We start from the raw sequence: 115,343 nt of genomic DNA, 5'->3' as shown, positions 1-115,343 counted from the left end.
TGAGCTCAAGAAATAGCTACCTGAATCAAGAACAGAGAAAAATTGCACCTGCCCTTTACAAACTTATTTGTGAAATGGCCGACGAAATTAGGGGCGGCAGGCGCGATTTCTCTATTCTGATGCAAGAGCACAAAGAGAAGTTAGCAAGCTTAGGTTTCAAGCCCGACTACATCGATATTCGCTCAGCTAACTCCTTGCTCCAGCCCAGCCACGAAGATAAGGCTTTAGTAATACTAGGTGCTGGCTTTTTAGGAAAAACTCGCATCATTGACAACGTTCAACTTGTTATCGAGTAGCTAAGTAGTGAAAAAATACAGTCTTCTAATCACCTTTATCTTCGCTCTGTTAGTCTATACAGCTATAGACCTTCACGCTCAACAAACTTCTTTAGACCAAACCCCACCCATAGAAAAACTAGCTTTAAAGCTTAGTAAGCACCAACTATCTAATATTGGATTAAAGATATATAGAAACGAAACTGGTGCGAAAAAAGAAAACTTGATCGCTTGGAATCAAGGTGAGGATTTCGCCAGCTTAGGAATAGGGCATTTCATCTGGTTTCCCAAAGACCTTAACAGCCGCTTTACAGAAACGTTTCCAGACTTACTCGATTTTTTTATCAAAAACGACGTGGAGATGCCACTTTGGTTGCGCACTACACGAGATTTGCCATGGGGCACAAAAGAAGCTTTTAAGGCAGCTCGACGCGGTGACAAAATGCAAAGTTTAGAAAAATTGCTGTTAAGTACTTTTAATCACCAGATCGAATTTATTTACGAGCGCATGCAGGCAGCCTTGCCTAAAATGCTGGCTCCTGCGTTGTTGGAGGAGCTCGGTATTCAGGGTATGGAAGAAGGTATTGAGGCGAGATTTAATAGTTTACTTCAATCTGAACAAGGCTTGTATGCCTTAATCGACTACGTTAACTTCAAAGGTGAAGGTATCGCCGCAAGCGAGCGTTATGAAGGGATGGGCTGGGGTTTGTTGCAAGTGTTAGTCAATATGGAAGTAGAGGGCGAAAAAGAAGGGCTTGACGAGGCGCAGCATAACATAGCCAATGAACTAAAAGCCTTCAGTGACGCATGTAAAAAAGTACTATCACGAAGGGTTGCTAATTCCACCCAACCCGAAGTGGAGCAGCGCTGGTTACCCGGTTGGAAAAAGCGTTGCGACACTTACAAAGTTAACGCCAAGCAATAGGCTAGAAAACACAGCGCGCTATATTAACATCAGCCAGTAAGTCAATGCTGGAACAAGCCTATTCTTGAAACGCAATGGCTGTATGACTACATCAATATATCATTATGGCTTTCGTAACAATTTAGCAGCTTCTTTCGCAAAATAGGTGAGGATACCGTCTGCACCTGCGCGCTTGAAGGCCAGTAGCGACTCTATGATGACTTGCTCCTTGTTCAACCATCCATTAGCGAAAGCAGCCTGATGCATTGCATATTCACCACTGACTTGATAAGCAAAGGTGGGTACGGCAAACTCTTCTTTGCAGCGATAAACAACGTCTAAATATGGCATACCGGGCTTCACCATTACCATATCGGCACCCTCATTCAAATCTAGCTCGATTTCACGAAGCGCCTCGTCTGTATTCGCAGGGTCCATTTGATAATTCTTTTTATTTCCGCCTTTTATGTTGCCAGCGCTGCCGACAGCATCTCTAAACGGACCATAATAGCTTGAAGCGTATTTAGCTGAATAAGCCATTATGCTTGTGTTTTTAAAGCCGTGTAACTCCAAGGCTTCGCGTATTGCCCATATTCTGCCATCCATCATGTCGGAAGGTGCGACAACATCTGCACCCGCTTCAGCATGCGATAGAGCCTGCTTGACTAGCACATCGGTTGTTTCATCATTCATCACATAAGCATTTTCGTCGAGCAAGCCATCTTGGCCATGAATTGTGAAGGGGTCTAAAGCCACATCGGTAATCACGGTAATGTCGTTAAACGTCGCTTTTAATGCTCGTACCGCGCGCTGGGCAAGGCCATCTGGATTGAAGGCTTCGCTGGCACATTCAGTCTTCTTATCTTGCGGCGTTACCGGAAACAAGGCGAAGACATGCAGGCCAAGGGCAACAAGCTCTGTTACTTCCTCAATTAATTTGTCGATGCTAAAGCGATAAACATCGGGCATGGACTCAACGCTTTCGGTCACGCCTTGGCCCTCGAGCACAAACATTGGATAGATCAGATCATTAACACTAAGGACGTGTTCGCTTACCAACTTTCTAATTGATGAGGTATAACGCAAACGCCGAGGACGAGTTAGGGGGTACTGAGACATATAAATCCTTGATATCTTAAAATGGAAGTGCTTAAAAAGCTCTCGCTACTACTTTGTTGCGACCACTGTGCTTGGCCTCATATAAAAGTTTGTCGGCAAAAGCGTGCAGCAGCGAATGCTCTTCATCGCTAGCAATTACTCTGCAAGAAAGTCCGGCACTTACCGTTAAGTTTATTGTATGCCCTTCGCATTGCAAAGGACTACACTCTACTTTTTGACGTATGCTTTCGACCAAAATTGACGCTCCATCTAAGTCAGTATTTGGCAGTATGAGCACAAACTCTTCACCACCATAGCGACAAACAGTATCGCTTGGGCGCTTTAAACAGGAACTTACCACCTTGGCAAAGTGTTTCAACGCTTCGTCGCCACATTGGTGCCCATAAGTGTCGTTTACATTTTTAAAATGGTCGATGTCCAGCATGGCTATCGCTAGTGATGTTTTCTCGCGTCGGCTTCGTCGAGCTTCAGCTACAACGCGCTTGTCATAAAAACGTCTGTTTGCGACGCCGGTGAGCGCATCGATAGAATTTTTACGCTCAAGTTCATGATTCGCCTCATTGAGTTCACGTATTGCTATTTCTAACTCATAAGTACGCTCATCAATTGCGTACTCTAATTCTTCTTGAGTATTTTTTTTCAGAGTGAGAAGCGCTTTCTTTGCTTCCATCGATTTTCGCTTTTGTAGGCTGGCTTCGTTGTATGCTGCCTTAGCTTGTTCGTTTTGTTGGTTAAAAAGCATCGCTAAGCCCAAGGCCATAAATAAAGTCTGAATAGCAGAGCTTGTCATCACTAAATAGCTTGGGTCCAAATTTATATTTATCCAATTGAGACTATCTGCAAGACCTAACACCCCGCTAACGACAAGTGATGCCCAAGCACCACCAACATAAAAAGCAACAACATTCCCCAAAATGGCAAGATAAGCAGTGGAGATAAATACCAATAACATTGCGCCAATAATAATGGGGGCTAGACTTTCCACCAACAACGCATAAGGTAAAAGTAGTGTTGCAAAACAGTAGACCACTAATACGGCCCTAGCGATATTAAAAAATGTATTTAGCCACTTTGAGTGCTCTTTGATCCTCAGTACGTGAGCCGTAAAAGATGAAGAAAAGTAGACCATGGCCGACGCGAAGAACAGTATAGCTTGCTGCTGCCATTCAGGACTCTCTGGCCAAAGATAGCGAAAGGTAAGCCCTTGGCTCGTGGCGATAGTCAAGGACAAACAAATAATATAAGCCGTGTAATAAAGTGTTATGTTGTTTTTAGACGTGATAAATAAAAATATATTCAACAACGCAATGGCAGTCATAAAGCCATAAAAAATACCAATAAAAACCCTATGAGAACTTGAATATCGTATATATTCATCGGCATCCCATAGTTTAATTGGTATTTTCAACGAACCAAGGGTTTTTACTTCCAAGTAAAGAGTCAGTGCTTGTTGAGTTTCTGGCACCGGAAAAATAAACTGTTCATGAAGTACACTGCGCTGCTCGAAATTAAGCGCATCGCCTGCACTATACTCCTCGAATATACAAATCGGCTCACAATTTGAATCGACAAACCAAGCATTTATTTCATCTAAGTTTGCAAAGGAAACTTCTATTAAACGCTCGGGGTTTTCTGTATCTGCGCTATCTGAACCTATCCCGTTATTTTGTTTAGGAATAGCAACACGAAACCAATGTGGTTTCACTGAGAGATCAACGTTTGAGTTCTTTAAAGGCATCCACTCATCGCTGCCAAGTGCTACTATATCAGCTAGGGTGTCGCTGGCCGAAGCCACGTAAAATTCGCTACGGTCATTGAGTAAAGGGCCCTCAGTCTCACTTGAGGTTTGAATGACCACCCAAAACACAGTTGCACCCAAGAGTACGATAAGCAAAGCTACCCACACGCCACCAAAGCCAAGATTGGCATTATTTTTTTGTCGGAGTGCGTCACTAACTGGCATAACTAAAAGCTTCCCGACTTAATACAATTTCGGCCAGCATTCTTTGCTGCATACAAGAGCTTATCAGCGTTAGAAAGTAACTCGTCACGATCGCCGTCACAGCCAATTACTTTGGAAGACAGCCCGATACTCACCGTAAAACTGATGTTGTATTCCCCCGAACTAACGCGTAATTTCTCAATAGCCACTCTACATGCTTCCAATAAGCCACTTGCTCCATCAATACTCGTATTAGGCAAAAGTATGACGAACTCCTCACCCCCTAAGCGAGCTAGAGTATCCCCTGGACGCTTAATCAACTCAGATAGTGCCGTACAAAAAGCAACTAGACAATCGTCTCCACATTGATGCCCGTAGCTATCATTGACCTTTTTAAAATGGTCAATGTCCAACATCGCGACGGCAAGTGGTTGACGATGGCGTCGACTTCTAGCGCACTCCTGAGCATAAACCTTATCGAAATATTGTCGATTCATCACACCTGTTAGCGCATCAAGTTCATTCATGTTTTGTAGGTCTGTATTGATACTAGAGAGTTTTGCTAATGCCTCTTCAAACTCCACAGTTCTAGCCTGAACTTCTTGTTCTAAGTTTATCTGTGCTTGCTCCTGTAGCTGGATTAATTCGTCTTGCATCAATATAGCTTTTTGCTCATTTTCCTGAGCCTCTGCATGAGCGTGTTTGGCTAATTGCCGCCTATCGTTAAAATTAGTCGCCATCGCTAATGCTAATAGTAGTGTTTCCGTGGTTGCTCCTATCATCAGTAAATAGCTAGAATCCAGTGGAAGTTCAACCCAATGAAAATTGTCAGCAGAAGCAGCAAGGCCTGAAAACAGAAGAATTCCCCACGCAACACTAAAATATTTAGCGATTGAACTCCCGCTACTTGCCAAACTAATCGTGACAATCAGTACAACAGGTATTGAAAAAAGAAACAAAATAAGTAGCAACTTTACCATCATTGCATAGGGCAAAATAAATGAAGCGATTGTGCAGCCTACATAGACAACAATCAGTACTTTAAACGCCACATAAAACCTTTGGTGGTACTTTTTTAACTCCAAAATTTTGCTGGAAAAAAGTAGCACAAAGCTCATCATCATGAAGGCAAAAATAACGACTGAATGCTCCTGCATCCAAATATTTTTTGGCCAAATAAAACGAAAACCAATGCCGTGTAATGACGCAATGAGTAGAGCGAAAGCAAACACATATCCGGCATATGTTGCATATATCAGTGTGCGCGTGGTTACGAAAATAAACAGGTTTATCAAACCCATCGCGATCATATAGCCAAAAAACAAACCCATAAACAAGCGATGGGTTGATATGTAGGATATAAAATCAGGTTTAGACCAAATTTTTAGCGGTGCTTTAACTGGACCATTTGACTGCACTCTCAAGAAAAGCACGGTTGCGTTTTCTCTTTTAGGCAGTGTAAAAAGAAATTTATCATGCAAGATAGGACGTTGTTTGAACGGTAGTTTATCGCCGGTTGCATAGTATTGAAGCGGGTTGAGACTCGTGTCAAAAAGCCATATATCGACTTTGTCGAGCATGGCATAGTCAATTTCGACCAAACGGTCGAAATCCTCGCCATCAAATTCAATCCTAAGCCATTGGGGCTTTTTCGTCAGCCCGAAGTTTTGATGCTCGTTTATCGTCCAGCTAGTGCTAGGAAGCGCTTTAATGTCGTTTATAGTATAACTGGAACTTTCGTCTTGGAAATGCAAAATATCGCGCTCGATGCTGTTATCGTCGATGCTCTTGCCTAAACTAAACACCATGAATAGCATTAGAGACGCAAAAACACACACAAGCAGCGCTAACCATACAGTAGTGCTGTAGTTTGTTGTTTTTTCGTCTACGGCTGTTACGTCATGCATTTTTACATACTCATTTACGACGTATCTAGGCCGAAAAACGCTTTAGCATTTCGGTAACTTGCTTGGGCAATATCATTTATCTCATATTGTGTTAACTCAGCATATCTTTGTGCGATATGTGGTAGGTAACAGGGTTCGTTGTTTTTCGCTCTTGGTCTTACATTTTTTGGAAATAAGTAAGGCGCATCTGTTTCGAGTAACAGCCGGTCTAAAGGCAGACTTAATATCGCCTCTTGTAATTCACTCGCTCGTTTATCATCGCACAACCAGCCCGTTATACCAATATAGCAGCCAAGCTCTAAATAGGTTTTCAACTGTGATTGCGAGCCGGTAAAACAATGCACCACAGCTCTTGGAATATGAGCCAAGTAGCGCTCTAACAACTCAACTTGCTCATCGAATGCCTCACGCTCATGCAAATAAATGGGTTTTGCATACTCAGCAGCAATTTCTAGTTGTGATTCAAATACCCGCAGTTGATTCTGTTTAGTGGAAAAGTTGCGATTAAAATCGAGCCCACATTCACCAACTGCTACCATGGTTTTATCGGCACAAAGCGTTTTTATTTTAGTAAAATCAGCAGCGCTTGCTGCATCTGCGCAATGAGGATGAATACCAGCAGTGTAGGAAAGGTGAATCTTGCTAGTTGAAGAGGAAACAAAGCTTTGCGCGTTTTGGCTTTCAGCAAGGTTGCTGCTAATAATGCAGAGGTGATCAACACCTGCCTGTAAACTTCTCTGAAGCACGTCGTTATTGTTGATCCGCCTATCGAGAAGGTTCACACCAATATCAAACCAGCGCATTACTCCCTCCTTTTCACTCGAATTCGACCTCGCACATCTTTCTTGGATAGATAAAAAGCGCTTAATGCACCTTTAGTTATTATCGCGCTATCGCCCTCTTTAATGCGTAATTTTTTATTGGTTTTGCTCTCCCAAATCTGGCCGTTCGCGAAAGTAAACACTTGCCTCTTTTTTGCTGTAAGCGACACCTTAGACAGCGTTAACGCAATAGTTTGGAGTTCATCGGCAGCGGATTTCTGTGGGCTTGGCGAACCAAAACTGTCGACAAGCGCTTTTTTTGATAGCTGCACTTTTTCACGTTTATCAAGCTCAGGGCTAGTTATTGTCAATTCAGGCTTAGTATTACTCAGGGAACTAAATACTTGGTCAAAACAATAAAGACGCTTTTCGTCGTTCTTGATTGCGACACAATCACTTGCTGTTCTTGCCTCTTGCGCAAGAGCTATACTGGCACTGAGGTACAATAAACAACTAACCTGTAATATGAAGGCAACACTAGAGCGAGCTTTATATTGGTTTGTCTGTAGATTCATGCTCTTCCTCATCTTCGCTAGTATCTTCTTGCTTTTTGCGGGTATACCAACCACCCACTACCACACCAAGCTCAAATAACATCCACATTGGAATGGCTAGTAAAACTTGTGAGATTACATCAGGAGGGGTAAGTAACATGCCAACAACAAAAGCGGCAACGATCACATGGGCGCGCTTTTGACGAAGTTGCTCAGGCGTTGTTATGCCTGTCCAACACATCAAAATAATGGCAACGGGTATTTCAAAAGCGACACCAAAAGCAAAGAATATTTTCAGCACAAAACTTAAGTACTCAGAAATATCTGGAGTGATAAGAACGTCATCGGGAGCAACGGCACCGAAAAACGCAAAGGCCAGTGGAAACACAACAAAATAGGCAAAGGCCATACCGCTGTAAAACAGAAGCGTACTGGAAAATAGTAGAGGGGCAACCAGCTTCTTCTCGTTTCGATAGAGTCCCGGAGCGACAAAGCCCCAGATTTGGTAGAGCACGTAGGGAATAGCGATAAAAAAGGAAAGTACCATGGTAAGTTTGAATGGAGCAAAGAAGGGTGAGGCAACGCCTGTCGCAATCATCGATGCGCCATCGGGTATGGTGGCCACCAGCGGTGCTGCTAATAATGTGTAGAGATCTTGCGCCCAGTAAGCTAAGCCCATAAAAATGACTAGCACCGATACCAGCGCTTTAAGTACGCGACTACGCAACTCAACAAGGTGAGTTATCAGGCTGCTTTGTGGCGCTTTAATCGTGTTGTTTGTCATCTTTGTTTTTCTTGTAGGGTTCTTGTACAGAAAGTGCCGCCTGCTTTAGCTCTTCTACGCTTTTCGCAACTTCAGGGCTAACATTATCCAAGCCCAATTCCTCTGCTTTCTTCAAGTTTTCATGTAATTCATGCACGCGCAGTTGTTCTTCAACTTCAGACTTAAAGCCTGAAGCCATATTCTTCACACTGCGAATAGTGCTTACGGTAGATTTAATGGCGCCAGGTAAGCGCTCTGGACCAAGAATTACCAAAGCAACAATACCAATCAAGAACAATTCCCAAAAGCTTATATCGAACATGACTTATTCTTTTGTGGTAGTTTTCGTTTCACTGGGTTCTACATGCTGAGATTTCGAGCTTTTATCTTCAACTGATTCAAAATCTGCGTCTTTGTTGTCAGTGTTTTTTGGATCATCGCCTTTTTGGTCGTCATCGTTTAAGGCTTTTTTAAAGCCCTTCAACGCTGAGCCTAAATCTCCGCCAACATTTCGTAGCTTCTTTGTTCCAAACAAAAGGATAACAATTAAAAGAACAATTAGTACGTTCCAAATGTTAAAGCCCATTAGTGAATCTCCATTGTTAAATTTGTTTATTTTTTGATACCGTTAACCATGTAAAGCAAAGAACGGATTCAAACTTTGTTTAAGCATTATACGTTGCTTTTAGCAAAGATCACTGGCTTTCATACACTAGTTTTTATACATGAGCCTTGTTCGATATAATAAATAATGGAAATATGCTTTTTACAGTGAATAACTTATTACGAGTACTCGCGATTAACTATTGCTCAAACCCATGCATAGCACGCTTTAGAGAGCCTTTATCAAAAGCCAAGAGCGCTTTTTTTGGGCTATCGACCAGCTTGTTATTTTGTCTCAACACTCAAGCCTGGGCTAACGATAGCCTGACGATTTCAGGTAATGGTGAGCCTGTACAGCAGGCAGCAAGTAGCTTGGACACGCAAAACACCGCCAACAAACAAGAAAAAGTGGCTCAACATAGTCCTATCAACTATTGCTTTGAGCAAGCATGGTTGGACGATTGGTATTGTCATTTTAATTATGGTCTTGAAGCAAGTGTGCACGAAATCAACACCTGGTTTATTCAAGATAACGAGGCCTCAAACTCAGCGGCTCGAGCATCAGGCAGACTCCGTTTTGGTTGGGAACCAAGAAGTGGCGATCTCAATCAATTCGACTTTCGCTTTAAAGTGAAAGTAAAACTCCCAGCTCTACAAAATCGCCTAGAGCTACTCTTATCAGACGATGAAGAAGACGTTAATCAACAGGCTGTTAAAGCGGCACGTAGTGCTCAGTTGGGCAATGATGACAGCCCCACCGTAGCGCTACAATTCAAAGACAAGAGTGATTCGAAAATCGCTTACCGCTTAGGTCTAGGGAGAGGCTCACAAGTATATGCTCGAGCAAGATATAAAGATGCCATTGACCTTAGTGAGAAGTCAAAATTTAGCTACTTCGCTGAAGTAAATTATTATTCTGATGACCAAATTGGGGTTGAAGTTGAGGGTGCTTACAGTGTCAATATCGATAAAAACCAAGCCTATGAATTCGAAAACACCTTCCGTTATCGGGATAAGACTGAAGACATGTTTTGGCGACATCAGTTTCAATATCTCTATCTACAAGACGCAAAGAGAAGTTATTTGTTTACGGCAATGATTGACGGTTTAAACAAGCCAACTTACCGCGCAGAACAGGTGCTTTTCAGTATGCGCTATAAACAGAACGTATTACGACCATGGCTTTTTATTGAATTGGAACCCTATGTTATCTGGCTCAGAGAGGAAGACTTCCGCACCTCTTACGGCGTTGCGTTAAGAACGGAAATACATTTCCCAAATAACTAGAAGGCAATGCTATCGAGGGTCTGTCGCTATCGCCTGGTCAGATTGAGAATAGGTCTGATGGAAAGTCACTAGGTGCGCTAACCTGGAGAAGTCATAACGAGACCTGAACTCTACCCAATCTAGCAAACAATACAAACTGATTGATGCATAATTCCAATCACTGAAAGCTCCCTCTGACACCGCTTTATCAAGTTCGGCGAACACCATGTCGAAGCGTTCTCTCTGAAGTCGGAAGTAGAGCTTGTCTGCGCTAGTATCAATATCTGAGCGGGAAAGAAGGAATATTTGCACCAAAGAATCATTCGCAGAGTCAATCAGTGTCATTAAATTCTCTTGCTCCCAAGATAAAGGAGCTTTGTTGAACTTGTTTGTTAAATAACGAAAGATCACGCCGGAATCGAGGACGATCGTAGCATTATCATCTAACATTGGCACTTTGAGAGTGGGATTTCTTGCAACCAAGCGGGAGCGGTCGGCACTGTTAAAAATGTCGACTTCTTCAAATTCGTGCTCAATATCACTCATCCACATCCGTAAACGTCTAACATAAGGAGAAGTTGTAGAACCTATCAGAATCATTACTTTGCCTCAGTGGGGTCGTGAGTAGTGTGCATGAGAAAAATCTAAATACTGAAACTCGCGCCGCAGCCACAAGTTGTAGACGCATTTGGGTTATTCACGAAAAAGCGTGAGCCCTCTAAGCCCTCAGTATAGTCTACAATGCCGCCTACTAAATACTGCAGACTCATTGGGTCGATAACCAAAGTTACACTTTCCTTTTCGATCGTCATATCGCCTTCATTAACCTTCTCATCGAAAGTAAAACCGTATTGAAAGCCACTACAACCACCACCAGTTACATAGACCCGCAGTTTCAAATCTGGGTTCTCTTCCTCAATAATTAAGGTCTTTACTTTTTTTGCAGCCGCTTCAGAAAATTCGATCGGCAACGCCATTTCATCTGACATAAGGTTCCTCATCATGGCCACGCTGTATTCGCAAAAGCCATATTAAATTCGGCATAGATTATCTAATACCTGAGTAGTTTAATCAAGTATTCACTCATTTTCGATGGTGAGCGCATCACTCCATTCCACAGTTCTTTCATACGAGCCTCGGCGCTTTTTGTATTTATATACATCTGTTTTGAAATTCAACCTCTCGGGAATGAAGTTCTCTGGCAGGGTTACTCGCATTTCTAAAACTTGAAAATAACGGAACGAATAGGCTAACTTTTGTTCGCTATTATCAAGCAGCTCAGTCAAATCATAGCTTTTAGGAAGCCCGTTTAAACTGCCCAAGAGCTTTATTTTAAAGCTACCTTTTATCACGGATTTTACACTTTCACGTTGTAGCATCATGACATTAATAGAAAAGTTATTAATACTTTGAGTAGGCAAAATCTCGACGCTGTCGATCATGAAGCCATCCTGGGTTAATTCAGGTGCCATTACTTTTTGATAAAAGCTCACTTTTTCTTTTAAAACATCTTCTCTTACCAACGCTTCTTTTTGCGCAACAAGTGCTTGCTCGTTGGAAATACTCGCTACTTCCAGCTCAACTTTTTTAACATTCAGTTCTGAGTTTAGCGCTTGGTTTTCCAACGTCAGATTATTAACACTGCTTTCAAGCACCGCGATTTCAGCAGTAAGTGCTCGGTTTTGCTTATCAGCATATTGATAGCCTGCATAGAATGACAGCCCAATTAGCACTATCAAAGCACCATAAAACTTGATAAAGCCAGATTGCTCGCGTAGCTCTTTTACATTCAAAATAAACTCCATCGCCGCACCACAATATTACATATTTGAGCTTGGTGTGCATAAAGAAAATCCAGCGCAAGCGATAGCATGCGCGCGCATTAGCGGCTATCATAGACCTAAAACACACGAGTATAAACCCTAAGCCCTATGTTTCTGCAAGCACTACGACGTGAAGTCTCACATCCGAGAACCTCAGTACAGCTGTGTTTGCTGGGGATAGTCGCGGGTTTGTGCGCCGCGAGCATCATCATTGTATTTCGCTTAAGTTTTGAATACATTCAAATCATCGTTTTAGGTGGCGTTGCGCAATATTCTTCCGTTGAGCCTTTACAGCGCTTTCTCCTCCCTGTAGGCGCCATCGTGCTGGTATTACTAGTGGCTAAACTAACAGGCTTTAAGCATTATCGCCTTGGTATTCCTTTTGTGATTCACCGTGTAAAAACACGTTACGGCCACATCCCCTTAAGAACCACAATCAACCAATTCTTTGGCGGTATTTTTTCATTGGCGGGCGGTTTTGTGGTTGGTAAAGAAGGGCCAACAGTGCATCTTGCAGCAGCTGGAAGTCATTTTTTAGGGCAATGGTGTCGCCTACCTTTTAACAGTTTACGTATTCTTACAGGCTGTGGAATCGCCGCTGGTATCGCCGCAGCTTTCAATACGCCGTTCGCTGCGGTGATATTTGTAATGGAAGTGGTGCTGCGCCAGTACCGTGTTCACATTTTTGTTCCCGTCATGCTTGCTGCAGCCTGTGGCTCAGTGTTAACCCGCCTAGTATTTGGCAACGAAAACGAGCTCACCTTTTTAACATTTAGCGACTTTGATTCTTTCCTACTGCTCTACTTAGTATTTTTTGGCTTTTGCTTGGGCTTGTTAGCCGCCCTATTCAACCGACAACTCATGTTAGTACTTAGGCTCACTCGCAAAATGAACATGATTTACCGTTTGTTACTTGCAGGCGCGATTACCGGTGCAGTTGGCTTTATGTTCCCCCAAGCATTAGGGGCTGAATTTGCCGCAATGGAAACAGTATTGTCAAGCAATCCAAGTTTGCAATTTTTGCTCATGCTATTTGTTTTGAAATTTGTGCTCGCGATTATGGCTATCGGTTTAGGTGTTCCCGGCGGTATTATTGGTGCGGTGATGATAATCGGTATGCTTGCTGGTGTGATCCTCTTACAGCCCCTCTACTTTTTAAACATAAATAGTGATATGAGCGCATCATTCGCCCTACTAGGCTTAGCAGGCATGTTAGCAGCGGTTCTTCATGCTCCCATGGCTGCCTTGTCTTCAGTGATGGAGTTGTCGGCTAATTCACAAGTGATTATGCCTGCAATTATTGTGATCGTGGCCGCTTACGTGACCAGTAAACAGTTGTGCAATAACTGCTCCATATTTGTACAGCAACTCGATTTTCAAAACTTGCCCTACACCACCTCATCTATTCGAGATGTACTTCAAGAAACTGGGGTCATGGCACTCATGAAAGATGAATTTAAGCACTTTGTCGATGCCCCAAAAGAAGCGCTCTATCAGTATCTACAAAACCACCCTCAAGACTTGGTGCTTCAAGAGAAAGTGTTTGAAATTGACAGGCAATATCACTTTGTTAGCCTTGATGTGAGTTTACAAGATGGGATTTTCCCGCTATCAATTGAGCTAATGGAAGGCCTGAGCGACCAATCAACCATGGCTGAAGTATATGAAACGCTTCATAAACAAAGACACGGCGCCGTTTATATCTATGAAGAACTCGATTACGATGCACATGTGTTCCAACACGGTAAGCCCAAAGTAGTTGGGATGATTACTTGGAACATGCTGCATGGGTATTTATTACGACAACAGCACTAACAGGAACGCAGAAATCTTATGGCAATATTATGGCTCAAAGCCTTTCACGTATTTTTTATGATTGCATGGATGGCTGGCATTTTTTATCTGCCACGTCTTTTCGTCTACCATGCTGAAACATCTGACCAAGCAGTTCGAGACCAATTCAAAATAATGGAACGTCGCTTGTGGTTTTTTGTAACGCCCTTTGCTTTGCTTACTTTAGTGCTAGGCGCAATCATCATGTATTTGTATGGTAGCGCATGGTTGAAAGCGTCTGCTTGGTTACACGCTAAATTAGCTATTGTGGCTCTGTTTTACGTTTATCACTTTTACCTGTATTACCTAATGAAAGTATTTGCTGCTGACAAAAATAAGCACGGTACGCGCTTTTATCGCTTCTTAAATGAAGCGCCTGTGCTCGCATTGCTGGCTATTGTACTGCTCGCTATTCTTAAACCATTTTAAAAGTCGTTAGTTTGGCTTTTGAACAAATGTTTCAAATTGATTAGGCAAAAAAGCAGCCAACTCTCCAGATACATCAACATAGCTTTGTAGTGCACTTGGTAAAGACCGAGCCACCAATGGAAGCTTGTCGAGGAAGTCAGTTTGTTTTCTTGCTTTTGCTTGTTCAACAGCTAAAGGAAGGTCGGCGAAGGTACTAAACATAGATAAGCAGTGTTTTAACTCTTTCGCCAGTTGGACAGATTTCTCGTTAGACGTCTTGGCTTGCATTAGCTTCCACGCATTTTGCCACACCTCCTCGCAATGGCTGTGGGCGAGTAGTAAGCCATTCAACCATAGTTTTGGTTTACTGCCTTCTCCAAACAAACTAAAAAAGTCACGATCATCTTCGAAAACGCCTTTATTAGCATTTAAATCACCCTTATCTGTTACGATATCATGAATGTAAGTAGGTAAGCTGACTTGGTTATTTGTCATCATTGCTAGACAATGCTTAAAGTACGCAAAAAGAGCGTCGGTTATCTCATCGGCTTGTTGCGTACTTTGCATTTGACCGTGGTTTGCGATAGTCCATGTTAGCCAAGCATCAGGCATTGGGATCTCGGGTGCGACGCCGGCACCAAAAAGTAGCCCCTCGACAAACTCTTTGGGCTGTAATACGAGTTGGTTTTCAGGCTGTTGATAAATATATTGAAGATCCATTCTGCTATTACATATCACTTATTTCTACGATGGATGCTAATATAACAAAGACTACCGAGTAATACTTTGGCAAATTTGAGATACATAGGACCAAAGGTGTTGTTCTGAGCACTTGTGCAACAAGGAAAGTAATATGAAATCAGGCATAACAGGCTTAATCATTGCGGCAGCCTTTATTGGGCCAGGAACAGTCACAACGGCATCGATTGCCGGTGCATCTATGGGTTACGCTTTAGTTTGGGCTTTGGTCTTCTCGATAATTGCTACCTGTGTTCTTCAGGAGATGGCCTCGCGACTGGGTTTGGTAAGTGGAAAAGGGCTTTCTGAAGCAATCACCCAAACCCTAACGCAAGCAATACCGAAATGGATCGGCATAATACTCGTCGTGAGTGCCATCGGCATTGGTAATGCCGCTTATGAAGGAGGGAATCTCACCGGCGCGGCAATGGGTTTGGCAAATGTACTTCCGGGTACAATCAGACATTGGTCCTTGGGCTTAGGAGCAATTGCCTTCGTCATTTTACTACGCTCAAACTATGCCATCGTTGAAAAAATTCTCGTTTCATTAGTGGCTGTGATGAGCTTAGTTTTCATCGCTATTATGTTTATTGCCGGTATCGACGTAAACGCCTTTGCCGATGGTATTCAACAACTCGGTTTTTCAAACACGACTTTATTGCTGGCGATTATCGGCACCACCATTGTGCCCTACAATTTATTCTTACATGCAGGTTTGAGTGCCTCGCAAAGTAAAGCATCTCCCCTAGGCGATTTCGATGCTGAATTACCCAAACATCGTAGGCAGCTTTTTACTTCAATCGGTATTGGCGGCATTGTTACCTTTGCGATCATGTCTAGCGCAGCAAGTGCTTTTTACCTCAGCGACACGGTGTTATCAACAAATAATATCGCTTCGCAACTTGAACCGGTGCTGGGCGAATACGCGAATATATTCTTTGCTATCGGACTATTCTCTGCTGGTATCACTAGTGCAATAACCGCCCCATTAGCCGCTGGATATGCCATTTGTGGCTTATTTGGTTGGCATTGTGACTTAACGCATCGCGCATTTAAGACGGTGAGTATAACGATTTTAGTGGTGGGGGTGCTGGTCGCTTCACTCGGCTTACAGCCCCTAGTGATAATAGTCATTGCGCAAGCTTCAAACGCGGTATTACTGCCAATATCGGCAGCGTTTTTGCTATTTGTAATGAACCAAAAAAGTATCATGGGTGAGCAAACCAACAAAAGCACGAGTAACGCACTCACCGTTATAATATTGTTGGTAGTGTTGGCACTTGCTGCAAGTAAAATTCATGCATTACTCAGCTGAGCAATACCCTAGGCAATTAGCGCTTGATTCATTGCTAGCTGATCAACAAACGCTTTGGTAGGGCAGGCATCGCTGTTGGTTGTTTTAGCTTAACCATGAACTCGGATTGAGCGCCTTACCCTTTAGCCTAATCTCGAAGTAGAGGCCGGGGGAGGACTGCCCACCACTGCTACCAACTAAACCAATAGTTTCACCTTCTATTACAACGTCACCAGCTTGTTTAAGTAGCGCTTGGTTGCGCCCATAAACGGTCATATAGCCATTCCCATGGTCGACGATAGTGACCAAGCCAAAGCCTTTGAGCCAGTCAGCATATAGCACTTTGCCATCTTGCACTGCCTGCACCGCCGAACCTTCGGCGCTGTTGATCACAACCCCTTTCCAACGCACCTGACCTTGGCGGCGCTTTCCAAATAGCTTATTAACCTTACCTGCTGCAGGCTTTCTGAGCTTGCCCTTAAACTTCGCCAAACCATTTAGTTCAACGCTTTTTGCTTGTTCGCGCACCTCATCGCGCGCGCGCGCATCAATTTCAGCTTGTTCAATCGTGTTCATAAGTGAACGCTCTTCTTGCTGAAGCTGATTAACCCGAGCAGTATCTGTTTCTATTTGCTTTTCAAGCGCTTGCAATTTTACGTGGCGAGAGCGCTGTTGTTCTCTCAGTTGTCCACTTTGCTGTTTTTGGGTAAGAAGCAAACCTTGTAATTCAAGCTCTTGCTTACCTAATTTGGTATTAATCGACTCTAGCTCTGCAACTAGCGCTTTGAATTTACCAATCTCATTTTGGCGGGCTTTGTTCAAATACTGATAGTAAGTGATTACTCGCTCAAAACGTCCAGCATCATCTTGATTGAAAAACATTTTTGCAAAGTCGTAATCACCTGCCATAAAAGCGGCGCGAAGCTGACCACCTAACTGTTCTTGTTGTAGCGATAGTATTTTTTCTACTCGCTTCTTTTCAGCTTGAGTGTTCACCTTTTCTTCTTGGGTTTTTGCGAGTGAACGGTCAGTTTGATTAAGTAAGGTGGCAGTTTTGGCAATTTCTAACTCGGCAAGTTTTAGCTCTTGCTGAAGACGCTCGGAACTGGCCAGCTTTTTATTCAATTGGCTTTGAGTTTGTCTTATTTGCTTTTGTATCGCTTCGAGATCGGACTGACGTGCAAGAGCATTAGAACATGACAGAGAAGCAGCCCCCAAAAAGGCTGCTACCAACATAAAAAACTTCAAAGATCGCATATATCTGCCGTTATTTCTCACTAATACCCTTTTCTTTTATCATGCACTTAGGGTCATGATAGTTTTACCCGTCATTTCTTCCGGCTGCTCCATTCCCATCAAATGTAGCATAGTTGGTGCAACATCACTAAGTGTTCCGCCGCTTCGAGGCTCGGCATCTCTGCCAAAATAGATGAACGGTACTGGTTCACTGGTATGTGCAGTGTGAGATACGCCAGTGTCAGGATTAACCATTTGCTCTGCATTTCCGTGATCCGCGGTAATTAAACACTCTCCGCCAACTTCTTCAAGCGCTGCAATCACTCTTCCAATACAATGATCAACCGCTTCACAAGCTTTTATGGCAGCATCTAGTTTGCCAGTATGACCAACCATATCACCATTAGGGTAGTTACAGATTATCGCATCAAAATCACCAGACTTTATTGCAGCAACTAGTTCGTCGGTGAGCTGTTCAGAATTCATTTCCGGTTGCAGGTCGTAGGTAGCAACATCGGGTGACGGAATGAGAATTCGCTTCTCACCCTCATATTCATCCTCTTTGCCGCCACTGTAGAAGAAAGTTACATGAGCAAATTTCTCAGTTTCGGAAATGCGAAGCTGCGTTTTACCGTTTTTAGCAAGCCACTCTCCCATCACGTTCTCGAGTTTCTCGGGGGGATATGCGCAAGGCACCTGAAGATTTGATTCATATTCAGTTAGCATCACAAATTGTGTCGAGGGGGCCTTCTTTCGAGCAAAGCCATTAAAATCAGCATCGACCATTGCGTGAGACATAGCGCGAGCACGGTCTGCCCTGAAATTCATGAACAACATCGCATCGCCGTCGTTTACACCGGCGTAGTTTCCTATCAGAGAAGCTTTTACAAATTCGTCATTTTCATCACGTTCATAGGCGGCCTCTAGTGCCTCAACGGCAGAAGAGTATTGTAATGGAGCATCGCCCGACACGATTAAATCGTACGCTTGCTGTACTCGATCCCAACGACTGTCTCTGTCCATTGCGAAATAGCGCCCAATAATACTAGCAACTTGGCCAACTCCCAATGCAGTGAAAAGCGCCTGAGCAGCTTCGATACTCGGTTTAGCACTTCGGGGGGCGGTATCACGGCCATCAGTAAAACCGTGTAAATAAATTTGTTTAGCCCCTTTATCCGCGGCTAGTTTGATTGCTGCAAACAAGTGTTCTTCGTGAGAGTGAACACCGCCAGGCGACAAAAGCCCCATAATGTGTACCGCTTTATCATTTTTTACAGCGTTTTCAATTGCAGTCACTATGGCGGGATTGGATGAGAAAGTACCATCACTGATCGCTTTAGTTATTTTTGTAAAGTCTTGGTAGACAACACGCCCCGCACCTAAATTTACATGCCCAACTTCAGAGTTACCCATTTGTCCGTCGGGTAAACCAACATCTAAGCCAGAACCCGAAATTAAGGTACTCGGCCTATTTTTGAAAAGCTCGTCTAGTACTGGCGTGTTGGCTAGGGCGATAGCATTGTTTGAAGTCTCTTCTCGGTATCCCCAACCGTCCAAAATAATAAGCGCTAACGGTGATTTTTTTAATTGCATGTGTACCCTTTATCAAACTAGGTTGGTTTTTTGTTGTGCACATATTTAGCGCACAAATAATCTATTAATATCTAAAATTTACCAGTAAATGCCTCATGTATAAATAGATGCCCTCGATTAATAGCCCAAAAACACACACTCTTTTCACATATCATAGAAGTATGTCGGCTAAAAAATCCTATTGGAGGAAGTTCTATCGAGGGCTTGTTACAGGAATTATCATGAACTCCTTCAGAAATACTGGTTTATACGCAGATTTTCTATATACTTTGCGGGTTTGAATAGTATTAGGACAACAGAGAGTTTTATGGATCAGATAATTGAGTTTGCAGGCAGTTCAACCTTAATCACCGTCTTGTGTGTCGCGTGGGTGGCTTTAGTTGTGTTGATCATATATTCGTATGTAGGCGGAATGCTTTCTCCTATTAAAGAACTCACGACTCACGAAGCTACCTTATTGATGAACAAAGAAGATGCGGTGATATTAGACATTCGTGCGGCAAATGAATTTAAAGCTGGGCATATTTTGTCGGCAAGGCAACTTAAGACCGAAGATATTAAAGAAGCAAACTTTACTAAGCTTGAAAAATTAAAAGACAAACCCATTATTGTAGTATGCGCGATGGGCGTGTCGGCGAAAAAAACGGCATCTCAAATGCTCAAAGCTGGTTTTGACAATGTCAGCGTGTTGAAAGGTGGTATGGGCGCGTGGCAAGCAGCAAGTTTGCCAGTGACCAAATGAGCCACATCATTTTCGCTAAAATAACAGAGAACAAACATGCAAAAAGTAGAATTGTATACCAAAGGTTATTGCCCATATTGCAAGCGCGCGAAAGCATTGCTTGAACAAAAAGGCGTTACTTTTACCGATTTTGAAATCGACAAGAACCCAGAACTCCGACCTACAATGATAGAACGCGCCAATGGTGCATCTACCGTGCCTCAGATTTTTATCGGTAGCACCCACGTTGGTGGTTGTGATGATTTATTTGCGCTGGAATCGGCCGGTAAATTAGACGCTCTATTGCAGTCTTAGTTTTTTAACAGCGACCACGGGAGCTGTTCAATCATCTCAAGGGTTTTGAATAACAAGGCCCACATAATTTTTTTTAACAAAACGATAAGTAGTATCGATAGGAAGCATTCATGGCTGAAGAAAACAACAAGCAAGCAGCGGCAGCAGACACGCAACAACAACCACAATTTAACATACAGCGTATTTACACAAGAGACATCTCGTTTGAAACGCCCAACAGCCCGACGATTTTTCAAAAAGAGTGGAAGCCTGAAGTTAAACTCGACATCGATACGCGCACCAATGAGCTTGAGCCAAACTTATACGAAGTTATTTTATCAATAACAGCGACTGCCACCTTAGGCGAAGAAACGGCCTTTTTATGTGAAGTGCAGCAGGCGGGTATTTTCGCCATTGGTGAAATGCCAGACCAAACTAAAGCGCACACACTTGGTTCTTTCTGCCCAAACATGCTTTTTCCTTATGCTCGTGAAACTATCTCTAACTTAGTGAACCGTGGTACTTTTCCACCACTAAACCTCGCCCCTGTTAATTTTGACGCAATTTTTGCGGCATATATGCAAAAGCGTGCAGAACAAGGTGCTCAAGCTAATCAGCAGCTTGATTCCTAGTATCGGTTGATGCGCGCTCTACGAGAAGCCTCAGTTGCAGTGCTTGGTGCCGGTTCATACGGTACCGCGCTTGCTTTTGTTCTTGCGCGCAACAAAGTTCCGACACTTTTATGGGGTAGAAATGACCAGCATATTGCTGATATGCAACACGCAAGAAGCAATGAAAAATATCTGCCCGGCGCTGCATTCCCTGAGGCCTTAAGCCTAAGTTCAGAGCTTTCTGAAACAGTCAGCAGCGCTTACGACATTCTCATTGTTGTACCGAGTCATGCATTCAAGCAAACCTTAGAAGCCATAAAGCCCTTCATAAACCAGCATCATCGTATTATTTGGGCAACCAAAGGCTTAGAGCCGGGAAGCGGTAAAATCCTACAAGATGTCGTTCATGACGTTTTGGGTAACGCCATACCTCTGGCCGTAGTCTCCGGCCCTACTTTCGCTAAGGAAATGGTAGCAGGTTTACCCACCGCCATTACCTTATCCAGCCCTAATGCCGACCTAGCTGAATCCTTCTCTCAAAAGCTACATTGCTCGAAAGGTTTTCGTGTTTATAACAACGACGACTTGATAGGTGTGCAGCTCGGAGGCGCGGTGAAAAATGTAATTGCGATTGGAGCTGGCTTGGCCGACGGTTTGGGTTTTGGCGCAAACGCTAGAACGGCACTTATTACTCGCGGTTTAGCGGAAATGAGTCGTTTAGGGCTAGCTATTGGTGCCAAACAAGAAACCTTCATGGGCATGGCAGGTTTAGGTGACTTGGTACTTACCTGTACCGACAATCAATCTCGCAATCGTCGTTTCGGCCTGGCATTAGGACAGGGAATGACTGTAGAGAGCGCAATAGAAAGCATCGGCCAAGTGGTTGAAGGTTACCGTAATACCGATGAAGTACGTTTACTGTCGACTAGGCATAAAATTGAAATGCCTATTTGCGAACAAATATATCAAGTGCTCTATAAGGGTAAATCAGCCAAAGAGGCTGCGGTTGCATTATTAAGCCGAGAACAGACTCAAGAATAGGAAAGGTATGTTCCATATCGCATTACACGAACCGCAAATCGCTCCAAACACTGGCAACGCCATTCGTTTGTGTTCAAATAACGGTTGTCATTTGCATCTGATCGAACCTTTGGGTTTTAGTATGGAAGAAAAGCAGCTGCGACGAGCTTCTCTTGATTATCGTGATTTAGCCAATGTAAGCATCCACAAAGACTATGCTTCTTTTTTAGAAGCGATGGGTGACCGTAATATCTATGCTTTGACCACCAAGGGCTCTCGACCGCACCATGAGCCGAATTACCAGCCGGGTGATGTGTTGTTGTTTGGCTCAGAAACCAGCGGGCTGCCAGACGACGTTCGCAATAGCTTTGATGCGGACCACCGAATTCGTATTCCCATGCTTCCCGATGCACGTAGCTTAAATTTATCTAATTCTATTGCGATCGTCAGCTACGAAGCTTGGCGACAAACTGGCTTCCTCCTCCCCTAGCATAGCTACCTCCAACAAAAACATCATTTAAGCTCGACTTGTTCAATAAGCCAAAAGACCTCAGGCTCTAACAAGTCTATTATTCTGCCTCGCTACCCTATTGTTGAACTCATAGGCAAATAGCCCTTTTGTAGCAAACGTCGAAAAAAAGTCGTTTACGCTGTCTTGGGCTTCCGAATCAAGCGCTTTGTAAACATCTAACACACGTTGCAACTTCCATTGTGTAAAGCTAGCTGCTGCTTTACGACCTTTGGTGTTGCCCATGGTAAAGTCACTTTCACCCACGGAACGCGGAAGTTCAAGCTGCTCAGGATTTACCGACATCCACTCTTGCGTTATATCTGCCACTTCGCAGGCCACTGGCCAGAACTCGTCTAATTGCCTTTGCAAGAGTTCAAAAAGCGTTGATGGTATTTCATCGTTTGCCAACCAATCGCCCATTTGTTGATTATTGCTGTTCATTCTTTCCACCCATTTAGCAACATTAGGGGCTTTTTCACGCATTAATCTACCCGGCGCAGGGTCGCGATATAGGTGCGCATAAAGGGGGCCCATTAAGCCATAGTCGCCAACACATGGCCGCCCTCCTAACAAATAGTTATGTTCTGCGAAGTGCTTGTCGAGAAGCGGCAATACATGATTTTCATACCAATCTTCGATCGCCGCTTGGGTGTGGGGTTTTATCCCCAATAAAGGTACGAAGCTTCGAAACTTAGCGCCGACTTTCTTACCAATGTAACGTCGAATAAAAGCAGGCATACCAGGCGTAACGAACGAGCCAAATTCTTCGTATATAAAGGGGAAGTTTTCTTTATTCCAACGGTAATGCATCGCTGGAAGTAATAACCATTCATCACCCCACATCTCAAACATAGCTGATATTAGCGCTTGTTTAGAGGTACTTGGTATTATTTTGCGCTTCGGAAAATCAAGCTCTAGTTGATCTATCATTACAGCCGTGTCTTGCAGATATTTGCCCTCAGGAGTTTGCAGTACAGGTATGAAACGTACTCCGGTATTCGGCACAATGATCTTTTCATAGACTTTTTTGGTCGACATGACTTCTTCGAAAGGAATTTCCTTATAACGTAAATAGGCTCTAATTTTGCCTGTGTATAATGATAGTTCTGCACCGTACAAGGTATAGTGTTGAGCGGTATTCATGGCTTCTCCCAAGCTAATATATGAAAGCTGAATATTGATGCTATGTGATGATTACTCATTTTTGAGAGCATGTGCTGACATACCTACTCTCTAATAAAGTCAGCACTCACCATACTTCATCCGCTCACTTTGTGAAAGCAATGCTAAGCGCTAGTGTGTTCATTCAGTTAACATTCAGTATGAGCAGGCTAAAGTCAGTGCAATTCAAAAATATTAACTGAGCTAAACATGAAAGCCCTACTAATCGCCCTCTCTCTTTTTGTATCTACTGCGACCTTTGCCGGTGACCGCATGACCTTTTTTGTGAAACAAGAAAGCAATGCTAGTGATAGCCTGTCAGGTGTCGGATTCTCTGGCATTATCAGCACACCTCGAAGCCATGTAAAGGGTGAAGTGATTACCTCTTTGAACGCGGTTACTGTATTAGATAACGATGGTTATCAACAAGAATTCTTAGGTTTAGATCTTGGTTTGCGCGTGGGTTACTTTAATGATGTTTTTGTCTATATTGAGGGTGGTTTCGACGCATTTGAGAGTTCGTTTAAGGATTATGACCGCGTCAATGATTACTACAGCGAAGATACTGTAGACGGTTACGCCTCAGTTGGAGGTGGTTTTCAGGCTGGTCCCCTGCGGATTGAGGGTTATGTGAAAGCCCGACAAATTAACGCAGATACTTGGCAATCCGACAAAGCACTTTTTTATGGTATTCAAACCTCTATTGCTTTCTAAACTCATGCATCGGTCAATATGGCTGCTAGCGCTCGAGATACTCAATAATTTGATTTAAAGCCGGCAGCCTGTACTTATCTTTTTCGAAAAAAAGCTCGTGCATCGCTTCGTGAATACAGCTTGACTCACAATTTGGCATATCGCGTATTACCTGTTCAATGTCGTCGTTGGCAACCACGGTATCTGCTCCAGAATATAACACTTTGTTTGGTAGGGTGATTTCATGAGCGTGGTCGCGAATCTCTTTCATTCCCTTCAACGACGCAAATAACCACTCGTAAGTGACTCCACCAAGTTGCAACTCCGGGTGTTGCGCATATTCCTCCCTAAAGATGCGATAGCGCACTTCACTTGTCATTAGCCTATTTTTGTAGAAAGCCGTTGCTTGATAATCAGTCTGCCCCAAAAAATAGCGAGGCTTCTTTCCAATAAAACGGTTCCACTTCACTCCAGTATTGACCAAAAAAGTCGCCAACCACGGTGGTAAAGGGGGAGTGATACCAAACATAGGGGAACAAAACACCGCCTTTTTAAAAATCGCTGGCCTGCGCTTAACTAATAAAGCGCCGATTGCACTGCCCATTGAATGACATAATAAAAACAACTCTGTTGGCTGCGCTGCTTTCTTCGGCAACAATATAGGTAAATAAACCTTGTCCACGACCTGCTCAAAATCGTCGACATAATGATTAAAGTCGTCGACAAATCCATGGTGAAGATTCGAGCTTAGCCGCGCTGACTGCCCCTGCCCTCGATGGTCGTGAATGAAAATAGAATAGCCAGCGTGGAAAAGATCGTAAATCAACTCAGCATATTTACGCGTACTTTCGACTCGCCCTGAAGAAATGACAATTGCACGACTGGCCGACGCATTCAAAAAGTAGTGATAAAAAAGCTCAACGCCATCAGGGCATTGCCAAAAACCGCTAGTACCTGCGCTGTTGAACCAAGGTTGAATGGTGTTGTGGTACTTTTCAGGCAACTCAGATTCGAGCGTAAATGGCATAGCAAATTATTACTTAGGTCGAGATTGGGAGCCTTATTATTACCGATAAGCCACCTAATTGCGATGCCTGTGCTGATATATTACCGCCATGTACTTCAACGGCCGCTTTTGCAATAGCCAAGCCCAGCCCCGCCCCTTTGTGCGATTGACTACTCTGTTCTGAGCCACGAAAAAATGGGTCAAATATTTGGTTCACTTGAGTCAATGGCATTCCAGGGCCATCGTCTTCAATGGTGATAGTCAGTGTAGTTGAGTGTTCACCACTGTTAAGCTCTAACTCACAACGCACAAGCGATTTTGCAAAGCGTAAACCATTTCTTAAAATATTCTCAATCGCGCTGGCTAGAAGTTCTCCGTTGGCCTTCATGGATGAATCAGGAATAAGTGAAACTTCTAAGGATTTAGAAAGCGCTTGCGCTTCAAAGCTCGCATCATCAAGTACGCTGGACAGCAAATCATCTAGCGACGTAGTCACCATTGCCGAATTCATTACGTTCTCACTATCGCTGTTTAACTTTGCGATGGTCAAAGCATGCCCGATCATCTTGTCCATTTTTTGAATTTCATTCTGTATACGGTCGACTTGCTTCTTATTCGGATTGTCCGGATGACTATTAGCGTCTTCGAGAAGCGCAGCCGAGAGTTGAAGACGGGTCAGAGGCGTACGCAACTCATGAGATACGTTTGCCATCAATTGCTTTTGATTTTCTACCACCTGCTGTAGCCGCTCGGCCATGGAATTAAAATCATCAGCCAATAGGCCTATTTCGTCTTTTCTATTTTTAAAGCCCTCTATGCGCGTTGATAAGGCACCTTGAGAGAGTGCATTTGATGCTTTTCGAAGGGCTCCAATGGGCCGAGAAATCCCCAATACCAATAAGAAACAAAATGCGGTGCTCAGCACAATAGCCAATGATAGCCCCGCAATTGCGCCTGTCGATCGAGACGGGCCAGGTCTTTCGCCACGTAGAAGAAGGCGACCGACAAACAATGAATAGCTTTCACCCCGATAATCAATTTTGTGAGGCCCAACAAATTGCATATTATTTAGAGAGATCAATACCGGCCCAGAGGCTGCGCTTAGCTCCCTTAACTTTTCTACATTTCCAACCAAGGGAGGTGGAAAATTTGACCGAAGATCGCCGCTAACATCGTTTATGGTAACAAGCTGTAGCTTTCCCCTTTCACTGGCTCTGCGTAATGCGGAACTGATGCGCCGCTCGTTGTTTAATTGACGCTCAATACGTTCCTTTACCATTGCCGAAACCGCTATTTGTTCTGGTGTGGCAGCATTTATCTCAAAGGTTGTGGAGAGCTGGCGAGCCAAAAAGAAGGCGCTGAAAACAATGACCAACAGAGCAACCCAAAACCAAACGAAGACCCGCCCAAATAAGTAATTAAATGGATTGAGTTGTTGAAGCCTCATTCTGCGTCCAATTTAAACAAGTAACCCGAACCACGCACTGTTTTGATGATGTTTTCTATCCCTAGTTGAGACAGTTTCTTGCGAACATTACTAACATGCATATCTAGGCTACGATCATAAGCACTTAATCGTCTACCCAGCACATCTACACTGAGTTTATCTTTAGTGAGAATATGCCCAGCATGCCGCATCAACACGCTAAGCAATTGAAATTCGGTGCCCGTTAAATCAATTTCAACATCATTTACCACTGCTCGCTGGCTCGCATCTTCAATTTTGATACCGTGCAAATCGAGTTGCTGAACTTGATTGAAACTACTGAGGTCGTCGACGCGTCGAGTGAGTGCTTTTATGCGGGCGATCAATTCACGGTGATTAAAGGGTTTTGGAAGATAATCATCAGCACCGAGCTCAAGGCCAAGAATGCGATCGTAGTCCTCTCCCTTTGCCGTTAGCATAATAACTGGAATAGTTGAAAAACTTCTGATCTGTTTGAGCACTTCAAAACCGTCTAATTCAGGCATCATGACATCTAACAATAGTAAATCGAAATTGCCTTGTTTGACTAACTCAATACCGTGCAGGGCTTTGTTTTCGACTACAACAGCGAAAGTGTTTTGTTGGAGGTATTCGGCTAAAAGCTGGGTTAATTCAAGATCATCGTCAATTATCAAGATGTTATACATGTCGTAAACCTTATTAAGCATCAGAGTAGTGTTATGCAAGTCATTAAAATCGCTATGTTAATACCGCCATAATAAAGGACTTTGTATTCGCTCGGAGCTACCTTTACACAAGCTTTACACTTCACTGGCGTTTCTTTGCATTGACGCAGCTATCATTACCCTCGTAGTCTAAATAGTCAATTGAGGAAAACACAATGAAAAAATTATTTGTTAAAGCAACAATTGTAGGGATCTTAAGTACCAGTGCACTTGCTGCATCAATTGCAGTTGCCCAGCCTCTTCATGAGCGTGACAACAAACAATATGAAATGAGAAAGTCTGTGATGTCGGAACTCGCCCTAACCAGCCAACAAAAGGCTGACATAAAGCAAATTCGCAGTGAAGCGAAACAAGACGCCAGTATTTACCGCACAGAACAACAGGAATTTAGAAAAGCCATAAAAGTTATCTTAAATAGTGGACAGTGGGATGAAGCGCAAGTTCGTTCATTGATAGAAGAAAATGCAGAATCAGCAAAACAGCTAAAATTACTTAAGGCAAAGACTAAAAGCAGAGTCTTCAATGTACTCAATGCCGAGCAAAAAGCATTGATGGCAAGCAAACAAGCCGAGAAGCAAAGTAAAGGTAAAAAACGCAGGGCCAAAGGGCGTTTACCCAACATTGAAAGGCTTAGCAAGCGATTAGCCCTTAATGAAGCTCAACAAGCTCAGTTAGCCAGTTTACTCGACACAGCTAAGGCTGAACGAGAAGCGAATAAAGCCAGAAAAGAAGAAGATAGAGCAACGCTTAAAGGCATTATACAAGCTGTCGAGTTTGATGAAGAGGCGTGGTTAGCTTTTTATAGCGAGAATCACCAAGATCACACAGAGCGAGCGTTAGCAAAAACTAAAATGCGCTTCGACATGCTGAGCGTATTGAATGAAGAACAAAAAGAAAAGTTCAAAAAGATGATGCGCAAGGGCAAAAAAGCCAAAAATAAGCAAGGTCGAAACAAAGCCAAAACTCAAAAGCTTGACCAAAGCGTTTAAAAAATTGCTGACTATCTGGCCAAATTTACTATCGCCACTGGTGTTATACACATATTTGTCATACATTCAAATGTAAACTAATGTCGTCAACGCACTAACGGGGTGAAAGCTGTGAAATCAAGCATGATTAAAAGTAGCGATGTAAATTTGGCTATAGTGTCGAAGTCTTTGATATTAACCTGTCTTTTTTCTGTCATTTTAAGTGCTTTCAGCGCTTTTAAAATAGTCGAGCAAGGATTTTCACTCTTGCATGCGATTCCATTTTTATTCACGCTAACTGCGGTCATTCTTCTGCTTCGCGCGAAAGCCTTTCATGGCATCCCAAGCAGTGCCTTTATTGTGACGTTTTTAACGTCGCATATGATTTGGGGGGTGATTGAATTCGGTTTCATCAGCGGTGTTATTGCTTTGATTTTATATTGCTGTCTATTCTTGGAATTAGTCTCATCAAAGAGATTAGCGGTAGGCTATATTATTACTTTAACTCTGCTGATTAGTTGGTTTGGTATCTTTGCAAAAGAGGAGCTTAGCGGTCTTAATCAATTTCAAATGTATGTTATGCAATACAACGCTTGGCTTTACTCTATTAGTAGCGTGGTATTTACCTTTTTGTTGCTTGCTATCGCTATTATTGAATACCATGCTGCTTATCAAAAAAGTTTGTCGAGTGTTGATTGATGCTTTATTGCTGCTGCATTTGACGATCAAAAGGCTCTCTTATGAAATGTCCAACTTAATGGGCCACTTCAAAAGAGAGCTATTTATGCTATTTTACCACCCTAATCAATACATTATGCTCACCAGTAGACGTTTCTGAAATTCCAAGAGGCATTTCTAAAAATCCACCAAAGCTAGTTGTTCGACTGGTATTTTCAACGGCTATTGTCGTTGAGGCAGCCGGCACGTTTAAGTTAAATGTAATCGCGCCACGCCAGTTTTCTGAAACGTTTTCACAACTGTAAAACGGTGTAGCTTTGCCATTAGGAATGCTGATATCGCATGAGAATTGATTTGGTGCCTCGACAATACTCAGTGCAGTTAAATCAACAAAGGTGCTCTTCTTTTGATTTTGAGTTTCACATGGTTGGTACAGTCCGCCGTTGAGGGATATCAAGCATTCAATATCGCCGATGATCGCAAAGAATCTATCAACGGAAGATCGGGTGTCAACAGTGAGCTCTATATCAGCGTCTTGTCTATTCTGAGCCGCTTCATTAGCGCTAACAGGATAGGTACCAGTAATACCTGCGTTTCCTGCGTTACTGCTTACGCTTAAGTCTACCGAACCATCCTTTTTTGCCTGAACTCTACCACGGCTGTATGTGCCGTAATAGTTGTTGGCGGGATCAACAATAGAACGAATTTCCTCTTGTGTTACGTCGGCAACCGTCGGATCAGTGGTGGCCCAACTTGCCAATAAGGTAAGATTTACATCATAAAACGGGACGATAGCTTTCCAACTGTCATCATTATTTTGTATCCGTTCAAGTACTTCGGCTTTATGAGAACTTTTCATTCTGTCTAAGTATATTCCTCGAGCGATGTACTGGTATCCACCTGCCGCCAGTGTGCGGTTTCTATCACTAGGGCGAATAGGCGGTGCTGAATTTCGAATGGAAGCTTCAATCAAATCCTCTGAATAGTCTATATAACCGTTAAGTTTGTCATCGTCATACAAATATTGATCATCAAATTGCATGATGTCTAATAACTGCCAATCAGGATACATTTCAAATAGGCCATCGACACGTTTGAAACGGCAAACCTCGTCGTACTCGTCGCCAACATTTATTGCCGGTGAAAAGTTCCCATTACTTTGTCTCTTGTAATGCATGTGAGGGCTATTGCCATCTTTCTTATAAAACTCTTCATTTGATATCATCTCACTGGTATCGTGATGGTCGCGGCAGCAAGCGGTGCAAAGCGGGGCTTGTTGGTTGTCACGAGGAACTCCAGTCTGCTTTTCTACGAAGCTTCCTAACTCAGTTTCTAATTGATCACCATTAAGCACCGTCATAGCAGGTGTTTTTCCCTGCCCGGAACCGGCCAGCTGACAACTACAATTTATTGTTAAAAAGTCTTCCTGTTCGAGTTTTGTGGTATCGCTATCAAGCTGAGAAAAACGCACGGTTTCAAAACTCACGCTAATGTTCCCGCTATTATTCACAATATCAGGTACAGGCTTGCTAGTTTCTACTTTTTCTCCATTACCCAAATCATAAGCTATAACATCTGGTGCTTCTCCAGGTGTATAAGAAACAGTTGGGGAGTCTTTGGCACTCTCGGTCTCGTTTAGCGCTTGAGTACTTCTGCCAACAGGAATGGGCGCAAAGTTACCATTAACTTCAATACTCTTGGCGTCACCGCTGACGTTTTCCCATCCAACGGTAATTGTCACTTGTTTTTGCATTGGCACTGCAGGCAGCGGGATAGGTGCGTCAGGAGAACTGGCGTCAACCCAACTATCAGGTTCTCCATCGCCCGATGTGTCAACAAAATAAAGATCGGTGACAGCCCAGCCTCGATTGAAAGTGTGAGTCTCTAAATTTTCTGCACTGATTGCAACGCTAACGTCGCCAGCCGGTTGCACCCCGCCAGTGTTATCGCCAATATCAGCGTAGTCAAATTGACCTATTGTATCCTCAATATCAACAAATCCGCTCAAGTCTTCTAATTTTGATATACCGAGTTCAACCGCAATTTGATGAAGATCTGCATTTTGCTCTGCCTTGATAACAGCTGACTGCAGTGTTACGAAGCCAACAGAACCTGAAGTGATAATGAGCATACTCACCATTACTTCGACCATGCTAAATCCAGATTTTTTGTTATTTTTCAACATACTACCTCCTAATAACGCTAAATATGTTTCAGTTTGCGTTAGAAATCTCGCCAACTACCAGGGATACGAGCTATGCGCTGAAAAGCGTCGTTAACCTGCAGGTTATTAACCACGTCTGCGTTAAATACAGAATTAAAAGAACCATTGGCATGCCCAACAGGATGATTGGATGCAACGATTCCGTTTACTAATGCGCCACCATTCATGTCGATCTCAAAATCTGATAAGGTACCGGGCTTGCGAAATGAGAACACCATCCCATTTATCTCTGCGCCACCATTTAGATTAATATCACTGTCGGCAACGACTAGTACAACAGGATTTGAAATACTACCAACGACGGTACCTGCATTAAGGTTACACGAGCCTTCTACCCATATTAAACCGGTCGATGCGGCTCCGAGACTTGCGCAACTATTTGTAATTACATTTGCATCAGCTCTAACTGTGGCCCAGTCATCTGACGGAGTGTTAAAGAGATACTCCATCATATCTGCCGGAAAACTTGGGTCGTTGTCTAAGATGTCTGTGTTCTTAAAACCCTTTTCAGAGTATGGACGTGAACTGCATTGGCCACTTTGAAATTCGTATTGCCCGCAGGTTGTTCCTGAACCGTTGTTCATATCAACGGTACTGTCTGTCCAAATTGAAAGGGGGACGCCGGTACCGCCACCGTTAGGATTTGCGGCAACTTCAAAATTTCCAGAAACGTTTATCCCACCAGCGACAATCAGTGGTACGTCTGGCGGATTTGCTACAACAGAATACTGGAAAGCCTGCTCTCGGATTGTTTCGTTACCTAAGCCGTCAGGTGACACACCAATCGAAGTAATATCGATTACACGCACAGTGGAAGAGGCCCGCCTAACATTCTGTCTTACGCCACTGACGCTAAAGGTACTTCCGTCGGGGAGTGTTTCAGTGAGAACACTGCCATCCCAGTTTGGTGTTTTTGCAAGGAGAGCATAGGCATACATTGCTCCTGACTCGGCCGCTACAGTTGCAAGTTGTTTATTTTGCCCGTTCAAGGCAATTCTATTATTTGAACTGACTACTTTTGTGGTGTAAATCGTGATGGATGACACTAGGGTGAACATCAATATGACAGTAACAAGTATCGCGGCTCCTTTTTGAGAATTCGGGCCTGTGGCTGATCTACCGTGGAATGTGTTTTTTTTAATCATAATTGCGTACCAAAAAATTACGTGACACTGAGTTGGACATCTGATTCGTAGCCCTTGAGCGAGTGACAATATCAATGGTAATTTGGGTGCGCGTGATTCCATCGATTGTCACTTGAGCTGCCGTAAAAAAGAGAGACTGAACAACAATTTCAAGAGGGTTGCTGATATTTTCCCATGAGTCATCTTGGTCGCATAGAGCGGCATCTTGCCTGATTTGAATTTGATTGTTCTTATGTCGAAAACCAAAATTTTCATTGATTCCAAGGTTATCCAACAAGCCATTATTGTTGTAATCGTAAGAAAACAAAATACAGCTGTTGGCAGCCTCGCTGGGATGTTCGCCAATGACAATACTATTTCTAAATACTGAGGCGTTCGCAATCGGATCTTCAATCATGGCAATTGTTGCTGCCGTAAAACCAGAGCGCTTGATCTCACTAGACATTACATCAAGAATTAATTCGGTCTCTTCTGCTAGTTTGCTTTTGCTAATCGTCTTACCGTTTACGCCAATACCAAAACCGACAAAGGATAGTAAGGCTGATATTGCAATCATGCCTAGCGTCATTCCAATTAATAACTCAATCAAAGTGAATCCTTTTTGATCGTGCTTAATCAACATGACTGGTAGCTACCTATTTGCCCATTTTCAGAGCATAACTGTGTTCGCCCTAAGGAGTTTAAACTGACTCTCATCGCGAGGGTTGGTGAGCTGAATTTCATGGACCCGGAATCGTTTAGAGCGAGTCCGCGTTCGCCGTCAAATTGTGCTTTGAAGTCGCCGCCTAAATCTACATCTGTAAGAACAATACTCGGATAGTCAGTGTAACTGATTGTTTTCTCGAGGTCGTTAACCTTGCAACTGTTGGCAGTGTTACAGTCACAATTCCCTTGGTCGCTTAAACCAAGACACCAATAAATACCGACTTTTACATCCATATCAATGTTGGTAGATGATGCAATTGCTTGGGATCGCGCTTCCCGAACAAAGAAATAGACTTCTTCACTCACTCCTTTAATTCTTGCTTGTTCCATACTTCCGACAAGCGCAGGGCCTCCTATGGCGCCTAGAATCAATGATATGCTCGACGCAATGAGCACACTTACAAGAGACAAACCTTGCTGGCTTTTGTACTTATTGATAATCATAGATACGGTTCCTATGGCTAAAATCTATACAATCACATTACAGCAATTTTTACTCCCATGAGTATGAAGAAACGTCAGAAGGTATAGGTATTATGACCCAAAGTACAAGACCCCAAGGATTTACATTGATCGAGCTGATGATAGTTATTGCTATCATTGCTGTTATTGCCGTTATTGCGCTACCGAGCTTCAGTAGTAACGTAAGCAAAGCAGATCGGAAGGCTGCAATAAGTATGTTGCTAACGACGAAACTTCAGCAGGAAAGTTATCGACAAGAAAATATCAGCTATGCTACCGCAGCGCAGCTAGGAAACCCAAGTGTAGATTATTATACATTTAGCGTTGAGAACGTGTCGTCAACTACCTTCACGCTAAAATTGGTTGCAAACAGCAGTGAGAAACAAGCTAACGATACGGGCTGCACTACCCTCACTATTGACCAATCAATGAATAGAAGTCCGGCAAGCTGTTGGTGATAGTGATAACTCGTTATTTCACTTTACAATAGCAACCTCTCGCTTCGCTCTGTATTTGAGAGCGACGCTTTGGAAAGTTATATGAATCTTGTGCCGTATTCGTAGTGCTGCTTTCTAGCCTGGCTTGCGTATCGAAAACTGGTTGGATCTTTGCATCAACTAAGCCCACGTTTTCAAAACAACCGTATCCCTCAGAGTAAGGCCCTAGATACACTAACTCTTTACTTGCCGTAACCACTATCACCGCAGGCGTTGAGGGTATGAGTGTTTTTAACTCATCGAATTCATTGATGTTAAGCGATTGCTGAGTCAGACCATTAGCGTCTGCCCATGTATTCAAGGCCGATTTATGTCCTTCACTTAGCGTCTCGCAGAAACAAGCCCCCTGCACGATATGATAGACATGTCCTTTACTGTTACTTGGTAGCTGCGGGAGATATTGAACGATATCCGTTTCGAAAGATAAGGACATTATTGCCGAAGATAATTTTAAGTTCGGATCGAAATCGACAAACTTAGAGCTTCCAACCCACTTTACTGCAATCAGCGCAAAAGCGCCCCAAAGGAGCGCGATCAGTACAAGTAAGTACTTTGGCATGATCGATGTACCTAGGCTTCAAATGACTTAAGTTGTTCCTCAAGCTGAAACGCTAAGGTATTAAGTTGCTCAACTTCTAGTTTAAGACCTTGTACTTGATTTTTCTCATCACTAAAGAGTTGATATAACTCTTGTGCCGACTCACTGATTGATTCAGATGTACTTGCCTGTTCGGTTGCCGAGCCAGCAACAGTTGTCACATTATGATTAACTTCATCGATACCGTCTAAAACCGAAGCCATGTTATTTGACGCTTGTGAAGATGACTCTACAGCGTGTCCGACCATCTCCACACAATTATCCATATTTTGTACCGAATGATTGGCACTGTCAGTTAATTGGCTAGTAATCAGCTCAATTTCTTCGGCACTTTCTTTCGACTTTATAGCTAGATTTCTTACCTCATCGGCAACGACTGCAAAACCTCGTCCATGCTCGCCCGCTCGCGCTGATTCGATAGCAGCATTGAGAGCTAGCAAGTTAGTCTGCTCGGCTACTGACTTGATCGACTGCATTACCTCAGAAATATTCGTGCACTTGGCGCTTAAATCACCAATTGCCTGAGAAGTTGTTTGTAAGGTTGATTTCAACTGCGAAATATTTTGGCTAGAACCATCAATCGAAACTCTTGTGTCGTCTGTGTTTCTCTTTGCTTGTTCAGCCCGTTGATTGGCATTTTGTGAGAGATTCGCAACTTCGTTGATTGAGGAAGTCATGTTCTGCATTGCAGTGCTAATGGCACTCACCTGGTTATTCTGTTGATCCACCGAGCTGTCTAAGAGATCTGACGACACCTTCACTTTTTCCACAACACCGAGCAAACTACCACTCACAGCATTCACTTTGTCGATGAGCAACTTTACACCAGCGATCATACGATTAAACTCAACTAAATTGGGATGATCGATTGCCTTTGCATTGCTTAAATTAATTTTTCCATCTGAGCTCATTATCTGTTTTACCGAGTTCTGCAATAATTCTGCCGCGAAAGCCTCATTGTGACTGCGATGAGACATAACGGCCAATACTGCACCTTCGGCTACGGCAAATAGAGCATGGATAACGAGAATATAAAAGAATACGCGGTTGGCTTCAAAAATATACACGCCGCCCCCCTGACTTTGAATCACAAAAAACAAAATATGATGCACTGCCACGGCTACGGTACTTGATACCACAACCTTCCAATCCCGAAAAAATATCAGAAAAGCTAAGACTACAAATACTTCAAAATGCATTTCGGTCATTCCGAAGGCCTGCTGAATATGCAGTGCTGTCATCAATTGGGTTGCTATACCCACCACATGTCTACTGATAGGAGCATGTGGTTGACTAATACTTAGGAAAATCGGCACAGCAATTATTGGAATACCCACCAGGAATGCTGTAACTAGGTCATCGGTGATAAAACCAATAATTATTGCAATGGCCAGTTGGGCTAATAAGATCCATCTAAAAATTTTATGAGCTTGAAGAGTCCATGCATACTTTGGTGATTCAATCATTTACTTGGTCCTAAGGTGCAATCGTTAGCGTGCTTTAAGTATAGCTTCACAATGAATTTTTGCGTCAGCAATGGTTACATTAGCTATCGGCAAAAATAAGCAATACTAAACAACAGCTCGCGTTTGAAACCTAGTAAACGGGTAGCTCTGGTTTGAAGTTTTCGTCGTGGAACAAGGGGGAGCTAATTAGCATGTCGGCAGTTGCGAGGTTACACGCCACTGGTACATTCCAAACTGAACATAAACGCAATAAAGCTTTCACATCAGGATCATGCGGTGCAGGGTTCATAGGATCCCAGAAAAAAATCAACACATCAAGTGCTTGCTCTGCAATCAGCGCCCCGATTTGTTGGTCTCCACCTAAGGGACCACTTTTAAAGCGCTTAATCTTCAGACCTACATTTTCGGCTAGCAAGCCGCCCGTTGTGCCTGTTGCGACAAGATTAACTTTGGCGAGGTAGTGTTTATTTTTTTGTGCCCACGCTATTAAGTCTGGTTTTTTGTGATCGTGAGCAACAAGGGCAATTGTTTTCTTTTGCATATATATTTTCGTGATTATTAACTTGGCTTTTCAATATATTGACTTTGTTCACTGAGTACAAGTAAATATAGAGCAAAACAAAAACCATTTATTTATTTATTTTTATTGCATATTTATTCATAAAAACTTACTATCTCACTTTATTAGAGCTGTGTCGCAATATCAAGCGACAAGATAGCATTGAATGTATATCAACGAGCGGAATGAAAATCAGTGAGCCAGAAAGTCTTTAACATTAAATACTTATGCATTTTGCAAAAAATTAGCAACTTCTCCCTAGCACTGCGACGATGCGCGGTGCATGTTTAACGATCTGCTAGGTAACTGTTCCTAGTCAAGTCGTTATTTTTTCTTGCTTTAGTAGGGTATTTCGAGCCTGCTAAAGCAAGATCTATTTTTCACTCCTAATAAGAATTTATTTATGTATTCAACTTGTATCATTGGCGCTAGCGGTTATACCGGCGCGGAACTTATAGCTCTAGTAAACGCTCACCCACTGTTTACCCTATCAGCCTGTTTTGTGTCTGAAAATAGCAGTGACGCAAACAAAGCAATTAGTGAAGTACATCCTCATTTAACGCAAGTCACGAGCAGCGATGCAAATGAACTTCACTTGCAAGCACTAAACGCTGAAGCGCTTTCTAGAACTGCAAACGATTTCGATTTGATATTTTTAGCAACCCCTCATGAGGCTAGCCATGATTGGGCCGACTCTTTGATCCGAGGTAAAGCCAAAGTATTCGATTTGTCTGGCGCTTTTCGTATTTCAGACACGGCTATTTTTGCCGAGTATTATGGTTTTGAACATAAGCAAAAGGAACTTCTATCAGAAGCTGTTTATGGTCTAGCCGAATGGCATGAAGAACAAATAGCAAGGGCGAGCTTCGTCGCTGTTCCAGGTTGTTATCCCACGGCTTCGTTGCTGGCGTTGAAACCATTAGCCGACGCTGGCGTAGTAGACTCGAAACAGCGCCCGGTGATTAATGCAACTTCTGGTGTAAGTGGAGCCGGTAAAAAGCCCAGTGCCACAACTAATTTCTTTGAGGTAAGTCTTCAAGCCTACGGCGTATTGGGGCATCGTCACACTCCTGAAATTGAGGAGTATGCAAATACTAAAGTCATATTTACTCCACACCTTGGGCAATTCAAACGCGGTATATTAGCTACAGTCACTGTAGCTATTAAAGACGGCGTTAGCGCGGATGATATCGATGCCCTTTATATTAACAAATATGCGTCCTCTGATATTGTTCGCCTGCGTAAACAGTGGCCAAAAATCGATGATGTTGCGCACACGCCGTTCTGTGATCTTCATTGGAAGTTCGACGAAAATAGCCGCTATTTAGTGGTCACTTCAGTTATCGACAATTTACTCAAGGGAGCAGCTTCTCAGGCACTTCAATGCGCAAATATTGCTAGCGGTTTGCACTCTGCTACAGGTCTTTTACCCTCGTTTATGACGACTGCAACGGCCAAGAAATAGGACGAATGAAAATGCAAAGTACGAACATCGTATTTAAAGTTGGTGGTAACTTTTTCGAAGATGCCAATGCACAAGAGCAGTTTTTTAGTGATATTAAAAAGCTTAGAGACAAAGGCTTCAACGTTGCTATAGTGCATGGCGGTGGCTCACAACTTCAAACCCAGCTAACTGCCTTAGGGTTTGAAACCAAAAAACATCAGGGCTTACGCGTGTCTCCAGATGAACAAATGCCTGCCGTTACAGGTGTGCTTGCTGGCACCTTAAACAAAAAATTAGTGGCTATGGCAAGTCAGTATGAGCTAACAGGAGTGGGCATATCCTTGGCCGATGGCAACCTTGCTGATTGCGTGGAGATTGACAGAAAATTGGGCGCTGTCGGTTATCCCAAAGCACGTAGTGCAAAATTATTACATCAACTTATGCATGCTGATTTACTGCCAATTATTTGCTCTATCGGTAGCAATGATGAAGGGCGTTTATTTAACGTAAATGCAGACCAAGCCGCCGCCTGTATTGCATCTCTTCTTTATGCAGATTTGTATTTTTTATGTGATGTCTCTGGTGTATTGGATCATGAGAAAAAAAGACTGCCAAGCTTAAACAATAACGAGATAGAGGCCCTCATTCAATCGAAGGTAATTACCGACGGTATGGAAGTGAAAGTGCGAGCAGCGCAAGAGGCAACGACCGTGCTGAATAAGCCAGTGACTATTGGTAATTGGAGTGACGTAGCCGCGCTTACAGGGTTAACAGCAACGCGAAGTGGCACGCAAATTCAGCCCAGCTAGCACAAGCGAATATGCCTACAATAAATATAATTTACCACGGCGAATTATTCGCCTAAATGAGACGACAATGACAGCATTTTCAAATAAAAATGATTTACTTACCTTCAGTGATTGGTCGAGTGCAGAAATGAACGCATTGCTTGACTTAGCCCTGGATGTAAAAGCGCGACCAGAAAACTATAATCAAGCGCTTGCGAACAAAAACATTGTGGCTATTTTTGAGAAGCCCTCTCTTCGCACTCGGGTGAGCTTTGATATAGGCATCAACAAATTGGGTGGTCATCTAGTCTATGTTGATAGCCAAGGTGCCCCGTTAAAAGACAGAGAAGACCCCGTAGACGTGGGGGCGAATTTAGCGTGTTGGGCCGATGGCATCGTGTCTCGCGTTTATGAGCACAAAACGCTAGTCGATTTAGCGCAAGGTGCAAAAGTGCCGGTAATTAATGCGCTTTGCGACTTGTATCATCCTTGTCAGGCACTCGCCGACTATTTGGGAATGGCTGAGAAATTCGGTAGTGTCAAAGGTAAAACCATGGCCTATGTCGGCGATGGCAACAATGTAACCCATTCACTCTTAATCGTTGGCGCTCTGCTTGGCTGCAATCAAGTTGTTATTACACCAAAAGGTTTTGAAATATCACCAAACATTGCTCAACATGCAGCAAAATTGGCCTACGAAAACAATGTCGACATCACAATTTCGAACTCCATTGATGAACTAGAAAAAGCAGATATTATTTACACAGATACTTGGCTATCGATGGGTGACGATACGCCATTGGCAGATATAAAAGAGAAATTTGCTCCCTATCAGGTTAACGAAGCGTTGATGCAGAAAACCAACGCCAGTTTTGTGATGCACTGCCAGCCGGCACATCGCGACTTAGAGATTACGAGTAGTCTTATGGATAGCGATAAATCCTTACTTATGCTACAAGCAGAGAATCGGATGCATGCTCAAAATGCCATCATGGTAGCGTTAATTGGAAAGCAAGATTCATAAACTGCATTAACATATCCCAGTTTATTAGCAACACTTTAAAATCAAACAGAACTGCGAGATAAATATTCGCAGTTCAGAAAAGGAAAAGTAATGGCCTTAACAGAAAATAAAAACCAAATTAAGAAAGTAGTATTAGCCTACTCTGGTGGATTAGATACCTCGGCAATCATGCCTTGGCTAAAAGAAAACTACAATTGTGAAGTCGTCGCTTTTGCTGCCGATGTTGGCCAAGGTGATGAAGAGCTTGAAGGTTTGCATGATAAAGCCATAGCGTCTGGTGCAAGCGAGTGTCATATCGTCGACTTGAAAGAAGAGTTTGTTCGCGACTTTATCTACCCAACTATAACCACTGGCGCTGTTTACGAAGGTGAATATTTATTGGGTACCTCAATGGCTCGCCCAGTAATTGCGAAGGCGCAGGTTGAAGTTGCCCGCAAAGTTGGCGCAGACGCACTGAGTCATGGCTGTACGGGTAAAGGAAACGATCAAGTGAGATTTGAAGGTGCGTTTGCAGCCCTAGCACCAGATCTCCAAGTGATTGCACCTTGGCGCGAATGGGACATGGTCTCGCGCGAAGATTTACTTGATTATCTTGCTAGCCGCAACATTGCAACGACGGCGTCGGCGACGAAAATATATAGCCGTGATGCAAATGCGTGGCATATTTCGCATGAAGGTGGTGAACTTGAGGACCCTTGGTGTGAGCCGAGCAAACAAGTGTGGACCATGACAACCGATCCAGAAGATGCCCCCGACAAGCCGGAACACATTACCTTAGCGTTCGATGAAGGTCGACTCACTCATGTGAACGGTCAGGCACTTTCGCCATACAAAGCACTTGTAGAACTTAATCAACTTGCGGCACCTCATGGCGTAGGTCGTATTGATATCGTGGAGAATCGTCTTGTTGGCATGAAATCGCGTGGTTGCTACGAAACACCTGGCGGAACTGTGCTGATGAAGGCATACAAAGCACTAGAATGCTTAGTGCTGGACAAGTCTGCACTTAAATATCGAGAGCAGCTAGGCTTAGAGTTCTCTCACGTAATGTACGACGGCCGTTGGTTTACCGCTTTAAATGATGCCTTGCTAGCAGGCGCGGAAAGCTTTGCCAAATTAGTAACTGGCGAAATTGTCGTAAAACTTTATAAAGGGCAAGCCACTGTCGTGCAACGCAAATCGCCTAACAGCCTATATTCAGAAGACTTTGCTACTTTTGGCGCAGACGATGTATACAACCAAAGTCATGCAGAAGGCTTCATCCGTTTGTTCAGCTTATCGAGCAGAATCAAAGCACTAAAAGAACAAGGTTAAGGAAAAGACAATGGCATTATGGGGTGGACGCTTCCAAGCTGGAAGCAGTGATATGTTTAAGCAGGTAAATGACTCTCTGCCGTTCGATTATGTAATGGCTGCGGAAGATATGTGGGGCTCTATCGTTTGGTCTCGTGCACTATGTAAGGCTGGGGTGCTAAGCAATGACGAGCAGCAGCAACTAGAGAGCTGCTTAACAAAGTTAAAGTCACAAGCCGAGAACGGAGAACTCGATTTCAGTGCTTCGCCTGAGGAAGATATTCACAGTTTTGTAGAAGCGGCACTTACTCAGGAGTTAGGCGATATTGGGCGCAAACTTCATACAGGTCGAAGCAGAAACGATCAAGTCGCAACTGACTTTCGTTTATGGTGTCGGTCACATCTCGATTCCATTCGAAGTGATTGTAGCAGTGTTATCAAGGCCCTGCTAAAAGTGGCAGCCCGTCATGACGGCGCAATTATTCCTGGCTATACCCACCTCCAGCGTGCTCAACCAGTTTACTTTGCGCACTGGTGCTTGGCCTACGTAGAAATGTTTAAGCGTGATATTAGCCGCATTGACGACTTGCAAAAGCGTCTTAACCAATGTCCTCTCGGGAGCGGAGCTTTAGCCGGAACAACTTTTCCCGTAGACCGCTACGAAATAGCAAGTGAACTTGGTTTCGATTCACCTTGTTTAAATAGCCTTGATGCTGTTTCAGACCGCGACTTCGTGCTTGAGCTCTTATTCAATGCCAGTACTAGTATGATGCACCTTTCGCGTATGGCTGAAGATTTGATTTTTTATAATAGTGGTGAGGCTGGCTTTTTGCAGCTTGGTGACTCCGTTACCTCTGGCTCTTCTCTTATGCCGCAAAAGAAAAATCCGGATGCCCTCGAGCTGATGCGCGGAAAATGTGGCCGAGTATTTGGTAACTTGCAAGCATTGCTAGTTACTATGAAAGGCCTTCCGCTTGCATACAACAAGGATATGCAGGAAGACAAAGAAGGCGCTATCGATAGTGTTAATCAATGGCATATTTGCCTATGTATCGCTGTTGAGGTCTTAGATAGCCTTTCATTGAATGAAGAAAGGTGTCGTTTAGCAGCTCAACAAGGCTATGCCAATGCCACCGAGCTTGCTGATTATCTTGTCGAGAAAGGTATTCCATTTAGAACCGCTCACGATATTGCTGGCCAAGCAGTGGTCAAAGCTATCTCGATGAATAAGGCCTTAGAAGACTTAAGTATAAGCGACTTAAAAGCCGTGCACGCTGAAATCGACGACGATGTCTACCCAGTTCTAGAACTTGAGGCCGTATTGAACAAAAGAAACATTCTCGGCGGCACCAATAAAGAATTGGTAACAAGAGCGCTCTATGTTGAATTAGAACGATTGGACAAGGTCATTTAAACAAGGCACTTAATATGCTCATGCGGCAATTTTCTGCGATGACATTTTTACTTTTACTGAATCTTAGCGCGTTAGTTAACGTGATGAATGAGGCAAGCCATGGCACTTTCTGATTCCGAAGGCATTAGGCTTTTTAGAAGCTCAGCCCCTTATATCAATGCCCACCGAGGTAAAACTTTTGTGATCATGTTCGGCGGTGAAACAATTGAAGACCCGAATTTTCCGAAGATCATTCAGGATATAGCCTTGCTGAATAGTTTGGGCGTGAAATTAGTCTTAGTCCATGGTGCTCGCCCACAGATAGAAAAACGACTGGCTTTTCGCTCAAAAGTATCTCATTTTGAAAACGGGATCAGAATCACCGATAAAGACACTTTAGAGTGTGTAAAAGATGCTGCAGGCAGCTTGCGTAGTCAAATTGAGGCACTGTTAACAATGGGCTTGCCCAACTCCCCAATGCATGGCTCGCAAATTCGAGTGTGTTCTGGCAACTTGGTGGTAGCTAAACCTTACGGCATCAAAAATGGTATCGACTTCGAGAACACAGGGCTAGTGCGACGAGTTGATGTGCAAGGCCTTAACGATCATTTAGATGACGGCTCTATTGTTTTATTGTCGCCCATGGGATATTCCCCCACCGGTGAGGTATTTAACTTATCCCATGAAGATGTAGCCACTAAGGCTGCAATCGCCTTAAAGGCTGATAAAATTATCACGCTCTCGGAAAAAGACGGAATTTTCAACAAACAAGGTAAACTGCTTCGAACTACTGAGCTTAATACGCTCAAAAAACAACGTGCACTCAATAATATCGATGCAGAAGAAACTTGTATTACCGCCATGATTGCGTCAGTTGAGGCTGGTGTTCAGCGTGCACACTGCGTTAACTACCACACCGATGGTGTTTTGCTGAAAGAACTCTTCACCCGCGACGGTGCAGGTTCTTTGGTTTTGCAAAATCACTATGAACAGCTTAGAACGGCGACGATCGACGATGTTGGTGGCATTTTACGGTTAATTAAGCCACTGGAAGAAAGTGGTGCCTTGGTAAAACGGTCACGCGAGCGACTGGAAAGTGAAATAGATAAATTTACCGTAATAGTGCGAGATGGAATGATCATCGCTTGTGCAGCACTCTATTTGTACCCTGACGATGGCTGTGGGGAGCTGGCCTGTGTGGCAACCCATCATGACTATCGCGGTGCAAACCGAGGCGAACGTCTACTGGATGAAATTCGTAAAAAGGCAATATTGAGTGGTCTCGATAGACTATTTGTGCTAACTACCGTAACCGGCCATTGGTTCCTAGAACAGGGTTTCGAAGGAACAACGATTGATAAACTACCTGCGGGCAAAAAAGAAATGTACAACTTCACCCGCAATAGTAAAGTGTACATGCTATCTCTGTTCCCTAGTTAGCGAACAAAGATAGCATTGCTGTCAACTTAGATACTGACCCTTTTGTAAGGCCGATATTCAGCTTTCCAGAAATTACTTTCAATTTTCTGCTCGAGGACCTCATCTGGAAGTCTTAGTGCGAGCTCTTGGTCCATGGCAACTTTAGCCACCGCGAATGCTATCTTACGACTCAGACTACCAATTTGGGTAAGCGGTGGCAGCAATTCGCCTTTCGGGTCATTAACCATAGGCGAAGCGTCTGCTAGTGCATTACTTGCTGCCATTAACATCTCATCGCTGACTAAACGCGCTTTAGCTGCAATGACACCCAAACCAATTCCGGGGAAGATATAACTGTTATTGCACTGCGCGATAGGAAATATCCTTTCTTTATATTCAACCGGTTTAAAAGGGCTTCCTGTGGCGATAACTACATTGCCGTCAGTCCATTCAATTACTTGTTCAGGACGTGCTTCAACCTGTCTAGATGGATTACTTAACGGGAAAATAATAGGTTTCTCGCTGTGCTGGGCCATTGCGCTTATGACTTGTTCTGTAAACAAACCAGGTTGCCCCGATACGCCAATCAATACGTCGGGCCTCGCACAGTTAACAACATCGAGAAGTGAAGCGTATTCGCCGCTATAAGTCCAATCTTGTAGCCTAGCATTAGGTTGTTGTAGTGCTTGCTGAAAATCACGCAAACCTTCCATTCCCTCGGTGACTAAACCAAAGCGATCAATCATAAATACCTGAGCGCGAGCTTCTATATCCGACAAACCTTCGAATACCATTTGTTGAATAAGCATCTCGGCAATGCCACATCCAGCCGATCCTGCTCCCACAAACACGACTTTCATTTCCGATAATTTTGCACCACGAACACGACAAGCTGCCAAAATAGTGCCAAGTGTCACGGCCGCAGTGCCTTGAATATCGTCATTAAAACAACACACTTCATTTCTGTAGCGCTGCAGAAGTGGCATTGCATTTGGTTGCGCAAAATCTTCGAACTGAATCATGATTTCCGGCCATCTGCGTTGAACGGCATGAATAAACATATCTAAAAATTCATCATACTGTTCTTGGTTAATACGTTCGTGTCGTGCCCCCATATACATTGGGTCGTTCAACAGCTTGGGATTATTAGTGCCAACGTCTAGCATCACCGGCAGAGTATAGGCTGGACTGATACCACCGCACGCTGTGTACAAACTTAACTTACCGATTGGGATCCCCATACCACCAATGCCTTGATCGCCAAGGCCTAGTATGCGCTCTCCATCTGTTACAACAATCACTTTTACTTTGCGTTTGGTAGCGTTGCGGAGAATATCATCCATTAAATGACGCTCCTCATAGCTAATAAAAAGCCCACGTGACGAACGATAAATATCAGAAAAACTCTCACAAGCGTCACCTACAGTTGGTGTATAGATGATTGGCATCATTTCTTCGATGTGAGCCTGTAATAAGCGATAAAACAAGGTTTCGTTATTGTCTTGTATCGCCCTCAAATAAATATGTTTATTTAAGGGATTCTCAAAACTCTTATATTGTTTGTATGCACGGGAAACTTGTTCTTCAATACTCTCATAGCGAGGCGGCAATAAGCCCAGCAGGTTAAAGTTCTTACGCTCTTTTTCTGTGAAAGCACTACCTTTATTAAGTAATGGCGTTTCCAACAAGGAAGGCCCTGCATGCGGGATGTAAAGATGATTATGCTGACTATTGTCACTCATTCGTTAATTCTCTTTGTGCCGTATCATAATGATTATTGTTGTTTTTTTGTAAACAGCCAGAAATTAATTAAAAGATATTTTCAATTTCAGGCTGTTCTTCTTTATCTTCATCTAAAGGTAATGATAACTCATCGTCCACTACATAAGTGGTAGGCTCAGTGCCAACTTTAAAATACTCGAACATTGCAGTGTGATCCGTACGACGTGTCAGCTTACCCGTTTTTCTATCAATTCGAACACGCACAATGTTTTCAGGAATGACTTTCACGGCCTCCGGCGAATCAACAAGCGCCGCTTGCATAAATCGAATCCATGCTGGCTGAGCACTCTTTGCTCCGTCTTCCACGCCAATCATTCCATTACCTATCCAATTAAATTTTTCTGGGTTTCTATTAATGATATTTTGATTACGTGAAGCCCGTCCTAATTCGCGAGAGTTGTCGTCGAAGCCAACCCACGAGGTTGCCACCAAGTCGCCAGCAAAACCGCTGAACCAAGTATCCTTAGAATCATTGGTGGTGCCGGTTTTACCGCCAATATCCTCTCGTTGAAGGATGTTTCTGGCACGCCAGCCCGTTCCAAGCCAATAAGTTTTGTTATTCCAGTTCCCATTTGCTCTCACTGCTGTTCGCATCATTTCCGACACCAGAAAAGCTGTTTGCTTACTAATAACCCGCTCCGCTGAGCGCATCACTTTTTCTTTACTCTCGCCTTCAACATCGTTAGCTTGACCAAACTCAGCAGCGAGCATTGCTTCAATATCTTGCTCGTTTGTTGAAGTGATATCATCGTTCTGCTCAACATTCGCTGTGTCCGACCTTTGTTCACAGGGGTCACAGGCGTAGAGTGGATCAGCCTGCCAAATTAACTCTCCTAAATCTGTTTCTATCCTATCAATGAAATATGGCTGAACCGCAAAGCCTCCATTTGCAAAGCTTGCAATGCCTGTAACAAGTTCAAGTGGTGTATGCGAGCCTGAACCTAAAGAAAGAGTTTCGTCGCGTGGGATGTCGTCTTTGTCGAAGCCGAAACGGGTGAGATAGTCAATTGTATTGTCGAGGCCGACACCCCGCAATAATCGAACAGACACGACGTTTTTCGACTTTCCAAGTGCAACGCGCATACGTATCGGGCCGTCGTAAATGGCCGGAGAGTTTTGTGGTCGCCATGCTACACCTGATGTCGCATCCCATTGATTTATAGGAGCATCATTAATGATACTGGCGAGATTGTAACCATTATCAATAGCCGCAGAATAAACAAAAGGTTTGATGTTAGAGCCTACTTGTCGCTCTGCCTGCGTCGCTCGATTGAATTGGCTGTGATAGAAGCTATACCCTCCTACAACAGCTTGAACAGAGCCGTCTTTCGGATTTAAAGCAACCAATGCTCCCGTGGCACTTGGGAACTGACTGAGTTGCCACAGGTCTTTTTCGACATTCTTTCGGATATACACCAGCATACCTTCTTGAAGAATATCAGGCGCAAATTTAGGGTCTTCGCCTTGAGTGTGGTCGTCGATATAAGCTCTTGCCCAATCCAACCCTTCCCATGGAAGTTCAATTTGTTCACCCTCAGCATTTACTACATCAGCGCTTTTTCTGTGTACCTTTAACACCACGGCAGGTACTAAAGGTGAAATTTCTTCAACACTATCCAAGTAGGCAGTTATCTTTTCAAGTGGCCAAGCATCAGGGTTTTCGCGCTCATCTCGGGTTACCAAGTCAAGCTGTTGATTAATCAAGAAAGCATCGCCGATAGCCGCATCTGTGCTGTTTTGCTCAGCCTCAATCGTGAGTTCTGTTAAGGCCGGAAGAGCTTGCCAAAGTTGCGCTAGCGGGCCGCGAAAACCGTGGCGTTCGTCATAGTCATGGAGATTTTGTACAACCGCTTCTTGCGCTGCTTTTTGTATCTTATATGTGGCCGTTGCATAAACATTAAAACCGCTAGTTTCTGCAATATCTTTACCATAGAGCTCAACCATTTCATTATAGATAAGGTCAGCTAGATAGGGAGCATCAAGTGCTAGTTCAGCACCATGCTTTTTAGCAGAAACTGGCGCTTGTGAAGCTTCATCGAACTGTTGCCGCGTAATATAGCCTTCATCAAGCATACGCAATAGCACTATACGTCGGCGCTCTTTTGACCGTTCGGGGCGACTAATTGGGTTAAGTGTAGACGGTGCTTGTGGAAGCCCAGCGAGGGTGGCAATCTGGGCTAAATTTAGCTCATTAAGGTTCTTACCGTAGTAAACCTGAGCAGCCGCACCAAAACCAAAAGCACGATGACCCAATTCTACCTTGTTAAGATATAACTCAAGTATCTGTTCTTTCGTTAATTCTTGCTCCATATGCAAGGCAATGAAGAGCTCTCGAATTTTGCGACTAAACTTTTTCTCTCTCGTTAAAAAGAAGCCTCGAGCCATTTGCATAGTTAATGTACTAGCCCCCTGGCCCTTTTCACCCGTGACAATTAGGTTAATGAAGGCACGTGCGACACCAATAGGATCAACGCCTATGTGGTCATAAAATCGACTATCTTCAGTGGCAATTAATGCCTGAACTAAGGTTTCGGGGACATCGTCGAGAGAAACTGGTATCCTTCGTTTTACACCATATTGGGATATCAGTTTACCGTCTTTGGTAAAAATCCTCATAGGGGTCTGAAATTTTACCTCTTGAAGCACTTCCACACTAGGAAGTTCCGGTTTGAGATAAAAATACATACCTATGATGCTAAAAACAGTTAGAATGAATCCGACTATGGTCAGTAATATGAGTGTCTTGATTAACTTCACGGTTTATTTTTCACATTGGTTATTTTCAGGTAAAATACTCAATTTTTATACTTAGGTGTCGTTAACAGAACCATACGGGTTTAAAAAATCAGTATTATTTGTAACTATGATACTAGAACTTACGCAGAGCTACTATTGAATGAAATCGCTTTTTAAGAAAAAAGCCCAAAGTATTATCGGGTTAGACATCGGAACAAAATATATCAAGGCTATTAGCCTAGATGTTAGTGGATCTGTCGCCAAAGTAAATGCTTTCGCTTGCGAGCCAATCGCAGGCTCGGCCTTCAACGAGCGCGAGATCAAAGACTTCGACGCAGTAAGTAAGTCGTTGAAGAAGATTAAACACAATCTAAAAACAAAAAATAAGGATGTCGCGATAGCCGTTGCTGGCGCATCTGTTTTGTCAAAGGTTGTCTTCATGGATCCGAATCAGACGGATTTCGAACTGGAAAGCCAAATCGAAATCGAAGCTGATAGCTTAATCCCTTATCCACTTGAAGAAGTATACCTCGATTTTGAAGAATTGGGTGAAAGTAAATTGCATTCGGGTAAGGTTGAAGTACTATTAAGTGCTGCCCACAAGGACATGGTTGATAGTCGAATCACCCTCGTCCGTGAAGCGCCGTTTGAACCGAAAGTTATGGATATTGAAGGATACGCCTTGGGTAACTCCCTTGTGAATTTCGCAACGCACAGAAAAGACAAACCCACATGCTGCATCAGCGTAGGGGCAAGTCTGCTGCAAGTATGTTTTGTAGAAGATGGCGAGGTGATATACAGCAAAGAACACAACTTTGGCATGAACAAATTTGTGCAAGATTTAGCTGTTATCCATACTCTCGATATTCAAGAAGTTGAGAGTCAAATCGCCGAGGGTACAGCCCCAGAATCATGGTTCCGCGACACATTACCAATGTTTCTGTCGGCACTGCAGCAACAAATACAGCGTGCCTTACAAATGTACGTATCGACAACACACAAAGCACAACCTGAAAAAATTCTACTAGCAGGTGGAGCAGGTTCTTTGCCAAGTATTGTTGAAGACTTAACCAAGGACCTAGGCATAGAAGTCGAAGCCTTTAACCCGTTTTCCAATTTAACTGTGAGTGATGGCGTGGATGCTGAAAAGCTCAACAAATATGCTCCTCAGTTAGCAATTGCGATGGGTCTTGCAAGTAGGAGTTATTCGCAATGGCACATGTAAATCTATTACCCTGGCGTGAAGCACAACGTCAGCGTCACAAAAAACAATACGTAGCCTCGCTTGTTGTTATATCACTTGTCGTACTTGCCGTTTTCTGGCTGCTAAGCGAAGTGATTGAGCAACAAATACGTAATCAAAATTCAAGAAATAACTACCTTAACCAGCAAATCGAAGTGCTTGATAGGCAGATTCAACGTATCAGAGATATACGCGACACAAAAAGCCAAATTGCGCAGCGAATGGCACTTATCGAACAACTTCAGGTTAGTAAAAATGTGTCACCAATCATTTTTGACGAGCTAGCGCGAATTGTGCCCGCCGGCGTATCATTTGAAAAAATGTCGCGAAATGGCAATACTATTGAAATCATTGGCATAAGCGAATCAAACAATCGATTATCGTCGTTTATGCGCAACTTAGAACGTTCAGAAGTCTTTACTAGCGGCGTGCTTTCATCTATAACGGCTGACGTAAGCACCTCAAACGCAGTAAGTGATTTTAAATTAACCTTTTCAATCACACCGAAAGTTGCACCTAATGAAGAAACTGATTTGGCCCAAGGAGGGAATCGCTAATGGCTTTTGATTTTTCAAAATTAAAGGAAGTCAACGATTTAGACTTCGAACAGGTCGCCATCTGGCCTAAAGAAATTAAAACAGTTGTGGCAATTTTTTGTATAGTTGTGGTTAGTGCAATTTGCTATTACGCAATCATCAGTAGTAAATTACCGCAGCTTGACTCAGCAAAAAATAAAGAATCTGAACTGAGAAATGTGTTCGAATCAAAATATCGCATCGCCGTAAATCTAAACGCTTATGAAGAGCAATTAGTGCGGATTGAAAAGGATTTTTCATCGATGCTTAAGACCTTACCTACAAGCAATGAAACGCCTGGTCTTTTAGACGATATTACTTTTGTCGGAACTGATGCTGGACTATCATTCAAACTGCTTAATTGGCAGCAAGAGGACCCGAAGGAGTTTTACACGGAATTACCTATTCAACTAGAAGTTGCTGGAAATTATCATGAATTCGGACAATTTGCTTCGAACGTCGCCAATTTGCCGAGAATTGTTACTCTGCACGATTTTGATATCGTGAATAATCGGGGCGAATTAAGTTTAAAAATGCAGGCAAGAACCTACCGCTCCGCAGGCACTGACACTAAAACTGACGGGGAGGAGAAATGATGAAGAAATCCTTACTATTACTCCCTATTTGTTTAGGTTTGGGAGCCTGTAGCGCCCAAATAGACGACTTAATTGCATACACAGAAAGTGTCAAAGCAAATACAAATGTGAGCATTGAACCTTATCCAGAGTTCGTGCAATTAGACCCTGTCGATTATGAAGCTTCCGACTTGCGTAGCCCTTTTCAGAGGTTTCAGCAACGCAATGACGCTTCAGGTCCGGTTGAAGTCCAAACGGCAAATTGTTCGCAGCCAAACAGACAGAGACAAAAAGAAAAACTAGAGGCATATGGTATAGACGCTTTACAGATGACTGGAGTCTTCTCTATAGCAGGACAACAATATGCCCTTATTCAAGCCAATGATGGCAGTTTACACAAAGCGAAACGTGGTCAACACATTGGCCTGTTTTTCGGAAAAATTACTAACATAACGGAAAAAGAAGTGGTTATTGAAGAAATGATACCTGACGGTGCTGGTTGTTGGAAAACAAAAAACGCCACATTAACCATGTCATCAATAACTGGGGAAAACAACAATGTCTGATAAATATATTTTCAATAAGCGCTTAAATGGCAACAGACCAAACTGGCTCCTAGTTGTAGCATTTGTTTTAGCGGTTTTTAGCTTGGGCGCAGTTGCTCAGGAGCCAGCTAAGCTAGTCGACCTCGTCGACCCAGCCGGCGACAAGCTTTTGGAAAACACATCAACCCTAACAAGCATCGACTTCAACCGTTCAGCTACAACAGGCAATGTAATAATTGGTTTTGACAGGCGCAGCCCTGTCGCTAACGTAATAGAGGCAAAGGGGTCTGTTACACTCACGCTGAAGAAAACGGTACTTGCAGACGATCAGTATGTTGAAGTAGATGTGAGTCAATTTGGTACTGCGGTGAAAAGCATTGAAACCTTTCAAGACGCCGATACTGCTAAAGTCGAGATTGTTTACGATGGTGTGGTTAGGATTCGCAAGAGCGAAGAAGACAACACTATTACGCTTGCTGTTACCCCATTAACCAAAGACGAAGTTGAACAAACACAAGAGACTGCATACGAAGGGGAGCCAATATCACTTGATTTCCAAGACGTGCCAGTGCGCCAAGTTTTACAGATTATTGCTCAAGTTAATGGCTTTAACTTAGTTACGACTGACACCGTGGCGGGTAATGTGACGATCACACTCTCTGGTGTACCGTGGGACCAAGCACTTGACATGATCCTCAAGATTCGTGGTTTGGACAAAAGACTAGAAGGCAACATTTTGTTAGTCGCGCCTACCGAAGAACTGACTGCCCGTGAAACTCAGCAACTGCAATCAAAGCAGCAGGTGCAAGACTTAGCCGAGCTAAAAGCAGCTAACATCGAAATAAACTACGCAACCGCTGAAGACATCGCAACCATACTTAAAACGACAGATGGTGGTATTCTGTCAAGCCGTGGAACAGTGACGGTAGATAGCAGAACCAACACTCTTTTACTCCGTGATACTCAAGAGAGTATTGACGAAGCCAGGAAAGTAATAGATGCACTTGACGTACCGGTTAAACAAGTACTCATCGAGTCACGCATGGTAACCGTTCGTGACAACGTTGATGAGCAATTGGGCGTTCGTTGGGGCTTCACTGGATCGGGAAGCGATTCTAATACCTCAGGTTCTATAGTAGGTGCTGATACGGCGGGGCAAGGTCTTGTTCCTGATATTGGCGATCGGTTAAATGTCAACCTACCCGTTGCCAGTGCAGCAGGTACTATTGGTTTTCAAATTGCCAACTTGGTCGATGGCAACATCCTTGATCTTGAGCTAAGCGCATTAGAATCAGAAAATAAAGGGGAAATTATTGCTAGCCCACGTATTACTGTTGCCAACCAGCAGGAAGCATACATTGAGCAGGGTACAGAAATTCCCTTTGTACAAGCAACTTCAAGTGGCGCAACATCGGTGGAATTTAAGAAAGCGGTTCTTAGCCTAAAAGTCACTCCACAGATAACGCCTGATAATCGTATCATATTGAATCTGGTGGTTACTCAGGATACTCGCGGGGACACTGTTTCAACATCAACAGGGCCAGCGATTGCTATTGATACACAAGAAATTAGTACTCAAGTACTGGTTGAAAATGGTGAAACAATCGTACTCGGTGGCATATTCCAACAAGTTAGTACTAATGATGTATCGAAAGTGCCATTGTTGGGAGATTTGCCCTATGTTGGTAACTTGTTCAAGTCAACAACCGCAATTGAGCAGAAGCGTGAATTACTGATATTTGTAACGCCAAAAATCATTGAAGAATCGCTATAAGACGTAGAAATAAACCGCGCTTAAATCGCTTTTTATTGTAATTACGTAAAAGATATAGAGTGGAAGTATTACTTCCACTCTTTTTTGTTTTTGATATCCGGTTTTAAAGTGCTAATGCATAAGAAAGCTTGCATAACGCGCCAATTAATTGAGATAATCAGCACATAGATTTTCCAATGAGGAAATTATTCGTTCGCACTGATGGCATTCATTCTCCACTTCATCGGTGTGGTAGTTAAAGTTGGTAAAGAAAAAACAAATTACCAATTTCAATCATATATTAAAAATGTGAATTTATCAGACATGGCTGAAAAACGTAATATCTTCCTTGTGGGTCCTATGGGCGCTGGCAAGAGTACTATTGGAAGGCACCTCGCCGACGAACTACACTTAGACTTTTTTGATTCTGACCAAGAAATTGAGCGCAGAACTGGTGCTGACATCGCTTGGATATTTGATCTTGAGGGTGAGGATGGATTCAGAAAGAGAGAAGAAGGTATCATCAATGACCTCACCGACAAACAGGGAATAGTACTGGCAACAGGCGGAGGTTCCATCGTGTCGAAAGCAGTGAGGAATCGCCTTTCTGCTAGAGGGATAGTTGTGTACCTACAAACCACAATCGACAAGCAAGTTGCACGTACACAAAGAGACAAAAGACGTCCCCTACTACAAAACAACGATCCTGAGCAAGTGCTGCGTAGTTTGGCAGAAGAGCGCAATCCGCTTTATACCGAAGTGGCAGACTATGTTGTTGAAACTGACGACCAAAGTGCCAGAGCAGTTGCGAACCAAATCATTGGTAAAATCGGACTGTAGGTTTGTAGCTACAAATAGCAGCTGCATATTGCAGAAATACCTAGAACAAAAAGATAAGGAAGTTAACTATGCCCACATTACATCTCGATTTGGGTGAGCGAAGCTACCCTATATACATCGAAACTGGTTTGTTCTCGCAAACCAGTTTTTTGCTATCTGCGATAGCCGGAAAGCAGTGTGCGATAGTCACCAATGAGACTGTTGCCCCTTTATACCTCGAGAGCATCAAGGCGAATCTAAGAAACAACAACATAAGCACGTTCGATATTGTTTTGCCTGATGGTGAACAATATAAAACCCTAGCTTACCTGGAAAAGATACTGAGTTCACTGCTTGAAAATAGGGCTGCCCGCGATACTACTTTACTAGCCTTAGGTGGAGGCGTGATTGGTGATATGGGCGGGTTTGCAGCGTCATGTTACCAACGAGGCATACCCTTTATTCAGGTACCTACAACACTACTCTCTCAAGTTGACTCATCAGTAGGCGGCAAGACAGCCGTTAATCATCCCTTGGGCAAAAACATGATTGGCGCGTTCTATCAACCCAAGGCTGTTTTCATAGATACTAACTCACTGAGTACCTTACCAGATCGAGAATTTTCAGCAGGAATGGCCGAGGTAATAAAATATGGCATTATGTACGATGCTAATTTCTTTAACTGGTTAGAGCAAAACCTTGTCGCGCTGAAGAACAGAGACCCAGATGCACTTCGTTACATCATTACCCGATGCTGCGAAATAAAAGCGGAAGTCGTTAATCTGGATGAGAAGGAACATGGCGTGAGAGCACTACTCAACCTTGGTCATACATTCGGCCACGCCATTGAAGCGGAAAAAGGCTATGGTGTTTGGTTGCATGGTGAAGCTGTTGCAGCCGGAATGGTGCTGGCTGCAAAACTAGCGGCGATGCGCGAATGGCTCTCACCAAAAGATGTTTTGCGTATTGAAAATTTACTAAAGCAGTTTAATCTACCTATCACTGGGCCTGTAGAAATGAACAGTGAATGCTACATTAATCACATGAAACATGACAAAAAGGTACTTTCTGGCACAATGCGGTTTATCCTGCCAACGGCTGTAGGTTGTGCAAAGGTAGTAGATGACGTTAGCGAAAGCGAGCTCGAAACGCTTCTTGGCTAGTGACCTGCGACTAAACCAGCGACACTTTTAAGGGAACAAATTCTTGTCTGAACTACAAGAACGGCTGAAACATCTAATCAATTATTCCTCACAACTTATTTTCGTGAGTGGCGATACTATCGCCCAACAGCAGCGCTCCTTGGAAGAATTTTTGTCAATCCAACAGGAAAACACCGAGATTTCCTATTTCACTGCAGAGTTATCAATGGAATCTGCTGATTTCAGAAGAATCATTTGTAGACAGCTCATGGGCATAAAGCTAGGTAGCTTTAACAAACCGCTTAAAGAACTTTTGAAAAAATTGCACGAGCAGCAAGGCCCCTTTTTGCTTTGTATTAAGCAAGCTCAGATGCTACCAAATGGTTTTTTACAGGAACTTTGGGACTGGGTTTGTGACAGCAAAAAGCTCTCCGCCGAGCATCATGTTAATGTGATTTTATTCGGTGAAACGGCTTGGGCAGAAAAAGCTAAAAAGTGGTTACCTAAAAAGAACCGCAATCGCCCCATACTGCTCTCGTCGCAATCCGTTAGCGCCGAAACATCCTTCGACTTACAGGCCCTGGAAATTCTCTTATCTGATGACCGAGCATCACGTTTTAGCTACGCCAAATTTGACGATGCACCTCTCGTTTCGCAAAAGTGGTTCATTATTACAATATTGTTTCTACTTTTAGTGGTTTTTGTTGGCTTAATGACCTGGCAGTATCCCCAACAGGTAAAGCACTTTGTTAAAACCGGTGAATTAGAAATGAAGGAGAGCTTAGTTCAGGACGAACTTGCGGAAAAAAACCTAGCTTTAGACCAGCAAAATCAGTTATTGGAGCCTTCCGCCGCCCCTACAGCGCCTATTGAAAGCACTGATAGTGAACTTATTAGCCCTATCGCTAGCGATGAACTTGAAGATACTAGCAAACAAAGTACGGCGCCCATTGAACTTGTTAGTACTTGGGAGGATGCAAAAAAAGCGAGTGAGGATAAGGTGGAAGAACTACGTAGCGATTTTGCAGTACCTGACATTCTCAGTGTTGAGCAACTAGATGAACAACTCGGCGACGGTCTTTTAGCGCAAGAAGATACAATCGACAATTCCTCATCAGCAGATATGAGTGAAAGTCCGCAACAGGATAATAACTTTTCTTTCGATGAGACACGTATTTTGGGCTTATCTGAACCCGCCATATTACTTCAACTCTCAGGCATTAAAGACTTATCAGTACTCAACGAATTTATCGTCGACAATAATCTATCGGACTCAGTATGGGTATATGAAACTACTCGTTATGGGGGCTCTTGGCACGTTGTATTGCTAAATCAATCATTTGTAAGCATAGAAGAAGCAAGAGAGGAAGTTAGCAGATTACCAGCAACTATTCAAAACATGCAACCATTTGCAAAAGATCTACGGCAGGTCAAACAAGAAATTGGCAATAGGCAATAAGTCAGTGAATTCAGCATTTTTATGTTATCTTAGCGCATATCATTACACTCCAATTTGTTCTGGTTGCTGTGCAAAAAATAAAAAGAAATAGAGCCTTTCTAAAATGGGCCGGCGGTAAGTACTCGCTGCTAGATAAAATTATCCCAAGCTTGCCTAAAGCTGAACTGCTAATTGAGCCGTTTTTCGGCGCTGGCTCGGTATCACTGAATGCCGAATTCAATCAATATCAACTTAACGATATCAATACCGATTTAGTCTCTCTATACAATATAGTGCAACAGCAACCCATTGCATTTACTGAAGCTTTAGCGCCGATGTTTGTTGCGAGCACTAACTTGTCAGAATTTTATTATCAGAAACGAGCGGAGTTCAATAACACCACAGATCCGTTCAGGCGCGCAGTACTTTTTGTTTACTTGAATCGACACGGCTACAATGGTTTATGCAGGTATAATAGCAAGGGAGGCTTTAATGTCCCTTTTGGTCGATATGTAAAGCCGAAGCTACCCTCTCAAGAAATCCTTCAATTTGCTAAACGATTTAAAAACGCCTCATTCACTAATCTAAATTATAAAGAAAGTATGCTTCAAGCACCTGAAGAAACCGTTATATATTGCGATCCCCCTTACATACCAATCAGTAAGACTGCATCCTTCACTCAATACGCAGCAAATGGATTTACCATAGAAGATCAAAGGGAACTAGGTGATCTCGCGTCAAAACTGGTCAAAGAAAAAAAGCTAACTATTGTGATTAGCAACCATGACACTGCGCTTACTAGGGAGTTTTACAAAGATGCAAAAATAAAAAGCTTCAGCGCCAAACGCTTTATCAGTCAAAACGCATCAACGAGAAAACCCGTTAAAGAATTACTAGCGATATTCGATTCAAATAACTAGTTATTACATTTCACTATTTTCTGTCGCTGGTCGATAATATATATTACAGTAATTGAAGAATGCGATCTGACTAAAGATGCTTGTTTTAATACCGAACAACATTCAAATAAGGCTCTTCATCTAACATCATGATGCAAATCCGCGGCTTACTCTCAAAGACACTCGTGATGGTAACGCTAGTTGCTATAGTGTCGCTTGCTGCTTCTTATGGTTTTGTGACAGCGCAACAAGCAAAACGTTTTAGCGAACAAATTAATGAAATTAAATTCAGACATACTCGCACCACTAATTTACTTCTGAACAAACAACTAGAAGAACAAATACTCGCTTCGCAAGAATTGATTGCCCTCGGCAGTTTAAACACCATGTCGCCTCAGCAGGGCAGACTATATTTTCAAGAAACATGGGCGCGAATAAGAACCAGCTATAACCTATCGGGTTTGGCACTTAGCGAAGGTAAGCAGACTTTCCAACTTGGGAACTTTCCTAAGAAACAACTTATTGCACAGCAACAAGAGGCATTAATAAACCTAAGTCCACAATCGAGCATTGTTTGTCACCTCGAGTGTGAGCTTTCGTCGACGGTTCCTCTCGCATTTAACTCGCAACAATGGGCACTTACCTTGGTTGGCGATCTGGCACCGGCAATAGAACATTTGCACCAAATCATCGGTAGTGACATAGGTATACTATTACCCAACCAGCTTGCAGTAAATGACGACCTTAGCCTACTTCGCTATCCAACTGAATTGCTTACCAGCGCTGCCGCACTGGACCCTCTAAGGCGGCAAGAGTTAAGTCTTAGCCAGTTAGAACAATTAGAAGAACAAGGCTTAGAACTCGATACAAATAACGGAATTTTCTTCATTTGGTTTGATCAAATTGACAGCGTTGGTTATCCCCTAAAGCTAATATTTATAAGGGACATTACAAGCCTTATCGCTCAGCAAACACAACAAAAACAACAAATTATTATTATTTTTGTTGCGGTGACTCTTGGCATATTGCTCACCCTTATCACTTTTTCGATTATTCCAATTTCTCAAATCAATAAACTGCGTCGAGCCACCAAGCTTATTGCCAATAAAGAATATAATACTGCTCGTTTTCGTATTGGAAGAGTGAGAAAGCGCAGGTTTGGCGATGAACTCTATGAGCTAGAAGAAGAGTTTGTTAACGCGATAGACATGCTCGAAGGTTATGAGCATGAGCTAGATGTATCGCAAAAGCGCTTATTAAGGCAAGCCACTATCGATAGCACCACTGGGCTATATACTCGAAACGTACTGGTAGAAGACTTACAACGCATTAAGCTTAAGAAAACCGCCCACAACGTCGCTCTATTCTTCCTAGACCTAGATGGCTTTAAACCTGTCAACGATAACTTAGGGCATGAAGCAGGCGACATTATGCTAAAAAAGATTGGCTATCGGCTCAAGGGAGTATCAAATAAGCATATACGAGTATACAGAATCGGTGGCGATGAGTTTGTTATTGGTTTTTCTAACTATGAAAAACACGATGACCTTGTAAGTATGGCTGACTCAGTTGTGCAGTTGTTTGCTGCACCTTTTCATATCTATGAGACCAATATAACGATAAGCGCTAGTATCGGAATTGCCGTTGAGGATGCTGAGAATATCGATGCTGATCAACTGCTTCGCTTCGCTGATATAGCGATGTATCAAGCTAAAGAGGGAGGCAAAAATCGTTACCGCTTCTTCGATGAGTCAATGCATGCTCAAGTGCAATTGCGTTTTACCATCAAAAATGATTTCGTTTCCGCGCTTGCAGAGGGCCAACTTTTTCTCGTGTATCAGCCTATCGTCGATAGTCAAACGCGAATAGTGACTAAGTTGGAGGCCTTATGTCGTTGGCGTCATCCAGAGCTTGGCTTTATCGCTCCCCCCACGTTTATAGATGTCTTAGAAGAAAGCGAGAATATGAACCTGTTGTTTGAGTGGATTGTAGTGAACGTTATAACGGAAGTGCTCTATCTCGATAGCGTTGGCAAAAATGACATTGTTATCTCAGTCAACCTTAGTCCTTCACAGTTAGGCAACGACCGCGCTATCGAATACCTAGAAGAAAAACTAAAGGAGCATCGTGTTCATCCTAGTCGTATTGAACTTGAAATTACAGAAACCACCTTGGTTGCGAATTTTAATCAGGCCAAGAAGTGGATAGAAAACGCGACTGAGCTTGGCTTTCGTGTTGCTATTGATGATTTCGGCGCAGGCTACTCTTCGCTCTCTTACCTTACCGCATTTAATTACAATACGGTGAAACTAGATCGATCTCTATTAGATAAAATTGATGTCGATGATAGGCAACAAAGAATAGTTGGCTCGTTAACACAAATGATTCATAGTTTATCGGTGCCCATTGTGGCAGAAGGCGCAGAAACTGAAGAACAATTCGCCAAACTCAAAAGCCTCGGCTGCGATTATATTCAAGGCTACCTCATATCTAAGCCTATCGAGCATGAGCGTTTGGTAGACTATTTAGACAATGAAGCTGCTAATTTAGCAAATTTACCAGCAATATAAGCGATAACACAAACAGCAGAACAAGCACTACGCCTGTAATAATGAAAGGTAACGGTGAGGGCTCAGCAAAGTCTTCTTCATATTTTTTTTGCGACTGGACACCTAAGAAACTAGCAAGAACACTCTTCACAACCGATAAGATACTAGAAGTGCGTCTTAGCTTTGGCGAAGCCATTTCTTTAGTCAGCGCTGTCTTTTGAGAGTAATTCGAGAAGGTCTAAAAAATGAAACTGATTGGAGTCGGTTTTGTTCATTATCCAAGTTAACCAGTTGAGTTTGGTGCTTGTTTGCTCACATATTTGCTGAGACTGCGAAGATGAAAGTGTAACTTCGTTGTCAGCAATATTCGATAAGCATGCAAAATTAGTGGTGGTGACTGTAGGTAGGCTGAGTGCCACACAAATACACAAGACTGCCGCTGTCGCAGTAATCTTTGCAGCTAACTTTTTCGATAGTTCTTTTGTTGTGACTGAGCTTAGTTTCATATTGTAACTTTCCTAATCAAGCACACCTTAAACGCTGTACGAATATTACTCGTCTTTTACCCAAAAGTATAGAGGGTCATTTAATCAAAAAAGGCCTACCGAATATGTCGGTAGACCCCTTATAACTGTCACTATAGTTCTTTTATAGAATTATAGGTCAAAAGATTTCGCGATAGAGAAATACAAAGACTCACTGTCATCAAGGTCAGAACCACTGATTACAAGGCCAACACCCACATCGAAACCACCGATTTCAGTTCCATAAGCAATTTCAGCGTACTCACCTTCACTGTCTTTGCCATATGAACCAACGGTTGCAGACCAACCATTACTTTCTATGCCAACAGTAATTAGTGAGTAATCACCTTCGGTTGCCGCTTCATTCCCTACTACGCCATCCCATTTACCAACTACGTAACCAACAGAGAAAAGGTCATAACCGGCACTCAGGCCAACCTCATTGTAGGCACTGTCGAAGTCACCCGTGTATTGATATGAGGTAAAGTTAGCGTCTAATGTAATGCCACTTTCTAGTTCTAATCCGTAACCTGCATACAAATCAACCTCAAGGCCATCTTCAACTTCTGCTGTCCACGCACCAACGTAGAAACCGCTAGAAGCAGCATAGTCTATGCCTGCGCTAGTTGATGCAGACTCAGTTTGCTGAATACCACGAAAGTGGTAATCAGAAACAACACCAATGTTTGCAGACCATTCAGCCATTGCTGATTGGCTAGCCAGCGTTGTTGCCAGAATTGTTGCAGCAAGTGCAGTGCGTTGTAAAGTTTTCATGAATGTTCTCCGTTGAAGTATTAAATTTAGTTTTCGTGGTTTAAGAACCATCTTATTTTTTTATAAATGCTGTCATTGCACCTAAAAGAGCAAAACTAATGCCTAAATATTAAAAAGCAGTAAAAAACATTTAACCAACTGATATTATTGGGTTTATTAAAACATCACCTATAAGCTCTTATCAAGTGTATCGACAAAAGAAGTCAAAGGATGAGTATAAACGCCCCAAAATAATGCAAACTCACCAATTTAGGGCGATAACAATTCTTTTTTAAGCGGGTCTTATTAGGTAAACTATCAGTTTTGAAAAGGAAGACCCCATGCATGCGCCATTAATCGCCCCTTCAATTCTCTCTGCTGACTTCGCACGCCTTGGCGACGACGTCACTAATGTGCTCAATGCTGGAGCTGATGTCGTGCATTTCGACGTCATGGATAATCACTATGTACCTAATCTGAGCTTCGGCCCAATGATTTGTAAGGCCTTGCGCGATTATGGTGTTACCGCCGACATCGATGTTCACTTAATGGTGCAACCTGTTGACGAAATGATTCAGCGCTTTGCAGAAGCCGGAGCAAGCATGATAAGTTTCCACCCTGAAGCGACTTTGCATCTTGATAGAAGTATCCAACTGATAAAAGATCTAGGTTGTAAAGCAGGTATCGCGCTGAACCCAGCGACACCCCTATCAGTTCTTGAGTGGGTATTACCGAAACTAGACTATGTATTATTGATGTCAGTAAACCCGGGGTTCGGCGGCCAGTCATTCATTCCTAGTACCTTGGAAAAAATAAGCCAACTCAAATCAATTATTGACGAAGATGGCCTAAACATTCGCATCGAGGTTGATGGGGGCATCAACTTAAGTAATATCGCCGCGATTAGGCATGCAGGGGCAGATATGTTTGTAGCTGGTTCGGCTATTTTTAATCAAGGCAATTACCCAGATACCCTCGCTCAGATGAGAGCAGCATTAGACAAAGCATTAGCATAACAGTGAACCTTCTGTAGAAGGTCAATGGACGAATTAGGAAAAATATATAATGAGCAGTGCAAAACCAATCGTACTTAGTGGTTGTCAGCCCTCGGGGCAACTTACCATGGGCAATTACATGGGCGCATTACGTCAATGGGTAGCGATGCAAGATGATCATGACTGTCTGTATATGATAGTCGATCTTCACGCTATAACGCTTCGACAGCAACCAGAGGCGTTAAACACAGCATGTTTGGATGGCTTAGCATTGTATTTAGCTTGCGGTATTGACCCTAAAAAAAGCAGTATTTTTATGCAATCTCATGTGCCAGAGCATGCTCAACTCAGTTGGGTTCTCAATTGCTACACTCAAATGGGCGAACTCAACCGCATGACGCAATTTAAGGACAAATCACAGAAAAATGTGACGAATATTAACGTCGGTCTTTTTAGCTATCCTGTTCTTCAAGCAGCTGACATACTAATTTACCAGGCAAATAAAGTGCCTGTAGGGGAAGACCAAAAGCAACATCTTGAGCTCACTAGGGATATCGCGACTCGCTTCAACAACATTTATGGCGATGTATTTACCGTTCCAGACCCGTTTATTCCTGAATCTGGTGCCAGAGTAATGAGCTTACAAGACCCAACAAAGAAGATGTCTAAGTCTGATGACAATCCAAATAACATTATCGGCCTGCTTGAAGATCCTAAGAAGCTAAGCAAAAAAATTAAACGAGCCGTGACCGATAGTGATGAACAAGCTCGCATTTATTTTGATACTAGCGAGAAACCCGGCGTATCAAACTTGTTGTCACTTTTATCTTGTTGTACAGGTGAAAGCATAACAGACCTTGTTCCTAAGTATGAAGATAAGATGTATGGTCACCTAAAAGGAGACGTGGCTGAAGCTGTGGTCAACATGCTCAGTCCTATTCAGCAAGAATATGCGCGTATCAGGGTTGATCATAACTACTTACATGAAGTCATGCGCAACAGTGCCGAGAAGGCGCGAGAAAAAGCGGCTATTACGCTACAGAAAACCTATGATGCACTTGGCTTTGTTGCACCGTAATAAGGCAGTTGTAGGATGATTATCGTTATTGATAATTATGATTCTTTCACCTACAACTTAGTTAGGTATTTTGAAGAGCTCGATGCGGAAGTGCTGGTAGTAAAAAACGACCAGGTTACCATTGAAGAACTGGAAGCGCTTGATTTTACGCATTTAGTGTTATCACCCGGGCCCTGCACTCCAAACGAGTCCGGTATTTGCATGGATGCAATACGCAAATTTTCCGGTCGCAAAGCTATTCTTGGCGTGTGTCTGGGGCACCAAGCGATAGCACAGGTATATGGTGCAGAAATAGTACGAGCACAAAATATAAAGCATGGTAAGACGTCAAACATACAAATACTCAAAGAAGGTGGTATATTTGCAGGTATCGAATCACCTTTTACTGCGACCAGATACCACTCGTTACTAGTTGAGAAGGCTAGTTTGCCGAAATCATTCAGTATTACTGCAGTTTGTGATGAAAGTGACGATATAGAGATTATGGGCATTGAACATAACACGCTAGCCATATACGGCGTGCAGTTTCACCCCGAATCGCTTCTAACCACAGCAGGGCACAAAATATTGAATAATTTTTTAAAGCTATAAATAACGGAAGTATTAGAAAACATGAAGTTAAGCGTATCGCAACTCGCCTCTACAATGAACAACCGCTTCGAGCATCTGCTCGTAAGTAAGGACGAGGCTGTTCTCTTATCTGGTCAAAAAACAGAGAAGCAACGCATTTATGAAGACTCAGAACAAGCGGAGGCTCGCCGAGAGCTTTTGTTTGTTGAAGAAGTTGCGATAAAAAACCGCGAAGAGCTCAATGAAAAACAAAATCTTTTTTTACAGCAAGTTGAAGCAGAGTTTCATGTAAGCTTAATTAATGATCTTGCTGAGAAAATAAGAGACACTAATTTTGTACTTAAGAAGATTCTTGGCTACGACCCCATCATCGGCAAAGTGCTTGACATTCTGTATACAGAGTCGTGCTCTATATCACGACTAGAAGCAATCATCCTTCAAATTGACTGGCTCGAGCAAGGCCTCATAAAATTTACAAAGCAACCCCAATATCGCCGCGTAGATACTAGAGGTAAGGCGATTGTTATTGAGACCTTACGACAAGCACTTAGCTTCATTGGCATCGAAAGCCTACGTTCCCTAATTCCTGCCCTAATTTCCAAAAAGGCGTTACCCCCACGCTCAGAGATGTTTCCAGAATTAAACGCCCATCTATGGGAATATACTCTAGGCACAGGAAAAGCATGCCAAGCGCTTGCTGAAAAAGAGGGAATGAAGTGGTACTTGGGCTACAACATTGGGCTATTTAGTAATATTGGGCGCTGCGCCATTGCCAAAATGTACTTGCGTTCTTTCGACGCCAAGTTACGAGAGAAAGTCATTGAAGCTCGTAAGAAAAATAACCCTGTTCAAGCAAAGGCACTTGCTGCCTTGTTGCCATCTCATAAATACCTCATTACCCTGTGGAACAAATTTGGCAATCATCTTACCAATGATCTAGTGGCTCAGTTCAAGTGCCGTTGGTTGATGATCGGGATTGGGTTAGACGACTACACGCGTATCAAGGAAATCAGTTACCAATACGTCAAGACAAAAAATCTACATCCGCTCACCGCGCTGCTATTTCGATGCCAAGGCTACATGCAGTTTAAAATGATGAAGTCGAATGGATTAATGTCTAAGCAAGCCTCCATGCTCTACCTACGCAACTTTGGCATTGTGTCGGACGATGTCGTGATGTTAATGAAAACAAATCTCAGTAGTTTGGAAATCAATATTCCAGAACATCAACCACCACCAAAGGTAAACACTGACTAAATAGCGTGTAGATTTTTTTCTGCATTTTTATGCCTCACAATTATATACAAATAAGCTCGATTTGTTTGTATTCAGTCCTCCTTGCTTTTTATTTGCTCAACTCAATAACGAGTTAATTAAGTGCATACAGCGTATCCAATTTGAGACAGCAAGACAAAATGCGCCATTTTTGTGCAATAAAATAAATATGCAACTAAACTGCAAATCATTGCATAAGCCACGTATATAGCGGCCTTCAATCGAATTCTTTAATTACAAAAGGTGCAAGTTCTGGCATACTAGGCAACCAATTTGCACACAGCTTCCTAATATTGGATGTGCATAAAATCAATGTATAGAGGTGTTAACATGCAAGTAACTCGCGAAACATTCAACGACGTAATGGTACCCAATTATAACCCTGCCGACATGATACCTGTTCGAGGAGAGGGTTCTAAAGTATGGGATCAAGAAGGTCGCGAGTATATCGACTTTGCTGGCGGTATCGCTGTTAACGTATTAGGCCATTGCCATCCAGAGTTAGTTAAGGTGTTACAAGAGCAAGGCTCAAAGCTTTGGCATTTAAGCAACGTATTTACCAATGAGCCCGCTATGCGTTTGGCGAAAAAGTTATGCGACTCAACCTTCGCCGACAAAGTCTATTTTGCCAACTCAGGTGCAGAAGCTAACGAAGCTGCATTGAAGCTAGCACGTAGATACGCACTAGAGCACTTCGGTGAACAAAAAGATCAAATCATTTCATTCGAGAAAGGCTTTCATGGTCGAACCTTTTTCACCGTTACCGTTGGCGGCCAACCTGCCTATTCTGAGGGCTTTGGCCCGAAACCTGGAGCGATTGAGCACTGCGAGTTTAACAATCTTGACATGCTTGAGGGCATGATGTCCGAGCGCACCTGCGCGATAATGATGGAGCCCATGCAGGGTGAAGGCGGCATCATTGTTCCAGATCCTGAATTTATAAAAGGTGTTCGCGCCTTGTGTGATAAACATAACGCACTACTTATCCTAGATGAAGTGCAATCCGGTGTTGGCCGAACAGGTCATCTCTATGCCTACATGGAGTATGGTATTGAGCCAGACTTGTTAACAACGGCTAAGTCGCTTGGTGGCGGTTTTCCGATAGGTGCTATGCTCGCCACTGATGCTGTAGCCAAAAGCCTCAAGCCTGGCACTCACGGCAGCACCTATGGCGGAAACCCCTTAGCTTGCGCTGTTGCAGAAAAAGCTTTCGATATTGTTAATCAGCCTGAGGTACTTGAAGGCGTTTTGCAAAAAGAAACGCTCTATCGTGAAATTTTGAATAAAATTAACGATAAATATCATGTGTTCAGCGAAATTCGTGGTAAGGGGATGTTGCTTGGTTGTGCCTTAAATGAAAAGTATAACGGCCGGGCTAGAGATTTCATGGTGGCAGCAAATAACGAAGGCCTAATGTGCTTGGTAGCAGGCATGAACGTGGTGCGCTTTGCACCGTCTTTGGTAATACCCAATGAAGATATCATTGAAGGTTTGTCGCGTTTTGAACGCGCTGTTGCGTCAGTGGTAGAAGCCTCGGAATAAATTAGCGATGGCTTTTTGTTTTTAGGCCACACGAGGTACTACAATGAAAATTATTCGCCCTATAAGAGCAAGTGACTATGAGGCTCTTTATGCTATCGCGGAAGAGTCTGGTATTGGCTTCACATCCTTACCAGTAAATGAAGCACTGTTACAGCGTAAAATAGCGAACGCCGAAGACGCGATACTGTCTACTCCGACTCAGCCTGGCAACGAGAGTTATCTTTTCGTAATGGAAGATAGCGAAACGGGTAAAGTTGTCGGGACGACAGGTATCGAAGCTTCTGTCGGTCTACAAGATGCTTTCTATCATTATCATGTGAGTAAGGTTGTGCACGCCTCTCGCGAGCTTAATGTTCACAATACTGTCGATATTTTGCATTTTTGTAATGACTACACAGGCGTTAGTGAAATTTGTACTTTATTTTTGCGCGAATCGGCAAGGCAAGGTCTACATGGTCGTTTTCTATCGAAAACACGCTTCTTGTTTATGGCCGAACATCAAGAACGTTTTGCGGATGTTGTTATTGCTGAAATGCGAGGAATTAGTGATGAACAAGGGCGTTCTCCTTTCTGGGCATGGTTAGAAGAACACTTCTTCTCACTCGATTTTCCAACCGCTGATTATCTCACTGGCATCGGCAAAAAAGGTTTCATCGCTGAACTTATGCCTAAATATCCTATCTACGTAAACTTACTATCCGAGGCCGCACAAAATGCCATTGGAAAAGTTCATGAAAAAACAAAGCCAGCACTTCGCTTACTCGAGCAGGAAGGCTTCAAATGCCGCGGTTACGTGGATATCTTTGATGCTGGCCCTACCGTCGAGGCTGATGTTAACCATATTGCGACGGTACAGTCAAGCCGTAAAGCCTCTGTTGTTATCAATGATAACTTAGCACAAACCGACGGTGAGACTTGCTTCGCCATAAATACTTCTGTAAAGCACTTTAGAGCCTGTATTGCAGAAATCGCATATGTCGATGGTAATCGTGTTGCGATCGAAGCAGATACAGCCAACGCATTGAACATAAAAGACGGAGATTCTATTCGTTTTTCGCCAGCTAATACAAAACACTAGGAGTAGGTAATGTCAGACTCAACACATTTCATCAATGGTCAATGGATCGCTGGTGAAGGTCACGAAATTAGCTCAATAGATCCAGCAAAGAATAACACCATATGGTCTGCTAAGTCAGCATCCGCAGCACAGGTTAATGAGGCCGTTGTTGCTGCAAGGCAGGCCTTTCCAGCATGGGCTGCGAAGAGTGTTGACGCACGCCTAGCAATCATCAAAAAATTTGGCGAAGCACTTAGCGACAACAAAGCTGAATTAGCAAAGATAATTGCTCAAGAAACGGGTAAACCAGAATGGGAAACAGCCACCGAAGCTGCTGCCATGATTGGCAAGATTGCAATTTCTGAAAAAGCTTACCATGACAGAACGGGCACCGTTGAAAATCCCATGCCGGTTGGGAAGGCGATTATCAGACATAAGCCTCACGGTGTTGTTGCGGTATTTGGGCCCTATAATTTCCCTGGGCACTTACCAAATGGCCACATAGTGCCAGCGTTAATCGCGGGCAATACAATCGTGTTCAAACCTAGTGATTTAACGCCCTTAGTTGCGGAATTTACAGTAAAACTTTGGGAAAATGCCGGTTTGCCAAAAGGGGTACTTAACTTAGTACAAGGTCAAGTGGAGACTGGCAAATCACTGGCTAGCCATGCAAATATTGACGGCCTATTTTTTACTGGTAGTTCTCGTACTGGAAAAATATTACACGAACAATTCGCTGGTCACCCCGGCAAAATTCTTGCCCTTGAAATGGGTGGCAACAATCCCCTAATTGTTAAAGATGCTGCAAATATCGACGCAGTGGTGCACGACATCGTGCAATCGGCTTTCGTCACAAGTGGCCAACGCTGCACTTGTGCACGACGCCTTTTCTTGCAGAATAACGCACAAGGTGATGCCATACTTGAGCGATTACTTGACGTCAGCAGGGAAATTCAAGTGGGTCATTATGACGCTGAAGAGCAGCCGTTTATGGGCGCTATGATAAGTAAAGAAGCGGCATCAGGAATGGTCAGGGCGCAACAGGGCTTGATTGACGCTGGCGCGACAAGCTTGTTAACACTTACACACACCGACATCAACACTGGCTTCGTTAGCCCAGGGATCATCGATGTCAGCAAAATTGTAGATACAATGGAAGACGAGGAGCACTTTGGCCCTCTACTCAAAGTGATTCGCTATGATGACTTTAATCTAGCCATTGAGCAAGCTAACAATACCAGCTTTGGTCTATCTGCTGGTTTCCTGGGTGATAGTAAAGATGACTATGACTATTTCTTAGCTCGTATACGTGCCGGAATCGTTAATTGGAATCGTCCAATTACAGGCGCCAGCAGCGCAGCACCATTTGGCGGCATAGGGGAAAGCGGAAACCATAGAGCGAGTGCTTACTACGCCGCTGACTATTGCTCTTATCCAGTAGCATCCGTTGAATTGGAGGTAGTTACATTACCTTCATCTCTAAGCCCAGGACTTACATTTTGAGGAACTTACATGCATAAGAATGTTGATTCGCTCTTTGCTGGCCTATGGGCTAATTATGTGGAGATAACTCCGTCAGCAGACAAGATTCACGCGCTTTTAAGCAAGACAAGCAAGAGTATGGATATTGTGAATGACCATATTGCACTAAGAACCTTCGATTGCGAGAAGGTCAATTTGTCAAAGCTTGCCGCCCATTTTTTATCTCTTGGTTATGAACAAAAAGGTGACTATGACTTTGCTGCAAAGAAATTAACAGCTCAACATTTTGAACACCCTAACCCAAATCAACCCAAAGTTTTCATAAGTGAATTGCGCGTAGCAGAGCTTTCAAATCAAGCTCAACGCATTATTCACAAGATGGTTGAGCAGGTTGCCGAGGGTGCGACAACAGCTGATGACTTCTTATACTCAGGCACACATTGGAATGTGACGAAAGATGACTACCGCACTCTGGTTCATGAATCAGAGTACGCTGGGTGGATGGCTGCATGGGGCTACAGAGCAAACCATTTCACAGTAAGTGTTAATCACCTAAGTCATATCGAAGAATTAGCTGAGGTTAATTCCTTGTTGAAACAACATGGCTTTGTCTTGAACAGTTCAGGCGGAGAAATCAAAGGTGGAGCAGAGGTATACTTAGCTCAATCCTCTACGATGGCCGATCACGCTAATGCGCAATTTAGCGATGGTGAGCTTTCTATTCCAAGTTGTTTCTACGAGTTTGCTCAGCGCTACGAAATGAACAATGGGCAGCTTTACCAAGGTTTTGTTGCCGCGTCTGCTGATAAAATATTTGAAAGTACCAATCAAAACTAAGTGAGTAAAATAGTCCTTCATACATTAGCGTGAGCGACATCAAAAAAGCACCTTAACTTGATATAAGTTAAGGTGCTTTTTATTTCCAGAGTGGCTACGTAGCTACCAACAAGCTATGAGTGATCTTTGAGTAAGCTAGCGATAAGCCCGTACCAGCCTAATTAGTCTTTACTCGGCTCTGGACTATCGGGCGCATTTGTATCATCAATCACGTTTCCTGGTTCTTCTCCCGCTAGATCACTCGCAATTTCCGGCGACGCTTTGGCTAATTCAACATCTATCGAATCAACGCGTTGCAACCCTCTTGGTAATTTATTTCCACGACGACCGCGTTCGCCTTGGTAATGAGTCAAATCGTTAGCACTTAAGGTCATGCTGCGCTTACCCGCAACTATTTTTAGCTCTGCACCATCTGGTACGACACTCAAAACCGTCAGGTATTCTTCTCTGGTTTTAGCTTTTGCAGACGGAATATTCATCAGCTTATTCCCTTTCCCCTTCCCTAATACAGGAAGATCTCTTAGCGGGAATAAGAGCATACGCCCTTCATTTGATATACATAAACACCAGTCAGTTTTCAGATCGCTTACTGCCTGTGGTGCAATGACTTTTGCGGCCGTCGGCAAAGAAACGAAGGCTTTACCTGCTTTTGCTTTACTTAGCATGTCAGTAAACTTACCCACGAAGCCATAACCTGCATCTGAACCGATTAGGTATTGTTGGTCGTCACTGCCCATTACCACATGTTCTACCACTTCCCCGCCTACGATACTGAAGCGACCGGTAAGCGGTTCACCTTGACTTCGGGCAGAAGGCAGAGCATGAGCGTCGCAAGAGAACGCTCGGCCCGATGAATCGAGAAAAGCAACTAACTGTGTACTTCTGCCTTTTGCACTGCATAGATATTTATCGCCCGACTTGTAACTCATGGCCTCAACATCAATATCATGGCCTTTGGCACAGCGAGCCCAACCTTTCTCAGAAACAACAACAGTAACGGGTTCGGAAGGCACAAGTTCTTTTTCCGAAATTGCTTTTGATTCTGCTCGCTCTACTATTGGGCTGCGGCGATCGTCACCGTATGTTTCCGCATCTGCAAGTATCTCTTTCTTGATGAGTGTTTTCATTCTGCGATCAGAACTCAGCATCAGTTGGAGACTATCGCGCTCTTTGGCTAACTCTTCTTGCTCGCCCTTAATTTTAAATTCTTCAAGCTTTGCAAGATGGCGGAGTTTTAATTCTAAAATTGCTTCTGCTTGAGTATCAGAAAGACCAAATTTCTCCATTAACACTGGCTTTGGTTTGTCTTCGCTTCGAATAATATGGATCACTTCGTCGATATTTAAAAAGGCAATCAACAAACCTTCAAGAATATGTAGTCTCGCCAGAACTTTATCGAGGCGGTATTGAAGACGGCGAGTAACCGTGTCCTTTCTATAAACCAACCATTCACTCAATATCGACTTTAGGTCTTTTACCTGCGGTCTGCCGTCTAAGCCAATCATATTGATGTTTACACGATAGCTTTTTTCTAGGTCGGTAGTCGCGAACAAGTGTTGCATGAGTTGCTCGGTGTTCACACGATTAGAGCGAGGAGTAATCACCAAGCGCGTTGGGTTTTCATGGTCAGACTCATCGCGCAGGTCACTTACCATAGGCAGTTTCTTGGCCTGCATCTGACTCGCTATTTGTTCTAGGATTTTACCACCAGAGGCCTGATGTGGCAGAGCAGTGATAATAAGGTCACCATTTTCCTCATCATAAACCGCACGCATCTTAATAGAACCACGGCCTGTTTCGTATATCTTCTTAATGTCGGATTTTGGCGTAATAATTTCAGCGTCAGTCGGATAATCAGGCCCTTGAACTAGTTCAAGCACTTCGCTGAGTTCTGCCTTACTATTATCAAGTAACAAAGCGCATGCATTTGCTAGCTCGCGAACATTATGTGGTGGAATATCGGTTGCCATGCCAACGGCAATACCCGTAATGCCATTGAGAAGAATGTGAGGAAGGCGAGCTGGTAATATTTTGGGTTCTTTTAAGGTGCCATCAAAATTAGGCGTCCAGTCGGCTGTACCTTGACCTAGCTCAGTCAGTAAAACCTCACTGAACTTACTGAGTCTTGCTTCAGTGTAACGCATCGCAGCAAAGGACTTAGGATCGTCGGGCGCCCCCCAGTTCCCTTGACCGTCGACCAAGGGGTAGCGATAAGAGAAGGGCTGAGCCATTAAAACCATGGCTTCATAACAGGCAGAATCACCATGTGGATGAAACTTACCGAGCACATCACCCACGGTTCTGGCAGACTTTTTATACTTTGCATTGTTACTTAAGCCCAAGTCTGACATCGCATAAATGATGCGTCGCTGAACCGGCTTCAAGCCATCACCGATATGCGGTAGAGCTCTGTCCATGATCACATACATGGAATAGTTAAGGTAGGCATCTTCGGTAAAGCGGCTGAGCGGCAGCTGTTCAATACCGTCGTTGGAAATCGTTACGTCATTACTCATGATTGGCTAATCTATTGTTTTTATTCCGTGTATTTAAGGCATAGGTCTTACGGCGAGCTAACACTTCAGCATTGCTTCTGTACTTATGCCACTACAAAATCTATATTAGCACCATGTTATAACAAATTCGCTATCAGCATAACTATTCTTGTGTACAAACTATTAATACTTTGCTTTTTGTCATTGCTTTGCTTGAGTAGCATGTGTTCTGCCTCAGACGAAATCACACCCCTGCAAACAACGGCGGTCGTTTTAGATAAACATTCAGAAATAGTTGATTTGTCAAAAAGAGCGCTCGTCTACCCTCAAAATGCCGAGTTTTTAAGCTTCGAAGAATTTAAAGCTAGTAGAATAAACTTACCTTACCAGCAGTACACTACGCCTAATTTTGGCAAACATCGCAACGGTGTGTGGCTCTATAGTGAACTCGACAATAAGTCACTCAAAGATAACTGGGTGCTTAATCTTGATTTTTCTCAGTTGGACACTGTAGATATATACTTACTTAGTGATAACGAATTAAGCTTCCAACAGAAAGGCGGTCGAAGTGTAAGTAGTCACTACTATCGTACTCCTACATTTAGGCTGAATCTTGAAGCAAATAAAAAACATGAAGTCTATTTGTACATTAAAGCAAAACACTTTCCGATTGTCGCACCCACCACGCTAATGCAAGAACAAGCTCACCAACAAAAGGTACTATTTGATTACCTTTTTTGGGGAGTGTTCTATGGTGCCCTTTTGGTGATTGCGCTTTATTGCATAGCAGTACTTGTTGATAAACGAGAATTCAGCGCATTAATGTTATTTGGCCTTGTGAGTTTGGTATTCATGTGGCAAGTGGTTTGGAGCGGACATACTCAATTACTTCCTGATAGCTTGCATAAACTAGCTATTTTTCAAAATTTCTATCTTCTGTTACCACTTATCTGTATCGCTGCTAGTTTATTCACATTGACTTTTTTACCTAAGCCTCACGCCAGCCAAGCCTTCAACATAGCCCTTAAATTACTCTGCATTCCACTTTTAACAGTATTCACACTTATCTTAATGGACATTGGAAGCGACGACGTGCAAATCATTTTAGTCAGGTTTGTGGGTGCGCTGACAATAGTTATTAATTTGGTTGTGACCATTCAAGTGATGAGTGACGGTTACAAACCTGCAAACACCATTCTTTGCGCATGGATTTTTTTGGCACTAGGTTCAATTATAAGTTCATTGTTTGTCGTTGGTGTTCTCCCTATAAACCTCTTTACGGCATATTCATTTCAAGGCGGACTGCTTGCGCTTACTCTGTGTTTTATTTTAGGTGTTATTCTCAAAATTCGCTATGGCTTAGAATTAGAGGTTAAGCAGGCCTCTTCAGATGCCCAGAACAATTTTTTATTGATAGAAGAGCAAAACGTACATTTAGATATTGCACGCAGAGAAGCGATAAAAGCCAGTGAAATAAAAAGCCAATTTCTTGCCAACATGTCTCACGAAATAAGGACGCCCTTAAATGCTATCATCGGCTTCAGCAAGGAGCTTCAAGAGAAGAGCAGCGAGGCGGAGCGCCATGAGCATGTAAAAATAATCAATAGTGCCGCCACAGACTTACTCACCATAGTGAATGATATTCTCGATTTTTCAAAAATGGAGGCTGGCAAGCTTACTCTCACTCAGAAACCTTTTTCTCCCAGAGATGCACTAGAAGACATTGCGGCTCTTATGGCTAAATCGTCGCATTTGAAACAACTAGAGTTCATATTCGACGTGGCACCGCTGCCAGCAGTGTTGATTGGTGACAGCTTTAAGATCAAACAATTGCTTAGCAACCTGTTAAGTAACGCTCTAAAATTTACCAATTTCGGACATATTACGCTACGAGCCAGATTCTTCACCTTTGGCGACGATGAATGTATGCTAACAATTGAAGTTGAAGACAGCGGAATCGGAATAAATGACGAAGACAAAAAGAAATTATTCAAGCCTTTCAATCAAATTGATGACGATTTAAATCGCTCTTTTCAAGGCACAGGCTTAGGACTAGTTATTTGCCAAGAGCTGGCATTTTTAATGAAAGGCAGTATTGAAGTAGAAAGTGTCTATTCGCAAGGTAGCAAATTTAGCGTCAATCTGCCCTTTGATGTGGTCAATAATCAGCTAGCCCCGACTGTCTTACCACGCTACCAAGGAAAGAGTGCTGCAATCCTTGATCCCAACCCCGTGACTCGCAAGATCACATGCTCACTTTTGAGAGAAGTTGGCTTAATCACTTCATCATATGAGTCAGTTGAATTATTTGAGCAGCACACCAGTGAATACGAAAAACAACACGGCAGTGCGTTGTTTGATTTTGCTTTCATTAGTCTTTCCCTATGCCATATCAAACAACGAACAAGCCTCATTAACAGAGTGAAGAAGGTACATAGCAAGAAGATCATTTTATTATTTTCTGGGCCGGCACCAGAAAAACACCAAATTGGCTCAAATTTGAACAAACCAGTTGTTATTAGGGCTCCTCTCACCTATAAAAACTTACTCGACCTTGGTTCTACTCCGGTGAGTTTTGTTGATAGAAGCTCGAAGTCACAATTGAAAAGTTTGCCAGCAGCAAGAGTCCTAGCCACCGATGATATGGAGCTCAATTTACGCTTACTCGACACTTGGTTAAAAGATTCATCCGTTACCCTTGAATTGGCGACCAGCGGAGCGGAAGCGGTTGATTTATGCAATAAATATGAATATGACCTCATTTTTATGGACATTCAAATGCCCAACATGGATGGCTTGGAAGCAACAAAGAGAATTCGCAAAACAGAACTGAATGTAGGCACTCCCATCGTTGCTATTACCGCCCATGCATTTCCCGAAGAAAAAGAACGCTTTCTTGCTTCAGGTATGGACGACTATTTACCAAAACCCGTCAACTTAGATAGCCTCGTACAAACGATTAAATCGTGGTGTCAAGGCTGTGACCTACCGAATCAAGAAAGCAAGGCAATTGATTGGAATACGTCGGTTGCAAAAGCCAATGGAGACGAAGAAGGTGCCAAAGTATTTCTTGATGGCTTTGTTGAAATATTGCCAGACACAATAGCTGAGATCGAGTCTTTGTGGCAACAACAGGATTTTGACAAATTACAAGCCTGTGTTCATAAGCTCCATGGAGCTTGTGCTTACACCGGGGCGCAAAACTTGCAAAAGCTCTGCTATGAAACTGAAAGTAATCTGAAAAGAAATCAAACTCAGCATATCAAAAAGTTAATTTCTTCTATACTGTTAGAAGCAGAGTCGGTAATGGAACAATGGCAGCAAATGCGTACGAACGGCACATAAGAGGTCTCGCCTTTGGAACAAGTGTACAAAGACTAGGAAACTGAAAGATGCATGGGAACTTATACGAAGATGCACGGCTAATGACTAAGGTTTATACCCTAGTGATCATTTTGCTTTCAGTTGACTCACTTTCCCCGTCTTTTGCTATCTCCCTTCCCTCACAAAGTTCTGAACAATCTGATAATCAAGCCCTAGCCCCAAACACTGAGGCTTTGAAAAACCCAAGTTCTCATTCCTATAAATCGACTTGGAGCAATAAAGCCCAAGTTCTTCGCGTAAATTATCACTCACAACCGCGAGACGCCTACGAAGATATCCTAGCCGCAGAAAAGAACTTTGTCACTCGCGTGGAACAAGCGGAGTATTATTTATTGCTAGCCGAAGCAAGTGCGAAGCTTAATTTATTTAATAAAACGCAAGAATATAGCATTAGTGGTTTGGTGTTAATCGATGTGCACTCTGAGCCTTGGCTTTATCATTATTTGCGCTTGTATGAGGCTCAAGCTTTTGATCAGTTAGGAAATACTAGCGCGGGCGTATATTTCGCTGAGGCCGCTATGCTATGGGCTGAAAACAATCAATCGAATGACTTACTTCTTATTGCCTACCTTACGAGAGGCATTCAGTATCTGACCCTTGGTAAAAACGACGAAGCGATGAATTTATTCCAATTAGCCTCCGACTTGACAGAAATGCAGCAACTGGCTTTTTCCGCTATCGATGTAACCTACTATATGGCTTACGTATATGAATATACTGGTCAAGATGAGCTAGCCTACACAGAATATAAACTATTACGTGAATTGACCAAAGGTGGCCCGAATAAAGTTTTATTTACCAAAGCTACTTACGGCATGGGCAGAGCCGCTAAAAACATCAATAGACTCGATGAGGGCTTCAGTCTCTTGAAAGCTGCGATCACGAATGCTGAGAAAATCGGTTTAACGCAATACAGTGCTTATGCGAATAAAGAACTTTCAGGCTACTACTTAATTAAAAATCAACCCGATGATGCAATTCGGGTATTAGAGATCGCGAAGCGGCTATTTGAAGAATCTGAGAACCCCTACATGCTGATGGACGTAAATTTTACATTGGGAAGAGTCGGCCTTCAAAAGCAAGATCCAGATATGGCTGAGGCCTATCTTCAAAAGGCGCAAGAGTATATACAGAGCGACTCAATGAGACCACACCAATTAGCCTTAGATTTCGCTAAAGTGGAATTGCTTAGCCTCAGAGGGGATACAACTGGTGCACTGAATGCGATGAAAGTTCTCTATAAAGACTATCGAAACTTTGTCCGAGAGCAGAACATACGTGAATTGCATGAACTAAGCACATTATATAAGCTCGAAAAAAGCCAAAGTCAGAATGATTATCTACAACAACGAACGCAAGTTCAGCAGATGCGATTAGAACAGCAAAAGCAGAATACCATCTATGCCTCACTTGCCGTGTCTGTGGTATTTCTCTCGTTACTCGCACTGTATTTCAATACTCGCAAACACAGTCGTATGCTAGAACAACTCAATAATACTGACGCGCTCACCCAACTTGCATCTCGGCGCTATATTATGAGTAGAATTGGACATGCTGCTGAACTCGCTAAACGCTATAACCAAACCTTAAGTATTGCGTCGGTCGACCTTGACCATTTCAAACAAATCAATGATGGCTTTGGCCATGATGTTGGTGATTCGGTACTTGAACGTTTTGGCGAAATATGTCGTGCTCACTTTCGCAATACTGATTTATTGGGCAGAGTTGGCGGTGAGGAATTTTTATTCTGCTTCAGCGAAACCTCGCGTGACCAAGCGGTGAAAGCCTTAGAAAAACTTGGCGAAAAAATAAAGAACGACATCCTGATTATTCGCTACATAAATCGCCCCTTAACCTTGTCGGCTGGTGTGATCGAATTTGATGTGGATGAAGCTCTCGACAGCAATTTGGCAAAGGTTGATAGGTGCTTATATGTCGCTAAAGAAAATGGCCGCGATCAAGTACAAGTCGCTTAACAGAAGTGCTCAGAGCCTTCGGTGATTTGCCTTTTATCTAAGTCGCTCTCATTCATTCTTTGCTAGTGTCGCTGATGCTTGGCACTCTTTTAGCAAGGCAATGAAAGCCTGCGGATCTCTGTCTATCTCATTAGTGGAAATAAACACATCAAAACCTAATTGCGTGTTCAATTTCCGCATGCGATTAGCAAACATTGCACTGATGCCTTTAATGACGGTGCCACCCGGACGCTCAAACTTTTCGTCCTCTATCATATCGTCACCATAGCAATTCCCGCTCGCACAATCGGGGTCTCTATTTTGCATAGTTAACGGACGCTGCTCCATTAAGAGATAGGTGATAAGTCGCGGTGAGATTTCATCGAGAAACACATCAGGATCCCGCAAGCGAAAACCGATCATTTCAAGCTCATGTTGTTCTATGCCTTTGCTTACTCTTGGTACGTCTATACGTTGGATGTTATCCCATGAAATACGCCACTTCCCGCGCCGATGATGATAAATCACATGCTCTCGGGTGAGTTGAAGACTATATGGCGGCTCCTTTACTTTAAACCAACCAATAATCAATCCAACAATACCGCCGCTGACGATAAAAATGCCCGGTAAGAACATTTGCTTAGGTAACAGGGCGATAAAAAGCGCCCCCAGAAGAATTAGCCCAGAGCCAATCAATAAAGAAGTGAGGGCGTTGTGAGTCGACGCCGCTCTGATAAAAATATGTTCGCTAGTTCCAGACATAAAAATAAAACACCAACATGATTAAACACCATATCACTATTAAACGTGAACGGCGGCAAAAAGCACAATCACTGCGCCACCATTTGGCGATTTTTTTAAAATATCTATGCGATTTATTGATAATAACCTACCTAGACGACTATTTTTTATTGAGTTTTCTAGTGCGCTTTTGTTTATTAAGACTTGCCTTGGGCTTATCAGTTGAGCTGTGAGTTGTTGTGGGCAACTGGGGTTTATTCCGATTGCTAGCTGTTCGCATTCGACACAACAAGGAAATTAGCGTTGGCGTAAAAAACAAAGAAAGTAGCACAGAGAAGCCTACACCACCAGCGAGCACGACGGCAAGCGGAGGCCAAAATGAGCCCTCGGAAAACAGTAATAACGGAATTAACCCACCGACTGTAGTGAAGGTAGTTGACAGAATGTGTCGACTACAACTCATGGTTTCTGCCACTATTGCCTCTGTATCGCCTTTCATCGCTTCAGGGTTTGCGTTAATCGCAGCGATAACTACGATAGAGCCATTAATGGCAACGCCTATTAAACCGGCACTTCCTAACAGAGGATTAAATCCGACTGGCAGGCCAGATAACCATAGACTAAACATACCTAAGCCGACTGATAAAACAGCGACAATACCAATCACAACAGCAAACCTAACACTGTTAAAAGTGAGGATGAGCGCGGTGACCATTAACACAAGCAACACAGGCGCATAGGTCGCAAGTTGTCCAAGTGCTTGCTGCTGTTCGTCGGCATCCCCAGCCATTTTGATACGATAGCCGTCGGGTAGCGCAAGTGAGCTTTCCAACAGAGCCCTTAATTCATTACTAGCATCAACCGCTGGCACACCGGGCAATAACCATGCCTGTACTTTATTGACTCGCTCGCCATTGATCCTTGTGATTCCACTAATGCTGGGAACCATTGTAATTTCGCCTAATGCAGCTAGGCCAACACTTGCTTGATTTTGTGATAATAATTGGTTGATTAACGGCAGAGCATCTAGCTCTTGTGGGCTGCCTCGCTGCATCTCGGAAATCCGAACGCGTATTGGAAGCTCTTCTGTGGCTTGCAGCACCGAACCTCCTGTCGTTCCCGATAAAGCGACCTGTAACTGCTGTGCAATGCTCGTTAATGACAACTGAGAAATATACGACTCGTTCTCGCTCACATCAAAATGAAGCTCGGGTTCGCCCGTCGTAATAGATGCAATCGAAGCAGTCGCACCCTGCACTTTGGTCATTGCTAAGCGAACCTCTTCGCCCAAGGCGTTTAGCTTATCGATATCGGGGCCAAAAATATCGACCTCTAAAGGAGAAGCAATAGGCGGACCTTGGCCAAATGCCCGCGCGACTATTTTTGCTTGAGGAAAATGCTCCTGCAACTCAAACTGAAGTTGTGGAATTAACTTAGCAGCCTCAGAAACACTGAATGTGGTAACCACTGCATTAGCAAATTCAGGTGAATTATCGCGCGTCATCACTTGATTGTAATATACCGACGGGGCCGAACTACCCACCAACCATGTTAGCTGCTTTACTTCATCCTTCGCACGAATAAAGTCATCGATTTGCCGCGTGAGCTTGTAGCTCTCGTCGATAGAAGAACCGTTAGGCAGCCAAACATATATTTCAAATTGGTCTCGGTCGGCGGGAGGAAAAAACACATTAGCAAGTTGCTTCGACAACACGAAACCAGACAAGCAAAAGATAATGATTAGAGGTAACACGATTGCGGGTCGCTTTATGGTTTTCGCGAGCAATCTAGCAAATTGAGCTGATACCAATGGCATTTGCCAGCCGCGCAGATACCATGGGTATTCAATACTACTATCCCTAGGTAGATACCTAGCCGCCAAGGCAGCGATAACAGTGAGTGAAATAGCAAGTGATCCCAACAGTGCCATCACCACGCTAATGGCAATTGGGCCGATGAAATCACCAATATTACCGTTTAAAAGAAAAATCGGCATAAAGCCTAAAACTGTCGTCAATGTGGATGCTAAAAGAGGCGCGAACAAGTGACGAACGCTCTTGTCTAGAGCGTCGAGACGAGACAAGGCAGCATCTTGCAAGTTCAGCCGGATTTCATCGGTTATTACAATAGCATTATCTATCAGCAAACCGATGGCAATGATAATGCCAAAAATAGACATTTGATGGATCTGTTGATTGAAAAAGCTCAGTGAAAAAATCGCAAAGGCAGCACAAAGCGGCAACGCTAGCCCAACTATCCAGCTGGCTTTTGCTCCCATAAAAAACAGAATGACCAACATTACAACCAAGGAACCCATTAGCAGGTTTGTACTAAGCTCACTCAAACGCGCTTCTGTGTAAACATTTTGCTCGAAAACCATATTCGCTTGCACTGTGCCAGCAAACTCTTGATTGAATTCAGCGACTTTCTTGTTAATTGCCTCAGTCCATTGGTCAACACGCACCGTGGTCTGCATTCGGGCAGCGACAAAAATTGTTCTTCGGCCGTCAACTAAAGCAATATTTTGCTCAGGTTTTTGCCAACTTTGTTCTATTGTAGCTACATCAGCCAAGCGCAAATAACCACTTCCGGCCGCCTGCAAAGGAATATTTGAAATAATATCTAAACTATCTAATGGTTCTGCAACTTGGATTCTGATGTTCTTTTCAGCTGTATTTAACACGCCAGCAGGTAATTTTGGATCGGCAGAGCGAATGCGTTCACTCACCTGAGCAATCGATAAACCTGCCGCTGCCAGTGCCTGCGGGTCGAGTGTGACCGTAATCTCTTCTTGAGGTTGCCCGTAAATTCTCACTAACTCGGTGCCGCCAACATTTCTCATACGGTCAACCAATTCGCTAGCTAGGCGCCCACTCACAGACAGAGGCGTGTTGTCCGGCATTTCAGCATCAATTGCTAATAGTAGCGTAAAGGCTGTTGCACCGCGCTTGTCCTCTAGAATCGGTTTGTTAACACCCGCGGGAAATCGAGCAGAAGCGTTATCGATCCCATCTCTAATTTTTGAAAATATCTGCTGATTATTACTGGCATCCACCCAATCTTGCACTTCTACTTGAAGAAAAGAGAAACCTGACTTAGAGGTTGATTTAATTTCCTTTATTTCGAATAGTTCTCTCAGCTCATCTTCTAACACGTCGGAAACAAGCGCTTCAACTCGCTCAGCTGACGCACCAGGATAGGAGGTAAGAATGAGCACGTTGCGTAAATCAATGCGAGGGTCTTCCAAGCGAGGTAAGTTTTGAACAGCAGAGAGCCCAGCCACCAAAATAATGATGATGCTTAACACCAGCAAATGACCGCGTCTGAAAAAGACGGTATACCAAGGCGTGTTTGAGGCCACCATTAGTCTGCTACCGCCACGTTCGTAACTCGCTGATTGGGTGTCAGTCTTTGAATGCCCTCTATCACAAGTAATTCATCTTGTTGTATCGCACCAGAAACAAAGGCTTTACGACCAATCACATAGTCAACTTGTACACTTCGGCTTTGAATTTGCTGCTCTCCGTTTACATTGCTAACAACAAATACAGTCCACAAACCTCGAACACCATTTGCGAGCGCTGATGTTGGGATCCATGCTCCGCTGGTCGGAATATCCACTTCGACGCTTAATGACACAATGTCACCGGGCATAATGTAAGTATCGACTGTGCTTGCTTCGTCTAAGGTAAAAATAGCGTCGATAGCTCGGGTTGCACGATTTCGTTGCTGAGAAATCGAAGACAAGGTAGCGGAAATATCGTTTTGCATAAATTGCAAATCATACTGCTTACCAACTTCTAGTACCAATGGAGTTTGCGAGGGCAGTCCAATACGTGCCTCCAATTTTCCTTGTGCAAGGAGCTTGAAGACACTATCACCACTATTTACTACCGTACCAGGGTCAAGAATTTGTGTGACTATTTGGCCATCGAAGGGCGCGCGTAAAACAGACTTTTCAATTTCTACATCTATGCGCTCACCTCTTGCTAGCACTTCATTCACAAGTGCGTTTGCTGCATCTAGGTTTGCTCTCGCTTCATCCAAGCGCTGTGAAGACTCAAGCTTGGCTTCAACTAACTCGCTGATCCTTTGATTAGACAGGCTTGCTAGGGTTGCATCTGCACGCGCCCTTTTAAGAGCCGCAGTAACCTCTCCTTTTTGAGCTTTTAAACGAAGCGTATCAAGCTCCGCGAGAATTTGTCCCGTTGTAACCACATCCCCTTCCTTTACCATGATTTTGTTGATTACACCGGATAATTCGAAGCCGAGGTCGGCTTGCGTAACTGATTCAATTAGGCCATACACTTTGCGCGACTTTGTATAGGAGGATTGAATTTGTATCGGACTCACCGACACTTTCGCGTCTTGTATCACCAAAGACTTTCCAGAATGCGACGATTCAGCTGTGTTTTCTCCAGAAAAGAGCAGTAGTACGACGAGCAAAGCGACACTTACGCAGCAAAGTACGATGAGTTTTTTTTGAGCGCCATGCATTGCTTCGCTGTTGCTTGGTCTTGCCTTTAGAGTCATGTTAGTTCCTTGTCAATCTATTCGGTGAACGCTAATGATGTAAATTGCTTAAATTTCACCCAAGCTTATTAAGGCACATCCTAAAGCATAAATACTAGACCGTCTAGTATGATTATTATTTTTATGCTAAATTAGACGGAATAGTTTAGGGCTAACTAAAGGCAGTGAAAATGATATGAGTAGAACGGATTGCGAGATCAGCAATGGCACCAAGTCCGCTGGTCGCCCAAAAAGTGCTGAGAAAAGGTCGAGCATATTATGCACCGCTAGCGAGTTGTTTCTGCGGCTTGGCTATGATCGAACTTCAATGGATGCAGTCGCTAAGAGCAGCGGTGTTTCGAAGCAAACGGTATACTCTCACTTTAAAAACAAAGATATTCTCTATACATCAGTGATCGAACAAAAATGTAATGAATACCGCATTGAAGAAGATGCAATATGCATAGAAACGCAAGGTATCGAAGACTTACTCAATTCCATCGCAAGAAATTTTGTAGCCTTACTCACTGATAAAAGCGTGATTGCAATGTACTCGGTGGTTATTGGTGAGTCGAAAAATAATAAGCGCGTAGCCCAATTATTCTACGAAGCAGGCCCAGCTCACGGAAACCGACTGGTTCGTAAACTTCTCGCTAGTCATCCCTCAACTCAATTAAACAGTGAAGAAGCAAAAGAGGTCGCTACTGATTTTTTCAATTTATTAAAAGGTGAATATCACATGCAGAGCATGCTGCGCTTACCTTTCGAAAGTTCACCTGAAAAATTAGCGCAGTTTACTCAGCGCGTTGTACACAAGACCATGATGCTGATTAACATGCACAAAAAATGAGCGCGCTAATCACACTCTCTTGGCGTCATTGATTTTGAACAAAAAAGTGGAAAATTTTATACCTTATAATTCAATAATTTCATTCGTTAGCTTGGTTTTTTGATAAACTACCATTACAACCTGAGTATCAGTATAAAAAGGTATGAATGATTTGACTGCATTTACCGGCAATCATGTATTAAGTGTCGCCCAATTCGATCGACCCCAGATTGAACGAGTATTTTCTGTAGCCGATAACATGCTGCCTTATGCGCTCCGTGAAAAGCGCACCCAAGTACTCGACGGCGCGATACTTGGCAACTTATTCTTTGAGCCTAGCACCCGTACCCGCGTTAGTTTTGGTACAGCTTTCAACTTACTCGGCGGCGAAGTGCGTGAAACTACCGGCATGAGTAACTCAGCGCTTGCCAAAGGCGAATCACTCTATGACACAGCAAGAGTGCTCAGTGGCTATTCAGATATAATTGCCATGCGTCACCCTCAAGCAGGATCGGTAGCAGAGTTTGCAACAGGTAGTCGAGTGCCGGTAATCAATGGGGGTGACGGGGCGAATGAGCACCCCACACAAGCCTTACTCGATTTATATACCATTGAAAAAGAACGAAAGTCGAATGGCGAAGGTATCGACGGATTGCACATCGCCATGATTGGCGATCTTAAATACGGGCGAACGGTTCATTCATTGAGTAAACTTCTTTGCCTTTATAAAAACATTCACTTTACACTTATCTCCCCTGCTGAATTAGCGATGCCGAGTGAGATATGCGACATGATTTCAGATGCTGGTCACCAGTTGAACATCACTGATCAGTTTGAAGGCAGTTTGCAAGCCGACATTTGTTATCAAACTCGCATACAGGAAGAACGCTTCCCATCACAGGAAGAAGCGAATAAGTATCGTGGTAAATTTAGGCTAAATCAGCAGATCTATACTAAACACTTTCAATCTAAAACCGTCATCATGCATCCATTACCACGTGACTCTCGAGTTGAGGCGAATGAGCTTGATAACGATTTAAATCTAAACCCTAATTTAGCCATTTTTCGCCAAACCGATAATGGTGTATTGGTCAGAATGGCATTGTTTGCTCTGACACTAGGGGTTGATAACAAAGTATCCGATTTCGACCGACCAGTTCATTGGTTCAGCAATAAAGGCCAAAACATATAATGACAACACAATCTGAAAAATTATTTGAGCGCGCGCAGAAAACCATTCCTGGTGGCGTAAACTCACCTGTTCGTGCGTTCAAAGCAGTGGGAGGAACGCCTCGCTTCATTACTAAAGCTGACGGTCCGTACATGTGGGATGTTGATGGCAATCGCTATATTGATTATATCAATTCATGGGGGCCTATGGTTTTGGGTCATAACAACCCTGAGATCCGCCAAGCCGTTATCGACGCGTCCGAATTTGGCCTTAGTTATGGTGCACCAACCGAAGCCGAAATTACCATGGCCGAACTTGTAAGTGAACTCGTGCCTTCGATGGAAATGGTACGCATGGTTAACTCAGGTACAGAAGCAACCATGAGTGCCATTCGATTGGCCAGGGGCTACACTAGCAAAAATAAAATTCTCAAATTTGAGGGTTGCTACCATGGTCATGCCGACTCGCTTTTAGTAAAAGCGGGTTCTGGAGCATTAACACTAGGTGTACCAAGCTCACCAGGAGTGCCTGCAGACTTCGCCAAGCACACCTTAACAGTTGATTTTAATAGCTTAGCATCGGTGCAAGAGGCTTTTGATACTCACGGTGACGATATCGCTTGTATCATCGTTGAACCTGTTGCCGGTAACATGAACTGTATTCCCCCGGTAGATGGCTTTTTAGAAGGCTTGAGAGCGATCTGCGATCGCTATGGCGCAGTATTAATATTCGATGAAGTAATGACTGGTTTTAGAGTCTCCTTGGGCGGAGCACAAGGTCATTATGGCGTGATACCTGATCTCACTTGTTTGGGGAAAGTCATCGGTGGTGGCATGCCTGTTGGAGCATTTGGTGGAAAACGCGACATCATTACGCATATTGCCCCTACTGGCCCGGTTTATCAAGCAGGCACCCTCTCTGGTAATCCAATTGCTATGGCAGCAGGTTTGTGTGCGCTGCGACAACTGGCAGCGCCTGGCTTTTATGATTCGCTAGTTGAAAATACAAGGATGCTTGCCGAGGGTATAAGAGATGCTGCCCACGCCAATAATATTCCTATGACGATTAACATTGCGGGTAGTATGTTTGGTATCTTCTTCACCACTGACGAAAAGGTCACGAATTATCAACAAGCGATTAATTGCAATACTGCACAATTCAATCAGTTCTATCATGCTATGCTAGAGGAAGGTGTTTATTTAGCACCAGCCTCATACGAAGCTGGTTTTGTGTCGAAAATGCACACAAAAGATGTCATTGAAGCCACTATCGCTGCGGCAGACAAAGCATTTAAACAAATCACAGCGAAATAAAGGACTTCTCTAGGTGTTGTATTGGGTTATTGGATTATCAGTATATGCTTTAATTAGCACGCTTTTGTGGGCGCTGTTCTCCTACAAAGCACGCCATATTAAACATAAACTGATCCAGTATGCCGAAGCAGAACAACAGTCGTACCAGCAAAAAGCTGATCAAGCGATGCACCTCAATCACACCTTTCAAAAATTTGTGCCACGACAATTTGTAGAACATATTGCCAAACAAGGCGCTTCACTTGAATTGGGTCATGCTGATGAAGATAACGTAGCAATCCTATTTTGTGACATACGCGGTTTTACCGGCTTATCAGAACGCATGAAACCTCAAGAATTAATGAATTTTTTGAATTCTTATTTCATACGAATGAACGCCCCTATTCACGATAACAAAGGCTTCATTGATAAATTCATCGGTGATGCCATCATGGCTTTGTTCGATAACCCTGAAGGTAACGACAGCGATAAGGCCTGCGACTCTATACGAGCCGCGATTGGTCTGCGACGCGCACTGTATTTATACAACCAACACCGGGAGCGCAGTGGTTACAACTCAGTCAATATCGGTATTGGTATTCATTTTGGGCCCGTCATTATCGGCACTGTTGGCTCCGATGATCGCATGGATACCACCGTAATTGGCGATTCTGTGAACATTGCTCAACGTTTAGAGTCCTTAGCGCCCATTTATGATATCGATATTATTGTAAGTGACCAGTTAGTGCAGACTACCGAAAATGCTTTTGCATCTAGGGTTATCGATTGGGTGCGCGTTAAAGGCCGCAGTGAACCGCTGAAGCTAGTTGAGGTAGTGGAGCACTTAGACGATGCTGAGCAAAGCCAGCGTATAGCAAGGGCTCCGGCTATTCAGCAGGGCTTAGATTTACGTATCAGTGGTAAACTCAGAGAGGCGCTTGATGTGTTTAAAGAAGCAAAGAAATTATCTCCAACTGACCCAATCCTTAAACATCATATTAAGTGGACTGAACATCTGATTCTTCACGGTGTGCCAGAAAACTGGGATGGTACACTTCAGATTGGTGCCGAATAGTCATTAGTAACGACTTCGATACTCTCGCTGCGACTAATCAAGTTGCCATTCCCAGCACTATTGCGTTGACTTATACCAACAACCTATGCCAATAAGCTATAGCGTTAGTTTATACTAAGCGAGAGCGACGATAAGCGCTAATGCTTGGCGCAAGCGCTATAATAAAGGTAGCACACATAACAAGCGCAACCACGAGCAAAGTATGTACGGTGAAAATGCTAGCCCCTAGGCTAATCCCGTAATTTGTGAGCATCCAATCACTCGATAAAAATATTGCCATAAATACAAAAAATAGCGCTGAAACAGAGGCACATAGGGCGATACTCATCGCTTCCAACTGGATTAACCAAAATATAAAGCTCGGTCTCGCGCCCATTACACGAAGCACCGCCAACTCAGGCTTTCTCTCTCGTAACGACGACAGCAGCATGGTTGTTAAGCCCAACAAGCTTGCCACTAATACTGCAGAAGATATTAGCCTAAGTACGCTTTCAACTGCACCAACTAAACGCCATAGCTCTGCTAGCGCGACGCCTGGAATAATCGCTGATAATGCTTCTTGTTTGTCTTGATTGATCTGCCTTTGCAGTTGCAAAACGGCGATACGCGATTGCAAACCCAACATAAATGCTGAAATCTGACTAGGCTCGGGCTCGCTATGCGCATGTTCATCATGAGCATGGGATTCGTGCTGTGCGTGTTCATGCTCGTGCTGTTTATGTTCATGCCTCTCGTGCTCAGGCCCGTGCTGTTCGTGCTCGTGCTTATGCTCGTGTTCATGTAGCTCGGCCTTGTGTTCTTCGTTCGACTTTGTGGCCGAAGGCCTAGATAGAGCGGATGTATGGCTTGGCTTCGAATGCACAGCTTCGACTGCACTCAATTTAATGTGAATGGCCTGATCAACCGGTGTCCCTGTTGCCGCCAGGATACCCACAATAGTGAACGGATGCTCGCCATGATGGCTGAAGCTAACTTCTCCCACGCCATGAGAAATAACAACCTGATCGCCTAAGTTATAATTAAGCTGCTTGGCGATATCTGCCCCTATCACCATGTCAAAGATGTTAGTAGCACCGTATCCAAAACGATTTCCTTCATCAAAGCTCAATTCCCGCTTGTCGCCGTAACGATAATGTTCAAAATAATCGTTGGTCGTGCCAATAACGGCGTAGCCTTTGTGTGAGTCACCTAGGGAAAGCGGAATTGACCACTCTACCAGAGGGTGTTGACTAATTCGCTGATAACTCTCCCAGCTAAGTGCGTTAGCGTTGGCACCAATACGGAATACCGAGCTTAGTAGTAAGTTAATTTGTCCCGTTCTTGCACCAACAATCAGGTCGACACCCGATACCGTGCGATAGAAGCTTTGCTTAGCTTCTTTCCTTACATGTTCTATAGAAATGAGTAAGCAAACACTTACAAACAAAGCTATAAAAGTCAGTAATACTGAGTACTTTCGGTCTAGCAGACTACGTTTCGCGACACTTAGGATCATGATTCACGCCCTAGGTGATTAATATCCATAAGAGACTCGACTCTGTCGAAGTGTTTCGATAATGATTGATCATGACTCACAAAAATCAAACTGGCTGAGGTTTTTTTCACCGCAGATTTAAGGAGCTGCATAAAGGCGTCTGTTGCATCCGCATCAAGTGCAGAGCTTGGTTCGTCGGCAATAATCACAGCGGGTTGATTTATCAAGGCTCTAGCTATAGCAACACGTTGTTGTTGTCCAACGCTTAACTCGCTCGCTTGGCTAAAAAGCACATCATTCGGTAAGTTCAATTCATGCAGAAGCTCGCCAGCTCGTTGTTCAACCTTGCCATCTTTGCTCCCAGAAGAAAAATAAGAGGCTAAACGAATATTATCTAGCACACTCAAATATGGCACCAGATTAAACTGTTGAAGTACTACTCCGATGCTCTTTGCTCGGAAAGCATCACGTTTACTTGGGGCTAGCGCACTTAAATTTGTATCATTAATGTGTATTTGCCCAGAGGAAACAGGGAGCAAACCAGATAAGAGGTTCAAAAAAGTACTTTTACCACAGCCCGACGGCCCAAACAAAAATACGCTCTCAGCCGTCTTTAGCCGCCAACTTTTAATATTAAGGACGGCTTTACCGGGAGTATAAGCAAAACTTAGGTTTTCAACATTAACTGCACATTGGCTCATGCTATTTCATCACCATATTCTGTAGCGCTTTTTTTGATGAATTGGATCGATGGGGCGAAGAAAGCGGCGCCAGTCTCAGCATTAGAATAATCCAAAAGACGATCGTAATGACCCATCTCATCACCAAAAATACGACTGTATAGCATTTCACGAAATGATTTACTGTTGTTCGCACAACTTACATAGAACAAGCCCTGTACTAGCATGTCGCCATAAGGCATGCTTTGCTTGAGTAAGCTTGGATAATCACCAGTGGGGCCAGTTAACTTGGTTCTAAAGGTATGTGACGACCTTCCGGTATCGACCAAAGGTAAGCTATGCTCTTTGGTTTTCCCCATTATTGCTTCCTGCCTGCGCAAAGATAGTGCGTTCCATCGAGTCATATCGTGCCTAAAACGCTGTATATGAATATAGCTACCACCGCGAAACTCTGGATCAGTATCTCCAACGATGGATATGTCGAACTTCTTCATCCCTCGTGGATTATCTTCAGTTACCATAAAGCCGGTTAAATCACGCCCGTCAAGGTACCTAAAAGCACTGACTTGCTCAACTAACTCAACATGAACACGAAGTAGTTCAAGCACTTGGATGCCGATCGCATGACAAATATCAAGCCTATCTGCGCGTATTTGGATAAATAAGTCACAAGGCAACACCGGAGCACAACGGTCCTCGCACTGCATATCAGGAAAGGCTGATAATTCTTGCGGCATCGCATTTGGATACAACTCTGGCCAAAAGTTAGCCCCTACGCCAATCACACCCGACACCATAGCCTCGTAGTGTTCTTCATCAAAATACTCAAATATATCGAGTAAGCGAGACAGTTTTTGGCGCATGGCGGGGAAGTCGTCGTCAACCACATTGAACAACAAATATTGAGCATGAAGGTTTGGTTCTGCGCAAATACCTTTTTGCGGTTGACTCATTGATCAGTATCCTGCGGCTTGACCGTCTTTTCGTGATTCGGAAGCGCCATAATACACTTTATTCTTATCATCTAACATTATTGCTTGATAGCCACCGAAAGCCCCCGACACATCTTTAAGCACGTGCCCCTTCTTCATTAGCTCTCGTCGCGTTTTATAAGAAAAGCCCGATTCAAGGCTAATGAACCCGCCGTCTTCCATGATATCGCCCTCAGGTTGACTTGATCCCGAATGTAAAATGCGCGGCGCGTCACCTGCCTCCTGCAAGTTCATACCGAAATCAATCATATTAATAATGATTTGTGCATGCATTTGCGGTTGTGTTCCCCCACCCATTACTCCAAAGCTCATAAGCGGTTTGTTGTTGCGGGTCACAAATGCAGGAATGATGGTGTGAAATGGACGCTTTCCAGGCTCTAAAGAATTAAAATGCTTAGGATCAAGCGAAAACATCTCCCCACGGTTTTGTAGGACGAAGCCGAGATCCGTCGGTATCATTCCGGAGCCCATGCCACGATAATTACTTTGGATTAACGACACCATGTTGCCCTGCTTATCGGCAACAGTAAGGTAGATTGTATCGCCTTCGTTCTTACCCGCATCCACTCGTTTAGCGGCTTGGTTTGGCTTAATTAATCTTTGGCGCTCTGCCGCATATTCTTTAGAAATAAGCCAGCTCGTTGGTATTTCGTTGAAATCTGGGTCGGCGTAGAATTTTGCCCTATCAGCAAAGGCGAGCTTTTTCGCCTCAACAAAAGTGTGTACAAACTCAGCACTGTCGCGACCCATACTCTCCAAGTCGTACAACTCAAGTATATTTAAAATCTGGAGGGCAGCGATTCCCTGCCCATTTGGTGGCAGTTCCCATATGTCGTAACCGCGATAATTGCTAGAAACAGGCTCTATCCATTCCGAGCGATGAGTTGCTAAATCTTGATAAGAAAGTAAGCCACCTTGGCTTTGCATGAAACCGCTGATAGTTCTGGCTATATCGCCCTTATAAAAAGCGTCTCTGCCGCCTGTCGCTATTTTTTCGTAAGTAGCAGCGAGATTAGGGTTTTTAAATATTTGACCTTTTTTAGGTGTTTTGCCGTCAACAGTAAAGGTTTCTGTAAAGCCAGGATAGTGCCCGATACGCTTTTGGTTCATTTCAAAGTAATAAGCAATTAATTCTGATACGGGAAAGCCCTCGCGTGCATACTTTATAGACGGCGCAAGTAGTTCCTGCATTGGTTTCGTGCCAAAACGTTTACTCAGCTCAAACCAACCATCTACAGCCCCTGGTACTGATACTGGAAGAGGACCAAAAGCAGGTATACGATCGAGCCCCTCCTTTTTGAAATAAGCACGAGTAAGGCCTTTAGGAGAGCGACCCGACGCATTCAAGCCATATAATTTTTGCGATTCTGCATCCCAAACAATCGCGAATAAATCGCCACCAATACCACAGCCAGTTGGCTCAACTAAGCCCAACATAGCATTAGCCGCAATCGCAGCATCAATGGCATTACCGCCATTTTTTAGTACGTCTAGGGCAACTTGAGTTGCTAAGGGTTGGCTAGTTGCAGCCATTCCGTTTTGCGCGATAACTTCTGAGCGAGTAGCAAAAGTCTCCCCTGTAATTCGGTCGTAAGCATGGACCGTACTGACAAAACTGGATACAACAACAAGTGCACTGAACTGTAGGACTTTTTTTAATTTGCGGGGTGTGATCATGCCAAACTCTTTTGTTTTTATTCCTTTGAATATTCTTACAGTGTACTCGCGATTTGGGTCACTGCCAAAAGTTTTGGTTTGCAGGAACAGCACTCAAAGAGGGGTCGTGCTGTTCCTACTTTTCTGTTTGGTTATAGATTATTGCGTTTATCTATTTCTTACGCGTAGTTTTAAATAAGGACAATTATTACTCACAGTAAAGTTGATACGTGTACCGCTCCAACCACCAGTAATTTTTTCCCAATTGCCATCAATGACTCGTGTACCATTGCCATCCGCTGAGTTCGCACTACCCCGAATGTTGCATGATGTATTGGCGTCACTGTCGGCGATAGCAATTTCTTTGTTACTAAGGCCACCACTCACCACAACACAACTGGCTGAATTCAGCGTAATTTCAGTAAGCTGTCGCCCGCTGTATTGGAAGCAATCACCATCGTTATTGCCGCTATCCGCGTTGGCTGGGCGCGTAAAACACGCCTTAAAAGTACCAGGAATAGGGTCGCCAAAAGTTGCGTTGCTACATGAAATGTTGTTTGTAATATTCTCTTGAATAACAAAACTACCATCTGCCCCATAAGCAATATCGACCGCATTGGATACATTTATTGTTGTATTTTCATTGCCTGCGTAAGTAAAACCGCTGGGACCGCTTGGATCGGATGAACCACCTCCAGAGCTGCCCCCCGAACCTGAGCCTGAACCGCCAGAACCATCCGACCCAGAGCCACCTGAGTCACCTCCACCAGCAGTCGGCGCATTCGGCGGAGTACAAGCAGTTCCCGCTAGTTCCTCATAAACACGCTCAGGCCTCGCACTTGGGACTCTATCCGGAGCGCCCGTATTACAACCATACTTTGCGCCACCGTCGCTTTTTGCTCTAAACACATAAACATTAGCATTTGCATTCAATACCGTGTTGTTCACAGCCCAATTATTGTAACCGTGAATAAGTGCTAAACTCGGGTCGTCATCTAATTGAGCATCAACTGATACTGCGCGCGTAAGCGAGCTCGGTGCATTAGCAAAGTTAAAGGTATTGTTATGAGCAACACCCTGTGTGCCTTTAAGATGCACCACTACATCTGGAGGATTTGATGAAGAAAGTAATTCAGAGCGGGTCCAGGCTAAATTGAAGGTATTATTTTCCACATAAACGCCCACCGTACCCTCTTTTACGTCAACGCCATTGTTGCCTACATTTGGCCCGACAGTATTGCCAAAAATGTGAGCAAAATCGCAATTTTGACGATAATCAGACTCAACAGGGCTGGGTTGGTAGAATATGTTCCATTTCTTTCTGTCATTGCAGATATAAATAGCTTCACCGCGATTTGCACGAATTAAGCCAGTATTGTATATCCTGTTATTGCTAATCACCGCGTTATCACTGCCGTCGCGAAGATGGAAAGCCTCTTCACCAATGTCAAATATGTCATTATTATCGAAACGGATATTGTTCGATCTGTCGATGATGACGCCCTTACGGCTATTGGTAAACTTGATATTTCTAATCGTTATTCCATTCACTTCTTGGCCGTAGAATACGTAATTATTATTTAAACCTTTACCTTTAAGAGTGGGCTTTACACTAGGATTCAATGCCTCGATAGTGACATTGCTGACATCGTTGATCAAAAACATTGGCGCGGTGTTTATCCATCCGTCGAGGGTAAATAAATTGTAGGTGCTGCCGGTGTAGGTGTAGACACCGCTATTACCGCCATTACCGTCAATTTTTATCACATCACCATTCTGTGCGTTCTCTAAGCGCTGCCTTAATTCGGCTACCGTATCCACCACATAAGTTGCTGCCTGAGATAAACTTGATACTAAAAGCCCCGCTACGACTAATATTACTTTCTGACTGAAAGGGCGCCTTTTGGCATTACCAGTTATCCACATAATCCTCTCCAAATGTAAATTATTTGTAAACCGTTTATAAAAATAGGTTTGACAACCATACTCCTGTATGATTTTTAATCAATTATGAGATTTAATTACGAAAAGTGTTATTTTGGCTATACTATATAGCGGCCTTACCAATAAACAGTTATAAACGGATAAGTAAGCATGAAGTAGTGGACCCGCTGACGAGAGGGCCCACCAAGAGTTTTTAGTACCTACGTACTTTTATAAAACGGCAATTATTATTGCTGGTAAATTGTATGGTATCACCAGTAAAGCCCGTCACTTTTTTATCGTTAGAGCTTATACTTGCACTGCCGCTGCCATTTGTTGAGCTGATGCTTCCTCTGAAATCACATGAGTTATTCGTATCACTGTCCCAAAGTTGTAGCGTTTTACCCGTGAGGCCTCCGCTGAAACGCACGCAGCTCGCGCTGGTTAAATCTAGCTCAACTCTTGCCTTACCATTGTAAGTTTGACAGTCGTTATTGCCATCTCCGCCAGTGCCGCCGCCGGTTGAGCCGCCAGATCCATTATCAGCTTCAACAACAGTCAAATTAAAACTATTGCTACCTGTGCTACCATCGTTATCAGTCGCTTCAATTCGAATGGTATGGTTGCCTACAGGCAGGTTATTTAGTTCAGAAGGGTTAGGTGAGCCAGCATGTCCCCATTCGTAAGGGCGATAATTTTCAACCCTTACAAAAGCACCATTTATGTACAACTTTACAAAGTCGATGCTGCCATCGCTATCTTTAGGATCTACTTCGACAACTAAAGAATAGCCTTCTTCTACAGTGCGATTGCTAGTTGGTATCACTAAATCCACCGTCGGTGGATTGTTACTTGGCTCGGCACTTCCGCCGCCGTCATTAGGCCCGTTAAACTGACGGATCATGTTACGAACCCATCTGCCGGAGTCAGTTAAGTCAGCATTTGACCAATTTCCTGTTGTCGATGCGCCATTCTTAACGATAGATGCACTTTCATTCTTGTCGTTCACCGACCAATTCAAGTGAGTGATGTTATTGTCCTGCATCCAATCAACCCAGCGCTGGCTTTCTTCTAAGTAAATCGGTCCGTTACCGCTGTAGTTAGTTGTACCCCACTCTGTCACCACTAAGGCAATTCCCTTATTCATTGCACGCTCAGCTCTGTCACGCAACCATTGGGTATGCGTGCCTGCGTAAAAATGCAGCGTGTAAGCAATGTTGTCGTAACCAAGAATAGGGTCGTCGGCTGCTTTTTCGACTTCCTGGCTCCAAGTTTGTGTACCAACAATAATGAGATTGTCAGGGTCAATAGCGCGAATTTTAGCAATCACAGCCTCGGAGTAAGGCTTTATCGTTGAACTCCAATCTGTGTCTTGCAGGGGCTCATTATAAATCTCATAAATCACATTATCGTATGTACCATAGGTTTGCGCCATCTCTTCGAAGAATTCGATGGCTTCACTTTCATAGTCCTCGGCGTGATGAGAGTGCCAGTCGATAATTACGTAAAGATCTTCTGCAATTGCAGCATCGACTAGGGCTTTTACTCTATTCACATTGGCAGTGCGGGAATCAAGATAATTACCATTGCCTTCGTCGACGCCCATAGCAGCTCGAACAATTCTCGAGTTCCAATCCTGCTTTAACCAACGAACCGTATCTTGATTATAAAATGGCGCACCACCCCATGTGTTGTTAGTCCAGAAGTAACTATTTCCAGCCAGTCCTTTCTCTTCTCCACCAATCAGTACTTTCGAGCCATTCACCGTGATTGGATCGACAGCAGCAGCTGGCGTTATGGTCAATGCACTGGCAAGGATGAGTCCTGCAAGTGTGCTAGTTTTTTTAAATAAATTTTTCATAATATTTTCCATTTATAGTTTGGAGCTAATGTCTTTCGCGAAACTTTTCCCCACTGCGTTCGCATATATTTGTGTTGTGTGACACTCACTACCACGCTCTAATTTTCATCAATCGACATGAATTTCCGCTTGCATTGACTACGTTGAATAAGCGGCCCGATACACTTTGTGTCGCTTCATAGTTGTCAGGAACAACTAATGCACCGCTGCCATTAGCCGCACTTAGGCTACCTCTAAAATCACAAGCATTTGCAAGATCGCTATCCCAAACCGCTAGACGTCGCTCTGATAAGTCGCGAGAAAACTCGATGCAGTTAGCAGAGCCTAGATTGATTTCTATTTTCGAATTAACAACATCAACAGGCACACAGGTACCATTAGCCCCCTCGTCAGGAGTTTCATCTATGGGATCTGGGTCAGGGATTGGATCGGGGATCGGATCAGGGTCTGGGCTAGGATCAGGAATACTTCCTCCCATACCAATACGCTGTGTAGACACAATAAAGTCGTCAAAAGTTGCGTATACATCCTGTGTGGGCTGCCACTGAGACGCGGGCGCGCTCGAGCCTCCAAAAAAGGTCGAAAAATAGAGCTGGTTGATTTTCGTACTCGATTGGCCACCATCTCGCACACCAGAGTTGCTGCTGTCATCTATCATTAAGACACCATCTAACCAGCCTTGAAGGCGACCATTTCGCATACCCGGTGTATTGAGACGTTGTCTAATTTCGATATGATGCCATTGGCCTGGTATTACTCGAGCATGCTCACCAAAGTCATCCCAGAAAACTCTGTAGGGTTCTGAGCCTTCTTCATTGTTTAGCTTAAAACCGTGCAAATAGAATTCTAATTTTCCTTCTTCGCGCCACATTAGGCGAGTGGTAAAGTCATTATCACCATAGGGAAACGAGGTTGACCCAGCCAAACCAGGTAGTTTCCCGCCTTTTACAAATTGAAAATCGGCGTCAAACTTCACCCAATAAGCCATATACAGTTCATCTGCAGATACTTGAATGTCAGTTTCCCATGTTGCTCCACTTCGAGAGGACTGATTTCCGCCGGCAGGATAAAGTATTCTCGCCGCCTTCCCTGATACCCCGCTGTTAGTAATCGTTACCCGACCCTCGTCAGGGCCTTTCGCATATCGAGATGACCAATCGCCTTTGATGACGCTGTCGTTTGCCAACCCCGTTTCAATGCCTTCGAAGCCGTTTGTGTATACTTCTTGGGCTTGCAACACTGTGCAAAGTGATGCTAAGCCAAGGCCTAAGACTATTTTATTGACGCTACATGTAAACGTTTTCATTTTGTGCTGAAAGTTGTGTTTCATCACAGTCTCCTACTTTAATATTAAAGGATTAGTGTGTGTTCAGATAAGTTTTGAGTGTTTACTTAAAAATATATGAAGTCAGCAAACAACGCTGGCGGGATATTAATTGTTGCAAAAATGCGACACTTCTGTTAATCACTTGTTAATCTCAACTGCGCAAAAATAGTACAGTGTCGATGACGATGCAACCGCTTTTTCTTTATGAATTTATATTATGATTTTCGGTAAATGCTGAGATTAGGTAGAGAAAAGTTAGGCAGGAATACAAACAAAAAACCCCGAGAGCTATTCGCTCTCGGGGTTAGATTACACTATGGTGTTAACTAAGAGTCATTATCTACCGTTAGTGAAATCAGGGTAAGCTTCTAAGCCACATTCACTGATATCAACACCTTCATACTCTTCTTCTTCGCTAACTCGAATGCCCATGATAGCTTTCAACGCTAACCAAACAACCAAACTAGTCACGAATACCCATACGAATATGGTTAAGGCACCCACTAGTTGACCTAGGAATGTCGCTCCGCTGGTTTCACCTGCTACAACATCCACAGTTAACGGATTGGTAATTGGCACTAGCATAAGACCTAGGAAACCAACCACACCGTGAACTGAGATAGCACCTACTGGATCATCTATCTTAAGTTTATCAAGAGCTAAAATACTACCGACAACTAGCACGCCACCTAAAGCACCGAAAAGCGTTGCTTGAAGTGCTGTAGGAGTTGACGGCTCGGCCGTAATTGCAACTAGACCCGCCAAAGCACCGTTTAGCGCCATCGTGAGGTCAGCTTTACCAAACAAAATTCGAGCAAGCAATAGTGCTGCAACTAAACCACCTGCAGCGGCCATGTTTGTATTCATAAACACTACTGCGACAGCGTTAGCATTTTCTACGTTAGCAGTTGCAAGTACAGAACCACCGTTGAAACCAAACCAACCCATCCATAAGATGAATGTACCTAAAGTAGCAAGGGGTAAGTTTGCACCTGGGATTGCGTTTGCTTTACCGTCTTTCGAGTATTTGCCTTTACGTGCACCAAGTATCAATACACCAGCAAGCGCAGCAGCAGCACCAGCCATATGAACAATACCTGAACCTGCAAAGTCAGAAAAACGGAAGGCTGGCATCCAATCAGCTGCGGCATTTTCAGGAACTGGTGCACCTAGATTAAACATACCAAATACGTCTGCACTACCCCACGTCCATGAACCAGACATAGGATAAATGAAAGCGGTTAACACGACTGCAAAAGCAAGGAAGGCCCATAGCTTCATACGCTCGGCTACCGCACCAGATACAATTGACATTGCAGTTGCTACGAACACCACTTGGAAGAAAAAGTCAGCTGAAGGCGCATATGAAGCAGGCTCTTTAGCACCTTCAACGCCGTCACCTGTAATTCCGCTCAAAAAGAAACTGAAATCATCACCGCCATACATGATGCTATAACCACAGATCATGTACATGATGCAGCTGATTGCATAAAGCGAAACGTTCTTAGTCAAAATTTCTGTTGTGTTTTTAGCGCGCACTAGGCCCGCTTCTAACATAGTAAAACCTGCTGCCATCCACATAACGAGGGCACCGCAAATTAAGAAGTAAAAGGTATCTAATGCATACCCGAGTTCAAAAGTGATTTCCATTTTTTTTCTCCAATAAAACTGCGCAGCTTAAAGTGCGTCTGAATCTGCTTCACCAGTACGGATTCGTACTGCTTGTTCTAAGTCGTAGACGAACACTTTGCCGTCACCAATTTTTCCTGTTTTAGCTGCACCAACAATTGCTTCTACCAATCGCTCAACTTGGTCGTCGTTAATCGCAACTTCCAATTTTACTTTAGGTAAAAAATCAACTTGGTATTCAGCGCCACGATAAAGTTCGGTATGACCTTTCTGGCGACCAAAACCTTTAACTTCGGTAACGGTCAAGCCGTCAATACCAATTTCACTGATGGCTTCACGAACATCATCAAGCTTAAAAGGCTTTATGATTGCGGTGACTAATTTCATGCTCTGCTCCTGCGATTAATCAAAAAAATATGAGTGTATGTATTCGCTATTCAAAAGCAGTGCCAATTAATATTAATTATATATTTCTTATACTTAGGAATTGAGGAGAGAAAAACAATGTGGAATATCGCACCAATTTGGTGCGATAGGTAAAATTCGCCCTAATACGGAGCATCGTCTTTTTTAGTCACCAAATAAGCGCTGCCAAAGACTCTTTTTCTTCGTCTTTTTCTTCGCTGGTGCAGATTCACCATTACATGGTTGAGAACTTGATTCAAGTGCGCTGAGAATGGCCGGTACACTTAGAATATCCCCGCATCCCGGTGCAGATAAAGCCCCTGTACTTGCATCAAAATGGGCTATACCTAATGTGCTCGGGAAGCGGCGAGCTAAGTTCTTAGGCGCTTGCTTGTCTTGAAAGGCAATGAACACCTGCATTGCGCCGCTTGCACCCGACAAGTTGATAGGTTGATTATCATCCGCTCCCATCCAAATACTGGTAACTAAATTACGATCGAAACCCGCAAACCAACTGTCTCGATAGTCATTCGTAGTGCCGGTTTTACCTGCCATATTTATTGTTGGAAAGCGTTGGCGAATAGCCTTAGCTGTACCCTCTAGGGTAACTTTATGTAGGGCATAATTGATTAGGTAAGTCGCTGATTCATCGACTCTTTCCTCGTTTTCCACATCACGAATATAAATCAACTCGTTGTCACTGGAGCTAACCGCGGTGAGAGTATGCAAATGACTCAATACGCCATTGTTCGCCAGTGTTTGGTACATTTGATTCACTTGCAAAGGCGATAAGTCGATAGCGCCTAAAGTGAGTGCAGGAACTTCTTCAATATCTTTTTCTATGCCCAAACGATTGATAGTGTATGCGACCTGCCCTAAACCAACAGCCATGCCTAGTTTAACACTTGGCACATTATACGACTTCGTGAGAGCCTCTATAAGCGCTACCTTCCCCCTAAACTCTTTATCTGCATTCAAAGGCTCCCAAGTTTTACCGCCTGTGCTGCGCATTTTTACTGGCACATCATCGAGCATGGTGGCGAGGTTATACTTTTCTGGGTTTTCTAGAGCGGCTAGGTAAACGGCCGGTTTGACCAGCGAGCCAATTGGGCGTTGCGCATGAAGCGCTCTGTTAAAGCCCTTAAAAGTAGTATCTTTGCCACCAACAATGGCTCTAATTTCACCACTTTTTACGTCAGAGACCACCATCGCGGCATCCAGATTTGGTTGATTTCGGCTGTTAGAAATGCTCTCTACTTTCTCGACCAAAGCTGCTTCTGCTCTTCGCTGCGCATTAATATCGAGGGTTGTATAAACCTTCACACCTGAAAGCCGTTCCGATGCTTTACTTACCACCATATTTAGTTCGTTGCGTACTTTATCCATAAATGCAGGATGTTTACCACTAGCTAAGCTTTTGCTTTTACTGATATTTAAACTTGTAGCTACGTACCTCTCATACTCATTACGCTCTAGCTCATTAGCTTCAAATAACAAGCGTAGTACTAAGTTTCGTCGTTCTAAAGTACGCTCAGCATATTTAGTTGGTGAATAGTACGAGGGACCTTTAACCAAGCCAACCAAGGTTGCAATTTCAGGAACACTCAGTTCTGGCAGTGGCTTGTCGAAATAAAAATGACTTGCTAGACCAAAGCCATGTACGGCAACCGATCCATTCTGCCCAAGAAAAACTTCATTGATATAGGCGTTGAGGATCTCCTCTTTGCTGTAACGGAAGTCAATAACCAGGGCCATAACAGCTTCTTTAGCCTTCCTAATATACGAGCGCTCTCGTGTTAAAAAGAAATTTTTAGCCAGTTGTTGGGTAAGCGTGCTCCCCCCCTGCACAGTTTTACCTGCAATGATGTTAGCAAAGAAGGCCCTGATTATTGAAGTTGGCGCAATACCGTAATGCTCGTAAAAATCACGATCCTCAACAATCACCAAGGCTTTTTGCAATAAGTAAGGGATATCGTCGCTATCGACTAACATGCGATCTTCATCGAGTCCGTTAACCATGCGAGACACAAGCCAAGGTTCAAGTTTTGTCATCAGGGTTTTCTGATTTCTGCCACCAGTCTGAGCGTTTGCCATGAACATAATGCTACTGATGCGATCACCTTGCCACTGGATGCGGATGTCGCGCTCTGGCTCATATCCACCAGGATAATCGAAAGCTCTGCGTTTTACTCTGAGTTGATTTGCATGCACATGATACTCGCCAGTATGCGTAGCATTAGTGACTTTGCGATAGCCCAAAAGTGTAAGCTCATCGATGAGCTCTTTGGGCGTTATCTCTTGCTTTTCGTGCAACACAAGAGGGCGCGCAAATATTTGTGCCGGCACCTGCCACTTATTACCTTCAAAGCGCTGCTGTACTTGCGCATCAACATAGATGAAATAGGCAACAATAGCGGCAAGCCCAACAATAAACATTTTCCAAAAATGCCTTTTTAGCCACCGAAAAGGCAGCAAGGGAAGCTCTTTAAATTTCACTATTAGATGCTCTCATATTAATCATTATCTTATTGTTCTTGTGCAACCCAATACTCTATCACTTTACACCTAAAATTTTCGCTATAAATAAAAAGCGTACAATCTTAGTCAACTATGGCAATGGTTGGCATTAAAAGTTCGAAATAAACCTCCCAGTCTTATTCAACTGGCAACAATGACCTTGAGTATCCGCGTTCCAATATTTCAACTTCCTTTGCACTTTTTCTTTTTTTACTTGTCCTAGTGGAGTATTTGTTGAAATATTAAGCGGTATAAATCATTATTCAGCGTTAATTTTTCAAGCTAAATGTGGCAAGGGTTTGAACTTGCTCTACCATCGTAAGATAAAGGGAAGAATCACCATCAAAGGCTCATCATCTTCAAAATCTCGATTACTGCGCACAATGCTCTTCAAATTAATCATGCCGTGTGCTGTTTTTTCAGTGTCGGCAAGCCTGAGCGCTGCCACCCAAAATTTCGAGCAGTGTAAAAAGAAGTTTGCCGAAGTCGCCATGCAAAACGGCGTCAATGCGAGCGTTGCCGAAGAGCAAATACCAAAACTTAAACAAATCCCTAAAGTGTTGGAATACGACAGGAATCAACCTGAGTTTGTGACTACTTTTCCAAACTATTACAGTAAAAGAGTCAACGATTGGCGCATTGAAAAAGGCAAAGAGGCGCTTGAAAAACATACTGAATTTCTACAAGAACTGACCAAGAAATATGGTATTCCCGGGCACTACATCGTTTCGTTTTGGGGGCTAGAAACAAATTATGGTAATTACAAAGGTACGATGCCGACACTTGATTCCTTGGCAACCTTAGCCTGTGACCAAAGAAGAAGTGCCTATTTTACTCAAGAGCTAATGCAAGCGCTTAAACTGATGCATAGGGAAGGACTCGACAAAGCGCAAATGCGCGGTTCATGGGCGGGTGCAATGGGGCACACACAATTTATGCCAAGCGCCTATGTCAAATATGCAATAGATGGCGATGGTGATGGTAGCATTAACCTATGGGATAGCGAACAAGACGCACTTGCTTCAGCAGCTAACTTTTTAGCAAAGTTGGGTTGGAAGCCAGGCTTACGCTGGGGCAGAGAGGTTCTGCTGCCTGATAACTTCGACTACGCAATGCTGAACTCCCAAAAGCAAGCGATATCTTATTGGAGCAAGCTGGGCATCACCAAAGCCAATGGTGAGTTATTGGGCAACATCGATATACCCGCAAAATTGCTCATCCCAGCAGGTCATGAAGGGCCCGCATTTTTGGTTTATCACAATTTTTCGACTATTTTGCGCTGGAATAACTCTGAATTTTATGGCATTGCCGTTGGGCAGCTAGCAAATCGCATCCTTGGTAACGATGAATTAAGCAAAGCATTGCCAGAGCTGCCAAACTATACGCTGAAAGAGATGGCTGATGTGCAAAGAAAACTGAGCGCCATGGGAATTGATGTTGGGGGAATAGATGGCATTATTGGCCCGGCTACCAGAGCAGCCCTGCGTGACTTTCAAGCGAAAAATAATCTTATTGCTGACGGTTTCCCATCAGTGCAAACCATTACGGCAATCAAACAAGCCAGTGCTCCGGACTAGAAGCACAAAAAGTGCTTCTCGTTAACGCCGTCGAAAGGCTATAATCAACGCATACATTTGTAGGAAAACGATTTCTTTTGCACATTTCAAATTTACAGCAAGCTCCTAGCCAAAGTACTTACAGGCTAGTTATCGATTGCCCAGACCAAACTGGTTTGGTCGCTGCAGTGTCTCAGTTTTTGACTGACCATGGCGCTAACATAGTTGAAGCGAGTCATCATACAGATTTGCAGTTACAACGATTTTTTATGCGCCATGAGATAGACGCCAATTCTATCGCTATGAGTGCTGACAACTTTAAAGTGGCTTTTAGTAAAGTAGCAAAGCAATATGAAATGAATTGGACACTTAATCATTCTGAAAAGCGAGCAAAGGTGGCGCTACTGGCAAGCAAAGAATCTCATTGTTTAAACGACGTACTGCATCGCTGGCATACTGGAGAGCTTGCTTGCGATATTCCTTGTATTATTGCGAATCATGAAAAAATGAGAGAATACGCAGATTGGTATAAAGTACCTTTTCATTTTATCGACTTCAGTAATAAAGAAAAAGCCTTTGCCCAAATAGAAAGCTTATTAGAAGACTACCAGATCGACCTCACTGTACTCGCTAGATTTATGCAAATAGTACCTGATGCCCTGTGTCGAAAATTGGCCGGTAAAGCAATAAACATTCACCACAGTTTCCTACCCTCCTTTGCTGGCGCGAAACCATATCAACAGGCCTACGAGAGAGGCGTAAAGCTCATTGGCGCGACTTGTCACTACGTAACTTCAGATTTGGATGAGGGGCCAATTATTGAACAGGAGGTACTCCGTATTAGCCACAGCGATAGCGCTCAAGATATGGTGCGTAAAGGTAAACGCTGTGAAGTTAATGCCTTAGCCAATGGTATTCGCTACCACCTGCAAGATCGTGTAATTATTCATCAAAATAAAACCATCGTATTCGCATAAGCACACTCTTTACAATAAAAGCTTTACAAGCTAACAGCAGAACTTGCGTTCAGGCTTCGCTGTGCCTAGTATCTATGGGTAATATTGAGGGCACGGGTTAAACTTTAAGCATAAAGGTCGCGCGCCAAGACGAGTAAGACCTAAGGTTCCCATCTCAATGGATAATAACAAAAAATACACAAGGAAAACGACATGAAAAAAACACTCATAAGCCTTTCGGCTGTGGCGTTTGCTATTTCTCTCTCGGCTTGCTCCGACTCTGCCAAAAGCGACAAAGCTACCTCACCCGCAGATATCGCTGATACCGCAGTCGAGCAAAGCACAGGAAATATTTTACTTGCCCCTTTTGCTGGCCCCTATGGTGGAGTACCGGCTTTTGACAAGATGGATTTAGCCGACTTGAAACCAGCCTTAGAGAAGGGCATGGCACTCAACCTAGCTGAAATTGAAGCAATTGCGAATAATCCTGAGCCCGCTACTTTTAAAAACACCATCGTTGAAATGGAAAAGGCAGGAAGCGAATTATCACGGGTTTTCCGTTATTGGGGAATTTGGAGTTCAAATATATCGAGCCCAGAGTTTAGAGAGATCCAGCGCGAAATGGTGCCGGTTATAAGTGCTTTTCAGTCAAAGATAACGCAAAATGAAAAGCTCTTTGCTCGAGTAAAAGCCGTTTATGAAAGTGAAGAACTAAAATCGCTTACGCCGGAAGAACAACGTGTTACATGGTTGACCTACAATAATTTCGCACGCAATGGCGCAACTCTCAATGCCGCAGACAAGAAACGCTATGCTGCCATCAACCAAGAGTTAGCATCACTTCAAACCCAATTCTCAAGTAATATTTTGGCCGATGAAGAGGGCTATGTACTTTATTTAACAGAAGATCAGTTAGCTGGCCTGCCTGAGTCATTTATCAAGGCTTCTGCTGAGGCAGCTAAAACGAGGGGTCAGGAAGGTAAGTATGCAATCACCAACACGCGTTCATCGATGGATCCCTTCTTAACTTACTCGGAAGACAGAGCTCTGCGAGAAAAGGTATGGAATACCTACTATAGCCGCGGCGATAATGCTGATGACAAAGACAATAATGAATTAATTAAGCAGATATTAGCCCTACGTCACGAGCGCATTAAACTGCTCGGCTACGACAATTATGCGCAATGGCGCTTAGAAGACCGCATGGCCAAAACGCCAGAACGGGCAATGGAACTAATGGAGAAAGTGTGGCCAGCAGCCATCGCTCGCGTTGAGGAAGAAGTAAAAGACATGCAAGCTATTGCTGATGCTGAAGGCGCGAATATTACCATAGAGCCGTGGGACTATCGTTTCTATGCAGAAAAGGTACGCAAAGCAAAGTACAGTTTAGACTCTGATGAAGTTAAGCAGTATTTACAATTAGACAAACTCAGAGAAGCCATGTTTTATGTTGCTGGCAGACTATTCAATTTTGAATTCAGTCCTGTTGAAGACGGTAAAGTACCGGTATTTCACCCAGATGTGAAAGTATGGGAAGTCAACGATAAAACAAGCGGTGATTTTATTGGGCTTTGGTATCTCGACCCATTTGCTCGCCAAGGTAAGCGCTCTGGCGCGTGGGCAACAACTTACCGCAGTTACACGACCTTTGACGGAAAGAAAACAGTATTATCGTCTAACAATTCAAATTTTGTAAAAGGCGCTGAAGGTGAGCCAACGCTGATCTCATGGGATGATGCCGAGACCTATTTCCATGAATTTGGTCACGCTTTGCATTTCCTAGCAGCCGACGTAGCATATCCAAGCTCTCACTCTGGCGTTCGTGACTACACAGAATTTCAGTCACAACTACTAGAGCGCTGGTTGCTTACTGATGAAGTGATCAACAATTATCTGGTTCATTACAAAACAGGTGAGCCAATTCCCCAAACTCTTGTTCAGAAAATCAAAAATGCCTCGACATTTAATGAAGGCTTTAAAACAACTGAGTACATGGCCTCAGCGATAATGGATTTGCTTTATCACACAACTGATCCAGAAAAGATTGAGCCTGATAGCTTCGAACGTAACGAACTTAAACGCTTGGGCATGCCATCAGAAGTGGTGATGCGTCATCGCTCGCCTCACTTTGGTCATGTTTTCTCAAGTGAGGGTTATGCCTCTGCCTATTATGGTTATATGTGGGCTGAAGTGCTTACCTCTGATGCGGCTGAAGCCTTTGCTGAAGCACCTGGCGGCTTTTATGATAAAGAAGTCGGCGAACGCTTAGTGAAATACTTGTTCGCAGTACGCAACGCTATGGATCCAGAAGAAGCTTATCGTAAGTTTCGAGGGCGTGATGCGAAGGTAGAAGCACTTATGCGTGATCGCGGCTTTCCACTCGCAAGCGACGAATAAGAAAGTCTTTAGTTCAGCCTCATTTGGGCTGAGCACGTTGTAAATAAAATGGCCTGTCCATCGGATTTGCATAAACATGCAAAGCAAGGTGTTCAGGCTTTTTAATTAGTTTTCAACAATAAATTGCCCAATGCAATCTACCGTCACCTGCACTGCTCCCGCATTATTTTTTAACACGGCTTGTAAAGCAATGGCTAATTCAGCCCTCAACTTATCGTCTTGTAGCCATCGAAGTAAAGTATCGGTAAACGACTTCTGCGATTCTATGATACATAAGCCGCCTGACCTTGCCAAAGCATCGCAAATAACAGGATTATTATATACACTGGGGCCCATTACGGTGGGTACGCCATACAGCGCAGACTCAAGAGCATTATGACCACCTTTATCTACAAAGCTACCGCCAATAAAAGCGATGCTTGCTAATTGAAAACAAGCCTTCAATAAACCCATTTCATCTACCACCAGGATATCGGGGCAGACAGCGGCTTTAGTGCTTGACTCGCTTTTTTTGATAGCAAGGGTAGATGAGCGCAAGGTAGAAAAACCCGAAGCTAGACAAAGCTGCGCTACTTTATCAAAGCGGTGTGGGTGCCTTGGTACTAAGATGAGTAGCATGTTAGGTTTTAATTTTTTTAGAGCAGAAAATACCTCTAAGCACCGCAGTTCCTCGCCCTCGTGGGTGCTACCCGCAACAAACACCTCGCGTGATGCAAGGTCTAATGTATCAGTGATACGCTTTGCGAGCACCCCATCATTCGCATCTATTTGTAAATCGAACTTCATATTATTGCTTAACAGCAAATTCGGTTTATAAACGCCTAAAGACAAAAAACGCTCGAAGTCCTTCGAGCTTTGCGCACATATCTTGGTAAATTTGCGCAAACTTGGCCGCATGAGCCAGGCTAAACCTTGATAATTTTTTACTGAATTAGCCGACATACGTGCATTAATTAAAAGAGTGGGTATTTTTCGACGATAACAATGCTCGAGCATATTTGGCCAAATCTCTACCTCGGTCACGATCACCATAGAAGGTTGTAATTTTGAAAAGAACAGTGACATACAAATGGGTAGGTCGATTGCTAAGTAGCAATGTTGCACCCTATCTTTGAAGATAGCTCTAGCGTGTTTTGCCCCGGTAGTCGAGCTTGTAGTGATAGTCACTGCCAACTCAGGATACTTTAGCAATAATTGCTCAATTACATTTCTCGCCGCGTTCACCTCACCCATCGATACACAATGCACAAGAATCCCACCTTGCTTTTTCTTTCCAATAAAACCAAAACGTTCGCGATTTTGGTTCGATTTCCCCGCAGTTGAATCAGATTTGGATAGTAGTTTCAGTAAGGCCAGTGGCAACAACAGCAAGATGATAAAGCTATAAAGCCATCGCCATATATGATGATGCCATTTGCTTTGATAGGGCTTAATAGTATTCATTGATAATTATGTGTTAGCTCAAGTTTCTCAAAAGCGCACTTACTAGTTGCTCTTGCGTAAATGGCTTAACCAAGTAGTCGTTCATGCCTGCCGCTAAGCAAGCATTCAAGTCCTCCTCTAGGCCATGAGCAGTGGCAGCGACAATAAGGTGTGATGAAGCTTCACTAGATGGCATATTACGTATACGTTTTGTTGCCTCATAGCCGTCCATGATCGGCATCTGGCAATCCATCAAAATAACATCGAAAAGCTCACCGTGTTCGATTCTAGTAACGGCCTCGGCACCATTTTCGGCGAGAGTGATGTCGACATTATACCCCTTTAACATTTCGGTAAACACCGTTTGATTAATCGAGTTGTCTTCAACAATAAGTATGCGAGAGCCTAATAGCCTTCTCTTTGATTGATTCAAACTCTCACTTTCAATTAGCTGTATTGCTTGCAGCATATCTTCAAAGGCAGCAGTTTGCTCACGCGGCGACATGCGTGCTAAGTCGTTTGATAAAATGGGCTGGAGCAAGCTAATTTGTGGGTTGCTTGCCGCTTCGTCATACTTACTGCATAACCACATAATACTTGCATTAGAACGAGCTAAACGAGCAATACTCGAATTCAGCAAGCTAGCATTGTCTATGTCTTTCCCTACTACCACGATATTCTGCCAGCGCTTGCTATCTTTAAGCTGTTTTAATGCTGCACTTGTCGACCTGCAAACGCTGTAATCGAGTGTTCTTTTCACACTGAGTGTTGCCAATACATCGCTCGTGGCGGTGTCAGAGGAAACAAATAATGTTGGGCTTAATTCTACACTATTCACTTTAGCTCGCTCTGTTACCGAATCAAACGGAAGCGTAAAGGAAAACAGTGAGCCTTCTCCCTCTATGCTGCTAGCACTAATTTCCCCCCCCATTAACTCGACAAGCTGAGCACTAATACTCAGTCCTAAACCCGTTCCGCTATATTGTCGCGTACTTGAGTTATCAACTTGTTCAAATTCGTTGAATATAGATTGAAGCTGCTCCTCTTTAACCCCGATACCCGAGTCTTGAATACTAAATTTCAGCAGATTATCGGCAATAAGCTCCACCCTAAATTCGATACCTCCGTGATGAGTAAATTTGATCGCGTTAGAACAAAGGTTATTCACTACTTGACCAAGGCGATTGTCGTCAGCACAAATCAGGGCTGGCACCTCTGGTGAGATATCCACATCGAATTTCAAGGCTTTTCTGAAGGCAGAATGCACATGCCACTGAAGTTTTTCGGTCAACATTTCTTTTAAATCAAATTCACAGGCAAGAATTTTAAGTTTTCCTGCCTCTAACTTACTGAAGTCGAGCAGTTCGTTAATCAGTTGAAGTAAGGTCTCTGCACTTGATTTTACTATATTAGCGTACTCTGTCTGTTGTGCATTCAGCCCTGAGGACAACAATAAATCGTTCATGCCTAACACACCGTTAATGGGTGTTCTGATTTCGTGGCTGATATTGGCTAAGAACAGACTTTTCGCCTTGCTCGCTGCGGTGGAAGCTTCAACGGCATTTTTAAGCTGTGTAATATCTTGAAAAGCGCCTTTCAAGCGAACAGGTTGGCCATCATCAAATTCGGCATAGCCTACAGCACGAACCCAGATAGCGTTGTTTTTTGCGGTGATAAAAGGAAGCTCTAAGTCCCACTGTTCTCCATCTGCCATACATTTTTCGATAGCGGCACTAATAGTTGGGCGAGCTTCAGGCGCGTAATAATTAATCGCATTGGCGACGTCAATCTCGGTTCCCGGCTCTATTTCATGAATATTGTATACTTCAGCTGACCATACTAAGTCATTCGTCTTAAGATCTAATTCCCAAGTGCCTAAATGGGCAATCTTGGCCGTTGACTCCAAAGTACTCTTTTGGTTCGACACCTCATTAATCAGCCTCACTTGCTCATCGACGTTGTTAATGTGGAATACGAAACCGAGAAAACGTTCGTCTTCAAAGTTAGGAAACACCTGCAAATCAACCCACAAGCTGTCGCTTGCTTTTGGCTTCAACTTCAGTTGTCCACTGTATACCAATCGACTTTCCAAGGCTTTGTGTAATACCAGCACTTCTTCACTGTTGTTTTGTTGATCAACACAAAATAGTGGATGCTCCCCCAACACTTCATGCTCTTCATAGCCAAAAATCTTCGCCATAGCGCTATTCACCCAATGAATACGCAAAGCGGTGTCCACCAGTAGAATGGCGTTTTGCGAGTGGTGAACCATGGCCAACAGTCTGGCGTTTTCATCCTGACTAAGTGAAGCTTCACGCTCTCTGTCTCGTAACGTAGACTCCATGCGATTGAGTAAATTAGACTCGGTGATAGTGACAACAATGGATTTATTATTGTGATCACCGCTCGGGTTCGGCTGAGCTGTATCGATAACCGACAAACCAATACTCACATTGACTTCATGGCCTTGCTTATGCAGCCCAGGAAAGGATCGACCGCTGCCCATACTTCTACTAACGGGTTGTTTGAGAAATTCAGCAAAGTAAGCCTCATGCCCTTCTCGCTTTGCAACAGGTATGAGTACTTCAATACTCGTACCCAACAACTCGTCGGCTTTATAACCAAACAATTTCTCAACGGTATCGCTTGCAAATAAAATCGCCCCAGCTCTATCAACTTCTAATACAGCGCTGGCGCTAGCATTTAAAAGCCTTAGGGCTTGTTCAGCCTTGTTATTGTCGGCGTTTATTAAGCTCAAGAAATAAGGTCCTAGAGATGATGAAATTGTTTACCACTCTACCTACTAGCGCTTTATTTGGCTAGTTTTGTGAGCACTTTAGTCGCACAGAAATGGTACTGATGGTTAACCACCCAGCATCGCTAGGTGCTGGGTAGCGCCGGCATAGCCTTCGTCTAAGTAGTGGGTAGCATGTTTTTGCCCCATCAGCGCTCTGATTTCCTCAACGAGTAGTTGTGGTGCGTGCTGCTTAATACTTTTGTTGATCAACTCACGTAAATCCAGCCCTTTCTCGGCGAACAAGCACAGGTGTAGCTTACCAAGAGAAGAAATTCTAAGACGATTACAGTCTGCGCAAAAGTCTTTACTGTAAGGCATGATGAGTCCAATGCGACCCTCATAATCATGGTGTCGATACACTTTAGCAGGCCCTGCCCATTGCGCTTTTGTCTTACGAACCCAGCCCAACTCCGCAAGCCTTGCTTCAATTTCTTCTCCGCGAACATGCTCGGCATCAAAATAAGCTTTGTTGTCACCGGTTTGCATTAACTCGATAAAGCGCAAAGTCAGGTTGTTATGTTTGACATAATTGAGAAACATGGGTAATTGATGATCGGCAAGTGACTTTAATAAGACGGCGTTTAATTTCACCTGTAAGCCATGTTGAATGGCCTTATCCACGCCTCTAAGGATACTCTGCAAGCGTCCGTCACCCGTGATCATTTCGAATTGCCTTGCATCTAAGCTATCAACACTCACATTGAGTGAGCTCAAACCGGCATCGACCCACGCATCTATATCTTTCTCTAATTTAAAACCGTTGGTCGTGATGGCTACCTGTTCAATGCCGTCAACCTGAGCAGTCTGACGGATAATATCCACAAGATCTTTTCTAAGAGAAGGTTCACCACCAGTGATTCTGACTTTCTTTGTGCCCATCTGAGCGAAAGCTTTTACCACCATTAATAGCTCGTCTTGATTGAGGAACTCACGCGAGGTATTACACTGGTATCCGTCGGGAAGGCAATACTGGCAACTAAAATTACACACATCCGTAATCGACAAACGCAGATATTCAAAACGTCTACCGAATTTATCCGTCAGCGACTGCACCGGCTCTTCAATAGAAGGCCGACTTATGTCGACAAAAGGAATTGTGTTTTGAAAAGTATCCATAGTGCTCTATATTGGGTATTAAGTATTAATATTACTGTGTTTTGGATGATAAAAATATGTTTATATACCAAAGCAATGCAGCAAGATTAACAGTAAGTTTCAGCTAATTGCCAGCAAAGTAAGCTCAGTTGGTTAAAACTTTTTAGCATATAAAGGCTAAAATCGATCACTGGGCCACTCACAAGACACTATTAAGAGAGAAAAAATTGCAAGGAAAAGAGCTTTTCACCAGTCAAATAGAAGCATTAAAGCTTTATACCCTATGCGATGCTATCTCTTTCATTAGTGAACACTCACACCTCCCAGACAGTATTATAATTAGAAATAATGGTTTATCTCACACGATTACATTAGCGTCCTTTGTGGAAGAGAATAAGAGCTTGTCGAGTGCAAAATTTCAGGCTATTTCCTCAAGTATCTGCTTTGCTAGTGACGACAAACATGTTGTCTACCTCAGAGTAAAATTGAGTAGCGCGCTCGAAAGCACTCCTACTGACAATGTGGTAAGCAGCTTAGGCTCTGAGTTTGTTAAACGGCAGTCATTGAAAGCTCATTCTGAGCAAAAATATTATACCCTCGCCTTTTACTTTAAAAATAGAATTCCAGCGTGGTTGATTAATCTTAAGCACAGTGCAAGTAAAATTAGGCTGCCAGAGCAACAACAGGTGCTCTTACAACAACTTAAGTCGATGACACTTTTGCTTCAGTTAATTTCCGGCAACTCCCAATTAAACGCCGACCCATTAACAAAACTCAATGCACGCGCCTTGCTCCATCAACGGGTAAATCATCTGGCTGATGAGCATTCTGTTGTGCTTTGCTTAGTTCACTGTTGCGAATTCCAACAAATAAACAAAAAACAAGGTAGCCAAATTGGCGACATCTTGATTTCACAAATAGCAGAACAGATCACAGTATGCACCCGAACTAACGATGAAATAAGTCGTTTAGGCGGCGCTTTGTTTGCCGTTGCCTCGGCCGTTAATGGGCTTAAAGAAGCGGAAATGCTGGGTAACAAATTACAGCAATACTTACAGCAACAAGCTTTTTTAATTGAGCATAGCGATAACGGCATGCCAATGAAATTAAGTTTTCATGTGGGTGTTGCTTTAGTTGATTTTGACGAGCCTAACAATAACGATATTGACAAAGCGACGGTTGTTATGAACCGAGCAGAACAGGCTTTGCAAGCGGCTCAAGCGAACGATGAAGGTACTGTAGTTACTTGGGATATTGCCAAGTTTAGTATCAATGAAGAACAATTCAATTATTTGGGCGGCATTTTCACCGCTGATACTATGACGAACTATCGGAACATGCTGTTGTTATGGGATATCTCCAGCATCATTGCCGACGAATTTGAATTCTCGAAGTTACTACACAATGTTGTACAACGACTCGCCAATACTTTCGATTTTCATTCAGCGGGTTTATGGCGACCAAAAGTAGAAGACACCAATGTAAATTCATCGCTAGTGCAAGATAGCTCATCATTGTGTTATCAAGTTAACGAAAACGCCCAAGTTTCAATGGTACCATCCGAAACGGCCTTCCGAGACCCTATCATCGAACAACAAATCATCTTAGCTCGTGACATGAAGCAGCAACAGGAACACATATCGACAGAGTCGACCTATTGGGCACTTCCGCTAGAAATAAATACCGAGGACTGTTTTTACATTGTAGGCGAAGCATCTCGATTTATTCTTACTCACGACACCAAGGTGTTGATTCAGGGCTTTGTACGCCAGATTGGGAAAGCACTAAGAAGAAGTCAATTGGAGGAACAGCTAAATAAGCGTCTCGAAAGTCAAAATGCGATGTTAGAAAGTGAATTGAACGAGCTGAAAGGGGGCTTGTCATCTAGTGCTCTAGTCTATAAATCGCCGGTAATGCAGACAATTATGAAACAGACCCAACGCGCTGCTGCCACCGACACCACTGTGCTCATTACGGGTGAAAGCGGCACGGGTAAAGAGAGACTTATCCACGCTATTCATACCCTTGGCCCCCGCCAGAAAAAACCTCTTATCATCGTAGATTGTGGTTCGATACCTGAGACACTGATTGAGTCGGAGCTATTTGGCTATGTGAAGGGCGCATTTACAGGTGCTCAAAAAGGTGCAAACGGAAAAATAAAAGAAGCTGATGGCGGCATTATTGTGCTTGATGAAATAGGTGAACTGCCTCTTCCTATGCAGCCCAAATTACTTCGTTTTGTACAGGAGAAGCACTACACTCCGGTGGGAGGAACAAGGGTCGTCGATGTTGATGTTAAAATTGTTGCGGTTACCAACCGTGATTTAGCTCTTGAGGTGGAACGAGGGCGCTTCCGAAAAGACCTATTTTACCGTTTGAACGTAGTCACTTTAAATAATCCTGCCTTGCGAGATCGCGGAGAAGACTTATCTCTGTTAGCCCATCATTTTCTTAACAAGTTTTCTAAACAATTTGAAACTGAAAAGAAATTTCTATCGAATGACACTCTCAAGGCCATGTCTCATTATTCGTGGCCAGGAAACATACGAGAGTTAGAAAACAAACTAATGCAAGCTACCTTGTTATCTGAGAACCAAGAAATTACTCTCGACGAACTTAATATCGAATTTGATAGCAAAGCTAATGTCGCTGAGCCCAAGATGAGCAGTTACATAGAAGTCTTGCCAGGACGTAGAGACGACATTACCGATTTAACCGGCTCTCAAATATTTTCAGAGAATACTGAGCTTGAAACAACGGCTGTATTTGAGAATGATGAGGACAACTATCAAGATCAAGCTACTTTTTCTTCAAAACATGATGAACACTCAACACAAATCATCGATATAAATTCCCCTCGAAGACAATCGACCAATTATCAAAAAGTTGATGCCCTACTTGAAAAACTGTCGGCCTGTGCGTTAGTTTTTCTTAATGATATTCGCCACGAAGCCGCTTTTATACATCTTTCTTTAGGTACAAGCGTTGAAGACGAATTATTGATACAAGCCTATCAATCATGTAACGGCAATATGCGAGACTTGTCAGCAAGAATGCAACTACCCACAAGCACTGCACGCAGGCGTATCAATAAAATACTACTTAACTTACGAACTCAGACGCAGGAAAAACCCACTAGCTGGATAGCGCTAAGCGAATGCC

Annotated in this window: 96 protein-coding genes (2 of these 96 cut by a window edge); 49 read left to right on the top strand and 47 right to left on the bottom strand. The window is 43.4% G+C overall.

What is annotated here, in order from left to right:
• Positions 1–296, top strand: partial view of a pantoate--beta-alanine ligase gene (panC, locus tag ISG33_RS10490; protein ID WP_195733543.1) — the final stretch only. It extends 556 nt beyond the left edge of the window; 296 of the gene's 852 nt are visible here — the last part of the coding sequence; the start codon falls outside the window, past its left edge; it ends in the stop codon at positions 294–296.
• A 7-nt stretch (positions 297–303) separates the two neighbouring features.
• Positions 304–1,200, top strand: coding sequence for a hypothetical protein (locus tag ISG33_RS10485; RefSeq protein ID WP_195733542.1), 897 nt, complete (start codon positions 304–306; stop codon positions 1,198–1,200).
• A 102-nt stretch (positions 1,201–1,302) separates the two neighbouring features.
• On the opposite strand, the gene hemB is transcribed toward ISG33_RS10485, so the two are convergent.
• Genes hemB through tatA form a run of 8 tightly spaced genes read right to left on the bottom strand, consistent with a single transcriptional unit; the run spans position 1,303 to position 8,811 of the window.
• Positions 1,303–2,298, bottom strand: coding sequence for a porphobilinogen synthase (hemB, locus tag ISG33_RS10480; RefSeq protein ID WP_195733541.1), 996 nt, complete (start codon positions 2,296–2,298; stop codon positions 1,303–1,305).
• Between the two features lie 31 nt (positions 2,299–2,329).
• Positions 2,330–4,261, bottom strand: coding sequence for a diguanylate cyclase (locus tag ISG33_RS10475; protein WP_195733540.1), 1,932 nt, complete (start codon positions 4,259–4,261; stop codon positions 2,330–2,332).
• Positions 4,262–4,263: 2 nt separating this feature from the next.
• On the bottom strand, positions 4,264–6,147 hold the full coding sequence (locus ISG33_RS10470; RefSeq protein ID WP_195733539.1) for a sensor domain-containing diguanylate cyclase: 1,884 nt from the start codon (positions 6,145–6,147) through the stop codon (positions 4,264–4,266).
• 14 nt (positions 6,148–6,161) lie between these two features.
• A complete protein-coding gene (locus tag ISG33_RS10465) occupies positions 6,162–6,950 on the bottom strand; it encodes a TatD family hydrolase (protein ID WP_195733538.1) in 789 nt (262 codons plus the stop codon).
• A complete protein-coding gene (locus tag ISG33_RS10460; RefSeq protein ID WP_195733537.1) occupies positions 6,950–7,483 on the bottom strand; it encodes a hypothetical protein in 534 nt (177 codons plus the stop codon). The genes ISG33_RS10465 and ISG33_RS10460 overlap by 1 nt, the downstream gene beginning before the upstream one ends.
• On the bottom strand, positions 7,458–8,246 hold the full coding sequence (gene tatC, locus ISG33_RS10455) for a twin-arginine translocase subunit TatC (RefSeq protein WP_195733536.1): 789 nt from the start codon (positions 8,244–8,246) through the stop codon (positions 7,458–7,460). The genes ISG33_RS10460 and tatC overlap by 26 nt, the downstream gene beginning before the upstream one ends.
• Entirely contained in the window at positions 8,227–8,547 is a 321-nt protein-coding gene (tatB, locus tag ISG33_RS10450) for a Sec-independent protein translocase protein TatB (RefSeq protein ID WP_195733535.1), read from the bottom strand. The genes tatC and tatB overlap by 20 nt, the downstream gene beginning before the upstream one ends.
• Before the next feature lie 3 nt (positions 8,548–8,550).
• Positions 8,551–8,811, bottom strand: a complete 261-nt coding sequence (tatA, locus tag ISG33_RS10445; protein WP_195733534.1) for a twin-arginine translocase TatA/TatE family subunit — start codon at positions 8,809–8,811, stop codon at positions 8,551–8,553.
• A gap of 185 nt (positions 8,812–8,996) precedes the next feature.
• On the opposite strand from tatA, the gene ISG33_RS10440 reads away from it, so the two are divergent.
• Entirely contained in the window at positions 8,997–10,115 is a 1,119-nt protein-coding gene (locus ISG33_RS10440; RefSeq protein WP_229333532.1) for a hypothetical protein, read from the top strand.
• A 9-nt stretch (positions 10,116–10,124) separates the two neighbouring features.
• Here ISG33_RS10440 and ISG33_RS10435 read toward each other — a convergent pair whose 3' ends face one another.
• From ISG33_RS10435 to ISG33_RS10425, 3 genes are all read right to left on the bottom strand, one after another.
• Positions 10,125–10,694 (bottom strand): glutathione S-transferase family protein, encoded by a 570-nt coding sequence (locus ISG33_RS10435; protein ID WP_195733532.1) that lies wholly within the window; start codon positions 10,692–10,694, stop codon positions 10,125–10,127.
• Between the two features lie 44 nt (positions 10,695–10,738).
• Positions 10,739–11,083 (bottom strand): iron-sulfur cluster insertion protein ErpA, encoded by a 345-nt coding sequence (gene erpA / locus ISG33_RS10430; RefSeq protein ID WP_195733531.1) that lies wholly within the window; start codon positions 11,081–11,083, stop codon positions 10,739–10,741.
• A gap of 90 nt (positions 11,084–11,173) precedes the next feature.
• Positions 11,174–11,887 (bottom strand): DUF6776 family protein, encoded by a 714-nt coding sequence (locus ISG33_RS10425; RefSeq protein ID WP_195733530.1) that lies wholly within the window; start codon positions 11,885–11,887, stop codon positions 11,174–11,176.
• Positions 11,888–12,025: 138 nt separating this feature from the next.
• On the opposite strand from ISG33_RS10425, the gene ISG33_RS10420 reads away from it, so the two are divergent.
• Both ISG33_RS10420 and ISG33_RS10415 read left to right on the top strand, forming a co-directional pair.
• The gene (locus tag ISG33_RS10420) at positions 12,026–13,732 is read left to right on the top strand and encodes a chloride channel protein (RefSeq protein ID WP_195733529.1); all 1,707 of its coding nucleotides are present in this window, start codon (positions 12,026–12,028) and stop codon (positions 13,730–13,732) included.
• A gap of 18 nt (positions 13,733–13,750) precedes the next feature.
• Positions 13,751–14,179, top strand: a complete 429-nt coding sequence (locus tag ISG33_RS10415; RefSeq protein WP_195733528.1) for a CopD family protein — start codon at positions 13,751–13,753, stop codon at positions 14,177–14,179.
• Between the two features lie 6 nt (positions 14,180–14,185).
• Here the strand turns inward: ISG33_RS10415 and ISG33_RS10410 are convergent, their stop codons facing one another.
• Positions 14,186–14,878: a UPF0149 family protein gene (locus tag ISG33_RS10410; protein WP_195733527.1), complete on the bottom strand. Its 693-nt coding sequence runs from the start codon at positions 14,876–14,878 to the stop codon at positions 14,186–14,188.
• 133 nt (positions 14,879–15,011) lie between these two features.
• Between ISG33_RS10410 and ISG33_RS10405 the strand changes: the two genes are divergently transcribed.
• Complete coding sequence (locus ISG33_RS10405) at positions 15,012–16,211, top strand: Nramp family divalent metal transporter (RefSeq protein ID WP_195733526.1); 1,200 nt, start codon at positions 15,012–15,014, stop codon at positions 16,209–16,211.
• Between the two features lie 84 nt (positions 16,212–16,295).
• Here ISG33_RS10405 and ISG33_RS10400 read toward each other — a convergent pair whose 3' ends face one another.
• Entirely contained in the window at positions 16,296–17,447 is a 1,152-nt protein-coding gene (locus ISG33_RS10400; protein WP_195733525.1) for a murein hydrolase activator EnvC family protein, read from the bottom strand.
• 39 nt (positions 17,448–17,486) lie between these two features.
• Positions 17,487–19,019, bottom strand: a complete 1,533-nt coding sequence (gene gpmI, locus ISG33_RS10395; RefSeq protein WP_195733524.1) for a 2,3-bisphosphoglycerate-independent phosphoglycerate mutase — start codon at positions 19,017–19,019, stop codon at positions 17,487–17,489.
• Positions 19,020–19,326: 307 nt separating this feature from the next.
• Between gpmI and ISG33_RS10390 the strand changes: the two genes are divergently transcribed.
• From ISG33_RS10390 to ISG33_RS10370, 5 genes are all read left to right on the top strand, one after another.
• A complete protein-coding gene (locus ISG33_RS10390) occupies positions 19,327–19,761 on the top strand; it encodes a rhodanese-like domain-containing protein (protein WP_195733523.1) in 435 nt (144 codons plus the stop codon).
• A 36-nt stretch (positions 19,762–19,797) separates the two neighbouring features.
• Complete coding sequence (grxC, locus tag ISG33_RS10385; protein WP_195733522.1) at positions 19,798–20,055, top strand: glutaredoxin 3; 258 nt, start codon at positions 19,798–19,800, stop codon at positions 20,053–20,055.
• 110 nt (positions 20,056–20,165) lie between these two features.
• A complete protein-coding gene (secB, locus tag ISG33_RS10380; protein WP_195733521.1) occupies positions 20,166–20,666 on the top strand; it encodes a protein-export chaperone SecB in 501 nt (166 codons plus the stop codon).
• Between the two features lie 9 nt (positions 20,667–20,675).
• Positions 20,676–21,686, top strand: a complete 1,011-nt coding sequence (gene gpsA / locus ISG33_RS10375) for an NAD(P)H-dependent glycerol-3-phosphate dehydrogenase (RefSeq protein ID WP_195733520.1) — start codon at positions 20,676–20,678, stop codon at positions 21,684–21,686.
• 7 nt (positions 21,687–21,693) lie between these two features.
• Complete coding sequence (locus tag ISG33_RS10370) at positions 21,694–22,155, top strand: tRNA (cytidine(34)-2'-O)-methyltransferase (RefSeq protein WP_195733519.1); 462 nt, start codon at positions 21,694–21,696, stop codon at positions 22,153–22,155.
• 60 nt (positions 22,156–22,215) lie between these two features.
• On the opposite strand, the gene ISG33_RS10365 is transcribed toward ISG33_RS10370, so the two are convergent.
• A complete protein-coding gene (locus tag ISG33_RS10365; RefSeq protein WP_195733518.1) occupies positions 22,216–23,319 on the bottom strand; it encodes a glutathione S-transferase family protein in 1,104 nt (367 codons plus the stop codon).
• Between the two features lie 228 nt (positions 23,320–23,547).
• Between ISG33_RS10365 and ISG33_RS10360 the strand changes: the two genes are divergently transcribed.
• Positions 23,548–24,051, top strand: coding sequence for a hypothetical protein (locus ISG33_RS10360; protein ID WP_195733517.1), 504 nt, complete (start codon positions 23,548–23,550; stop codon positions 24,049–24,051).
• Positions 24,052–24,076: 25 nt separating this feature from the next.
• On the opposite strand, the gene ISG33_RS10355 is transcribed toward ISG33_RS10360, so the two are convergent.
• Genes ISG33_RS10355 through ISG33_RS10345 form a run of 3 tightly spaced genes read right to left on the bottom strand, consistent with a single transcriptional unit; the run spans position 24,077 to position 27,169 of the window.
• On the bottom strand, positions 24,077–25,057 hold the full coding sequence (locus tag ISG33_RS10355; RefSeq protein WP_195733516.1) for an alpha/beta fold hydrolase: 981 nt from the start codon (positions 25,055–25,057) through the stop codon (positions 24,077–24,079).
• 13 nt (positions 25,058–25,070) lie between these two features.
• Positions 25,071–26,483, bottom strand: a complete 1,413-nt coding sequence (locus tag ISG33_RS10350) for an ATP-binding protein (RefSeq protein WP_195733515.1) — start codon at positions 26,481–26,483, stop codon at positions 25,071–25,073.
• Entirely contained in the window at positions 26,480–27,169 is a 690-nt protein-coding gene (locus ISG33_RS10345; RefSeq protein WP_195733514.1) for a response regulator transcription factor, read from the bottom strand. Before ISG33_RS10345 ends, ISG33_RS10350 begins: the two co-directional genes overlap by 4 nt.
• A gap of 194 nt (positions 27,170–27,363) precedes the next feature.
• Between ISG33_RS10345 and ISG33_RS10340 the strand changes: the two genes are divergently transcribed.
• Together ISG33_RS10340 and ISG33_RS10335 are read left to right on the top strand one after the other, a co-directional pair.
• Positions 27,364–28,197: a Spy/CpxP family protein refolding chaperone gene (locus ISG33_RS10340; RefSeq protein WP_195733513.1), complete on the top strand. Its 834-nt coding sequence runs from the start codon at positions 27,364–27,366 to the stop codon at positions 28,195–28,197.
• A gap of 111 nt (positions 28,198–28,308) precedes the next feature.
• Positions 28,309–28,875: a hypothetical protein gene (locus ISG33_RS10335; RefSeq protein ID WP_195733512.1), complete on the top strand. Its 567-nt coding sequence runs from the start codon at positions 28,309–28,311 to the stop codon at positions 28,873–28,875.
• 88 nt (positions 28,876–28,963) lie between these two features.
• Here ISG33_RS10335 and ISG33_RS10330 read toward each other — a convergent pair whose 3' ends face one another.
• From ISG33_RS10330 to ISG33_RS10315, 4 genes are read right to left on the bottom strand one after another with little or no spacing between them, the layout of a single operon-like run.
• Positions 28,964–31,039, bottom strand: a complete 2,076-nt coding sequence (locus ISG33_RS10330; RefSeq protein WP_195733511.1) for a prepilin-type N-terminal cleavage/methylation domain-containing protein — start codon at positions 31,037–31,039, stop codon at positions 28,964–28,966.
• Positions 31,040–31,077: 38 nt separating this feature from the next.
• Positions 31,078–32,223: a pilus assembly PilX N-terminal domain-containing protein gene (locus tag ISG33_RS10325; protein ID WP_195733510.1), complete on the bottom strand. Its 1,146-nt coding sequence runs from the start codon at positions 32,221–32,223 to the stop codon at positions 31,078–31,080.
• Complete coding sequence (locus ISG33_RS10320; RefSeq protein ID WP_255528882.1) at positions 32,216–32,845, bottom strand: prepilin-type N-terminal cleavage/methylation domain-containing protein; 630 nt, start codon at positions 32,843–32,845, stop codon at positions 32,216–32,218. Before ISG33_RS10320 ends, ISG33_RS10325 begins: the two co-directional genes overlap by 8 nt.
• Entirely contained in the window at positions 32,839–33,372 is a 534-nt protein-coding gene (locus ISG33_RS10315) for a hypothetical protein (RefSeq protein WP_195733508.1), read from the bottom strand. The genes ISG33_RS10320 and ISG33_RS10315 overlap by 7 nt, the downstream gene beginning before the upstream one ends.
• Positions 33,373–33,464: 92 nt before the next feature.
• Here ISG33_RS10315 and ISG33_RS17085 point away from each other — a divergent pair, with 92 nt between their 5' ends.
• Entirely contained in the window at positions 33,465–33,848 is a 384-nt protein-coding gene (locus tag ISG33_RS17085; protein WP_195733507.1) for a type IV pilin protein, read from the top strand.
• Positions 33,849–33,861: 13 nt separating this feature from the next.
• Here the strand turns inward: ISG33_RS17085 and ISG33_RS10305 are convergent, their stop codons facing one another.
• The 3 genes from ISG33_RS10305 to ISG33_RS10295 all read right to left on the bottom strand — a co-directional run bounded on the left by ISG33_RS10305 (position 33,862) and on the right by ISG33_RS10295 (position 36,492).
• Complete coding sequence (locus tag ISG33_RS10305; RefSeq protein ID WP_195733506.1) at positions 33,862–34,446, bottom strand: DUF6436 domain-containing protein; 585 nt, start codon at positions 34,444–34,446, stop codon at positions 33,862–33,864.
• An 11-nt stretch (positions 34,447–34,457) separates the two neighbouring features.
• Positions 34,458–35,951, bottom strand: coding sequence for a methyl-accepting chemotaxis protein (locus ISG33_RS10300; RefSeq protein ID WP_195733505.1), 1,494 nt, complete (start codon positions 35,949–35,951; stop codon positions 34,458–34,460).
• Positions 35,952–36,081: 130 nt separating this feature from the next.
• Complete coding sequence (locus ISG33_RS10295; protein WP_195733504.1) at positions 36,082–36,492, bottom strand: methylglyoxal synthase; 411 nt, start codon at positions 36,490–36,492, stop codon at positions 36,082–36,084.
• A 421-nt stretch (positions 36,493–36,913) separates the two neighbouring features.
• On the opposite strand from ISG33_RS10295, the gene argC reads away from it, so the two are divergent.
• From argC to argA, 6 genes are all read left to right on the top strand, one after another.
• Positions 36,914–37,975 carry an N-acetyl-gamma-glutamyl-phosphate reductase gene (gene argC / locus ISG33_RS10290; protein ID WP_195733503.1) on the top strand — a complete coding sequence of 354 codons (1,062 nt, stop codon included), beginning with the start codon at positions 36,914–36,916 and terminating at the stop codon, positions 37,973–37,975.
• 11 nt (positions 37,976–37,986) lie between these two features.
• Positions 37,987–38,763, top strand: a complete 777-nt coding sequence (argB, locus tag ISG33_RS10285; protein ID WP_229333530.1) for an acetylglutamate kinase — start codon at positions 37,987–37,989, stop codon at positions 38,761–38,763.
• A gap of 67 nt (positions 38,764–38,830) precedes the next feature.
• Positions 38,831–39,766 (top strand): ornithine carbamoyltransferase, encoded by a 936-nt coding sequence (locus ISG33_RS10280; protein ID WP_195733501.1) that lies wholly within the window; start codon positions 38,831–38,833, stop codon positions 39,764–39,766.
• Positions 39,767–39,856: 90 nt separating this feature from the next.
• Positions 39,857–41,080, top strand: a complete 1,224-nt coding sequence (locus ISG33_RS10275) for an argininosuccinate synthase (protein ID WP_195733500.1) — start codon at positions 39,857–39,859, stop codon at positions 41,078–41,080.
• A 10-nt stretch (positions 41,081–41,090) separates the two neighbouring features.
• On the top strand, positions 41,091–42,473 hold the full coding sequence (argH, locus tag ISG33_RS10270) for an argininosuccinate lyase (protein ID WP_195733499.1): 1,383 nt from the start codon (positions 41,091–41,093) through the stop codon (positions 42,471–42,473).
• 99 nt (positions 42,474–42,572) lie between these two features.
• A complete protein-coding gene (gene argA, locus ISG33_RS10265; protein WP_195733498.1) occupies positions 42,573–43,892 on the top strand; it encodes an amino-acid N-acetyltransferase in 1,320 nt (439 codons plus the stop codon).
• A 26-nt stretch (positions 43,893–43,918) separates the two neighbouring features.
• Here the strand turns inward: argA and ISG33_RS10260 are convergent, their stop codons facing one another.
• Complete coding sequence (locus tag ISG33_RS10260) at positions 43,919–45,613, bottom strand: NAD-dependent malic enzyme (RefSeq protein WP_195733497.1); 1,695 nt, start codon at positions 45,611–45,613, stop codon at positions 43,919–43,921.
• A 67-nt stretch (positions 45,614–45,680) separates the two neighbouring features.
• Positions 45,681–48,410 carry a penicillin-binding protein 1A gene (locus ISG33_RS10255; protein WP_195733496.1) on the bottom strand — a complete coding sequence of 910 codons (2,730 nt, stop codon included), beginning with the start codon at positions 48,408–48,410 and terminating at the stop codon, positions 45,681–45,683.
• Between the two features lie 139 nt (positions 48,411–48,549).
• Here ISG33_RS10255 and pilM point away from each other — a divergent pair, with 139 nt between their 5' ends.
• From pilM to ISG33_RS10205, 10 genes are all read left to right on the top strand, one after another.
• A complete protein-coding gene (gene pilM / locus ISG33_RS10250; RefSeq protein ID WP_195733495.1) occupies positions 48,550–49,614 on the top strand; it encodes a type IV pilus assembly protein PilM in 1,065 nt (354 codons plus the stop codon).
• On the top strand, positions 49,602–50,189 hold the full coding sequence (locus ISG33_RS10245) for a PilN domain-containing protein (RefSeq protein ID WP_195733494.1): 588 nt from the start codon (positions 49,602–49,604) through the stop codon (positions 50,187–50,189). Before pilM ends, ISG33_RS10245 begins: the two co-directional genes overlap by 13 nt.
• Positions 50,189–50,803 carry a type IV pilus inner membrane component PilO gene (locus ISG33_RS10240; RefSeq protein WP_195733493.1) on the top strand — a complete coding sequence of 205 codons (615 nt, stop codon included), beginning with the start codon at positions 50,189–50,191 and terminating at the stop codon, positions 50,801–50,803. The genes ISG33_RS10245 and ISG33_RS10240 overlap by 1 nt, the downstream gene beginning before the upstream one ends.
• The gene (locus ISG33_RS10235) at positions 50,803–51,348 is read left to right on the top strand and encodes a pilus assembly protein PilP (protein ID WP_195733776.1); all 546 of its coding nucleotides are present in this window, start codon (positions 50,803–50,805) and stop codon (positions 51,346–51,348) included. The genes ISG33_RS10240 and ISG33_RS10235 overlap by 1 nt, the downstream gene beginning before the upstream one ends.
• Positions 51,341–53,101: a type IV pilus secretin PilQ gene (locus ISG33_RS10230; protein WP_195733492.1), complete on the top strand. Its 1,761-nt coding sequence runs from the start codon at positions 51,341–51,343 to the stop codon at positions 53,099–53,101. The genes ISG33_RS10235 and ISG33_RS10230 overlap by 8 nt, the downstream gene beginning before the upstream one ends.
• A 303-nt stretch (positions 53,102–53,404) precedes the next feature.
• Positions 53,405–53,920 (top strand): shikimate kinase AroK, encoded by a 516-nt coding sequence (gene aroK / locus ISG33_RS10225; RefSeq protein ID WP_195733775.1) that lies wholly within the window; start codon positions 53,405–53,407, stop codon positions 53,918–53,920.
• A gap of 68 nt (positions 53,921–53,988) precedes the next feature.
• The gene (aroB, locus tag ISG33_RS10220; protein ID WP_195733491.1) at positions 53,989–55,062 is read left to right on the top strand and encodes a 3-dehydroquinate synthase; all 1,074 of its coding nucleotides are present in this window, start codon (positions 53,989–53,991) and stop codon (positions 55,060–55,062) included.
• 43 nt (positions 55,063–55,105) lie between these two features.
• Positions 55,106–56,500 carry an SPOR domain-containing protein gene (locus ISG33_RS10215; protein ID WP_195733490.1) on the top strand — a complete coding sequence of 465 codons (1,395 nt, stop codon included), beginning with the start codon at positions 55,106–55,108 and terminating at the stop codon, positions 56,498–56,500.
• 68 nt (positions 56,501–56,568) lie between these two features.
• A complete protein-coding gene (locus ISG33_RS10210) occupies positions 56,569–57,399 on the top strand; it encodes a Dam family site-specific DNA-(adenine-N6)-methyltransferase (protein ID WP_229333529.1) in 831 nt (276 codons plus the stop codon).
• Positions 57,400–57,527: 128 nt separating this feature from the next.
• Positions 57,528–59,948: a putative bifunctional diguanylate cyclase/phosphodiesterase gene (locus tag ISG33_RS10205; protein ID WP_195733489.1), complete on the top strand. Its 2,421-nt coding sequence runs from the start codon at positions 57,528–57,530 to the stop codon at positions 59,946–59,948.
• Here ISG33_RS10205 and ISG33_RS10200 read toward each other — a convergent pair.
• The 3 genes from ISG33_RS10200 to ISG33_RS10190 form a co-directional block, all read right to left on the bottom strand.
• Complete coding sequence (locus ISG33_RS10200; protein WP_195733488.1) at positions 59,920–60,123, bottom strand: DUF2970 domain-containing protein; 204 nt, start codon at positions 60,121–60,123, stop codon at positions 59,920–59,922. The genes ISG33_RS10205 and ISG33_RS10200 overlap by 29 nt on opposite strands.
• A gap of 4 nt (positions 60,124–60,127) precedes the next feature.
• A complete protein-coding gene (locus ISG33_RS10195; protein ID WP_195733487.1) occupies positions 60,128–60,433 on the bottom strand; it encodes a hypothetical protein in 306 nt (101 codons plus the stop codon).
• A gap of 150 nt (positions 60,434–60,583) precedes the next feature.
• Entirely contained in the window at positions 60,584–61,225 is a 642-nt protein-coding gene (locus ISG33_RS10190; RefSeq protein WP_195733486.1) for a TorF family putative porin, read from the bottom strand.
• 320 nt (positions 61,226–61,545) lie between these two features.
• Between ISG33_RS10190 and rpe the strand changes: the two genes are divergently transcribed.
• The 8 genes from rpe (at position 61,546) to ISG33_RS10150 (ending at position 70,040) form a co-directional block, all read left to right on the top strand.
• A complete protein-coding gene (rpe, locus tag ISG33_RS10185) occupies positions 61,546–62,220 on the top strand; it encodes a ribulose-phosphate 3-epimerase (RefSeq protein WP_195733485.1) in 675 nt (224 codons plus the stop codon).
• Positions 62,221–62,269: 49 nt separating this feature from the next.
• Positions 62,270–63,277: a tryptophan--tRNA ligase gene (gene trpS / locus ISG33_RS10180; protein WP_195733484.1), complete on the top strand. Its 1,008-nt coding sequence runs from the start codon at positions 62,270–62,272 to the stop codon at positions 63,275–63,277.
• A 15-nt stretch (positions 63,278–63,292) separates the two neighbouring features.
• Positions 63,293–63,868: an anthranilate synthase component II gene (locus ISG33_RS10175; protein WP_195733483.1), complete on the top strand. Its 576-nt coding sequence runs from the start codon at positions 63,293–63,295 to the stop codon at positions 63,866–63,868.
• Positions 63,869–63,889: 21 nt separating this feature from the next.
• The gene (locus ISG33_RS10170; RefSeq protein ID WP_195733482.1) at positions 63,890–65,104 is read left to right on the top strand and encodes an HDOD domain-containing protein; all 1,215 of its coding nucleotides are present in this window, start codon (positions 63,890–63,892) and stop codon (positions 65,102–65,104) included.
• A gap of 348 nt (positions 65,105–65,452) precedes the next feature.
• Entirely contained in the window at positions 65,453–66,664 is a 1,212-nt protein-coding gene (locus ISG33_RS10165) for an aspartate aminotransferase family protein (RefSeq protein WP_195733481.1), read from the top strand.
• Between the two features lie 43 nt (positions 66,665–66,707).
• Positions 66,708–67,742, top strand: a complete 1,035-nt coding sequence (gene astA / locus ISG33_RS10160; RefSeq protein WP_195733480.1) for an arginine N-succinyltransferase — start codon at positions 66,708–66,710, stop codon at positions 67,740–67,742.
• Between the two features lie 9 nt (positions 67,743–67,751).
• Positions 67,752–69,224, top strand: a complete 1,473-nt coding sequence (gene astD, locus ISG33_RS10155; RefSeq protein ID WP_195733479.1) for a succinylglutamate-semialdehyde dehydrogenase — start codon at positions 67,752–67,754, stop codon at positions 69,222–69,224.
• Between the two features lie 9 nt (positions 69,225–69,233).
• Positions 69,234–70,040, top strand: a complete 807-nt coding sequence (locus ISG33_RS10150; protein ID WP_195733478.1) for a DUF1338 domain-containing protein — start codon at positions 69,234–69,236, stop codon at positions 70,038–70,040.
• Between the two features lie 161 nt (positions 70,041–70,201).
• Here the strand turns inward: ISG33_RS10150 and parC are convergent, their stop codons facing one another.
• Complete coding sequence (gene parC / locus ISG33_RS10145) at positions 70,202–72,556, bottom strand: DNA topoisomerase IV subunit A (protein WP_195733477.1); 2,355 nt, start codon at positions 72,554–72,556, stop codon at positions 70,202–70,204.
• A 201-nt stretch (positions 72,557–72,757) separates the two neighbouring features.
• On the opposite strand from parC, the gene ISG33_RS10140 reads away from it, so the two are divergent.
• Together ISG33_RS10140 and ISG33_RS10135 are read left to right on the top strand one after the other, a co-directional pair.
• The gene (locus tag ISG33_RS10140; protein WP_195733476.1) at positions 72,758–75,880 is read left to right on the top strand and encodes a hybrid sensor histidine kinase/response regulator; all 3,123 of its coding nucleotides are present in this window, start codon (positions 72,758–72,760) and stop codon (positions 75,878–75,880) included.
• A gap of 47 nt (positions 75,881–75,927) precedes the next feature.
• Entirely contained in the window at positions 75,928–77,895 is a 1,968-nt protein-coding gene (locus ISG33_RS10135; RefSeq protein WP_195733475.1) for a tetratricopeptide repeat-containing diguanylate cyclase, read from the top strand.
• Positions 77,896–77,943: 48 nt separating this feature from the next.
• Here the strand turns inward: ISG33_RS10135 and ISG33_RS10130 are convergent, their stop codons facing one another.
• The 3 genes from ISG33_RS10130 to ISG33_RS10120 form a co-directional block, all read right to left on the bottom strand.
• The gene (locus tag ISG33_RS10130) at positions 77,944–78,636 is read right to left on the bottom strand and encodes a DUF2982 domain-containing protein (protein ID WP_195733474.1); all 693 of its coding nucleotides are present in this window, start codon (positions 78,634–78,636) and stop codon (positions 77,944–77,946) included.
• A 139-nt stretch (positions 78,637–78,775) separates the two neighbouring features.
• Positions 78,776–81,979 carry an efflux RND transporter permease subunit gene (locus tag ISG33_RS10125; protein WP_195733473.1) on the bottom strand — a complete coding sequence of 1,068 codons (3,204 nt, stop codon included), beginning with the start codon at positions 81,977–81,979 and terminating at the stop codon, positions 78,776–78,778.
• Positions 81,979–83,148, bottom strand: a complete 1,170-nt coding sequence (locus tag ISG33_RS10120; protein ID WP_229333528.1) for an efflux RND transporter periplasmic adaptor subunit — start codon at positions 83,146–83,148, stop codon at positions 81,979–81,981. The genes ISG33_RS10125 and ISG33_RS10120 overlap by 1 nt, the downstream gene beginning before the upstream one ends.
• A 175-nt stretch (positions 83,149–83,323) precedes the next feature.
• On the opposite strand from ISG33_RS10120, the gene ISG33_RS10115 reads away from it, so the two are divergent.
• The 4 genes from ISG33_RS10115 (at position 83,324) to ISG33_RS10100 (ending at position 87,494) form a co-directional block, all read left to right on the top strand.
• The gene (locus ISG33_RS10115; RefSeq protein WP_195733472.1) at positions 83,324–83,977 is read left to right on the top strand and encodes a TetR/AcrR family transcriptional regulator; all 654 of its coding nucleotides are present in this window, start codon (positions 83,324–83,326) and stop codon (positions 83,975–83,977) included.
• Positions 83,978–84,119: 142 nt separating this feature from the next.
• Entirely contained in the window at positions 84,120–85,148 is a 1,029-nt protein-coding gene (locus ISG33_RS10110) for an aspartate carbamoyltransferase (protein ID WP_195733471.1), read from the top strand.
• The gene (hemL, locus tag ISG33_RS10105; RefSeq protein WP_195733470.1) at positions 85,148–86,440 is read left to right on the top strand and encodes a glutamate-1-semialdehyde 2,1-aminomutase; all 1,293 of its coding nucleotides are present in this window, start codon (positions 85,148–85,150) and stop codon (positions 86,438–86,440) included. The genes ISG33_RS10110 and hemL overlap by 1 nt, the downstream gene beginning before the upstream one ends.
• 13 nt (positions 86,441–86,453) lie before the next feature.
• Positions 86,454–87,494 carry an adenylate/guanylate cyclase domain-containing protein gene (locus ISG33_RS10100; protein ID WP_195733469.1) on the top strand — a complete coding sequence of 347 codons (1,041 nt, stop codon included), beginning with the start codon at positions 86,454–86,456 and terminating at the stop codon, positions 87,492–87,494.
• A 109-nt stretch (positions 87,495–87,603) separates the two neighbouring features.
• Here the strand turns inward: ISG33_RS10100 and ISG33_RS10095 are convergent, their stop codons facing one another.
• From ISG33_RS10095 to mrcB, 10 genes are all read right to left on the bottom strand, one after another.
• A complete protein-coding gene (locus ISG33_RS10095; RefSeq protein WP_195733468.1) occupies positions 87,604–88,989 on the bottom strand; it encodes an ABC transporter permease in 1,386 nt (461 codons plus the stop codon).
• Positions 88,986–89,669 carry an ABC transporter ATP-binding protein gene (locus ISG33_RS10090; protein ID WP_195733467.1) on the bottom strand — a complete coding sequence of 228 codons (684 nt, stop codon included), beginning with the start codon at positions 89,667–89,669 and terminating at the stop codon, positions 88,986–88,988. The genes ISG33_RS10095 and ISG33_RS10090 overlap by 4 nt, the downstream gene beginning before the upstream one ends.
• Positions 89,666–90,601: a Dyp-type peroxidase gene (locus ISG33_RS10085; protein ID WP_195733466.1), complete on the bottom strand. Its 936-nt coding sequence runs from the start codon at positions 90,599–90,601 to the stop codon at positions 89,666–89,668. The genes ISG33_RS10090 and ISG33_RS10085 overlap by 4 nt, the downstream gene beginning before the upstream one ends.
• A 3-nt stretch (positions 90,602–90,604) precedes the next feature.
• On the bottom strand, positions 90,605–92,317 hold the full coding sequence (ggt, locus tag ISG33_RS10080; protein ID WP_195733465.1) for a gamma-glutamyltransferase: 1,713 nt from the start codon (positions 92,315–92,317) through the stop codon (positions 90,605–90,607).
• 147 nt (positions 92,318–92,464) lie between these two features.
• On the bottom strand, positions 92,465–94,222 hold the full coding sequence (locus ISG33_RS10075) for a right-handed parallel beta-helix repeat-containing protein (RefSeq protein WP_195733464.1): 1,758 nt from the start codon (positions 94,220–94,222) through the stop codon (positions 92,465–92,467).
• Positions 94,223–94,433: 211 nt separating this feature from the next.
• On the bottom strand, positions 94,434–96,080 hold the full coding sequence (locus ISG33_RS10070; protein WP_195733463.1) for a cellulase family glycosylhydrolase: 1,647 nt from the start codon (positions 96,078–96,080) through the stop codon (positions 94,434–94,436).
• A gap of 88 nt (positions 96,081–96,168) precedes the next feature.
• Entirely contained in the window at positions 96,169–97,410 is a 1,242-nt protein-coding gene (locus ISG33_RS10065; RefSeq protein WP_195733462.1) for a polysaccharide lyase, read from the bottom strand.
• 333 nt (positions 97,411–97,743) lie between these two features.
• Positions 97,744–99,057: an ammonium transporter gene (locus ISG33_RS10060; RefSeq protein ID WP_195733461.1), complete on the bottom strand. Its 1,314-nt coding sequence runs from the start codon at positions 99,055–99,057 to the stop codon at positions 97,744–97,746.
• Positions 99,058–99,084: 27 nt separating this feature from the next.
• A complete protein-coding gene (gene glnK / locus ISG33_RS10055) occupies positions 99,085–99,423 on the bottom strand; it encodes a P-II family nitrogen regulator (RefSeq protein ID WP_195733460.1) in 339 nt (112 codons plus the stop codon).
• 183 nt (positions 99,424–99,606) lie between these two features.
• The gene (mrcB, locus tag ISG33_RS10050; RefSeq protein ID WP_195733459.1) at positions 99,607–101,877 is read right to left on the bottom strand and encodes a penicillin-binding protein 1B; all 2,271 of its coding nucleotides are present in this window, start codon (positions 101,875–101,877) and stop codon (positions 99,607–99,609) included.
• Between the two features lie 464 nt (positions 101,878–102,341).
• On the opposite strand from mrcB, the gene ISG33_RS10045 reads away from it, so the two are divergent.
• The 3 genes from ISG33_RS10045 (at position 102,342) to ISG33_RS10035 (ending at position 106,867) form a co-directional block, all read left to right on the top strand.
• Complete coding sequence (locus ISG33_RS10045) at positions 102,342–103,535, top strand: lytic murein transglycosylase (protein ID WP_195733772.1); 1,194 nt, start codon at positions 102,342–102,344, stop codon at positions 103,533–103,535.
• Between the two features lie 83 nt (positions 103,536–103,618).
• A complete protein-coding gene (gene purU, locus ISG33_RS10040) occupies positions 103,619–104,491 on the top strand; it encodes a formyltetrahydrofolate deformylase (RefSeq protein ID WP_195733771.1) in 873 nt (290 codons plus the stop codon).
• Between the two features lie 192 nt (positions 104,492–104,683).
• The gene (locus ISG33_RS10035; RefSeq protein WP_195733458.1) at positions 104,684–106,867 is read left to right on the top strand and encodes a M3 family metallopeptidase; all 2,184 of its coding nucleotides are present in this window, start codon (positions 104,684–104,686) and stop codon (positions 106,865–106,867) included.
• A gap of 105 nt (positions 106,868–106,972) precedes the next feature.
• On the opposite strand, the gene ISG33_RS10030 is transcribed toward ISG33_RS10035, so the two are convergent.
• The 3 genes from ISG33_RS10030 to moaA form a co-directional block, all read right to left on the bottom strand.
• Entirely contained in the window at positions 106,973–108,310 is a 1,338-nt protein-coding gene (locus ISG33_RS10030; protein ID WP_195733457.1) for a 3-deoxy-D-manno-octulosonic acid transferase, read from the bottom strand.
• Between the two features lie 13 nt (positions 108,311–108,323).
• Positions 108,324–111,047, bottom strand: a complete 2,724-nt coding sequence (locus ISG33_RS10025) for a PAS domain-containing hybrid sensor histidine kinase/response regulator (RefSeq protein ID WP_195733456.1) — start codon at positions 111,045–111,047, stop codon at positions 108,324–108,326.
• A 105-nt stretch (positions 111,048–111,152) separates the two neighbouring features.
• Positions 111,153–112,202 carry a GTP 3',8-cyclase MoaA gene (gene moaA / locus ISG33_RS10020; protein WP_195733455.1) on the bottom strand — a complete coding sequence of 350 codons (1,050 nt, stop codon included), beginning with the start codon at positions 112,200–112,202 and terminating at the stop codon, positions 111,153–111,155.
• Positions 112,203–112,408: 206 nt separating this feature from the next.
• Between moaA and ISG33_RS10015 the strand changes: the two genes are divergently transcribed.
• Positions 112,409–115,343, top strand: the 5' portion of a protein-coding gene (locus ISG33_RS10015; RefSeq protein WP_195733454.1) for a sigma 54-interacting transcriptional regulator. It continues 179 nt past the right edge of the window; the window shows 2,935 of its 3,114 coding nt (coding positions 1–2,935); the start codon lies at positions 112,409–112,411; its stop codon lies off the right edge, out of view.

The sequence above is a fragment of the Marinibium conchae genome (assembly GCF_015595035.1).
GTDB lineage: Bacteria > Pseudomonadota > Gammaproteobacteria > Enterobacterales > Alteromonadaceae > Glaciecola.
The sequence above is the reverse complement of the archived record's forward strand: the minus strand, read 5'-3'. Positions and strand labels throughout refer to the sequence as shown.

Coding starts and splice junctions, on each gene's coding strand:
- hemB (WP_195733541.1), bottom strand. CDS start 2,298: ATGTCTCAGTACCCCCTAACTCGTCCTCGGCGTTTGCGTTATACCTCA.
- ISG33_RS10475 (WP_195733540.1), bottom strand. CDS start 4,261: ATGCCAGTTAGTGACGCACTCCGACAAAAAAATAATGCCAATCTTGGC.
- ISG33_RS10470 (WP_195733539.1), bottom strand. CDS start 6,147: ATGCATGACGTAACAGCCGTAGACGAAAAAACAACAAACTACAGCACT.
- ISG33_RS10465 (WP_195733538.1), bottom strand. CDS start 6,950: ATGCGCTGGTTTGATATTGGTGTGAACCTTCTCGATAGGCGGATCAAC.
- ISG33_RS10460 (WP_195733537.1), bottom strand. CDS start 7,483: ATGAATCTACAGACAAACCAATATAAAGCTCGCTCTAGTGTTGCCTTC.
- tatC (WP_195733536.1), bottom strand. CDS start 8,246: ATGACAAACAACACGATTAAAGCGCCACAAAGCAGCCTGATAACTCAC.
- tatB (WP_195733535.1), bottom strand. CDS start 8,547: ATGTTCGATATAAGCTTTTGGGAATTGTTCTTGATTGGTATTGTTGCT.
- tatA (WP_195733534.1), bottom strand. CDS start 8,811: ATGGGCTTTAACATTTGGAACGTACTAATTGTTCTTTTAATTGTTATC.
- ISG33_RS10435 (WP_195733532.1), bottom strand. CDS start 10,694: ATGATTCTGATAGGTTCTACAACTTCTCCTTATGTTAGACGTTTACGG.
- erpA (WP_195733531.1), bottom strand. CDS start 11,083: ATGTCAGATGAAATGGCGTTGCCGATCGAATTTTCTGAAGCGGCTGCA.
- ISG33_RS10420 (WP_195733529.1), top strand. CDS start 12,026: ATGTTTCTGCAAGCACTACGACGTGAAGTCTCACATCCGAGAACCTCA.
- ISG33_RS10415 (WP_195733528.1), top strand. CDS start 13,751: ATGGCAATATTATGGCTCAAAGCCTTTCACGTATTTTTTATGATTGCA.
- ISG33_RS10410 (WP_195733527.1), bottom strand. CDS start 14,878: ATGGATCTTCAATATATTTATCAACAGCCTGAAAACCAACTCGTATTA.
- ISG33_RS10405 (WP_195733526.1), top strand. CDS start 15,012: ATGAAATCAGGCATAACAGGCTTAATCATTGCGGCAGCCTTTATTGGG.
- ISG33_RS10400 (WP_195733525.1), bottom strand. CDS start 17,447: ATGCGATCTTTGAAGTTTTTTATGTTGGTAGCAGCCTTTTTGGGGGCT.
- gpmI (WP_195733524.1), bottom strand. CDS start 19,019: ATGCAATTAAAAAAATCACCGTTAGCGCTTATTATTTTGGACGGTTGG.
- ISG33_RS10390 (WP_195733523.1), top strand. CDS start 19,327: ATGGATCAGATAATTGAGTTTGCAGGCAGTTCAACCTTAATCACCGTC.
- grxC (WP_195733522.1), top strand. CDS start 19,798: ATGCAAAAAGTAGAATTGTATACCAAAGGTTATTGCCCATATTGCAAG.
- secB (WP_195733521.1), top strand. CDS start 20,166: ATGGCTGAAGAAAACAACAAGCAAGCAGCGGCAGCAGACACGCAACAA.
- gpsA (WP_195733520.1), top strand. CDS start 20,676: ATGCGCGCTCTACGAGAAGCCTCAGTTGCAGTGCTTGGTGCCGGTTCA.
- ISG33_RS10370 (WP_195733519.1), top strand. CDS start 21,694: ATGTTCCATATCGCATTACACGAACCGCAAATCGCTCCAAACACTGGC.
- ISG33_RS10365 (WP_195733518.1), bottom strand. CDS start 23,319: ATGAATACCGCTCAACACTATACCTTGTACGGTGCAGAACTATCATTA.
- ISG33_RS10360 (WP_195733517.1), top strand. CDS start 23,548: ATGAAAGCCCTACTAATCGCCCTCTCTCTTTTTGTATCTACTGCGACC.
- ISG33_RS10355 (WP_195733516.1), bottom strand. CDS start 25,057: ATGCCATTTACGCTCGAATCTGAGTTGCCTGAAAAGTACCACAACACC.
- ISG33_RS10350 (WP_195733515.1), bottom strand. CDS start 26,483: ATGAGGCTTCAACAACTCAATCCATTTAATTACTTATTTGGGCGGGTC.
- ISG33_RS10345 (WP_195733514.1), bottom strand. CDS start 27,169: ATGTATAACATCTTGATAATTGACGATGATCTTGAATTAACCCAGCTT.
- ISG33_RS10340 (WP_195733513.1), top strand. CDS start 27,364: ATGAAAAAATTATTTGTTAAAGCAACAATTGTAGGGATCTTAAGTACC.
- ISG33_RS10330 (WP_195733511.1), bottom strand. CDS start 31,039: ATGTTGAAAAATAACAAAAAATCTGGATTTAGCATGGTCGAAGTAATG.
- ISG33_RS10325 (WP_195733510.1), bottom strand. CDS start 32,223: ATGATTAAAAAAAACACATTCCACGGTAGATCAGCCACAGGCCCGAAT.
- ISG33_RS10320 (WP_255528882.1), bottom strand. CDS start 32,845: ATGTTGATTAAGCACGATCAAAAAGGATTCACTTTGATTGAGTTATTA.
- ISG33_RS10315 (WP_195733508.1), bottom strand. CDS start 33,372: ATGATTATCAATAAGTACAAAAGCCAGCAAGGTTTGTCTCTTGTAAGT.
- ISG33_RS17085 (WP_195733507.1), top strand. CDS start 33,465: ATGACCCAAAGTACAAGACCCCAAGGATTTACATTGATCGAGCTGATG.
- ISG33_RS10305 (WP_195733506.1), bottom strand. CDS start 34,446: ATGCCAAAGTACTTACTTGTACTGATCGCGCTCCTTTGGGGCGCTTTT.
- ISG33_RS10300 (WP_195733505.1), bottom strand. CDS start 35,951: ATGATTGAATCACCAAAGTATGCATGGACTCTTCAAGCTCATAAAATT.
- ISG33_RS10295 (WP_195733504.1), bottom strand. CDS start 36,492: ATGCAAAAGAAAACAATTGCCCTTGTTGCTCACGATCACAAAAAACCA.
- argC (WP_195733503.1), top strand. CDS start 36,914: ATGTATTCAACTTGTATCATTGGCGCTAGCGGTTATACCGGCGCGGAA.
- argB (WP_229333530.1), top strand. CDS start 37,987: ATGCAAAGTACGAACATCGTATTTAAAGTTGGTGGTAACTTTTTCGAA.
- ISG33_RS10280 (WP_195733501.1), top strand. CDS start 38,831: ATGACAGCATTTTCAAATAAAAATGATTTACTTACCTTCAGTGATTGG.
- ISG33_RS10275 (WP_195733500.1), top strand. CDS start 39,857: ATGGCCTTAACAGAAAATAAAAACCAAATTAAGAAAGTAGTATTAGCC.
- argH (WP_195733499.1), top strand. CDS start 41,091: ATGGCATTATGGGGTGGACGCTTCCAAGCTGGAAGCAGTGATATGTTT.
- argA (WP_195733498.1), top strand. CDS start 42,573: ATGGCACTTTCTGATTCCGAAGGCATTAGGCTTTTTAGAAGCTCAGCC.
- ISG33_RS10260 (WP_195733497.1), bottom strand. CDS start 45,613: ATGAGTGACAATAGTCAGCATAATCATCTTTACATCCCGCATGCAGGG.
- pilM (WP_195733495.1), top strand. CDS start 48,550: ATGAAATCGCTTTTTAAGAAAAAAGCCCAAAGTATTATCGGGTTAGAC.
- ISG33_RS10245 (WP_195733494.1), top strand. CDS start 49,602: ATGGCACATGTAAATCTATTACCCTGGCGTGAAGCACAACGTCAGCGT.
- ISG33_RS10240 (WP_195733493.1), top strand. CDS start 50,189: ATGGCTTTTGATTTTTCAAAATTAAAGGAAGTCAACGATTTAGACTTC.
- ISG33_RS10235 (WP_195733776.1), top strand. CDS start 50,803: ATGAAGAAATCCTTACTATTACTCCCTATTTGTTTAGGTTTGGGAGCC.
- ISG33_RS10230 (WP_195733492.1), top strand. CDS start 51,341: ATGTCTGATAAATATATTTTCAATAAGCGCTTAAATGGCAACAGACCA.
- aroK (WP_195733775.1), top strand. CDS start 53,405: ATGGCTGAAAAACGTAATATCTTCCTTGTGGGTCCTATGGGCGCTGGC.
- aroB (WP_195733491.1), top strand. CDS start 53,989: ATGCCCACATTACATCTCGATTTGGGTGAGCGAAGCTACCCTATATAC.
- ISG33_RS10205 (WP_195733489.1), top strand. CDS start 57,528: ATGATGCAAATCCGCGGCTTACTCTCAAAGACACTCGTGATGGTAACG.
- ISG33_RS10200 (WP_195733488.1), bottom strand. CDS start 60,123: ATGGCTTCGCCAAAGCTAAGACGCACTTCTAGTATCTTATCGGTTGTG.
- ISG33_RS10195 (WP_195733487.1), bottom strand. CDS start 60,433: ATGAAACTAAGCTCAGTCACAACAAAAGAACTATCGAAAAAGTTAGCT.
- ISG33_RS10190 (WP_195733486.1), bottom strand. CDS start 61,225: ATGAAAACTTTACAACGCACTGCACTTGCTGCAACAATTCTGGCAACA.
- rpe (WP_195733485.1), top strand. CDS start 61,546: ATGCATGCGCCATTAATCGCCCCTTCAATTCTCTCTGCTGACTTCGCA.
- trpS (WP_195733484.1), top strand. CDS start 62,270: ATGAGCAGTGCAAAACCAATCGTACTTAGTGGTTGTCAGCCCTCGGGG.
- ISG33_RS10175 (WP_195733483.1), top strand. CDS start 63,293: ATGATTATCGTTATTGATAATTATGATTCTTTCACCTACAACTTAGTT.
- ISG33_RS10170 (WP_195733482.1), top strand. CDS start 63,890: ATGAAGTTAAGCGTATCGCAACTCGCCTCTACAATGAACAACCGCTTC.
- ISG33_RS10165 (WP_195733481.1), top strand. CDS start 65,453: ATGCAAGTAACTCGCGAAACATTCAACGACGTAATGGTACCCAATTAT.
- astA (WP_195733480.1), top strand. CDS start 66,708: ATGAAAATTATTCGCCCTATAAGAGCAAGTGACTATGAGGCTCTTTAT.
- astD (WP_195733479.1), top strand. CDS start 67,752: ATGTCAGACTCAACACATTTCATCAATGGTCAATGGATCGCTGGTGAA.
- ISG33_RS10150 (WP_195733478.1), top strand. CDS start 69,234: ATGCATAAGAATGTTGATTCGCTCTTTGCTGGCCTATGGGCTAATTAT.
- parC (WP_195733477.1), bottom strand. CDS start 72,556: ATGAGTAATGACGTAACGATTTCCAACGACGGTATTGAACAGCTGCCG.
- ISG33_RS10140 (WP_195733476.1), top strand. CDS start 72,758: ATGTGTTCTGCCTCAGACGAAATCACACCCCTGCAAACAACGGCGGTC.
- ISG33_RS10135 (WP_195733475.1), top strand. CDS start 75,928: ATGCATGGGAACTTATACGAAGATGCACGGCTAATGACTAAGGTTTAT.
- ISG33_RS10130 (WP_195733474.1), bottom strand. CDS start 78,636: ATGTCTGGAACTAGCGAACATATTTTTATCAGAGCGGCGTCGACTCAC.
- ISG33_RS10125 (WP_195733473.1), bottom strand. CDS start 81,979: ATGGTGGCCTCAAACACGCCTTGGTATACCGTCTTTTTCAGACGCGGT.
- ISG33_RS10120 (WP_229333528.1), bottom strand. CDS start 83,148: ATGACTCTAAAGGCAAGACCAAGCAACAGCGAAGCAATGCATGGCGCT.
- ISG33_RS10115 (WP_195733472.1), top strand. CDS start 83,324: ATGAGTAGAACGGATTGCGAGATCAGCAATGGCACCAAGTCCGCTGGT.
- ISG33_RS10110 (WP_195733471.1), top strand. CDS start 84,120: ATGAATGATTTGACTGCATTTACCGGCAATCATGTATTAAGTGTCGCC.
- hemL (WP_195733470.1), top strand. CDS start 85,148: ATGACAACACAATCTGAAAAATTATTTGAGCGCGCGCAGAAAACCATT.
- ISG33_RS10095 (WP_195733468.1), bottom strand. CDS start 88,989: ATGATCCTAAGTGTCGCGAAACGTAGTCTGCTAGACCGAAAGTACTCA.
- ISG33_RS10090 (WP_195733467.1), bottom strand. CDS start 89,669: ATGAGCCAATGTGCAGTTAATGTTGAAAACCTAAGTTTTGCTTATACT.
- ISG33_RS10085 (WP_195733466.1), bottom strand. CDS start 90,601: ATGAGTCAACCGCAAAAAGGTATTTGCGCAGAACCAAACCTTCATGCT.
- ggt (WP_195733465.1), bottom strand. CDS start 92,317: ATGATCACACCCCGCAAATTAAAAAAAGTCCTACAGTTCAGTGCACTT.
- ISG33_RS10075 (WP_195733464.1), bottom strand. CDS start 94,222: ATGTGGATAACTGGTAATGCCAAAAGGCGCCCTTTCAGTCAGAAAGTA.
- ISG33_RS10070 (WP_195733463.1), bottom strand. CDS start 96,080: ATGAAAAATTTATTTAAAAAAACTAGCACACTTGCAGGACTCATCCTT.
- ISG33_RS10065 (WP_195733462.1), bottom strand. CDS start 97,410: ATGAAACACAACTTTCAGCACAAAATGAAAACGTTTACATGTAGCGTC.
- ISG33_RS10060 (WP_195733461.1), bottom strand. CDS start 99,057: ATGGAAATCACTTTTGAACTCGGGTATGCATTAGATACCTTTTACTTC.
- glnK (WP_195733460.1), bottom strand. CDS start 99,423: ATGAAATTAGTCACCGCAATCATAAAGCCTTTTAAGCTTGATGATGTT.
- mrcB (WP_195733459.1), bottom strand. CDS start 101,877: ATGTTTATTGTTGGGCTTGCCGCTATTGTTGCCTATTTCATCTATGTT.
- ISG33_RS10045 (WP_195733772.1), top strand. CDS start 102,342: ATGCTCTTCAAATTAATCATGCCGTGTGCTGTTTTTTCAGTGTCGGCA.
- ISG33_RS10035 (WP_195733458.1), top strand. CDS start 104,684: ATGAAAAAAACACTCATAAGCCTTTCGGCTGTGGCGTTTGCTATTTCT.
- ISG33_RS10030 (WP_195733457.1), bottom strand. CDS start 108,310: ATGAATACTATTAAGCCCTATCAAAGCAAATGGCATCATCATATATGG.
- moaA (WP_195733455.1), bottom strand. CDS start 112,202: ATGGATACTTTTCAAAACACAATTCCTTTTGTCGACATAAGTCGGCCT.